General features: G+C 62.8%; 95 protein-coding genes, 1 tRNA gene, 8 pseudogenes and 1 other annotated feature (2 of these 105 running past the window's edge). Of the genes and pseudogenes, 58 read left to right on the top strand and 46 right to left on the bottom strand.

Annotated elements, in window-relative coordinates; translation table 11 throughout:
• The 6 genes from gcvT to OYT13_RS24030 form a co-directional block, all read left to right on the top strand.
• Nucleotides 1-964 carry the 3' portion of a glycine cleavage system aminomethyltransferase GcvT gene (gcvT, locus tag OYT13_RS24055; protein ID WP_017233614.1) on the top strand. Its footprint begins 143 nt before the window's first position, so 964 of the gene's 1107 nt are visible here — the last part of the coding sequence; the start codon falls outside the window, past its left edge; it ends in the stop codon at nucleotides 962-964.
• A gap of 77 nt (nucleotides 965-1041) precedes the next feature.
• Nucleotides 1042-1425 (top strand): glycine cleavage system protein GcvH, encoded by a 384-nt coding sequence (gene gcvH, locus OYT13_RS24050; protein WP_150564425.1) that lies wholly within the window; start codon nucleotides 1042-1044, stop codon nucleotides 1423-1425.
• Nucleotides 1426-1522: 97 nt separating this feature from the next.
• Entirely contained in the window at nucleotides 1523-4450 is a 2928-nt protein-coding gene (gcvP, locus tag OYT13_RS24045; protein WP_268567051.1) for an aminomethyl-transferring glycine dehydrogenase, read from the top strand.
• A 139-nt stretch (nucleotides 4451-4589) separates the two neighbouring features.
• Nucleotides 4590-5999, top strand: a complete 1410-nt coding sequence (locus tag OYT13_RS24040) for an L-serine ammonia-lyase (RefSeq protein ID WP_017233612.1) — start codon at nucleotides 4590-4592, stop codon at nucleotides 5997-5999.
• Nucleotides 6000-6249: 250 nt separating this feature from the next.
• Complete coding sequence (locus OYT13_RS24035; RefSeq protein ID WP_261939586.1) at nucleotides 6250-7872, top strand: shufflon system plasmid conjugative transfer pilus tip adhesin PilV; 1623 nt, start codon at nucleotides 6250-6252, stop codon at nucleotides 7870-7872.
• A gap of 271 nt (nucleotides 7873-8143) precedes the next feature.
• Nucleotides 8144-9559 (top strand): alanine/glycine:cation symporter family protein, encoded by a 1416-nt coding sequence (locus OYT13_RS24030; RefSeq protein ID WP_017233610.1) that lies wholly within the window; start codon nucleotides 8144-8146, stop codon nucleotides 9557-9559.
• A 204-nt stretch (nucleotides 9560-9763) separates the two neighbouring features.
• On the opposite strand, the gene OYT13_RS24025 is transcribed toward OYT13_RS24030, so the two are convergent.
• From OYT13_RS24025 to hemE, 7 genes are all read right to left on the bottom strand, one after another.
• Nucleotides 9764-10906, bottom strand: a complete 1143-nt coding sequence (locus tag OYT13_RS24025; RefSeq protein WP_017233609.1) for a branched-chain amino acid ABC transporter substrate-binding protein — start codon at nucleotides 10904-10906, stop codon at nucleotides 9764-9766.
• A gap of 208 nt (nucleotides 10907-11114) precedes the next feature.
• Nucleotides 11115-12659 (bottom strand): sodium/proline symporter PutP, encoded by a 1545-nt coding sequence (gene putP, locus OYT13_RS24020; RefSeq protein WP_039830227.1) that lies wholly within the window; start codon nucleotides 12657-12659, stop codon nucleotides 11115-11117.
• A gap of 550 nt (nucleotides 12660-13209) precedes the next feature.
• Nucleotides 13210-17133 (bottom strand): trifunctional transcriptional regulator/proline dehydrogenase/L-glutamate gamma-semialdehyde dehydrogenase, encoded by a 3924-nt coding sequence (putA, locus tag OYT13_RS24015; protein ID WP_268567050.1) that lies wholly within the window; start codon nucleotides 17131-17133, stop codon nucleotides 13210-13212.
• Nucleotides 17134-17307: 174 nt separating this feature from the next.
• Nucleotides 17308-17646, bottom strand: a complete 339-nt coding sequence (gene sorB, locus OYT13_RS24010) for a SorB family sulfite dehydrogenase c-type cytochrome subunit (protein WP_017233606.1) — start codon at nucleotides 17644-17646, stop codon at nucleotides 17308-17310.
• 14 nt (nucleotides 17647-17660) lie between these two features.
• Nucleotides 17661-18974: a SorA family sulfite dehydrogenase catalytic subunit gene (gene sorA, locus OYT13_RS24005; RefSeq protein WP_268567049.1), complete on the bottom strand. Its 1314-nt coding sequence runs from the start codon at nucleotides 18972-18974 to the stop codon at nucleotides 17661-17663.
• A 130-nt stretch (nucleotides 18975-19104) separates the two neighbouring features.
• Nucleotides 19105-21612 (bottom strand): primosomal protein N', encoded by a 2508-nt coding sequence (locus tag OYT13_RS24000; protein WP_268567048.1) that lies wholly within the window; start codon nucleotides 21610-21612, stop codon nucleotides 19105-19107.
• A 394-nt stretch (nucleotides 21613-22006) separates the two neighbouring features.
• Nucleotides 22007-23077, bottom strand: coding sequence for a uroporphyrinogen decarboxylase (gene hemE, locus OYT13_RS23995; protein WP_327198108.1), 1071 nt, complete (start codon nucleotides 23075-23077; stop codon nucleotides 22007-22009).
• A 245-nt stretch (nucleotides 23078-23322) separates the two neighbouring features.
• Here hemE and OYT13_RS23990 point away from each other — a divergent pair, with 245 nt between their 5' ends.
• Nucleotides 23323-24144, top strand: a complete 822-nt coding sequence (locus OYT13_RS23990; protein ID WP_442796442.1) for a transporter substrate-binding domain-containing protein — start codon at nucleotides 23323-23325, stop codon at nucleotides 24142-24144.
• 20 nt (nucleotides 24145-24164) lie between these two features.
• Here OYT13_RS23990 and OYT13_RS23985 read toward each other — a convergent pair whose 3' ends face one another.
• From OYT13_RS23985 to OYT13_RS23970, 4 genes are all read right to left on the bottom strand, one after another.
• Nucleotides 24165-25103 (bottom strand): alpha/beta hydrolase, encoded by a 939-nt coding sequence (locus tag OYT13_RS23985; RefSeq protein WP_261939589.1) that lies wholly within the window; start codon nucleotides 25101-25103, stop codon nucleotides 24165-24167.
• Nucleotides 25104-25139: 36 nt separating this feature from the next.
• The gene (locus tag OYT13_RS23980; protein WP_261939590.1) at nucleotides 25140-25631 is read right to left on the bottom strand and encodes a CoA-binding protein; all 492 of its coding nucleotides are present in this window, start codon (nucleotides 25629-25631) and stop codon (nucleotides 25140-25142) included.
• Nucleotides 25632-26362: 731 nt separating this feature from the next.
• Nucleotides 26363-27151, bottom strand: coding sequence for a 2-oxo-tetronate isomerase (gene otnI, locus OYT13_RS23975; RefSeq protein WP_268567046.1), 789 nt, complete (start codon nucleotides 27149-27151; stop codon nucleotides 26363-26365).
• Between the two features lie 57 nt (nucleotides 27152-27208).
• Entirely contained in the window at nucleotides 27209-27715 is a 507-nt protein-coding gene (locus OYT13_RS23970; protein WP_017233598.1) for an energy transducer TonB family protein, read from the bottom strand.
• Between the two features lie 298 nt (nucleotides 27716-28013).
• Between OYT13_RS23970 and arsC the strand changes: the two genes are divergently transcribed.
• A complete protein-coding gene (gene arsC, locus OYT13_RS23965; protein WP_268567045.1) occupies nucleotides 28014-28370 on the top strand; it encodes an arsenate reductase (glutaredoxin) in 357 nt (118 codons plus the stop codon).
• 73 nt (nucleotides 28371-28443) lie between these two features.
• Here the strand turns inward: arsC and OYT13_RS23960 are convergent, their stop codons facing one another.
• A complete protein-coding gene (locus tag OYT13_RS23960) occupies nucleotides 28444-29205 on the bottom strand; it encodes an exonuclease (RefSeq protein ID WP_268567044.1) in 762 nt (253 codons plus the stop codon).
• Complete coding sequence (locus OYT13_RS23955; RefSeq protein ID WP_268567043.1) at nucleotides 29202-29858, bottom strand: MBL fold metallo-hydrolase; 657 nt, start codon at nucleotides 29856-29858, stop codon at nucleotides 29202-29204. The genes OYT13_RS23960 and OYT13_RS23955 overlap by 4 nt, the downstream gene beginning before the upstream one ends.
• A 234-nt stretch (nucleotides 29859-30092) precedes the next feature.
• Here OYT13_RS23955 and OYT13_RS23950 point away from each other — a divergent pair, with 234 nt between their 5' ends.
• The 4 genes from OYT13_RS23950 (at nucleotide 30093) to OYT13_RS23935 (ending at nucleotide 34079) form a co-directional block, all read left to right on the top strand.
• On the top strand, nucleotides 30093-30710 hold the full coding sequence (locus OYT13_RS23950; RefSeq protein ID WP_017233594.1) for a septal ring lytic transglycosylase RlpA family protein: 618 nt from the start codon (nucleotides 30093-30095) through the stop codon (nucleotides 30708-30710).
• Between the two features lie 445 nt (nucleotides 30711-31155).
• Nucleotides 31156-32142: an ABC transporter substrate-binding protein gene (locus OYT13_RS23945; protein ID WP_017233593.1), complete on the top strand. Its 987-nt coding sequence runs from the start codon at nucleotides 31156-31158 to the stop codon at nucleotides 32140-32142.
• A gap of 234 nt (nucleotides 32143-32376) precedes the next feature.
• Nucleotides 32377-33282 carry an ABC transporter permease gene (locus OYT13_RS23940; RefSeq protein WP_150564763.1) on the top strand — a complete coding sequence of 302 codons (906 nt, stop codon included), beginning with the start codon at nucleotides 32377-32379 and terminating at the stop codon, nucleotides 33280-33282.
• Nucleotides 33283-33284: 2 nt separating this feature from the next.
• Nucleotides 33285-34079 carry an ABC transporter ATP-binding protein gene (locus tag OYT13_RS23935; protein WP_017233591.1) on the top strand — a complete coding sequence of 265 codons (795 nt, stop codon included), beginning with the start codon at nucleotides 33285-33287 and terminating at the stop codon, nucleotides 34077-34079.
• Nucleotides 34080-34138: 59 nt separating this feature from the next.
• Here OYT13_RS23935 and OYT13_RS23930 read toward each other — a convergent pair whose 3' ends face one another.
• The 3 genes from OYT13_RS23930 to rsmI form a co-directional block, all read right to left on the bottom strand.
• Entirely contained in the window at nucleotides 34139-34429 is a 291-nt protein-coding gene (locus tag OYT13_RS23930) for a type II toxin-antitoxin system RelE family toxin (RefSeq protein WP_017233590.1), read from the bottom strand.
• A complete protein-coding gene (locus tag OYT13_RS23925; RefSeq protein WP_017233589.1) occupies nucleotides 34416-34658 on the bottom strand; it encodes a type II toxin-antitoxin system Phd/YefM family antitoxin in 243 nt (80 codons plus the stop codon). The genes OYT13_RS23930 and OYT13_RS23925 overlap by 14 nt, the downstream gene beginning before the upstream one ends.
• A gap of 178 nt (nucleotides 34659-34836) precedes the next feature.
• A complete protein-coding gene (gene rsmI, locus OYT13_RS23920) occupies nucleotides 34837-35721 on the bottom strand; it encodes a 16S rRNA (cytidine(1402)-2'-O)-methyltransferase (RefSeq protein ID WP_017233588.1) in 885 nt (294 codons plus the stop codon).
• A 95-nt stretch (nucleotides 35722-35816) separates the two neighbouring features.
• Here rsmI and OYT13_RS23915 point away from each other — a divergent pair, with 95 nt between their 5' ends.
• The 17 genes from OYT13_RS23915 to OYT13_RS23835 all read left to right on the top strand — a co-directional run bounded on the left by OYT13_RS23915 (nucleotide 35817) and on the right by OYT13_RS23835 (nucleotide 51125).
• On the top strand, nucleotides 35817-36170 hold the full coding sequence (locus OYT13_RS23915; protein ID WP_017233587.1) for a YraN family protein: 354 nt from the start codon (nucleotides 35817-35819) through the stop codon (nucleotides 36168-36170).
• A 154-nt stretch (nucleotides 36171-36324) separates the two neighbouring features.
• Nucleotides 36325-36912: a phosphoheptose isomerase gene (locus OYT13_RS23910; protein WP_017233586.1), complete on the top strand. Its 588-nt coding sequence runs from the start codon at nucleotides 36325-36327 to the stop codon at nucleotides 36910-36912.
• A 118-nt stretch (nucleotides 36913-37030) separates the two neighbouring features.
• Nucleotides 37031-37798, top strand: a complete 768-nt coding sequence (locus OYT13_RS23905) for a BON domain-containing protein (protein ID WP_017233585.1) — start codon at nucleotides 37031-37033, stop codon at nucleotides 37796-37798.
• 32 nt (nucleotides 37799-37830) lie between these two features.
• Complete coding sequence (locus OYT13_RS23900) at nucleotides 37831-38346, top strand: c-type cytochrome (RefSeq protein ID WP_261939593.1); 516 nt, start codon at nucleotides 37831-37833, stop codon at nucleotides 38344-38346.
• A 10-nt stretch (nucleotides 38347-38356) separates the two neighbouring features.
• Nucleotides 38357-39652 carry an NAD(P)/FAD-dependent oxidoreductase gene (locus OYT13_RS23895; protein WP_268567042.1) on the top strand — a complete coding sequence of 432 codons (1296 nt, stop codon included), beginning with the start codon at nucleotides 38357-38359 and terminating at the stop codon, nucleotides 39650-39652.
• Between the two features lie 199 nt (nucleotides 39653-39851).
• Nucleotides 39852-41615 carry a ShlB/FhaC/HecB family hemolysin secretion/activation protein gene (locus OYT13_RS23890; RefSeq protein ID WP_268567041.1) on the top strand — a complete coding sequence of 588 codons (1764 nt, stop codon included), beginning with the start codon at nucleotides 39852-39854 and terminating at the stop codon, nucleotides 41613-41615.
• A gap of 392 nt (nucleotides 41616-42007) precedes the next feature.
• Complete coding sequence (locus OYT13_RS23885; protein ID WP_017233580.1) at nucleotides 42008-42355, top strand: ArsR/SmtB family transcription factor; 348 nt, start codon at nucleotides 42008-42010, stop codon at nucleotides 42353-42355.
• A gap of 157 nt (nucleotides 42356-42512) precedes the next feature.
• The gene (soxC, locus tag OYT13_RS23880; RefSeq protein ID WP_268567040.1) at nucleotides 42513-43880 is read left to right on the top strand and encodes a sulfite dehydrogenase; all 1368 of its coding nucleotides are present in this window, start codon (nucleotides 42513-42515) and stop codon (nucleotides 43878-43880) included.
• Entirely contained in the window at nucleotides 43864-45057 is a 1194-nt protein-coding gene (locus tag OYT13_RS23875) for a c-type cytochrome (RefSeq protein ID WP_017233578.1), read from the top strand. Before soxC ends, OYT13_RS23875 begins: the two co-directional genes overlap by 17 nt.
• Nucleotides 45058-45140: 83 nt before the next feature.
• Nucleotides 45141-45470 (top strand): c-type cytochrome, encoded by a 330-nt coding sequence (locus OYT13_RS23870; protein ID WP_017233577.1) that lies wholly within the window; start codon nucleotides 45141-45143, stop codon nucleotides 45468-45470.
• A 136-nt stretch (nucleotides 45471-45606) separates the two neighbouring features.
• Nucleotides 45607-46074, top strand: coding sequence for a thiosulfate oxidation carrier protein SoxY (gene soxY / locus OYT13_RS23865; protein WP_017233576.1), 468 nt, complete (start codon nucleotides 45607-45609; stop codon nucleotides 46072-46074).
• A 31-nt stretch (nucleotides 46075-46105) separates the two neighbouring features.
• Nucleotides 46106-46417 (top strand): thiosulfate oxidation carrier complex protein SoxZ, encoded by a 312-nt coding sequence (gene soxZ / locus OYT13_RS23860; RefSeq protein ID WP_017233575.1) that lies wholly within the window; start codon nucleotides 46106-46108, stop codon nucleotides 46415-46417.
• A gap of 165 nt (nucleotides 46418-46582) precedes the next feature.
• Nucleotides 46583-47458 carry a sulfur oxidation c-type cytochrome SoxA gene (gene soxA, locus OYT13_RS23855; protein ID WP_083902279.1) on the top strand — a complete coding sequence of 292 codons (876 nt, stop codon included), beginning with the start codon at nucleotides 46583-46585 and terminating at the stop codon, nucleotides 47456-47458.
• Nucleotides 47459-47477: 19 nt separating this feature from the next.
• On the top strand, nucleotides 47478-48128 hold the full coding sequence (gene soxX, locus OYT13_RS23850) for a sulfur oxidation c-type cytochrome SoxX (protein ID WP_268567039.1): 651 nt from the start codon (nucleotides 47478-47480) through the stop codon (nucleotides 48126-48128).
• Nucleotides 48129-48198: 70 nt separating this feature from the next.
• The gene (locus OYT13_RS23845; RefSeq protein ID WP_327198107.1) at nucleotides 48199-48936 is read left to right on the top strand and encodes a TlpA family protein disulfide reductase; all 738 of its coding nucleotides are present in this window, start codon (nucleotides 48199-48201) and stop codon (nucleotides 48934-48936) included.
• Between the two features lie 312 nt (nucleotides 48937-49248).
• Complete coding sequence (gene soxB / locus OYT13_RS23840; protein WP_268567038.1) at nucleotides 49249-50958, top strand: thiosulfohydrolase SoxB; 1710 nt, start codon at nucleotides 49249-49251, stop codon at nucleotides 50956-50958.
• 91 nt (nucleotides 50959-51049) lie between these two features.
• A tRNA-Ala gene (locus OYT13_RS23835) sits at nucleotides 51050-51125 on the top strand.
• A gap of 240 nt (nucleotides 51126-51365) precedes the next feature.
• Here the strand turns inward: OYT13_RS23835 and OYT13_RS23830 are convergent.
• Nucleotides 51366-51638: pseudogene (locus tag OYT13_RS23830) on the bottom strand (integrase core domain-containing protein); the annotation flags it as partial.
• An 81-nt stretch (nucleotides 51639-51719) separates the two neighbouring features.
• Between OYT13_RS23830 and OYT13_RS23825 the strand changes: the two are divergent.
• A complete protein-coding gene (locus OYT13_RS23825; RefSeq protein WP_442796440.1) occupies nucleotides 51720-53006 on the top strand; it encodes an IS110 family transposase in 1287 nt (428 codons plus the stop codon).
• Nucleotides 53007-53235: 229 nt separating this feature from the next.
• Here the strand turns inward: OYT13_RS23825 and OYT13_RS23820 are convergent.
• The 3 genes and pseudogenes from OYT13_RS23820 to OYT13_RS23810 all read right to left on the bottom strand — a co-directional run.
• A pseudogene (locus OYT13_RS23820) lies at nucleotides 53236-53721 on the bottom strand (DDE-type integrase/transposase/recombinase); the annotation flags it as partial.
• A gap of 32 nt (nucleotides 53722-53753) precedes the next feature.
• Nucleotides 53754-54862, bottom strand: a protein-coding gene (locus OYT13_RS23815) for an IS3 family transposase (protein WP_150728839.1) whose coding sequence is annotated in 2 segments (ribosomal slippage) — nucleotides 53754-54613 and nucleotides 54613-54862 — 1110 coding nt in all. Because the reading frame shifts where the segments join, the coding sequence is not laid out codon by codon here.
• A gap of 73 nt (nucleotides 54863-54935) precedes the next feature.
• A pseudogene (locus tag OYT13_RS23810) lies at nucleotides 54936-55147 on the bottom strand (IS3 family transposase); the annotation flags it as partial.
• 67 nt (nucleotides 55148-55214) lie between these two features.
• Here OYT13_RS23810 and OYT13_RS23805 point away from each other — a divergent pair.
• Nucleotides 55215-56228, top strand: coding sequence for an IS110 family transposase (locus OYT13_RS23805; protein WP_268567036.1), 1014 nt, complete (start codon nucleotides 55215-55217; stop codon nucleotides 56226-56228).
• A gap of 229 nt (nucleotides 56229-56457) precedes the next feature.
• Here OYT13_RS23805 and OYT13_RS23800 read toward each other — a convergent pair.
• Together OYT13_RS23800 and OYT13_RS23795 are read right to left on the bottom strand one after the other, a co-directional pair.
• A pseudogene (locus tag OYT13_RS23800) lies at nucleotides 56458-56574 on the bottom strand (transposase); the annotation flags it as partial.
• A gap of 83 nt (nucleotides 56575-56657) precedes the next feature.
• Nucleotides 56658-58166: a hypothetical protein gene (locus tag OYT13_RS23795; protein WP_268567035.1), complete on the bottom strand. Its 1509-nt coding sequence runs from the start codon at nucleotides 58164-58166 to the stop codon at nucleotides 56658-56660.
• A gap of 45 nt (nucleotides 58167-58211) precedes the next feature.
• Between OYT13_RS23795 and OYT13_RS23790 the strand changes: the two genes are divergently transcribed.
• Nucleotides 58212-58487, top strand: coding sequence for a hypothetical protein (locus OYT13_RS23790; protein ID WP_268567034.1), 276 nt, complete (start codon nucleotides 58212-58214; stop codon nucleotides 58485-58487).
• Here OYT13_RS23790 and OYT13_RS23785 read toward each other — a convergent pair.
• The 15 genes from OYT13_RS23785 to OYT13_RS23715 form a co-directional block, all read right to left on the bottom strand.
• Nucleotides 58478-59518, bottom strand: coding sequence for a glycosyltransferase family 10 domain-containing protein (locus OYT13_RS23785; RefSeq protein ID WP_268567033.1), 1041 nt, complete (start codon nucleotides 59516-59518; stop codon nucleotides 58478-58480). The genes OYT13_RS23790 and OYT13_RS23785 overlap by 10 nt on opposite strands.
• A 13-nt stretch (nucleotides 59519-59531) precedes the next feature.
• Nucleotides 59532-60542 (bottom strand): CgeB family protein, encoded by a 1011-nt coding sequence (locus OYT13_RS23780; protein ID WP_268567032.1) that lies wholly within the window; start codon nucleotides 60540-60542, stop codon nucleotides 59532-59534.
• Complete coding sequence (locus tag OYT13_RS23775; protein ID WP_268567031.1) at nucleotides 60539-61975, bottom strand: lipopolysaccharide biosynthesis protein; 1437 nt, start codon at nucleotides 61973-61975, stop codon at nucleotides 60539-60541. Before OYT13_RS23775 ends, OYT13_RS23780 begins: the two co-directional genes overlap by 4 nt.
• Before the next feature lie 50 nt (nucleotides 61976-62025).
• Nucleotides 62026-62940: a glycosyltransferase family A protein gene (locus tag OYT13_RS23770; RefSeq protein WP_268567030.1), complete on the bottom strand. Its 915-nt coding sequence runs from the start codon at nucleotides 62938-62940 to the stop codon at nucleotides 62026-62028.
• Nucleotides 62937-63869, bottom strand: coding sequence for a transketolase family protein (locus tag OYT13_RS23765; RefSeq protein ID WP_268567029.1), 933 nt, complete (start codon nucleotides 63867-63869; stop codon nucleotides 62937-62939). Before OYT13_RS23765 ends, OYT13_RS23770 begins: the two co-directional genes overlap by 4 nt.
• Nucleotides 63866-64672, bottom strand: a complete 807-nt coding sequence (locus OYT13_RS23760; RefSeq protein ID WP_268567028.1) for a transketolase — start codon at nucleotides 64670-64672, stop codon at nucleotides 63866-63868. The genes OYT13_RS23765 and OYT13_RS23760 overlap by 4 nt, the downstream gene beginning before the upstream one ends.
• Nucleotides 64669-65715, bottom strand: coding sequence for an NAD-dependent epimerase/dehydratase family protein (locus tag OYT13_RS23755; protein WP_268567027.1), 1047 nt, complete (start codon nucleotides 65713-65715; stop codon nucleotides 64669-64671). Before OYT13_RS23755 ends, OYT13_RS23760 begins: the two co-directional genes overlap by 4 nt.
• A gap of 9 nt (nucleotides 65716-65724) precedes the next feature.
• Entirely contained in the window at nucleotides 65725-67038 is a 1314-nt protein-coding gene (rfbH, locus tag OYT13_RS23750; RefSeq protein WP_268567026.1) for a lipopolysaccharide biosynthesis protein RfbH, read from the bottom strand.
• A complete protein-coding gene (gene rfbG, locus OYT13_RS23745; protein ID WP_268567927.1) occupies nucleotides 67031-68122 on the bottom strand; it encodes a CDP-glucose 4,6-dehydratase in 1092 nt (363 codons plus the stop codon). Before rfbG ends, rfbH begins: the two co-directional genes overlap by 8 nt.
• Nucleotides 68116-68886 carry a glucose-1-phosphate cytidylyltransferase gene (gene rfbF / locus OYT13_RS23740; RefSeq protein WP_268567025.1) on the bottom strand — a complete coding sequence of 257 codons (771 nt, stop codon included), beginning with the start codon at nucleotides 68884-68886 and terminating at the stop codon, nucleotides 68116-68118. Before rfbF ends, rfbG begins: the two co-directional genes overlap by 7 nt.
• Nucleotides 68887-68889: 3 nt before the next feature.
• Nucleotides 68890-70056: a DegT/DnrJ/EryC1/StrS family aminotransferase gene (locus tag OYT13_RS23735; RefSeq protein ID WP_268567926.1), complete on the bottom strand. Its 1167-nt coding sequence runs from the start codon at nucleotides 70054-70056 to the stop codon at nucleotides 68890-68892.
• Entirely contained in the window at nucleotides 70053-70979 is a 927-nt protein-coding gene (locus OYT13_RS23730; RefSeq protein WP_268567024.1) for a GDP-L-fucose synthase family protein, read from the bottom strand. Before OYT13_RS23730 ends, OYT13_RS23735 begins: the two co-directional genes overlap by 4 nt.
• 2 nt (nucleotides 70980-70981) lie before the next feature.
• Entirely contained in the window at nucleotides 70982-72109 is a 1128-nt protein-coding gene (gene gmd / locus OYT13_RS23725) for a GDP-mannose 4,6-dehydratase (protein WP_268567023.1), read from the bottom strand.
• Nucleotides 72102-73568, bottom strand: coding sequence for a mannose-1-phosphate guanylyltransferase/mannose-6-phosphate isomerase (locus tag OYT13_RS23720; protein ID WP_268567022.1), 1467 nt, complete (start codon nucleotides 73566-73568; stop codon nucleotides 72102-72104). The genes gmd and OYT13_RS23720 overlap by 8 nt, the downstream gene beginning before the upstream one ends.
• Nucleotides 73569-73707: 139 nt before the next feature.
• Nucleotides 73708-74052, bottom strand: a complete 345-nt coding sequence (locus OYT13_RS23715; RefSeq protein WP_268567021.1) for a MarR family EPS-associated transcriptional regulator — start codon at nucleotides 74050-74052, stop codon at nucleotides 73708-73710.
• 459 nt (nucleotides 74053-74511) lie between these two features.
• Here OYT13_RS23715 and OYT13_RS23710 point away from each other — a divergent pair, with 459 nt between their 5' ends.
• Genes OYT13_RS23710 through wecB form a run of 5 tightly spaced genes read left to right on the top strand, consistent with a single transcriptional unit; the run spans nucleotide 74512 to nucleotide 79781 of the window.
• On the top strand, nucleotides 74512-75579 hold the full coding sequence (locus OYT13_RS23710; protein WP_268567020.1) for a glycosyltransferase: 1068 nt from the start codon (nucleotides 74512-74514) through the stop codon (nucleotides 75577-75579).
• On the top strand, nucleotides 75567-76784 hold the full coding sequence (locus tag OYT13_RS23705) for a glycosyltransferase family 4 protein (RefSeq protein WP_268567019.1): 1218 nt from the start codon (nucleotides 75567-75569) through the stop codon (nucleotides 76782-76784). Before OYT13_RS23710 ends, OYT13_RS23705 begins: the two co-directional genes overlap by 13 nt.
• Entirely contained in the window at nucleotides 76785-77642 is an 858-nt protein-coding gene (locus OYT13_RS23700; RefSeq protein ID WP_268567018.1) for a dTDP-4-dehydrorhamnose reductase family protein, read from the top strand. It abuts the gene before it with no gap.
• Nucleotides 77643-77647: 5 nt separating this feature from the next.
• Entirely contained in the window at nucleotides 77648-78658 is a 1011-nt protein-coding gene (locus OYT13_RS23695) for a polysaccharide biosynthesis protein (RefSeq protein ID WP_268567017.1), read from the top strand.
• Entirely contained in the window at nucleotides 78651-79781 is a 1131-nt protein-coding gene (wecB, locus tag OYT13_RS23690; protein ID WP_268567016.1) for a non-hydrolyzing UDP-N-acetylglucosamine 2-epimerase, read from the top strand. The genes OYT13_RS23695 and wecB overlap by 8 nt, the downstream gene beginning before the upstream one ends.
• Nucleotides 79782-79874: 93 nt before the next feature.
• Here wecB and OYT13_RS23685 read toward each other — a convergent pair.
• The 5 genes and pseudogenes from OYT13_RS23685 to OYT13_RS23665 all read right to left on the bottom strand — a co-directional run.
• Nucleotides 79875-80510: pseudogene (locus tag OYT13_RS23685) on the bottom strand (IS3 family transposase); the annotation flags it as partial.
• Between the two features lie 32 nt (nucleotides 80511-80542).
• Nucleotides 80543-81627, bottom strand: a pseudogene (locus tag OYT13_RS23680) (IS3 family transposase); the annotation flags it as partial.
• Nucleotides 81380-81496 (bottom strand) — a sequence feature (AL1L pseudoknot). Its footprint overlaps the pseudogene before it by 117 nt.
• 76 nt (nucleotides 81628-81703) lie before the next feature.
• On the bottom strand, nucleotides 81704-82489 hold the full coding sequence (gene istB / locus OYT13_RS23675; protein WP_261939478.1) for an IS21-like element helper ATPase IstB: 786 nt from the start codon (nucleotides 82487-82489) through the stop codon (nucleotides 81704-81706).
• On the bottom strand, nucleotides 82486-83502 hold the full coding sequence (istA, locus tag OYT13_RS23670) for an IS21 family transposase (RefSeq protein WP_268567015.1): 1017 nt from the start codon (nucleotides 83500-83502) through the stop codon (nucleotides 82486-82488). Before istA ends, istB begins: the two co-directional genes overlap by 4 nt.
• A 78-nt stretch (nucleotides 83503-83580) precedes the next feature.
• Nucleotides 83581-83736 (bottom strand): annotated as a pseudogene (locus OYT13_RS23665) (IS3 family transposase); the annotation flags it as partial.
• A gap of 578 nt (nucleotides 83737-84314) precedes the next feature.
• Between OYT13_RS23665 and OYT13_RS23660 the strand changes: the two are divergent.
• From OYT13_RS23660 to OYT13_RS23640, 5 genes and pseudogenes are all read left to right on the top strand, one after another.
• A pseudogene (locus tag OYT13_RS23660) lies at nucleotides 84315-85436 on the top strand (cytochrome c oxidase subunit II); the annotation flags it as partial.
• A gap of 632 nt (nucleotides 85437-86068) precedes the next feature.
• Complete coding sequence (gene ctaD, locus OYT13_RS23655) at nucleotides 86069-87916, top strand: cytochrome c oxidase subunit I (protein WP_017233549.1); 1848 nt, start codon at nucleotides 86069-86071, stop codon at nucleotides 87914-87916.
• Entirely contained in the window at nucleotides 87913-88548 is a 636-nt protein-coding gene (locus OYT13_RS23650) for a cytochrome c oxidase subunit 3 (protein WP_268567014.1), read from the top strand. Before ctaD ends, OYT13_RS23650 begins: the two co-directional genes overlap by 4 nt.
• Before the next feature lie 19 nt (nucleotides 88549-88567).
• The gene (locus OYT13_RS23645) at nucleotides 88568-89260 is read left to right on the top strand and encodes a heme-copper oxidase subunit III family protein (RefSeq protein ID WP_017233547.1); all 693 of its coding nucleotides are present in this window, start codon (nucleotides 88568-88570) and stop codon (nucleotides 89258-89260) included.
• Between the two features lie 8 nt (nucleotides 89261-89268).
• Nucleotides 89269-89625 (top strand): cytochrome C oxidase subunit IV family protein, encoded by a 357-nt coding sequence (locus tag OYT13_RS23640; protein WP_017233546.1) that lies wholly within the window; start codon nucleotides 89269-89271, stop codon nucleotides 89623-89625.
• A gap of 27 nt (nucleotides 89626-89652) precedes the next feature.
• Here OYT13_RS23640 and OYT13_RS23635 read toward each other — a convergent pair whose 3' ends face one another.
• Complete coding sequence (locus OYT13_RS23635) at nucleotides 89653-90585, bottom strand: LysR family transcriptional regulator (RefSeq protein WP_268567013.1); 933 nt, start codon at nucleotides 90583-90585, stop codon at nucleotides 89653-89655.
• 252 nt (nucleotides 90586-90837) lie between these two features.
• Between OYT13_RS23635 and OYT13_RS23630 the strand changes: the two genes are divergently transcribed.
• The 10 genes from OYT13_RS23630 (at nucleotide 90838) to OYT13_RS23585 (ending at nucleotide 102143) form a co-directional block, all read left to right on the top strand.
• The gene (locus tag OYT13_RS23630) at nucleotides 90838-91611 is read left to right on the top strand and encodes a putative hydro-lyase (RefSeq protein WP_026131871.1); all 774 of its coding nucleotides are present in this window, start codon (nucleotides 90838-90840) and stop codon (nucleotides 91609-91611) included.
• 266 nt (nucleotides 91612-91877) lie between these two features.
• Entirely contained in the window at nucleotides 91878-93209 is a 1332-nt protein-coding gene (locus OYT13_RS23625; protein WP_017233543.1) for an MFS transporter, read from the top strand.
• A gap of 230 nt (nucleotides 93210-93439) precedes the next feature.
• Nucleotides 93440-97111 (top strand): hydantoinase B/oxoprolinase family protein, encoded by a 3672-nt coding sequence (locus OYT13_RS23620; protein WP_017233542.1) that lies wholly within the window; start codon nucleotides 93440-93442, stop codon nucleotides 97109-97111.
• A gap of 156 nt (nucleotides 97112-97267) precedes the next feature.
• On the top strand, nucleotides 97268-97669 hold the full coding sequence (locus tag OYT13_RS23615; protein WP_150564587.1) for a hypothetical protein: 402 nt from the start codon (nucleotides 97268-97270) through the stop codon (nucleotides 97667-97669).
• A gap of 13 nt (nucleotides 97670-97682) precedes the next feature.
• Entirely contained in the window at nucleotides 97683-98213 is a 531-nt protein-coding gene (locus OYT13_RS23610; protein WP_268567012.1) for a hypothetical protein, read from the top strand.
• 103 nt (nucleotides 98214-98316) lie between these two features.
• Nucleotides 98317-98943: a hypothetical protein gene (locus tag OYT13_RS23605; protein WP_017233539.1), complete on the top strand. Its 627-nt coding sequence runs from the start codon at nucleotides 98317-98319 to the stop codon at nucleotides 98941-98943.
• Nucleotides 98940-99455, top strand: a complete 516-nt coding sequence (locus tag OYT13_RS23600; protein ID WP_017233538.1) for a tetratricopeptide repeat protein — start codon at nucleotides 98940-98942, stop codon at nucleotides 99453-99455. The genes OYT13_RS23605 and OYT13_RS23600 overlap by 4 nt, the downstream gene beginning before the upstream one ends.
• Nucleotides 99452-100975 carry a type III secretion system translocon subunit SctE gene (sctE, locus tag OYT13_RS23595; RefSeq protein ID WP_268567011.1) on the top strand — a complete coding sequence of 508 codons (1524 nt, stop codon included), beginning with the start codon at nucleotides 99452-99454 and terminating at the stop codon, nucleotides 100973-100975. Before OYT13_RS23600 ends, sctE begins: the two co-directional genes overlap by 4 nt.
• A 60-nt stretch (nucleotides 100976-101035) precedes the next feature.
• Entirely contained in the window at nucleotides 101036-101710 is a 675-nt protein-coding gene (locus OYT13_RS23590; RefSeq protein WP_017233536.1) for a hypothetical protein, read from the top strand.
• Nucleotides 101711-101714: 4 nt separating this feature from the next.
• The gene (locus OYT13_RS23585; protein ID WP_017233535.1) at nucleotides 101715-102143 is read left to right on the top strand and encodes a hypothetical protein; all 429 of its coding nucleotides are present in this window, start codon (nucleotides 101715-101717) and stop codon (nucleotides 102141-102143) included.
• Nucleotides 102144-102149: 6 nt separating this feature from the next.
• Here the strand turns inward: OYT13_RS23585 and OYT13_RS23580 are convergent, their stop codons facing one another.
• Nucleotides 102150-103625 (bottom strand): SLC13 family permease, encoded by a 1476-nt coding sequence (locus OYT13_RS23580; protein ID WP_261939608.1) that lies wholly within the window; start codon nucleotides 103623-103625, stop codon nucleotides 102150-102152.
• A 238-nt stretch (nucleotides 103626-103863) separates the two neighbouring features.
• Here OYT13_RS23580 and OYT13_RS23575 point away from each other — a divergent pair, with 238 nt between their 5' ends.
• Complete coding sequence (locus OYT13_RS23575; RefSeq protein WP_150564595.1) at nucleotides 103864-104193, top strand: GIY-YIG nuclease family protein; 330 nt, start codon at nucleotides 103864-103866, stop codon at nucleotides 104191-104193.
• On the opposite strand, the gene OYT13_RS23570 is transcribed toward OYT13_RS23575, so the two are convergent.
• The gene (locus OYT13_RS23570; protein ID WP_261939609.1) at nucleotides 104165-105367 is read right to left on the bottom strand and encodes a serine hydrolase domain-containing protein; all 1203 of its coding nucleotides are present in this window, start codon (nucleotides 105365-105367) and stop codon (nucleotides 104165-104167) included. The two genes, OYT13_RS23575 and OYT13_RS23570, sit on opposite strands and share 29 nt — an antisense overlap.
• 482 nt (nucleotides 105368-105849) lie before the next feature.
• On the opposite strand from OYT13_RS23570, the gene mprF reads away from it, so the two are divergent.
• The 3 genes from mprF to OYT13_RS23555 all read left to right on the top strand — a co-directional run bounded on the left by mprF (nucleotide 105850) and on the right by OYT13_RS23555 (nucleotide 111628).
• Nucleotides 105850-108573 carry a bifunctional lysylphosphatidylglycerol flippase/synthetase MprF gene (gene mprF / locus OYT13_RS23565; protein ID WP_254441234.1) on the top strand — a complete coding sequence of 908 codons (2724 nt, stop codon included), beginning with the start codon at nucleotides 105850-105852 and terminating at the stop codon, nucleotides 108571-108573.
• A complete protein-coding gene (locus OYT13_RS23560; RefSeq protein ID WP_268567010.1) occupies nucleotides 108570-110171 on the top strand; it encodes a virulence factor family protein in 1602 nt (533 codons plus the stop codon). The genes mprF and OYT13_RS23560 overlap by 4 nt, the downstream gene beginning before the upstream one ends.
• A gap of 149 nt (nucleotides 110172-110320) precedes the next feature.
• Nucleotides 110321-111628, top strand: a complete 1308-nt coding sequence (locus tag OYT13_RS23555) for a solute carrier family 23 protein (protein ID WP_017231774.1) — start codon at nucleotides 110321-110323, stop codon at nucleotides 111626-111628.
• Nucleotides 111629-111718: 90 nt separating this feature from the next.
• Here the strand turns inward: OYT13_RS23555 and OYT13_RS23550 are convergent, their stop codons facing one another.
• Entirely contained in the window at nucleotides 111719-112633 is a 915-nt protein-coding gene (locus tag OYT13_RS23550; protein WP_017231773.1) for a LysR substrate-binding domain-containing protein, read from the bottom strand.
• 367 nt (nucleotides 112634-113000) lie between these two features.
• Here OYT13_RS23550 and OYT13_RS23545 point away from each other — a divergent pair, with 367 nt between their 5' ends.
• Together OYT13_RS23545 and panS are read left to right on the top strand one after the other, a co-directional pair.
• Nucleotides 113001-114650, top strand: coding sequence for a DEAD/DEAH box helicase (locus OYT13_RS23545; protein ID WP_268567009.1), 1650 nt, complete (start codon nucleotides 113001-113003; stop codon nucleotides 114648-114650).
• Nucleotides 114651-114802: 152 nt separating this feature from the next.
• A protein-coding gene (gene panS / locus OYT13_RS23540) for a ketopantoate/pantoate/pantothenate transporter PanS (protein WP_017231737.1) crosses the window boundary here: on the top strand, nucleotides 114803-115343 show its 5' portion. It continues 413 nt past the right edge of the window; the window shows 541 of its 954 coding nt (coding positions 1-541); the start codon lies at nucleotides 114803-114805; the stop codon falls past the right edge of the window.

The following is a 115343-nucleotide window of genomic DNA, read 5'->3' as shown; positions in this document are numbered from 1 at the left end:
GTTCGACGTCTCGCACATGTGCGTGGTCGATCTGCATGGCCCGAGCTGCCGCGAATTCCTGCGCTACGCTGTCGCCAACAACGTCGACAAGCTGCAAACCCCGGGCAAGGCGCTCTACACCTGCATGCTCAACCCGAGCGGCGGCGTGATCGACGACCTCATCATCTATTTCATCGCCGAAGACTGGTTCCGCGTGGTGGTCAACGCCGGCACCGCCGACAAGGATCTCGCCTGGATCGGTCAGCTCAACGCGCACGGCGATTACAGCCTGACGATCATTCCGCGCCGCGATCTGTCGATCGTGGCGGTCCAGGGCCCGAACGCCCGCGCCAAGGTGTGGCAAGCGGTACCGGGCAGCCAGGCCGCGAGCGAAGCGCTCAAGCCGTTCAATGCCGCTTTCGCCAAGGACACGGCGTTCGGCGAGTTGATGATCGCGCGCACCGGCTATACCGGCGAAGACGGCTTCGAAGTGATCGTGAACGCCGATCACGTGGCCGCGCTGTGGAACGCGCTGGTCGCGGCGGGCGTGCGTCCGGCCGGGCTGGGCGCGCGCGACACGTTGCGTCTCGAAGCCGGCATGAACCTGTACGGCCAGGACATGGACGACGACGTGTCGCCGCTGGACGCCGGCCTGGGCTGGACCGTCGAGAAGGAAAGCGATCGCACGTTCGTCGGCAAGGACTCCCTGCTCTCGCGCGGCCAGACGTGGCGCTTCGCGGGCCTCGTGCTCGACGGCAAGGGCGGTGTGCTGCGCGCGCACCAGGTCGTGGTGACCGAGGCGGGCGACGGCGAAATCACCAGCGGCACGTTCAGTCCGAGCCTGCAGCAATCGATCGCGTTCGCCCGTTTGCCGAAGGGCGTGCCGGACGGCGCGACGGTCCAAGTGCAAATTCGTGACAAGCAATTGCCCGCACGTGTGGTCAAATTACCGTTCGTGCGTCACGGCAAGGCCGTGGTGGCCTGAGCAACACGGCGCCACGGTGCGGCGACACGAATTACCGATAACCGAATACCCCAAACACTGAATCCCGGAGCGTCAACATGGCGAATATCCCCGATAACCTGAAGTACACCGAGTCCGACGAATGGGCCCGCCTCGAAGCCGACGGCACCGTGACCGTGGGCATTACCGATTTCGCGCAGGAATCCCTGGGCGACATCGTGTTCGTCGAACTGCCGGACACCGGACGCACCGTGGCGGCGGACGAAGCCTCGGCCGTGATCGAATCGGTCAAGGCAGCGGCCGACGTGCACTCGCCGGTCAGCGGCGAGATCCTCGAGACCAACACCGAAGTGTCCGGCTCGCCCGATCTGGTCAACACCGACGCTTACGGCAACTGGCTGTTCCGTCTGAAGCCGTCGAACACGGCCGAGCTGGACAAGCTGCTGGGCGCTGAACAATACGCCAAGAAAATCGGCGGCTGATGCCCCGGGCGGTGCCGCGAGACCTTCGGTTCGCGCGGCACCGTCCCGGCTGCCGCCCCCGCCGTCACTTGCCGTGATCGAACGAGAGATCTGACCCATGAATGCTTTGACTGACCTGCAAGCGCCGCGCCGCTCGCTCTCCGAGCTGGAGCAGCGCGACAACTTCTCCGCGCGCCACATCGGCCCGGACACCCCCGAACAACAGGCGATGCTCGCCGAGCTGGGCTACGCGTCGCGTGCCGCATTGATCGACGCCGTGGTCCCCGCGTCGATCCGTCGCGACGGCGCGCGCTTCGCCCAGTCGCTCGGCCCGTTCGCCGCCGCGCAAACCGAATCGCAGGCGCTGGCGCAACTGCGCGCGCTGGCCAGCCAGAACCAGGTGTTCAGGTCGTTCATCGGTCAGGGCTACGCCAACACGTTCACGCCGGGCGTGATCCTGCGCAACGTGCTGGAAAATCCGGCCTGGTACACGGCCTATACGCCGTATCAGCCGGAAATCTCGCAAGGCCGTCTCGAAGCGCTGCTCAACTATCAGCAGATGATCATCGACATGACGGGGCTGGCGATCGCCAACGCGTCGATGCTCGACGAAGCGACTGCCGCCGCCGAGGCGATGACGCTGGTCAAGCGTACCGGCAAGTCGAAGTCGAACACGTTCTTCGTCGCCGATGACGTGTTGCCGCAAACCATCGAAGTCGTGCAAACGCGCGCCAAGCCGCTGGGCTTCGAAGTGCAGGTCGGCCCGGTGGCCGCCGCGGCCGATGTCGATGCGTTCGGCGTGCTCGTGCAATACCCCGGCGTGGGCGGCGACGTGCGCGACTATCGCGCGCTGGCCGACGCGATCCACGCCAAGGGCGGCATGCTGATCGCCGCCGCCGATCTGCTCTCGCTCACGCTGCTCACGCCGCCGGGCGAGTGGGGCGCTGACGTCGCCGTTGGCAACAGCCAGCGCTTTGGCGTGCCGATGGGCTTTGGTGGCCCGCACGCCGCCTACCTGGCCACGCGCGACGAACTCAAGCGCTCGATGCCGGGCCGTCTGGTCGGCGTGTCGGTCGATTCGCAAGGCAAGCCGGCGCTGCGTCTGGCGCTGCAAACGCGCGAACAACACATCCGCCGCGAGAAGGCGACATCGAATATCTGTACTGCGCAGGCGCTGCTCGCCATCATGGCCAGCATGTACGCCGCGTACCACGGCCCGCAGGGGCTGCGCATCATCGCCGAGCGCACGCATCGTCTGACGGCCGTGCTGGCCGCCGGCCTCGCCGCACTGGGCGCCGCGCCGCGCAACGCCACGTTCTTCGACACGCTGACCGTGCCCGTGGCCGGCCGTGCCGATGCCGTGCACACGGTGGCCGCTGCACGCCGCTTCAATCTGCGTCGCGAAGACGCCGACACTGTCGGTATCTCGCTCGACGAGACGAGCACGCGCGACGACGTGATCGCCCTGTGGGAAGTGGTGGCCGAGGGCCTCGGCAAGAGCGCCGTCTCGCTGGACTTCGACGCCATCGAGACCACCGTCTCGAACGGCTACCCGGTGGCACTGGCGCGCCAAAGCGCGTATCTCACGCACCCGGTGTTCAACCGCTACCACTCCGAACATGAAATGCTGCGCTATCTGCGCAGCCTGTCCGACAAGGATCTGGCGCTCGACCGCACGATGATCCCGCTGGGCTCGTGCACGATGAAGCTCAACGCCACCTCGGAAATGCTGCCGGTGACGTGGCCCGAATTCGGTCAGATTCACCCGTTCGCGCCGACGGAACAAACGGTCGGCTACCGCGCGATGATCGACCAGCTCGAACAGATGTTGGTGGCCGCGACTGGCTACGCCGCCGTCTCGCTGCAGCCGAACGCTGGCTCGCAGGGCGAGTACGCCGGTTTGCTCATCATTCAGGCGTATCACGCATCGCGCGGCGAAGCGCATCGCGACATCTGCCTGATTCCCGCGTCGGCGCACGGCACGAACCCGGCGTCGGCCCAGATGGCCGGCATGCAGGTCGTGGTGGTCGCTTGCGACGCCAACGGCAACGTCGATCTGGCCGATCTGCAGGCGAAGGCCGAGCAGCATCGCGACCGTCTTGCCGCGATCATGATGACGTACCCGTCCACGCACGGCGTGTTCGAAGCCGGCGCGCGCCAGATCTGCGAGATCGTGCATGCGAACGGCGGTCAGGTGTATGTCGACGGCGCGAACATGAACGCCATGGTCGGCCTGTGCGCACCGGGCGAATTCGGCGGCGACGTTTCGCACTTGAACCTGCACAAGACGTTCTGCATTCCGCACGGCGGCGGCGGCCCGGGCGTGGGTCCGGTCGCGGTGGGCGCGCATCTGGCGCAGTTCCTGCCGAACCAGCACTCGACGGGCTACTCGCGCGACGCCAACGGCATCGGTGCCGTGTCGGCCGCGCCGTATGGTTCCGCCTCGATTCTGCCGATCTCGTGGATGTACGTTGCCATGATGGGCGCGCAGGGCCTGACGGCCGCCACCGAGACGGCTATCCTGAACGCGAACTACGTCGCGAAGAAGCTCGCGCCGCACTACCCGGTGCTGTACAGCGGCCCGGCCGGGCTGATCGCGCACGAGTGCATTCTGGATCTGCGTCCGCTCAAGGACACCAGCGGCATCACGGTTGACGACGTGGCGAAGCGCCTGATGGACTTCGGCTTCCACGCCCCGACGATGAGCTTCCCGGTGCCGGGTACGCTGATGGTCGAGCCGACGGAATCGGAATCGAAGCACGAACTCGACCGCTTCATCGAGGCGATGATCGCGATTCGCGAGGAAATCCGTGCCGTGGAAGAGGGCCGTGCCGATCGCGAGGACAACCCGCTCAAGCACGCGCCGCACACGGCGGACGTGGTGACGGCGGACGAATGGCCGCACGCCTACGCCCGCAGTCAGGCGGCGTACCCGGTGAAGTCGCTGCGCGAGCGCAAGTACTGGCCGCCGGTCGGACGTGCTGATAACGTCTACGGCGACCGGAATCTGTTCTGCGCCTGCGTGCCGATGAGCGACTACGAATAAGCGTCGCGAAAGCTTGGCAATCAGGGGCTGGCAGACACGTTGCCGGCCCCTTTTTTGTCTTTATGGATGTCACGCGAATGCGCCGGATGGGTGGCATTCGTCGCGTCTCCGCTACGTTTCAGAACTTCAGGAAAGCCCCATGGCCGTTTCAGTTTTCGATTTGTTCAAGATCGGTATCGGACCGTCGAGTTCGCATACCGTGGGGCCGATGCGCGCGGCGCTGATGTTCGTGCAAGGTCTGGAGCGCGACGGCCTGCTGCCGCAGGTGGCGACGCTGCGTGCCGAGCTGTATGGTTCGCTCGGCGCCACGGGCAAGGGCCACGGCACCGACAAGGGGGTGCTGCTCGGCTTCATGGGCGAGGCGCCCGACACGGTCGATCCGGCGACGATTGCGGGGCGTTTGACCACGCTGCGTCAGGCGAAGGTGCTGTCGATTCTTGGCAAGCACGAGGTGCCGTTCGTCGAGAAGGAACACATGGTGTTCTACCGTCGCGAGGCGATGGCCGAGCATCCGAACGGCATGAAATTCCACGCGTTCGATGCCGAGGGCAACAAACTGCGCGAAGGGCGTTATCTGTCGGTCGGCGGCGGGTTCGTCGTGACGGCCGGCGCGTCGAACGCGCAGGTGCTCGCCGCGCACGACCAACTGCCGTATCCGTTCCGCACGGGCAAGGAACTGCTCGAGATGTGCCGCGCAAGCGGCAAGACCATCGCGGAACTGATGTGGGAGAACGAGAAGGTCTGGCACCACGGCGACGCGGCAACGGCGGAAGCGGATATTCGTCGCGGGTTGCTCAACATCTGGGATGTGATGCAGTCGTGCGTGACGCGCGGTTGCGGCATTGGGAACGACGATGCCGACGGCGAACTGCCGGGGCCGTTGCATGTGCGACGTCGCGCGCCGGAGTTGTATCGTCAGCTCACACAACGCGCCGAGCGTACGCTGTCCGATCCGCTGTCGGTGATGGACTGGGTGAACCTCTACGCAATTGCCGTCAATGAAGAGAACGCTGCGGGCGGCCGCGTGGTGACAGCGCCGACGAACGGCGCGGCGGGCATCATTCCGTCGGTGCTGCATTACTACGACCGCTTTGTGCACGGCGCGAACGAGCAGGGCGTGATCGACTTCCTGCTCACTGCCGGGGCCATCGGCATTCTGTACAAGCTCAACGCGTCGATTTCCGGGGCGGAAGTGGGATGCCAAGGTGAAGTCGGGGTGGCGTGTTCGATGGCTGCGGGGGCACTGGCTGCGGTACAGGGCGGCACGGTCGAGCAAGTGGAGAACGCGGCCGAGATCGGCATGGAGCACAACCTCGGCCTGACGTGCGACCCGGTCGGCGGGCTGGTGCAGATTCCGTGCATCGAGCGCAATGCGATGGCGTCCGTGAAGGCGGTGAATGCGGCGCGCATGGCGTTGCGCGGCGACGGTGCGCACTACGTGTCGCTCGACTCCGTCATCAAGACGATGCGCGAGACCGGTGCCGACATGAAGACCAAGTACAAGGAAACGGCACGCGGTGGTTTGGCGGTGAATATCGTGGAGTGCTGACACTTCTCTAAACGGTGCAGCGGATGGTCAACGAGCCGGGTTCAATGGGTAGGCATGAAGAAGGCAATGAGCTACGCGGCTTTTCTATTCCTGGTCGGCCCTTCCGGATTCGCACCTTCTGCCGGAATTTAACGGATGAATCCCAAACACACTGCGAGTGACGTCGCAGACAATGCTCCATCTCAACGATCCCGCAATCGCTGACACGCGATGTCGCGCCTTTGCCGGACGATTCGAAAGGGGCATATCAATGCGAAGAAATCAGTCGGGGATCTTTCTCGTCTCCGCAGCGATCGCGATCACCATCGTGGGGATGCTGATTACGTTTTGGGGCGTGAATCAGATGCGGCAGATGCGGATCGAGCGGGCAGAGCGCGCCGGGCACGGGCTGAGGATCATTGGCAACGCGGCAGATACCATCGTCGCAAAGTACTACAAGGACATTGAATCGCTGCTGTCGACGCCTGGTAAAACTTTTGCGATCAAGGGCCATACGTTCACCCATGAGCCTGCTTCGTCGTCGTTCGATTATTCGTACATAGGTCGGCTGGACGCGGCAGCGCTGTTGGCGGTGTTGGATATTTCCGGGGTGGGAAGCAAGCCGCCGCATGGCCTGGGCGATTACGGTATCCGGATTTATCGGAAGTGCGATCGCGAGAAGCCTCCGAACTGCCAGATCAATTCGCTGACGTATCTCACTGAACCGGCAAAGCGTGCTTATTCGTCGGAGCCGGATTACGCTTTCGCGGCGATTGTCGCGAAGACGGTCGGTGTCTTCGGTGGGACATCCACGATGGATAAGCCGCAGGAATTCCGATTTGTCGACGAGAGTATGAAGCCCATTCCCGATACTGTTCCGAATCCATTGGGAAAGCCGGGATTGGTCGCCATGCGGGGCGGTTACCTGACGCACAGTCTGGACGTCAATGTTCGACGCGACGGATCGCGCAACATTACGGGTGATCTGGACTTCGAGAACGGCAATTCGCATCAAAGCATCAAAGGGATCAAGAACATCGTCGGCGTGGGAAAGCTCAGCATGATGGAGCTTGAGATCGCGGGCCAGGCCACGATGAAAGGTCCACTGCATCTGAGTGACAAAGGCAAGAACCGGCAGGACATCGTCGGGGCGCGAAATATCGAAGGCGACGGCATGCTGACGATGAAAGGCCTTGAGGTGCAGGGCGCAACGGTGAAGGGTGACGCGACCATTCTCGGCAGCCTGGACGCGAAACGCGGGGCCACCGTCGGCGGTACGCTGAAAATGGAACGCCACAATATCGAGCGCGCGGGGCGGGTGACCGCACAGAGTCTTCAATCCGACTCGGGCGTCATCCGCCTGGATCGATCCAACCGGCAAAATGCGTCGTGCCAGGCTGGCGAAATTGGGAGAGACGCCGACGGCAAAATGCTCTCGTGCCAGAGCTCTGGTGGCAGTTGGACGTGGCAACTCGCTCGTACCACCGAGTACGTCACCAGGATCGTGCATAAAGAGGTCGAGCGAATCGTCGAGAAGGACAGGCCTATCGTCATGGCGACTTGGGATTACTACTACAACAGGTGCAACGATTATCGAATGTCGGGCGGATGGAAGACGGGATACTACGGAAAAATAGAGGGCGCGCTTTTTTGCAGCATTGTCGCGAAAGGTTGGTGTGACAGGAGTGCGTTCGGTTCAAACGAAAGGGCGACCGTCTATAACGCGGACAACAACGGGCGGCAAGTGACAACTGGCGGCACGCCATACGTCTTTTTTGGCAACACCTACGGCGTTATTGCCTGCGGGTTTTCCTCGGAACGTGATGCCAAGGCAGCTGGGTTCACCGTTTGCGATAGCCGGACCAATAACTGCCGTATGGCAAAGGACTTGTGAGCGCGAAAGTCACCGCGGCTTCGTACCCGCTTTCGTGACTGTCACGCAACCGACACAAGCGCTTGTTAACCTACTTTTCGATGTCTCCTTGCCTTGTCTTTGAGCCGCGCGGCGTTTGCCGGGCGGCTTTTTTCTTGTCGCGCTGTTGCGTATAGGAATTGGCGGAAAGATTTGCCGGTTTCTATCGCGCAGGGTCAAACCTTGAGATTCTTCGTCGCTTGCCCCCTGGCATTGCGGGGCCAACAAGTGGTTGCGACAGGAGACACGTGACATGGAGAGCTGGCTCAAGCCGTTGGTCGATACCCTCGGCGGGGTGCTGTCGGGATACCCGCTTGTGATCACCTTGTTGGGGGCGGGGCTTTACTTCACCGTCCGATTCGGTGGAATCCAGGTCCGGGCGCTCTGGCACAGCATCTGTTTGCTGCGTACCTCCGGGAGTACCTCCGGCATCTCACCCTTTCAAGCGTTTGCCACCGGGCTGGCGAGCCGTGTCGGCACCGGCAATATCGCGGGTGTCGCCGTCGCGCTCACGATCGGCGGGCCGGGTGCCATCTTCTGGATGTGGATGACCGCTCTGCTCGGCATGGCGTCCGCCTTCGTCGAATCCACGCTGGCGCAAATCTTCAAGGTGCCGCGCCACGACAACACCTTTCGCGGCGGCCCGGCGTATTACATACAGATCGGCCTTGGGTCGCGCAAATTCGGTGTCCTGTTTGCGCTGGCGCTACTGTTCACCTTCGGGTTCGCGCTCAACTCCGTGCAGTCGCACTCGATTGCCGAGGCGCTGGAAGCGTCGTTCGGCTGGGAGCGGATCTGGATCGGCGTTGCGCTGGTGCTGATGACGGCACCGATCATCTACGGCGGCGTGCGACGCGTCGCACGCTTTGCGCAATGGATCGTGCCGGTCATGGCGCTCGCCTATGTCGGGCTGGCCATCTATGTTTGTGTCGTCAACCTCGATCAGATCCCCGGCATGATCGCGATGATCCTGCGGCACGCGTTCGGGCTTGAGCCGGCCGCCGGCGGTATCGCCGGATATGCCGTCAGCCAGGCCGTCATGATGGGCGTGAAGCGTGGCCTCTTCTCCAACGAAGCGGGCATGGGCAGCGCGCCCAATGCCGCCGCCGTGGCCACGACCAAACACCCGGTACAGCAAGGCCTGATGCAGATGCTCGGCGTGTTCTTCGACACCATCGTCGTGTGTTCGGCCACGGCGTTCATGATCCTGCTCTCGGGCGAGTTCATGCCGGGTGCCGCACCCGAAGGGGCCGTGCTCACCCAGCGCGCCCTGGCCGCTCACGTGGGAAATTGGGCGGTGATCTTCACCGGCATCACGGTGTTCTTCCTCGCTTACTCAAGCGTGCTCGGCAATTACGCCTATGCCGAGGTCAACATGGACTACCTGACGCAGCGTCTGTGGTTGCTCAACATTTTCCGCGCGCTGGTGCTGCTGGCCGTCATGCTGGGGTCGGTCGCCAGCCTGCCGTTGGTGTGGAGCTTCGCGGATGTCGGTACCGCGTTGATGGCGTTCATCAATCTGGTCGCCATCGGCTTGTTGATGAAGTACGCGTTGCTCGCGTGGCGCGACTATCAGGCCCAGCGCCGTGCGGGTGTCGCCGAGCCGGTTTTCACGCGCGACGCATTGCCGCCGGAGATGCGTGAGCGTTTGCCCAAGGATGTCTGGTGACGGGGGCGTGCCGTCGGTCATGGCGAAACGCCGTTGCGCGCTAACGCGGTGAAGCGGTATGGCGGGAAAGCCCTAACGCCCCAACGCCCCAACGCTGTATCGCTGTAACGGCGTCATGCCACGGCGGCACACATCAAGCACGAGGGCCGGTGAGTCATCCTCACCGGCCCTCGTCGTTACCGCTATCGGCCCATCGCCAGGCGCTTACTTGCCGCCGATGGTCTCCAGCACGGTCCACTTGCCACCGACCACCTTGTAGAGCGTGATCGAACCGTACTTCAGATCGCCCGATTTGTCGTACGCCAGCTCACGCGTGGTCACGCCGGGCATGCTGGTCTTCGCGAGCGTCGGCAGGTACTTCGCCGGATCGGTCGAGTTGGCCTTCTTCATGGCCGACATCATGGCCATGGCACCATCGTAGGCGTACGGCGAGTACGTCTCCGGCGCGCTGCCGAACTTGGCCTTGTAGCGCGACTCGTACGCGGCGCCGCCGGGCATCTTGTCGAGCGGCAGGCCGGCGAGCGACACCACCGAGCCGTTGGCGGCGTCGCCAGCGATCTTCAGGAACGCGTCGGACTTGACCATTTCACCGGCCATCAGCGTGCTCTTCATGCCCAGTTCGCGCAATTGCTTGGCGAGCGGGCCAGCTTGTGCGTCGGCACCGCCATAGAAGATCATGTCCGGATTGGCGCGCTTGAGGTTAGTCAGGATGGCGCGGAAGTCCACGGCCTTGTCGTTGGCGAACTCGCGACGCACGATCTTGCCGCCGGCGGCCTTCACCGCCTTCTCGAACTCGTCGGCCAAGCCCTGACCGTAAGCCGTGCGATCGTCAACGATGGCGATGTTCTTGAAGCCCAGCTTCTTGACGGCGAACGTACCGACGACCGACCCTTGCTGAATGTCTGAGGTCATCATGCGGAACGTCGTCTTGAAGCCCTGCTTCGTGTATTCCGGGGCCGTCGCCATGGCGATTTCCGGAATGCCTGCCTGCGCATAGATGCGCGAAGCGGGAATCGTCGTGCCGGAGTTGAAGTGGCCGAGCATGCCCTTGATGCCCGAATCGACCAGCTTCTGCGCGACCAGCGAACCCTGACGCGGGTCGGCCTGATCGTCTTCCGACTGCAACACGAACTTCACCGGCTTGCCTTCGATAGTCGGCTTCGTGGCGTTGTACTCGTCAATGGCGAGCTGGATGCCGTTCTGCATGTCTTTGCCGTAGTGCGCCTGGGCGCCCGTGAGCGGTGCGGCAAAACCCAGCTTCACTTCCTGCGCCTGTTGCGCGTTGGCCGTACCGAACGCGAGCAGTCCCGCGACGGCGACCGCGCTGAGCGTAAGCTTCGATTGCATCAACCCTCTCCTTGCATGTGTATGTCGTTGAGTGGCATGCCTGCGGGATCGCCGCGGCACGCCTTTCTTGGATCGCCGTCTGCACAAGGCCGGTCGGCCCGGGACGGCTTCAATCGCAATCAAACGCAATATGCGTCCGACGCGGCAGTATTGGATGGCTGCGCGCGCCGGTCAAGAGGGAGAAGTTCCGATGGAAGGTGCTACCCGCTTATGGCGAGGGTTGCGCCGTCGGAGCGCCGGTGCTACCCGAATCGCCCTTTGCGCCTTGCTGGATCGCGCGCAGCGTCGCTTCGGCGCTGGCGTAGCGGGCGAGCACGTCGGCGCTTGGGGCCTTGTCAAAGCGACTCACCACGATGAGCGCCAGGCCGCCCAGCACAAAGCCCGGCAGGATTTCGTACAGGTCGAACCAGCCGAACTGCTTCCAGATCAGGACCGTGGCCGCCCCCACGACAATGCCCGCGAGCGCCCCGTTACGGGTGACGCGCGGCCATAGCAGCGTGGCCAGCACCAGCGGACCGAAGGCCGCCCCGAAACCCGCCCAGGCGTAACTCACCATGCCGAGCACGCGGCTCTGCGGATCGAGGGCCAACACCACGGCGATCACTGCCACGCTCAACACCATCGCCCGGCCGATCCACACGAGGCGGCCCTGGCTGACCGGCCCGCGCGCAAACGTTTTGTAGAGGTCTTCCGTCAGTGCACTGGCGCACACGAGCAGCTGGCACGACAAGGTGCTCATCACGGCTGCGAGAATCGCCGCCAGCAGCACGCCCGTGAGCCACGGGGTGAAGAGTTGGGTCGTGAGCGCCATGAAGATGGTCTCCGGGTTTGCCGCCACACCGGCACCGAGATCGGGCCGCGCGCTATAGAACGCCAGTCCGAAGAAGCCCACGGCGACCGCACCGGTCAGGCACAGCACCATCCAGGTCATGCAGATGCGACGCGCCTGCGGAATCGCCGCCGCTGAGCGCGCGGCCATGAACCGCACGAGAATATGCGGCTGGCCGAAATAGCCCAGACCCCAGGCGAGCATCGAGATGACGCCGATAGGCGCGAGATCGCCGAACCAATCGGTATGGGCGGGGTGCACGGCGGTGACCGCGTCCACGGCCGCCGCAGGGCTGCCGTCGAGCGCAATCACGGCGATCGGGGTGACGACCAGTGCGGCGAACATCAGCGAGGCCTGGACCGTATCGGTCCAGCTCACCGCAAGGAATCCGCCGATGAAGACGTAGGCAATGGTCGCCACAGCGCCGATCCACAGCGCCGTGCGGTATTCCAGGCCGAACATCGTTTCGAACAGCCGGGCGCCGGCAACGACCCCCGACGCGCAATAAATCGTGAAGAAGATGAGGATCACGAGCGCCGTGACGATGCGCAGCACGTGGCTGCGGTCACCGAAGCGCTGTGTGAGGTACTCGGGCAGGGTCAGCGCGTTGCCGCACACCTCCGTATGCACACGCAAGCGCGCGGCCACGAGATGCCAGTTGGCCCACGCGCCGATCGCCAGGCCAATGGCGATCCAGACACCCGACAGGCCACCCATGTAGATCGCCCCAGGCAGGCCAAGCAAGAGCCAGCCGCTCATGTCGGAGGCCCCAGCGGAGAGCGCGGTGACGAAGCTGCCGAGGCGACGTCCGCCGAGAATGTAGTCGGAAAGATCGTGGGTGGCGCGATAGCCGAGCCATCCGATCACCAGCATCAATAGCAAATACACGGTGAATGACACCGCAGTGGGATTCCAAAGGGACATGTAGCCTCCTCGAGCGTCGGTGTCACGTGCGTTGCGCGCCTCTGCCGGCATGACGAAAGAGGCGGCGACGCGGGACGACGAACGCTATGGCCAGCGATACGTGTCGCTGGCACGGGTTGACCGCGCAATGGCGGTGAGACGCGTGATATGTCGGGGGCGGGCGCGAAGATACCGCGAATGCGCGCGGTGTGCGTGAGTACGGGAAGTGCGGCGGGGCGTGATAAGCGTTGGGCTGATCGGGGAGGTAAGACGGTGGGGCGGGGAGAGCGGGGGGATGACGGGCGGGAAGGAAGCGCGGGAAAAGCGCAGGAAGGCGCTGGAATGCGGCGGGCGGTTGAACCGTTAGCGCATCGCGGCCGCCATTGTCCCGGAAGGCAGGACGCTGGCAGCCGCTGAGGACAACGCGATCGGGGCGACGGCGCGTCCGGGGGGCCGGAATCGGCAGTCGGAACCTGCGGATCCCGCGGATCCCGCGGATCCCGCGGATTCAGCCGTCAGATTTCGGACGAATCCGATCGGATTCGTCGCGAGACCTGACCGTTTCCCTCGATCAACCGATGGTCATGAGGTTGGCATTGCCACCTGCGGCAGCCGTGTTGACCGACACCGAGCGTTCGCACAGCAGTCGCTCCAGTGCGTAGTCGTCACCGGCGGCCAGCGCCTCGGGCGCGAGGCCCTGCATCGACAGGATCGGACCGTTGCGGGTTGCGATGCGACGGTTCAGGGCGCGCAGCTCGTCGCTGTCGCCTTCGAACAGCACCGCGGCGAGCGATGGCTCGGCGGCGGCGTCCGCCCCTGCCGCCAACACTGACGCGCGTCCCTTGAGGGCCGCCGGCAGGGCGCTCACCAGTTCGCGGGCGGCAATGCTCTCCGTGAAGACGGCGTCGTTGCCCGTCGCCAGCGCGGCAGCCAGTTGCGTGCGCGCGCCGAGCGGCGTGGCAGCCACGCACAGGACCGGGCCGCGTGGCTCCAGACCATAGGTGTTGCGCTCACCGGTCGGTCCCGGCAGCACGGCGGTGGCGTCGAGTGCCGACGTGGCCAGATAACGGTCGACGCGATGAATCGCGGCGGCGCTATCGGCCGAGTTGTCCTGCGCGCGCAGCCAGTCGCGGTAGCTCACCAACGGCGAGAGCGCGGCTTCGTTGCGGTTCAGCTCGGCGGGCAGCGAAGCCGGACGCGTCGCCAGCAGACGCGGCAGATACATCGGACCGCCGGCTTTCGGACCCGTCCCAGACAAGCCTTCGCCGCCGAACGGCTGCACGCCGACCACGGCGCCAATCACGTTCCGGTTCACGTAGACGTTGCCGACATGGGCGCGCTCGGTCACATAGGCAATGGTTTCGTCGATACGCGTATGCACGCCGAACGTCAGACCGTAGCCAGTGCCGTTGATCTGATCGAGCAGCTTGTCTAGTTGCGCGCGCTTGAAGCGGATCACGTGCAGCACCGGGCCGAAGACTTCGCGTTGCAGCGCCGTGAGATCGGTCAGCTCGATGAGCGTCGGCGGCACGAATGTGCCGTGGCGGGCGGCGTCGGGCAGCGGCAGTTGTTCGACCGGGAAGCCCTTGTCGCGCATCTGCTCGATGTGGCGGTTGATGCCGTTTTGCGCTTCGGCGTCGATCACCGGACCGACGTCGATGGACAGACGATCCGGATTGCCGATGGCCAGTTCCTGCATCGCGCCCTTGAGCATATGCAACGTCTTGTCGGCGATGTCGTCCTGCAGGCACAGCACACGCAGCGCCGAGCAGCGCTGACCGGCCGAATCGAAGGCCGATGCGAGTACGTCGTACACGACCTGTTCGGGCAGTGCCGACGAATCGACGATCATCGCGTTCTGACCGCCGGTCTCGGCGATCAGTGGGATCGGACGGCCATTGGCGTCGAGGCGCTCGGCCAGCGTGCGCGCGATGATGCGCGCCACTTCGGTCGAGCCGGTGAACATGACGGCCTTCGTGCGGGCGTCGGCCACGAGCGCGGCGCCGACTGTTTCCCCTGTGCCCGGCAGCAATTGCAGCGCGCCGGCCGGAACGCCGGCGGCGTGCATCAGGCGAACCGCTTCGGCGGCGATGAGTGGCGTCTGCTCGGCCGGCTTGGCGATGACCGGGTTACCGGCGGCCAGCGCGGCGGCGACCTGACCAACGAAGATCGCGAGCGGGAAGTTCCACGGGCTGATGCACAGCACCGGGCCCAACGGGCGGTGCGTGTCGTTGGAGAAGCCCTGACGGATCTGCGCGGCGTAGTAGCGCAGGAAGTCGACGGCCTCACGCACTTCGGCCACGGCGTTGGGCAGCGACTTCCCCGCTTCGCGCACGCACAGGCCCATGAGCGTGGGCATGTGGGCCTCAAGCAGATCGGCCGAGCGCATCAGGCTGTCGGCGCGTTCCTCGACCGGCGTGGCTTGCCAGATCGGGGCAGCGGCTACGGCGTTGACGAGCGCGGCATCCACATCGGCCGAGGTGGCCTCGATGACCTGACCCACGGTGTCGCGCAGATCGGCCGGATTGCGCACGGCACGTGGCGTGCCCGTGGTGCGCTCACCGTCGGCCAGCATTGGCGCGGCGCGCCACGGCGTGCCCGCGCTGGCGAGCAGGGCCGACGACAGCGACGCGAGACGGTGCTCGTTCGACAGGTCGAAGCCCGAGGAGTTGGCGCGCGCCACACCATACAGTTCACGCGGCAGCGGAATCTTGGCATGCGGTGCGCCGAGCGGTTGTACCTTCTCCGATTCCGAGATCGGATCGGCGATCAGTTCGTCGACGCTGACGGTCTCATCCGCAATCCGGTTCACGAACGAGGTGTTCGCGCCATTTTCGAGCAGACGGCGCACGAGGTAGGCGAGCAGCGTTTCGTGCGTACCGACCGGCGCATACACGCGGCAGGGCCGCGCGAGCTTGCCCGAGGCGATCGGGCCGACGACCTCTTCGTAGAGCGGCTCGCCCATGCCGTGCAGGCACTGGAATTCGTACTGGCCGGGGTAGTAGTTATTGCCCGCCAGGTGATAGATGGCAGAAAGCGTGTAGGCGTTGTGCGTGGCGAACTGCGGGTAGATGGCGTCCGGCACGGCGAGCAGCTTCTTCGCGCAGGCAAGGTACGACACGTCCGTGTAGATCTTGCGGGTATAGACCGGATAGCCTTCGAGCCCGTCGACCTGCGCGCGCTTGATTTCCGTATCCCAGTACGCACCCTTGACCAGACGCACCATGATGCGGTGACGGCTGCGACGCGCCAGATCGATGATGAAGTCGATCACGAACGGGCAACGCTTCTGATAGGCCTGCACCACGAAACCGATGCCGTTCCAGCCGGCCAGCTCGGGATCGAAGCACAGCGCTTCGAGCAGGTCGAGCGAGATTTCGAGGCGATCGGCTTCTTCGGCATCGATATTCAGGCCGATGTCATAAGAGCGTGCCAACTTGGCGAGCGCCTGCACGCGCGGCAGCAGTTCCGCGACCGTACGCTCATGTTGGCTGCGCGAGTAGCGCGGATGCAGGGCCGATAGTTTGATCGAGATGCCAGGGCCTTCATAGATGCCGCGGCCGGCCGAAGCCTTGCCGATGGCCTGAATGGCTTGCTCGTAACTCGCGTAGTAGCGCTGGGCATCCTCGTCGGTCGTCGCGGCTTCGCCGAGCATGTCGTACGAATAGCGGAAGCCCTGGGCTTCGTATTTGCGGCTGTTGGCGAGTGCTTCGGAGATGGTTTCCCCGGTCACGAACTGCTCGCCCATCAGGCGCATGGCCATGTCCACGCCCTTGCGGATGAGCGGCTCGCCGCCGCGGCCGATCAGGCGCGTGAGGGCCTTGGTGAGACCGGCTTCGCTGGTGGTGGTCACAAGCTTGCCGGTGATCATCAGGCCCCAGGTGGCGGCGTTGACGAACATCGACGGCGAATTGCCCATGTGGGCGTGCCAGTCGCCCTTGCTGATCTTGTCGCGGATGAGCGCGTCGCGCGTGGCCTTGTCGGGAATGCGCAGCAGGGCTTCGGCCAGGCACATCAGCGCCACGCCTTCCTGGCTGGACAACGAGAATTCGTGGATCAGACCTTCCACGCCGCCGCCGGTGCTCTTGCCGCGCAGCGCGACGACGAGCTTGCGGGCGAGGTCGGAGGCCGACGTTGCGGTCGCCGGGGCCAGCTTGGCCTGACCGACGAGCACGGGCACGCATTCCGGCTCGGGGCGGCGGTAGGCCGCCGTAATCGCGGCACGCAGCACCGATTGCGGTTGCACGTTTTGGGCGAATTCGAGGAACGGATGCGGAACGGTATCGTCGCCTGCGTGGCCGTCGATCACCTCGGTGCCCGATTGGGTCGCGCCCCTTAATTCGGGCGGCAGCGCGCCGCTCTCAATGCGCTCCAGGTAAGCGAAGATGGCCTGTTTGATGAGCCAGTGCGGGGTGCGCTCGATTTGCTGGGCGGCGCTTTTGAGCCGGGTACGCAGTACGTCGTCGACCTTGACGCCGAGGGTGGTGTTAGCCATGGAAGGGTTACCTGATGACGCGAAAACGTGACACCCATAGCGGGTGAATTTCGGCATCGTAACCGGGTTTCAAAAGAGGTGCAACCTGAGTCGATATTAGGGTTGCACCTAGGTGTGAGGCCGACACGCGAAACGTCGTGTGGCGCCCCGGCCCGCGGGCCGGGGCGAGAGGCGTTACTTCTGGTCGGTGCCGTACGTTTTTCCCAAATACTCCGAAATCAGCTTGACCTGATCTTCCGGGATGGGCGCGCCATACACTTTCACCATCTTGGTGACTTCCGCGCTCCAGAAGGCCGCCGACATAGGCGGTTGGGTGTTGACGTAGTCGAGCGAGTGGCACATGACGCACCACGAGTTGGCCGATTGATAACCGGCCAGCGTCGAGGCCTTCAACTGCGATGTCTCCTGCGGCAGCTTGATCTCGAGTGCATGGACGGGGGCGGCGAAGACGCCGAACAGACCCAACAGGCCGGACAGCAGGGCCGCGCGGCGCGCAATCTTCGAAAGGTTCATGATCGTCCCCCGTCTCAAGCCGCGATCACACGCACGGTTTCCACCCCGTTGCGCAGATAGCCGGCCGGATTCCACAGCGATTGCAGCGGTTGCGACACCCCTGCACGATTCGTCGCCCGCACTTGGAGCGCGTACTCGCCGGGCTTGGGGGGCGTGAACGACGCCGTCCATTCGCGGAACGAGTACTTCGACAGTTCGTGGCCGAGCTGGGCCGCCTGCCAGGTCTGGCCGCCGTCGGCCGAGAACTGTACGTCGCGAATGCCTTCGCCGCCGTCGAACGCGATGCCGCGCACGCGCACCGCTTTGCCCGCCGCCACGTGCTCGCCGTCGGCAAGACTCGTGACGAACGAGCGCACGGTGAAGCGTTCGATCGGTTTTGTCTTCTCGGGCGCCTTGCCGGGCGTGACGCAATTGCAGTCGTTATCGGGAATGCGATACGCCGTGGCCATCCAGAAGCCGTCGAACACCTTGTCGATAACGTTGATGTCCGCCAGATGCTTCACCCAATACGTGCCGTAGTAGCCCGGCACGACCAGCCGCACCGGAAAGCCGTTGAGCATCGGCAGATCCTTGCCGTTCATGGCGAACGCGATCATCACTTCGCCATCCATCGCGTGATCGAGGTCGAGCGCCTTCACGAACTCGGGCGTCGTGGGGACGATCGGCCGGTCAAGCCCTTCGAACGTCACTTGCTTTGCGCTGGCCGACACGCCCGCCCGTTCGAGAATCCGCTTGAGCGGAATGCCGCGCCAGCGCGCGTTGCCCATCGCACCATTGGCAATCTGTCCGCCGGCGACGCGCGGCTCGAAAAAGCCACGGCTATTGCCCGAGCATTGGTGGACGGCCACGATCTCGACTGGGGCGCCGTAGTCCTTCTTGAGCGACGCGAGCGAGATATCGAGCGGTTTGGCGACGCTGCCGCGCACGTGAATCCGATGCTTCGCCGGATCGATGTCGGTCGGAATGCCCGCGAGGTGGTAGCGCACGAAGAACGCATCGTTCGGCGTGATGAGCCCGTCGTTGAAAATCGCGAACGGCGTTTCCAGTTGCGGGGGGCGCGCCGTCAAGCGGATCAGCGGGCGCTTCTGCGGATACGCGACGAGTTCGCGTTCCCCATTGGCAAACGGCAGCGTCACCATGTGGGGTGCGGTGGTGGCGGCGAGGACGTCAAGCGCGCGCCCCGCGAGGCTGGCGCCAACGCCCAGTGCACCCGCGCGTCGCAAGAAGCGGCGCCGGGAAGCCTCGGCCAAAGGCGATTCGGTGGGCGGGAGGGGCGGTGTGGCGATGTGCGGCGCCGTAGGGGCGGCGCGCCGGTCGTGCGATTTCATCGGGATGTCTCCTGTAGGACTTCTTATCGTGCAGACGACGTGAACCGTTCGGCGTGCGGTGATCGACTACTGTCTGCATCGTCGGGGATTCGGGCGATGTTGTCAAATTTCCGGAACGCTATATACCGATTTATATTTCGAGAGGATCGACTTCGAGGTGCCAACGCACGGGCGCCTTGAGTGCGCGCAGCTCGCTCATCCAGTGCGTGAGGAAGCGTTGGAGCGCGCCGCGATGCGGGCTCTCGACCACGAGCTGGGCGCGTTCGGTGCCCGCGATCCGGACCATCGTCATCGGCACCGGATCCCACAGGGAGATGCGCGCGTCGTGCAGCACGGGCGTGGCGGCGATCTCGCGGGCCTGTTTGAGAAACGTCATGGCGTCGTCCAGGCGCCGGGCTTCGGCGCGCAGGAGCGCTTGATGCGTGAACGGCGGCAGCAGGGCGACGCGCCGCTCCTCCAGTTGCTGCGCCGCGAAGCCCGCGTAGTCGTGACGCATGAGCGACGCGAACAACGGGTGCGACGCGTAGCGCGTCTGAATCAGCACGTCGCCGGGGCCGTCGGCGCGGGCGGCGCGCCCGGCGCGCCCGGCCACCTGCATCAGTTGTGCAAACAGACGCTCGGCCGCTCGGAAGTCGTGGGAGAAGAGGGCGCTGTCGGCGTTGACCACGCCCACGAGCGTGACGTTACGGAAGTCGTGGCCCTTGGCGACCATCTGCGTGCCGATCAGGATGTCGACTTCGCCCGCATGGACCTGCGCGAACAGCGCCTGCGCGCTGCCTTTGCGGCGTGTGCTGTCAGCATCGATGCGTGCGAGCCGGGCGTCCGGGAACTGTTCAGCCAGCGCCTCCTCGATGCGCTGCGTGCCGCGCCCCAGCGGCGCGAGATCGAGATTGCCGCAATCGGGGCAGGCATGCGGAATGCGCGACTCGGCGCCGCAGTGATGGCAGCGCAGCCGCCGCTCGGGCTTGTGCAACACCATGTGGGCGCTGCACCGGCGGCAGTCGCTGATCCAGCCGCAGGCATCGCAGTTGAGCACCGGGGCGTAACCGCGGCGGTTCAGGAACAGCAGGCTTTGCTCGCCCGCTTCGAGCCGGGCGCGAATGGCGGCGAGCAGCGATTGCGACAAGCCCTCGTGCACCGTGCGCTGAAGTTTGCGCTCGATGTCCATGTCGATGAGCGAGACGCGCGGCAACACGGCATCGGGCGTGGCGCGCTCGGGCATCGCGAGGCGGACGTAGCGGCCCTGCTCGGCGCGCCGCCAGCTATCGAGCGACGGCGTGGCCGAGCCGAGGACGACGGGGATGCGCAACCGGTTCGCCCGCCAGATGGCGAGGTCGCGCGCCGAGTAACGCAACCCTTCCTGTTGCTTGTAGGACGGATCGTGCTCTTCGTCGACGACGATGAGGCGCAGGTGCGGCAGCGACGCCATCACCGCGAGTCGGGTGCCGAGCACGATGCGCGCCTCGCCGCGATGGGCGGCCAGCCAGTGCCGGGCTCGCTCGCCTTCGGCCAGTCCGCTGTGCAGTGTGACGAGCGTCTCGCCGGGGAATCGCGCACGGAAGACGCCTTCGAGTTGGGGCGTCAGATTGATTTCCGGCACGAGCACGAGGACCTGGGCGTCGCGCTCGCGAAGCGCCTCGGCCACGGCGCGCAAATAGACTTCTGTCTTGCCGCTGCCGGTCACGCCGTAGAGCAGGAAGGGGGGGCAGGCGGGGAGGTCCCCCGTGTCGCCCGCATTGCCGGCGTCGAGCTTGCCCAATGGCGCTGTGGCGTCGAGGCGTTGGGCGCCGGCGACTTCGAGCGCGTCGTGAATGGCCGCGACGGCGTCGGCTTGCCCGACAGTCAACGTTCTGGTGGCGCGCGGCGTGTCCTGCGTGCCGAGGTCGATATTGGCCAAAGCGTCGGCGAGTGCGCAATCGGTGGGAGCGTTGGCGTCAGCGGCGCTCGATTCGCCATCCTCATCGTCAGCTTCATCGGCATGGCGTACCGCTTCGTGGAACGGCACGGTGTCGACGACGACCCAGCCGGCGGCGGCCCACTGTTTGAGCACGTCGGCGGCCTTTGCGCACAGGGCGCGCGCCTCGTCCGCATCGAGCGTGCCGGCTTGCGCCAGACCCTCGGCCAAACGGCGCTGGGCGCGCAGCCGGGCGGGCACGTTCTCCAGGAGCGCGGCCAGGGCGCCGTCGGCCAGCCGGTAACGTTGCACGCCACGCTGGGCGAGTAGCCGCGGCCAGCGCATCGGCGTGCGCAGATGCGCCGGGACGCCCGGCAGGGCCACCTCACCGATACCGCGTTGGTAATAGCGCGAGGCGAACTGCATCAGCTCACGCCAATCCTCGCCGAGCGGCGGTAATTCATGCCAGACGGCGGTGACGTCACGCAGCTTGCCCGGTGCGATTTCGCTGCGGTGCGTCAATTCCCAGACGACGCCTACGACCTGTCGGCGTCCGAACGGTACCTGCACCAGTTGCCCAGGGCTCGCGGCCTGGTCGAGCCGATAGTCGAACAGCGTGAGCAGGGGCGTATCGAGCGCCACGCGGGCGATAGCGGGCGCACCGAGGCGCGGCTGGGCGACCGGGGGCAGGGCATCCGCAGTCGATGCAAGAGACGGGGCGGGCAGGTCGTCGGCGCAGGTCAAACTTAAAGTGAATCCTGAGAAGTGTCGGTAAACCCCGGATTTAAGTCGGGTTTCCGGTGGACTTGAAGTGCTTGTGGATAACTATGTTGAGAACTGTGGGGATTATCGCTCGTCAGCCTCACCGGGCGGCCCTCGCGTGGTGTCGTGCTTCGACTTTGCCCGAATCAAAAATGCTTTTTGATCAATAGCTTATGAGCGGCGTCGAAGCGTACGCCCCGTTGCCCCTCACTTGCGGCGGCGCAGCGAGAATTTGTGCATAAGTCTTCGGGACAACTCCGTAAATTGGAGGGGTTACTCGACAGGTTTACGCTTGACATTCGGTGCTTGAAACGGCGGTTGGGTCTGCAAGGCAAATGGCCTCGCGAGCCGCACCGCCGCTGGTGCGTGTCGCCAATTACGCCGTTTGGCGCAGCTTTCGGCTGTAGCGGTGGACCTCGTCAACGAGTGCCGCAACGTGATCGGGTTGCGTGAACTGCGAAATACCATGCCCCAGGTTGAATACGTGGCCTGGTGCGTTGCCATAAGCGTCGAGCAGGCGGCGAACCTCGGCGCGAATGGCCTCGGGTGCTGCAAAGAGGGCGGTGGGATCGAAGTTGCCTTGCAGCGCACAACGATCGCCGACGCGACGGCGCGCGGCCGCGAGATCCACGGTCCAATCGAGTCCGATGGCGTCGGGTCCGGTGTCGGCGATGGCTTCGAGCCACTGCCCGCCGCCCTTGGTGAAGACGATGTGGGGAATACGTGCGCCATTCCACTCGCGATGCACGCCCGCGAGCGCCTTTTGCATGTAGGCGAGCGAGAACCGTTGGTAGAGACCGTCGGCCAACACCCCGCCCCACGTGTCGAACACCATGACCGCCTGCGCGCCCGCTTCGATCTGGGCGTTCAGGTAGGCCGAAACGGCGCGCGCATTGGTTTCCAGAATATGCGTCATCAAGTCGGGACGCTCGTACATCATCGTCTTGACGGTGCGGAAGTCGGCCGACCCGGCCCCTTCGACCATGTAGCAAGCGAGCGTCCACGGGCTGCCGGAGAAGCCGATGAGCGGTACGCGTCCGTTCAGGGCGCGACGGATCTCGGCGACGGCGTCGAAGACGTAGCGCAGACTGTCGAGGTCCGGCGCCCGCAGGCGGCGCACATCGTCCTCGGTGCGCAGCGGGTGGGCGAAACGCGGCCCTTCACCCGCCTCAAACGACAGGCCGAGGCCCATGGCGTCGGGAATGGTGAGGATGTCCGAGAACAGGATGGCGGCATCGAGCGGGAAGCGCTCGAGCGGCTGCAGCGTGACCTCGGTGGCGTAGGCGGGGTTCTTGGCGAGCGCCAGAAAGCTACCGGCTTTGGCGCGTGTGGCGTTGTATTCGGGCAGGTACCGGCCCGCCTGGCGCATCAGCCAGATCGGCGTGTACTCGGTCGGCTGGCGCAGCAGTGCGCGCAGGAAAGTATCGTTTTGCAGAGCTTGGGACACGTCGCGGCGGTGGGTAGGAGGGTTGGGGCAAGCGATCATTTTACTCGCGTATCCTCGGCCCGGACGCATGGCGGGCTGTTATGCCGCACATCAGCCATCGGCGACGCGTCGGCGTGGCGCGCGCGGAACAGTGGCGTCATTCCGATTGGCGTGGGTCGGGAGTGTCTTTAGTATTGAGCCCCACGCGCTGCGTCAGACAGTTCGGGAGCGCAGTGCGCCAACACGTCAAACCTCAGGAGACAAGCATGAAAGTCATGTTGACGGCCGCCAGCGCGGCCTTCGTGGCCGGGGCGGTGCTCGCCGGCGCTGCGGCCCACGCGCAATCGGCCGCTGTCGTGAGCCCTTCCGCGACCCCCGCCATCCACTCCCGGCTCGACGACATCGTCAAATCGGGCACGCTGCGCGCCTGCGCGACGGGTGACTACAAGCCTTACTCGTATCGACGCCCGGATGGCCAGGTCGAGGGCATCGACGTGGATCTGGTCGCCTCGCTGGCGAAGTCGCTCGGCGTGAAGCCGGTGATCGTTCCGACGACCTGGAAGGGGCTGATGGACGACTTCACCGCCGGCAAATGCGATATCGCCGTCGGCGGTGTGTCGGTTACGCTGGATCGGGCGGCGCGCGCCTATTACAGCAACGTGGTCATGGTCGACGGCAAATCGCCGATCGTGCGCTGCGCCGACGTGGCGAAGTACCAGACGCTTGCCGATCTGAACAAACCGAGTACGCGCGTCATCGCCAACCCGGGCGGCACGAACGAACGTTTCGCCCGCCAGTACCTGCCGAACGCCACTCTCACGATCTATCCGGACAATGTCACGATCTTCAAGCAGATCGTCGACGGCAAAGCCGACGTGATGGTCACCGACGCCTCGGAAACGCTGTTGCAGCACAAGCTCAATCCGTCACTGTGCCCGGTCAACCCCGACAAGCCGTTGCAGTTCGGTGAGAAGGCCTACCTGCTGCCGCGCGGCGACGACATCTTCAAGCGATACGTCGACCAGTGGCTGAATCTTGCGCAGAAGACCGGGGAATATCAGAAGGTCGTCGACAAGTGGCTGAAGTGACGGCGTGAGTCCCGCGCGGGTCATCCCAGCCAGTCACGCAGACGCTGCGCCGCGTCGTGCATGACCAGCCTCGCCTGCGGCACGAACGGTTGTAACCTCGCGAAACTATGCGTCAGGCCGGGCGCCTCGATGACCTCCGCCCGGCCACCTGAACTCGCCACGAATTGGGCGTACGACACCGCTTCGTCGTGCAACGGATCGTATTCCGCCGCAATCACCAAGGCGTGCGGCAAGGCGTGACGCGGCGCTTGCGCGGTGAGATTGACCCGCACGTCGTCTGCCGACGGTGCCACGTTGCCCAGAAATTCCTTCCAGTACCAGCGCATTTCGTCGCGTGTCAGGCCCACGCCGTTCGCCAGACGCTCGTAACTCGGCGTATCGAACCGGTACTGCACCACCGGATAGATCAGCAACTGCGCCCCCACAATCCCCGGATGTCGATCGTTGAACCACGCCGCCGCCTGCGCCGCCAAGTGGCCGCCGGCGCTGTCGCCCGCCACGGCCAGACGGTCGACGCGCACGCCGAGCCGCGCGCGCTGCTCGGCCGCCCAGGCCAAGGCGTCGCGCGCGTCGTCGATCGGCGCCGGGAACGGATGCTCGGGCGCCAACCGGTAATCGACGCTCAACACCGCCACGTCGCCGTCCTGCGCCAGGAAGGCAGCCAACGTCCCATGGGTGTCGACATCTCCCACGACCCAGCCGCCGCCGTGGAAGAACACCACCAGCGGCACTTCGCGTTCGACCGGGCGATAGAGCCTTGCGCGCAGGGTGCGGCCCGGCAGCGCAATGTCGAAGGTCTCGCTGCGCAATCCCGCCGGCAACGGGCGCAAGGCCTCGTTGGCGACGGCGGCGAACCGGGCACGCACGTCTTGCGCGCTTGGCGCGCCGTTGTCGGCAGTGGCGGGGTACTTGCGCGCCATTTGGTCGTAATAGGCGAGTAGATCGGCGTCAATGGTCATGTCAGCGGGTCTTTGGCGGCGTTGGAGGTCGGCGGTTCAGCGTTTCGGAAGCGGCTGTCCCGGCGGGCGGGCGTCCGCGCCGGCGGGGTGGCCCGCTTGCATCTGCCAGCGCTGGTGTTCGATCTTGACGCATCGGTCCATCACGACGTCCAGCCCTGCCGCCAGCGCGACGGCTGCGGCGTCGTCGTTTTCGATGCCCAACTGCATCCATAGGCTGGTCGCGCCAATGGCGACGGCTTCATCCGCGATGGGCGGAATGTCGCCGCTGCGACGGAAACAGTCGACCATCTGGATCCGCAGGCCCTCGGCGCGCAAGGCGTCGGCCGCCTCGGCCAGGCTCGCATAAACGGGCTCGCCCAGAATCGTCGCGCCGGCCGCTTGCGGGTTGATGGGGACGATCCGGTATCCGTGCTGTTGCATGTAGCGCGATGTGGTGTAGCTCGGCCGGTCCGGCCGCGGCGACAGGCCCACCACCCCGATGACGCGGTCGCGCGCCAGTATCTGCCCCAAACGTTCCATGGTTTGCATGCGAATGCGGCCCGACGGGGCCGGTGCGGTCGTTGACGGAATTGCTGCTCTCGGTGCGCTGCCGATCCGCGGCGTTGACGTGTCTTCGGATGTCAGATGCCCACTTTGTTGCCACGCACAAGGAATGAACTTAGCACATTGACGGCGCGCACGTGAAACGCGGCGGCGGCGCCGATGCTGCGACCGATGTGATGGGCCGGCTCGGGCGGGCATCGTCCGTGTCGATGCTTCGCCGGGCGAGTTACTCAGGATCACGAACCAAATGGAGCATCCGTCAATACGCCGGAAACCCATGCCGGAGAAGGCGAAGCGGCAGCATGAAGGGTCGCGCGAAGGTCTCAGGTGTTACAACCTGAAACACTTTGTTACCCCTCCCCCCATACGTTTCCACCAAAATGCTTTTCAACGCTGATGTGCTTATCCCCCGGTAACACCGCAGCGCGACTGTATCGGCGGAACGCGTCCCCCGGCGCGATCTGCAGGGTGGTTCGATGCAGTGCTCTGAATCTGGTCTCCTCGCGCTAACCCCGTAGCGTGTGGTTTTGGCGGGCCTACGTGTCCCGCCATTTTTTTTGCCTGCGCACACCTACATCTTTCCTACGCCTTTCGTCGTCATCCCAACGATTATTTCGCTCTCCGATTTACTTTTCGGAAATCGATTTATCCCTGCGTAAATGGGTAAGCGACATGCCGACCGGTGGTCGGCATGGTCGTCGCGGCGACTCAACAGCTTATCGGGTGGCCCTGAGCCACGGTTTGAGCCAGCCGAGTCCGGCGCGCGTCGCACCCTGCGGGCGATATTCGCACCCGACCCATCCCGCGTAGCCGAGTTCGTCAAGCAGACGGAAGAGAAACGGATAGTTGACTTCCCCGGTGTCGGGTTCGTGACGCGCAGGCACGCCTGCCACCTGCACGTGGCCGATATTGTCGATGTGCTGGCGTAGCTTGACCGCCAGGTCACCCTCGACGATCTGACAGTGATATACGTCGAACTGCACCTTGAGATGGCTCGCGCCGACCGCCTGGCGAATGGCCTGAGTCTGATCCTGTCGTGTCAGGAAATAGCGCGGAAAGTCACGCGGATTGATCGGTTCGATGAGAATCGTGACGCCATGCGCGGCAGCCTGTCCGGCCGCGTAGGCGAGATTGTCGAGATAAACGTCGCGGCAGCGCTCAAGCGACGCGGCGGGGTCGGGGCATCCGGCCATCACGTGCAGTTGGCGGCAGCCCAGCGTATCGGCGTAGTCGAGCGCGCGTTCGAGGCCGTCCCGAAACTGCGCTTCGCGCCCTGGCAGCGCTGCCAGCCCGCGCTCGCCGTTGGCCCAGTCACCGGCGGGGGTGTTGAACAGCACCTGCGTGAGCCCCGCGTCGTCCAGACGCGCCCGCACCTCTTGTGCGGGATGATCGTAAGGGAACAGGCATTCCACGCCCCGGAAGCCGTCGCTTGCGGCCTCGCGGAAACGCTCCAGAAACGGCACTTCCTGATAGAGCAGGGTCAGGTTCGCGGCAAATCGCGGCATGAGCATCTCCGTCGCCCGGCGCGGGCCGGGCAGGGTGGATCGATGCCTGTCACGATATCACTGCCCGTCGATCTGAGGCGCGGCCACGCTGCGCAACTGAAAGCGCCCGTCATCGTTGAAGAGCCAGGTTTCGACGGCGCGTACGCGGCCGCTGCTGTCGACCAGCGCACGGCTCGGCATCGGCAGCGGGCTGGCCCGTCGCAAGCTCGCCACCGCGATGCGCTCCGCTTCCTGGTCGCCATTGCTGCGATACAGCGCCACGCTCGTGATGTTCCCGCTGCGGTCTACCCAGTACTCGAGCGACACCACCGAGCGCAGCATCGGCTGGGGATTGCCCGGCGTGATCTGGCGGGCGTTGACCGCCGTCACGCGTTGCGCCGCGGCGATCTTGTACTGATCGAGCGCCGTGTATGGGACCCGGGCGGGCGTCATGTTGAGGATGAGCGGCTGTTTGGGCTCGAAATCCGGATTGGCGCAGCCCGACACCGCCAGAACACAGGCGATGACGGTGAAGCCTCCGGCGGCATGCGGCGTCCGCCGGCATTGAGAAGGTTGCGCATACATACATCGTCTCCCGCAACATTCGCGACACGGGTCTTCTTGTTCATCTACCGGGCGGGAGCGGTCTCGCAGATCGCGAATTCGTCCGCGCGAAGCGCCTCTCGACACAACGCGAAGCCCTCATTGCCTATGTTAGATGGCCCACGCGCGCCGCGCAGCGCGGTTAACACGTAGGTGTCGATGTGGACCCGGATGTCGGCGAGTGGCGGTATCCGTCGATACCATGCATACTCGCCAGCGCCTGTTTCAGGCGCGCACGACGCCGTCGCGCCTGACGCCTTTTGAACGTATTGGAGGGATCATGATTACCGTGTATCACAACCCGCGCTGCTCGAAGTCGCGCGAAGCGCTGGCTCTGGTGGAGGGGTCGCCGGCGGTGGGCGGGGGCGATCTGCAGATCATCGAGTATCTGAAGACCCCGCCGACGCTCGCCGATCTCAAGCGTTTGCACAACCTACTCGGCGTGCCGGTGCGCGAGATGATCCGAAGCAACGAAACCGAGTACACCGAGCTGGGCTTGGCCGACACGGCGATGACCGAGGACGCGTTGCTCGCCGCCGTGGCGGCGCATCCGAAGTTGTTGCAGCGACCCATCGTGGTCAACGGCGACAAGGCCGTGATTGCGCGTCCGCCCGACTTGGCGAGCCAGGTGCTGTAATCGACCGACGGCGGAAGCGGTCCCCGCGCCATGCGCGTCGAGCCCCTCGCGCATGGCACCGCGAGGTCCTGGCTCAGCCGTGCGCCGCGCTGTCCTTGCCGGGGCCGGTGTCTGGCGATTCGGCGTGCGCTACCGCCTCGGCCGCCGCTTGTGCTGCGGGCGACCTGAACACCGGCGCGTCGGCATTCGCCGTGAGTCCGGCGCCGCGCCAACCGGGGAGTTCGGTCAACGTCTTCTGCTGCTCGCGCAGCTCGGCGAGCATGTTGCAAAAGAGCGCACCTTGTTCGAGCGCGTCGTCGAGTGCCACGTGCGTGTGCGGCAGCGGGTCGAGCCAGACGGACGGCAGCCGCGGCTTGATGCACTTGCGGTAGGGCATGCCGGTCATGGCGAACGCGAGCGTCTTGATGTCGAGCGCCGACCATGAAAACGGACAACGACCGACGAAGCGCATCATGTACCAGAACATGAACGTGAAATCGAAGCCTGCCGGATAGGCGACGAACACCGGCTTGCCCGGCAGCTTCTCCACCCACTTCACATACGCCTTGAGCGCCTTGGTCGGGTCTTCCGGATCGACGCGGCAGGCCGCCCACGCGTCTGGCTCGGTCTTCCACCATTTCATCGTCAGCGGATGCCCCTTCGCGTCGGGCAGGCACTCGAGATTGGCACTGAACGTACCGATCAGCTCCTTGTCGGCCGTGTAGGCCGCCGACGCGAAACTGAGCATCGAATGCGGGCCGGGGATCGGGCCGTCGGCCTCGACGTCGGTGCTGACGAAAATCTCCTCGTCGGCGGGGATGATGCGCGAGGGGGTACGCGACACGGCCTCGCTCATGCGGCGCTCCCGGCGAGCACGGTATCGGCCACGTACGGATTGGTCTGACGTTCCTGACCGAAGGTGGAGACAGGGCCGTGTCCGGGAATGAAGGTCACGTCGTTGCCGAGCGGCCAGAGTTTGTTGCGGATCGACGCGATCAGGTCGGCGTGGTTGCCGCGCGGAAAATCGGTGCGGCCAATGGAGCCGGCGAAGAGCACGTCGCCCACGCTGGCCAGACGCTCGTCCGCCGAGAAGAACACGACATGACCCGGCGTATGCCCCGGGCAATGCAGCACGTCGAGGGTGACCTCGCCGAACGTGACCGTGTCGCCGTCACCCAGCCAGCGGTCGGGCGTGAACGGCTGTGGTTCGGGAAAGCCGAAGCGCGCGCTTTGTGTCTGAAGCTGGTCGATCCAGAACGCGTCGTCGGGATGCGGACCTTCGATGGGGACGTCGTATTTTTCGGCAAGTGCGCCCGCGCCGCCGCAATGGTCAAGGTGGCCGTGCGTCAGGAAGATTTTCTCGAGCGTCACGCCCTGGCGTTCGATCTCGCCGAGGATCCGGTCGATGTCGCCACCGGGGTCGACCACGGCGGCGCGCTTCGTCGCATCGCAGACGAGCAGGGTGCAGTTTTGCTGGAAAGGCGTGACAGGAATCAGAGTGACGTTCATGGGATATCGGGGACGCAGTTTTCGCCTATTGTAATTCGGGCGCGAGGGGACCCGCCGGGCGCGTCGCAATCGACGACACGCCCGAGCGCTGCTCGCCAAGCGGGTCGGAGCGCTTGAGCGAGCCGTGTCCGATGAGACTGACCAAGCCTGTGCGATGCTGATTCAGCGAGTCTCGGCGAGTAAGTGAACGCTCGCTGATAGGTTGCATTTTGCGTCGTGTTAAACTTGCGCGCTATGCGAACACGCGAGATCCTCACACGGTTCGCGGTCGGCTGCGCCCTCGCCCTGACGTTGACAGCCTGCACAACGCCGCTCGAACCCCTCAGCCCCACGGCTGCCGCCGCTTCGGCGACAGGCGCGCGCGCCCGTGCGCGCGAAGCCAACGCGCCCGTCGGGTCGAACTTCGATCTGCAGTGGCCCGGCAAGTCGTATCGTACCGAAGGTCTCAGTCCGGGCGATCCCGAAGCGCCGGATCGCGACGGCGAAGCGCATCTGCGCGCCGACGCCGGCACGTTTTACCAGACTGGCATGGCATCCTGGTATGGCAAGAAGTTTCATGGACGTCGCACGGCCACCGGCGAAACGTTCGACATGAACGAGCCGACCGCCGCGCATCCGACCTTGCCGCTGGGCAGCTTTGCGCTCGTGCGCAACATCGCCAACAACAAGACCGTCGTCGTCAAAATCAACGATCGCGGCCCCTACGCGCACAATCGCATCATCGACCTTTCCTACGGGGCGGCCAAGCAGCTCGGCTTTATCCGCGCCGGCCACGCCAAGGTCGAAATACGCCGCCTCTCCCGCACCGAAGTCGCTGCCCTCGGCCTGGACGACAGCAAGAACGCGCCCTGACGCCACGCGGCGTACGCGCGTCGTCGCGGCGCCTCGTTTCCCGACGGCCAATTCTGAAATCGCGTTGATGGCTTCCCAAGCCGGGGGATGCTCGCCGCACATTTGTTGTGCAAAATCCATCTATTCTGTGTAAAAAATCGCGCATTATTCCGATTTTTGCTACATCTGATAGGGCGAATGCCACGCACGAATGTGCGCACATCGGAAATTTGACGACCAAATCGACTAATTTTTTTCCGATTGCCGCATCAATCTGCCAGCGATTCGGCGCAGCCCGATATTCCACGGGCCTTTCAGGCGGTTGCGTTGGCAACCGTTGTTCGCTCAGGGGGATGTGGGTAGACTGTGCCCCACGCGCCAGTGCACGTTTTGTGTGCATCCGAATGAGACCCGGCGAGACACGGGCTCAGCGCACCTATCAAAGAGCATTCCTGGAGGAGTTTTGATGTCGACGATGGGCAAATTCGCCAAGCGCACCCTGCTGTGCGCCGTGGCCGCAACGTTGTTGGGCACGACCGGCGCGGCCTTCGCGCAGGGAACAAAATCGGTGGCCGTGTTGGCGATCGTGGAGCACCCGGCGCTGGACGCCATCCGCGATGGCGCACGCGACGAACTCAAGGCGGAAGGGTACGAGGTCGGCAAGAACCTCAAGTGGGAATACCAGAGCGCACAGGGTAACGTCGGTACGGCCGCGCAGATCGCCCGCAAGTTCGTGGGCGACCAGCCGGACGTGATCATCGGCATTGCCACGCCCACGGCGCAGGCCGTGGCGGCCGCGACCAAGTCCGTGCCGCTGGTCTACTCGGCCGTGACCGATCCGGTCGCGGCGCAACTGGTCAAGAATTGGGCGCCGTCGGGCACCAATGTGACCGGCGTGTCCGACAAGCTGCCGCTGGACAAGCAGGTCGCGCTGATCAAGCGTGTCGTGCCGAACGCCAAGCGTGTCGGCATGGTGTACAACCCGGGTGAAGCGAACTCGGTCGTGGTCGTCAACGAGCTGAAGAAGTTGCTGCCCGCTGCCGGACTGACGCTGGTCGAAGCGGCCGCGCCCCGCACCGTCGACATCAGTTCGGCGGCCAACAGCCTGGTCGGCAAGGTCGACGTGATCTACACGAACACGGACAACAACGTCGTGTCGGCGTATGAATCGCTGGTGAAGGTGGCCAACGACCGCAAGATCCCGTTGGTCGCGTCGGATACCGATAGCGTAAAGCGCGGCGCCATTGCGGCACTGGGCGTGAACTATTACGACCTGGGCCGTCAGACCGGGAAGGTGGTCGGGCGCATCTTGAAGGGAGAGAAGCCGGGGGCGATTGCCTCGCAGACCAGCTCGAATCTGGAACTGTTCGTTAACACGGCGGCGGCCGCCAAGCAAGGCGTGACGCTGTCGGACGATCTGGTGAAGGAAGCCAAGACGGTCATCAGGCAGTAAAGCGTGCGTGAGCGCGGTAAGGCGGGGTGTACCTCCCCGGCTCACCGCAGCGCGACAGGGCGGCGCCCGGACACCCTCTGTCCCCGCCGCTCTTTTCCTATCGAATGGGTGGGACGGCTCCCCCCGACAGCGGTCGCACAACGACCGGCGATGCCCCGAACTGGCCGACGTCGGCCGTGTGAGCGCTGATGCCGAGACCCGGCATGGGCCGTCTTGCGCAGTGGAATTACGACAATGTCTCTTTTTTCTATGATGGGCGCCCTGGAGATCGGTCTGATCTTCAGTCTCGTGGCGCTCGGGGTGCTGATTTCCTTCCGCATCCTCAATTTCCCTGATTTGACCGTCGACGGCAGCTTCGCCCTGGGCGGCGCGGTCGCGGCTACGCTGATCGCCGGCGGCACCAATCCTTTCGCCGCGACCGTGGCGGCGATGGCGGCGGGCGCGCTGGCCGGCTTCATCACCGGCTGGCTCAATGTGCGCCTGAAGATCATGGATCTGCTCGCCAGTATCCTGATGATGATCGCGCTCTATTCCGTGAACCTGCGGGTGATGGGGGCACCGAACGTGCCGCTGATTACCTCGCCGACCGTCTTTACGATGCTCCTGCCGGACAACGTGTCCTGGTTGCCGGACTATGTGACGCGTCCGTTGTTGCTGCTGGGCGTGGTCATCGTGGTGAAGCTTGGGCTGGATTATTTCTTCCTTTCGCAACAGGGCTTGGCGATGCGCTCGACAGGCGCGAATTCGCGCATGGCGCGGGCGCAAGGCGTGAATACCGGTCACGAGATTCTGGCGGGCATGGCACTCTCGAATGCGCTGGTGGCGCTTGCGGGTGCGTTGTTCGCGCAATCGCAGGGCGGCGCGGACATTTCGATGGGGATCGGTACCATCGTGATTGGCTTGGCGGCGGTCATCATTGGCGAGACGATTCTGCCGGCCCGACGCCTCATTCTCACAACGTTGGCGGTGGTCGTCGGTGCGGTGCTTTACCGCTTCTTCATCGCGCTCGCGCTCAACAGCGATTTCATCGGCCTGAAGGCGCAGGATCTGAATTTGGTGACGGCATTGCTCGTGGCGGTGGCATTGGTGCTGCCGGCAACGCGTCGCAAGCTGTTCCCCCGCAAGAACGGAGGTGCCTGATCATGTTGAGCGCAAAAGACCTCAAGATCACTTTCAATCCGGGCACGCCCATCGAGAACCGTGCGCTGCGCGGCATGTCGCTGGACATCCCGACGGGCCAGTTCGTCACCGTGATCGGTTCGAACGGTGCGGGCAAGTCCACGTTCCTGAATGCCATCAGCGGCGACTTGCGGGTCGATTCGGGCACGATTTCGATCGACGGTAACGACGTCACGAAGAAGACGGCGTGGCAGCGGGCGAGTCAGGTGGCGCGCGTGTTCCAGGATCCGATGGCCGGCACCTGCGAGGCGCTGACCATCGAGGAAAACATGGCATTGGCGGTCAAGCGGGGCGAACGCCGGAGTTTCGGGTTCGCGCTGAATCGGGAGCTGCGTGAGCGGTTCCGCGAGAAGCTGAGCCTGCTCAACCTTGGGCTGGAAAACCGGCTCTCGGACCGTATCGGGCTGCTCTCCGGCGGTCAGCGTCAGGCGGTGAGCCTGTTGATGGCGTCGTTGCAGCCGTCGCGGATCTTGCTGCTCGACGAGCATACGGCCGCGCTGGACCCCAAGACGGCGGCGTTTGTGCTGGAACTGACGGCACGCATCGTGCAAGAGAGCAAGCTGACGGCGATGATGGTCACGCACAGCATGCGTCAGGCACTGGACTACGGCGACCGCACCGTGATGCTGCATCAGGGCAAGGTCGTGCTGGACGTGTCGGGCGAGGAACGCAAGGGCCTGGACGTTCCCGATCTGCTGCAGATGTTCGAACGCACCCGCGGCGAACAGCTCGATGATGACGCGCTGCTGCTGAGCTAACGCGTTGGAATGTCAGGACACAAGCCCGCTTCGGCGGGTTTGTTTCATTATCGGCGGCGTCACTGAACGCGTTTTCGGGCCGTGCGATAAGTCGCAAGGTGCTCTCGTTTGCCGACGGCGACCACCAACACGGTGACGGCTTTGTCGTCGACTCGGTAGACGAGCCGGTATCCCACCGATGCGAGTTTGATCTTGTAGCAGTCCGGCATCGACCTTAGCCGACTGCCGGGAACTTGGGGTCTTTGCAGCCGTTGCTGCAACTTCGCTTTGAACTGGCGCTGGATCGTGGAATCGAGCGCCTGCCACTCCTTGAGGGCAGAGGGTAGGAACTGCAGGTCATAGGTCGTCAAGCTGGGTACTCACCGGCGTTTCGCCGGCGCGTGAACGGATAAGGTCGGCGAGTTCAGCGTCATCGAGCCGCTCGCAGATCGCTTCCCAATCCGCTGCGGGGACGAGATAGGCGACCGGCGTGTTCCGGTTCAGGATGGCGACGGGGCCATCGGCTCGATGGATGGCGGCACTGGGGTTCGATTTCAATTCGCTGATTCCGATCGATGCGCGGGCAAGGATGTTTTTCATGTGACATCTCATCAGGCCCGGGGGGAGGCGGCCGATTCGCTGACGCGTACCAGCCGAGACCCTGAGATCGAGCCAATCATAGAGGGAATATCGAGGGGAGAGTTTGGGGAGTCGCTGAGAATTTCTCCAGAAACGTCCGAATCTTTAGGCCTCAAAAAACGTATCCCACGCGGGGCGATCAACCATTTTTGAGCGCCAGCGCTCGCTCGTAAAGCGCGTTCTTCGGTGCGCCGGTGATCGCGGCGGCGAGCTTCGCGGCACTTTTCGTCGGCAGTTCAGCCACCAGCAACGCGAGCACGCGCTGCGCTTCGGCGTCGACACCATCTTCGCTAGCGCTCGCTGCCGCGCCCGATACCGCCAGCACGAATTCGCCACGCTGACGGTTCGCGTCCGCCTTCAGCCAGGCCACGCCTTCGCTCAGCGCACATTCGTGAATCTCCTCGAAGCGCTTGGTCAACTCACGTCCGATCAACAGTCGGCGCGCACCGCCCAATCCATCGGCGAGTGCCGCGACCGTCTCTACGATCCGATGCGGCGCTTCGTAGAAGACCTGCGCCGAGGTCGCCCCTGCAAGCGCAGCAATCGCCTGGGCCCGTTGCTGCGCCTTCGATGGCAGGAAACCCACGAACGTGAACGTCTCCACCCAGGCGCCGGCCGCCGAGAGCAGCGTAATCACCGCGCTCGCGCCTGGTACCGGCACCACGCCGAGCCCGGTCGCACGCACCGCATCGACCAGTCGCGCGCCTGGATCCGAGATGCCCGGGGTGCCTGCGTCTGAAATGTAGGCGATGCGCTCGCCACCCCGCAGACGCTCGACCAACCGCGTCGCCACTTCGTTTTCGTTGTGCTGGTGGGCCGCAATCAACGGCTTGTCGATGCCATACCGCTGGAGCAACTGCGCGCTATTGCGCGTATCTTCACAGGCGATAGCGTCAACCATCCCGAGGATGTACAGCGCTCGCACCGTGATGTCGGCGGTATTGCCCAACGGCGTGGCGACGACGTACAGCGTGCCCACCGGGTAATGCTGGCCCTCGGCCAGGGACATCAGGCGCTCATCCATGGCGTCGCACTCCCGCAAACGGCGTCGTTGCCGTGCGGGGCACACAGGCGTTGGTAACACCGGCAGCGCCGGCAACGGTAAACATCGGAACAACCATGTCGAATCAGTTAGGAGAATCGTTCGAGGACCACGCTCAGACGTTGCTGGAGCGACGCGGCTGGCGGCTCGTCGCGCGCAATTATCGGTGTCGCGGCGGCGAAATCGACCTCATTATGCGGGATTGCGCGGGTGTACTGGTATTCGTCGAGGTGCGCGCCCGCGCGCGCAGCGACTTCGGCGGGGCCGCCGAGAGCATTACGCGCGCCAAACGCCGCCGCCTGGCCTTGGCCGCGCGTCACTATCTGCTGCGGCGTCCCGCGGGGCGTTGTCGTTTCGACGTGGTGACGTTCGACGGACGTCCGCCGGTGGTGCGCTGGCTGCCCGACGCTTTCCGAGCCGACGATCTCTGACGAAACCCGTGTCCGCCGGCCTGTTACACTTGCGAACGCGCCGTTTTCAAGATTTTCAAGACTGATACGGCCTTTGAACGCCGGCCGATGCAGGCGAGTGCCCTCGGGCACCCATGCAAGGCCGGCCGCTTTTGCGACACCCTGGCAAACGACCATGTCGATCGAACGAATTCAGCAACACTTCACGGATAGCGTCGAGACCAAGCTGGCGGCGCGCGACGCACTGCCCGAATATATCGCCGCCGCCGCGGACGTCATGTTCGAAGCGCTGTCCAACGGCAACAAGATTCTCGCTTGCGGTAACGGCGGCTCGGCCGCCGACTGCCAGCACTTCGCGGCCGAACTCGTCGGCCGCTTCGAGCGCGAGCGCCCCGAATTGCCGGCCATCGCGCTGACCACGGACTCGTCGATCCTGACGGCCATCGGCAACGACTACAACTTCGACGCCATCTTCTCGAAGCAGGTGCGTGCGCTCGGGCACGAGGGCGATGTCCTGCTCGCCATCACCACGTCGGGTAATTCCGGCAACGTGCTCGCCGCCATTGAAGCGGCGCACGAACGCGGCATGCACGTGATCGCGCTGACCGGCAAGGGCGGGGGCAAGGTCAATGCGGCGCTGGGTGAGCTGGACGTGCACATCTGCGTCCCGGCTGATCGTACCGCGCGCATTCAGGAAGTTCACCTGCTCACGATTCACTGCCTGTGCGACCTGGTCGACGCGATGCTGTTCGGCGAAGCGTGAACCTATTGCCGTCATTCGGCGTCAAGAGCATGACAGGTACTGCGCCGCGGGGGCGGGCGGTGCCGGCTGGGCGCGGCGGGGGCCGTCCCGTTCGATCATCCAACAAGGAGAATGCCCGATGAATTTCCAACGCGTGGTCAAGCCGCTCGCCGCGGCGGCGTTGATTGCTGCAACCCTGGCCGGTTGTGCCCCCATCATTCTCGGCGGTGCCGCGACCGGCGCACTCGTCGCCACCGACCGCCGTTCCGTCGGCGCGCAGACGGAAGACCGTGAAATTCAGATCAAGGCCGAAGCCAATACCGCGAATAACTTGCCAGACGCCGCCCACGTCAACGTAACGGTCTTCAACCGTCGCGTGTTGCTCACCGGCGAAGTTCCGAACGACGCCAGCAAGCAGCGCGCCGTCGAAATCGTCAAGCAGATCAGCAACGTGCGCGGCATCGTCGACGAACTTGCCATCGGACCGGCCAGCTCCTTTGGTTCGCGCTCGAACGACGCGTGGATCACCAGCAAGGTCAAGGCCAACCTGATCAACACGAAGGAAATCTCGGCCAACGTCTTCAAAGTGGTCACCGAGCGTGGCGACGTGTATCTGCTGGGCCTCGTGTCGGAAGAGGAAGGCCGCATCGCCGCCAACGTGACCAGCCGTATCGACGGGGTGCAGAAGGTCATCAAGCTGTACGAATACATCAAGCCGGAAGAGGCGCAGCGCCTCTCGACCGAGGCCTCGAAGAACCCGGCCCCGGTGACTGACGATTCGAGCGCCGCGGCGGTCACGACCACGCCGATCGACACCGAAACGGTCACGGCCAAGCCGCTGTCCTCGCCTGCGCCGATCAGCGACGCACCGATCAAGCCCGGTCCGTCGAACAAGACCGGTAACTGACGCGCGCTACCCGAGCGCCTCGGACACTGCGCGTGCGCACCCGTGCCGTTACCGGCTCAGCCGCCGACTGCCGCGATCGTCTGCCTCGTCCATCTGCGCGATGGGTGACGCCGGCCATCGCGGCGGCGCTCGTTCTGACGATCGGAACCGGGGTTGTCGCCACCGCGACGGCATGGGCGGCACCGGTATCCGGCGTGCGCGCCGCCTCCCCGGTCTACGTCGAGCCGGCGGCGCCGCAGGCGCCCCAGCCCGACTGGCAAGCCCGCGACTGGGCGATGGCGTGCATGACATGTCATAACGCGTCGGCGCCAGTGAGCACGGGCAAGGCAACGCTGCCCGCGCTGGACGGGCGCCCGGCGACGGAACTCATGTCGGCGTTGCAAGCCATGCGCGATGGGCAGCGTACCGCCACGCTGATGCCCCAACTGCTCAAAGGCTATCGCGACGACGAGTTGCGTCGCATCGCCGCGTACTTCGCCTCGCAGCCGGCGGGCAAGGGCGCGTCAGCGTCGCCGCGCACGCCTCAAACGTCTCAAACGCCTCGATAGGGCCGACACGATGCGCCGCCGCAACTTTCTTCTTGGCATGGGCTCGACGGTCGCACTGGCCGGTGTCACCCGCGCATGGGCGGCGCCGCTCTGGCCGACACCGCTCAAGACGCGTGCCCGTGTCGTTGTGATCGGCGGCGGATTCGGTGGCGCGACGGCGGCCAAGGCGTTGCGCATGCTCTCGGGCAACACGATAGACGTCACCTTGGTCGAACCGAATCCCGCCTTTGTCTCGGCCCCGTTGTCGAACCTCGTAGTGGGCGGCCACTTGCGGGTAAGCGACCTGACAGTGCCCTACGACAGGCTCGTCGAACGGCACGGCGTGGTCTGGCGACGCACACGCGCCCAGGCCATCGACGCCGCCAACCAACAGGTGCGGCTCGCCGATGGCGGTCGCCTTTCCTACGACAAGCTCATCGTCGCCCCAGGGGTGTCGCTGCGTAGGGAGGCCATTGCCGGACTCTCCGATCCCGCGGTGCGCGACGCCTTGCCGGTGGGATGGACCGACGCCCGCGAAAGCGCCGCGTTGCACGCGCGTTTGCGGGCGATGCCCGACGGTGGGGTCGTCGCCATCACGATCCCCGAGGCGCCGTTTCGCTGTCCGCCCGCGCCGTATGAGCGCGCGTGTCAGGTCGCCGCCTGGCTCAAACGTCACAAGCCGCGTGCCAAAGTGCTCGTCTTTGACACCAACGATCAGGTGCTCGCGGAAGCCGAGCAGTTTCAGGCGATTTGGGGCACCCAATATGCCGGAATCGTTGAGTACCACCCGCAGTTCAATTGCACGGAAGTCGCGGCCGATGGTGCGAAGTGGCTGGCGCGCTTTGAGCTGGGTGAGGAAATCAAGTCCGACGTGCTCAATGTCATCCCGCCGATGCGGGCGGGCGATATCGCGGTGGACAGTGGGCTGGCGACGGCCAACGGCCGTTGGTGCGACGTCGACTTTCTGACGTTTGCGTCGACCGCGCAACCCGACATCCATGTGCTGGGGGACGCCATTCAGATCGCCCCGCAGATGCCCAAGTCCGGCCATATGGCCAACCAGCACGGCAAGGTTTGCGCCGCAGCCATCGTGGCGGCCCTGTCAGGGCGCGCGGTCAACCCGGAGCCGCTTTACAGCAACACCTGTTACACGTTCGTCTCGGCGACCGAAGCGATGCACGTGGCCAGCGTTCACCGATACGACGCCGCGCAGCGCACCATGCTCCCGGTGCCGGGCACAGGTGGCGCGTCGTCGCGCGCCACACCGGACGAATTCGCCCTGGGACTCGCATGGGCACAGGGCATCTGGGCCGACATGCTGGCGTGACGCGGGTTCCGGTGGCATTCGCCGTCGTTGAAGCGCGTTTGGAGGCGACTCTCTAAGCGGCGCAAAGACCGTGCCGCCGTAGTGCGTGATCGCGTTGTTGTGTGGGCGCCGCATCGCTGCAAATTCCTTCGTTGACTGGGCCTCACGCCTCTCGGTTACACTGGCCGCACGAAAAAATAAGCATTCAAGGGGCATAGGGATGGCGCATCGCCAGGGAGCAGCCCGTCTTGCGCCACGCGTCGCGCGTGGGAATTCGGTCAAGTCGGCGCAAAGCCGTAAGGTCGTTCGAGTCGTCGCCGTATCGTTGTGTTCCATTGGCCTGCTAAGCGTGCACGACGCCTTGGCCGACGGGAGCCCCGTGCGTGGCGACCCGCTGCAAAGCATTCCAAAGATCGAGGTGCCCAAGGCGCCCGCCGCCACCTTTCGCATTCAGCCGCCGACGCAGGAAGACGCGCTCAAGTCGCTGCTCGCGCGCAAGATGACCCCACAGCGTTTCGGTATCGAAGGCGTCAAGTCGTTGCCGTTCGCCGACGTGGCCGGGGTCTTCGCGCCGCTGGCGGGCAAGGAAGTGACCATTGGCGATCTGGTCGAAAAGGCCAATCAGGTCACGAAGATGTATCAGGACGCGGGCTATCTGCTGTCCTTCGCCTTCGTCCCCGCGCAAGACTTCAAAGACGGCTTCGTGCGCGTGACGATCGTTGAAGGCTATATCTCGAGCACGAAAATCACGGGCAAGCCGGGGCCGTCGGAACAGCGGTTGCGCGACATCGCCGCGCACATCGAGGCGGAACGTCCGCTCAAGCGCGCCACGTTCGAGCGCTATCTGAACCTGCTCACGCTCGTGCCCGGCATGAAGATCAAGGCCGACGTGCAACCGCCCACGCAGACCGACGGCGCGACCGAACTCTCGCTCGACGTTACGCGTCAACCCGTAGCGCTGGGCACGTCGCTCACCTATAACAACCCCGGTATTCGCGGTGTGTTCACGGTGACAAGCAACGCGCTCACCCCGCTCGGCGAACAGATTCAGCTCACGGCCATCGCCCCGAAGGGGCATAACGACGAAGAGTTCTATGCGGGGTCGTACATCCAGCCGCTCGGGTCGAACGGATTGCAGGCGCGCGTGGACGCGTCGCACTATCGCGGACAGCCAGACGATCAGGCGCTGGCCGGTCTGACGCGACACCTCGACACCAAGCGTGTCGCCGTGACCGTGTCGTACCCGATCCTGCTCAACAATCAGCGCAACCTGACGGTCAGCGGCGGCATGTACGGCGTGAATTCGCGCGATCGCTACGAAGTACCGAATTCGCCGAACAACATCAATTCGCAGACGAACGTGCGGGCCGCGCAGGTTCAGCTCGCGTACAACGAGGTCACCGAGAAGCAGACCCGCAGCGCCACGCTCGGCGTGTTCAAGGGCTTTACCGGGATGGGGGCGAGCCAGTCGTACACGACGCAGCCGGCGGGCGTCGCGCAAATACTCGGCCCCTACGATCTCGGCTTCTGGCGCTTCACGCTCGACGGCAAACAGGGGCTCGTGCTGCCGTGGGAATTCGGTGTCGTCGTCGCGGCGGGCGCGCAGTACAGTGCCAACACGTTGCCGACGTCCGAGCAGGCGACGTTCGGCGGTCAGCGCTTCGGCCTCGGCTATCCGGCCGGCGAAATCGCCGGGGACAGGGGGTGGGGGGCGTCGATCGAACTCAATCGGATGTTCCGCACCGACTTCCGCTTCCTCAAGACGATTCAGCCGTACCTGATGCTCGATACGGCGCGCGTCTATCTGAGTTCGGGGCCGTTGTTCCACAACCAGCTCGCCTCCGTGGGCCTGGGCGTGCGGGTCTCCGACAGCAAGTACTACTCGCTCGACCTGTCGGTCGCCAAGCCGATGGCCGACGCGCCGACCAACTCGCCGAGCCGTCCGCTGCGGTTCAATGCGAACTGGTCATATCAATTCGAGTAAGACGGGATGGCGATTCGTCGCCATTCCGCCATCGCTCACGGACGACGTCCGCAAAATGTCGTGCTCTGGCACGCTGTCTCCCGCCACTTTCTTATCGGGTTTTTCCCTGATGCGCCAATCCGTCGGGTCGTCGCGCATGCGGCTGCACCTGACGGTAGGCTCGGCGTTGCATGTCGCGCAAACGCATATGAGGTGGAGCGCTATATCCCTGGATATACACGGCAGCGCGTCTGACCGACGCCCAATGCGCGCCCTCCGCAACGAGACATCGGTCGCCAACGTGTTGCAGTGCAGCTTGCGTCCGACGCGCATTGTTTTGATTATCCGTATATGCGTCATTAGGCATATACGAAATTCCTTGTGCCAGCATACGAACTCAAAGACTGACCGTCATGGAAGAACTCGATCGCGTATTCGAAAAGGTGTCGCACTACTTCAGCCTGCTCTCCGAGCCAACGCGGTTGCGGATTCTGCATGCGCTGTGCGGTGGCGAACGCTCGGTGAGCGAGGTGGTGACGCAGGTGGGATCGTCGCAGACGAATGTATCGCGGCATCTCGGGGCAATGTATCAGGCGGGCGTGTTGGCACGGCGTCGCGACGGGAATCAGGTGTATTACACGATCGCGGATACCGGGGTGGTCGAGATCTGCCGCGCGGTGTGCGTGCAGGTCGCCGGCCGACTCGAGGAGGAGGCGCTGCCGGAGCGTGCCGTCGATGGCTTCATGCCACGCGCCAACTGAAGCACGCAGCAGACCGTGGCAATACCGTAGTACTGCGGCACGGCAATACCCGTAGGTCAGTGCGGCAACCAGACCGCACATATCGATTCGAACGCAAGCGGTAAGCCGTCCGTGTCCTCGCGACGCTGGCGGACGCCACAAAACGCGAGGAGACAGGGTGAGCAAGACCAGCGATAGCGCATCGCGAGCCGGCCGTTTGCGCCGGGCTCCGGAGAACTTCGTCGACAGCACGCTTGCCGACGACATTGCCCGCGACGGGTTGAATCCCACCCGGCGCAATTTCCTGCAGCGCAGCTTCCTGGCCGCCGGTGCCGCGCTCGCGGGCGGTGCGGCCTTTGCCGCCGACGCGCCCAAGACCGCCGGGGATCCGATGATTCTCGAGCCGCGTCCGTGGGCCACGTCGCTCGGCCAGCCGGTCGCGGCACGTCCGTACGGCATGCCGTCGAAATTCGAAGCGAACTTGCAACGCCGTCAGTCGCCGGGACTGACGCAAACGGCGCAGGCGTCGGTGGCCTTCACGCCGCTGCAAGGTCTGTTCGGCATCATCACGCCCAGCGGGCTGCACTTCGAGCGCCATCATCAGGGCTGGCAGGAGATCGATCCAACGCAGCATCGCCTGATGGTGCATGGCCTCGTGCGCGAAGCGAAGGTGTACACGATGGACGACATCATGCGCCTGCCGTCCGTGTCGCGTATGCACTTCATCGAATGCGGCGCGAACACCGGCATGGAGTGGGGCAATGCCGCCGTGCCGACCGTCCAGTACACGCACGGCATGCTGTCGTGCTGCGAATTCACGGGCGTGCCGCTGTCGGTTCTGCTCGACGAGGTGGGCGCCGATACCAAGCGCGGCCAATACGTGCTCGCCGAAGGCGGCGACGGCTCCGGTATGACCCGAACGATCTCGATGGAGGCGGCGCTCTCCGACGTGCTCGTCGCCTGGGGTATGAACGGCGAAATGCTGCGCCCCGAAAACGGTTATCCGCTGCGGCTGGTCGTGCCCGGCGTGCAGGGTGTGTCGTGGGTGAAATGGCTGCGTCGCATCAAGGTCGGCGACGCGCCGTGGAACACCAAGGATGAAACGAGCCATTACGTCGACTTGATGCCGGACGGCCAGCATCGCCAGTACACGTCGATCCAGGAGTGCAAGTCGGTCATCACGTCGCCCTCCGGGGGACAGGCGTTGCTCGATCGCGGCTATTTCAACGTGACGGGTCTTGCGTGGTCGGGGCGGGGCCGCATCAAACGGGTCGACGTGTCGACCGATGGCGGCAAGACCTGGCGCGCGGCGCGGCTCGAATCGCCTGTGCTGCCGAAGTGCCTCACGCGCTTCAATTTCGATTGGCGATGGGATGGCTCGCCGGCGCTCCTGCAAAGCCGGGCCATGGACGAGACGGGCTTCGTGCAACCGCGTTATCGGCAACTGCGGGAAGTGCGCGGCACGAAGTCGATCTATCACAACAACGCAATCCAGACGTGGCAAGTGGCGACGAACGGGGAGGTGACCAATGTCCACGTCGATTGAACTTAAGTTGCAGCGCCCCATGCGTCGGCGCGCGCAGTCGGTGGTGCTGGCCGTGCTCTGGGTGGCCGCATTGACGCTCGCGGGCCTGACCGTCGCGGCCTGGTTCTCGGCCCCGGCGCAGGCGGCGCCGGTCCAGCCCGCGATCAAGGCGCCACCTGGGATCGGACGCGATGCCACGCCGGCGGAATTGAGCGCGTGGGACATCGATGTGCGCCCTGACTTCAAAGGGTTGCCCAAAGGGCAGGGATCCGTTGCCGACGGCCAGAAGGTGTACGACGCGCGCTGCGCATCGTGTCACGGCACGTTTGGCGAGAGCAACGAGGTGTTCAATCCGCTGGTGGGGGGCACCACCGCCGACGACATCAAGACGGGGCACGTGGCCTCGCTGCGCGCGAACAATCAGCCGGTGCGCACCACCTTCATGAAGGTCGATACGATCTCGACGATCTGGGATTACATCCGTCGCGCCATGCCGTGGAACGCGCCGCGTTCGTTGAAGCCCGACGAGGTATACGCGGTCACCGCCTATCTCCTGAATCTTGCGGAGATCGTGCCGTCGGACTTCGTGCTGTCGGACAAGACCATTGGCGACGTGCAGAAACTGATGCCCAATCGCAACGGGATGACGCGTGCGCATGGCATGTGGCGCGTGGGCGACAAACCGGATACTCATAACAAGGCGTGTATGCAGGATTGTCCTGAGGCTGGTATCGTGACGTCCGCACTCCCTGCGTACGCCCGCGACGCGCATGGGGATCTGGCCGCGCAAAACCGGATCATCGGTCCGGTGCGCGGTGTCGATACGAAGCTGCCGCCGCTGTCGGGCACTGCCGCGCAAAACGCGTCGGTGCGCAAGACGGCGGCCCTCGCCACGCTCGGCATGGCGAGTTCGGACGCGCCGGCCCATTCCGCCGCTGCGACGTCATCGGCAGCAACGCTTGCGGACAAGAACGGTTGTCTGGCGTGTCACGGCGTGACCGACAAAAAGATCGGACCCGCCTTCTCGGAGGTCGCCACCAAGTACCATGGGCAGCCGGATGCGGCTGAAAAACTGGTGGCGAAGATACGTGCCGGAGGCGCCGGCAATTGGGGCAGCATGCCAATGCCGCCGCAATCGCAGGTCGCCGAAACCGATATCCGTACGATGGTCGACTGGATTCTCCGTGGTGCACATTGAGCGGGCAGGAGGTTCGACGGACGCGCCGAGGGTTTCGGGCCGCCGCAGGACCCCCGTCCCCTACACAAATCGAAGGAGATACGATGAAAAAGATGCTGATCGCCGCGGCCATGCTGGCCGGCACCTCGCTGGCCCATGCCGGTGTCGATGTCGCAGCGGCGACCAAGCTCGCGGGTGCCAACGCCTGTATGGGTTGCCACGCCGTCGACAAGAAGCTGGTGGGCCCGGCCTATCAGGAAGTGGCTGCCAAGTACAAGGGTGACAAGGACGCGGTGGCCAAGCTGGTCAAGAAAGTGAAGGGCGGTGGTTCGGGTGTCTGGGGTCCGATCCCGATGCCGGCGCACCCGAACCTGTCGGATGCCGACGCCAAGATCCTCGTTGAGTGGGTTCTGGCCGGCGCCCCGGCGAAGTAACACCGGGGCAGGGGGCTCGCCGGCAGGCTGCCCGGCAGGATCGGGCGGCGGGTCAGGCGAGCGAACGGCGGCCGGTACGTGGCGGATCGATGGTCCACTTCGTATCGGCGGCCCTCAGAGAAGGAAACACACAGAGATGAACCAACAGCGACGCGACATGCTGCGGTTTTCCGCGGTAATGGGACTGGCGGTAGCCGCCGGGCTGATCAAGCCCGAAGAGGCGCGCGCGGCAGAGGCGCATTGGAACAAGGCGGCGTTCTCGACCCGGAGCGTGGCCGACACGGTCAAGGCCCTGGGTGGCACGGGCACCAGCCCGAGCGATTTGGTGGTGCTGACCGCGCCCGACATCGCCGAGAACGGAGCGGTTGTGCCGGTGGCGGTGGCGAGCAAGGCGCCGAATACGCAGATGATCGCGATTCTGATCGAGAAGAATCCGAATACGCTTGCGGCGTCGTTCGAGATTCCCGACGGTACCGAGCCGGCGGTGACCACGCGTGTGAAGATGGGCCAGACCTCGAAGGTCTATGCGCTCGTCAAGGCGGACAACAAGTACCTCGTGGCCGAGAAGGAAATCAAGGTCACGCTGGGCGGCTGCGGCGGTTAAGCGACGCATCGTAGAACAGAGGAGCCACAACATGGGTAATCCGATGCGCATTCGCGCAACCGAGGCCGGCGGTGTCGTCGAGGTCAAGGTGCTGATGAGTCACATCATGGAAACCGGCCAGCGCAAGGACGCTTCCGGTAATATCGTCCCGGCACACTTCATCCAGAACGTCACGGTGACTTGCAACGGGAAGACGGTGCTGTCGGCCGAATGGGGCCCGGCGGTGTCGAAAGATCCGTTCATGGCGTTCAAGTTCAAGGGCGCCAAGAAGGGCGACAAGGTCACGGTCATGTGGGTCGACAACAAGGGCGACTCGCGGACCGACGAGACGGCCATCGCCTGACGGGCGAACGTCGGCAGACGTGCGGCGGCGCGTCATAGGCGCTGCCACGCGAATCCGGCCGGGTGGGACGGCGTGAAGCGAAATCCGCGCCGTGCAGTGTGCAAGCACGAGCGCTCTCGGGAGATTCCCCGTTGCGCGGACCAACCCCACGAAGAGGAGATCGAGATGAACGAGGCGCAACATAGCGCACGGGCGAGCCAACGAAAGAGCACGGCAGGAGACGCAGCGTGGCTGCGACGGACTGTGCTCGGCGGCGTGCTCGTCATCGCGGGCGTCAGTGCCCCCGCATTCGCTGCAGAAAGTTCGACGGCCGACGCCATCGCGCAATATCGCGAGATGCTCGCCGACGGCAATCCAGCAGAACTCGTCGAGATGCGCGGCGAGGAACTCTGGAAGACACCACGCGGCCCGAACAACGTATCGATGGCGCAGTGCGACCTGGGGCTTGGCGCGGGTGTCGTCAAGAACGCCTACGCGCAACTGCCGCGCTACTTCCCCGACACGAAACGCGTGCTCGATGCCGAGTCGCGCATCGTCGAGTGCATGGTGCATCTGCAGGGCTTCAAGCGCGCGGACGTCATCAAGCAACCGTTCTCCAAGGAAGGGCAGGATCCGACCGATCTCGAAGCGCTCACCGCCTATGTGGCGGGTCAGTCGCGCGGCGCCGTCATTCACGTGTCGCAGGCGCACAAGGAAGAGAAGGACGCCTACGCGCGCGGTCAGAAGATCTTCTACTACCGTTCCGGTCCGTACGATTTCTCATGCGCGTCGTGCCACGGGGCGGATGACAAGCGTATCCGTCTTCAGGATCTGCCGAACCTGACCAAGCCCGCGGCGGCGCGACAGGCGTTTGCGACGTGGCCGGGCTATCGTGTCTCGCAGGGTGCGCTGCGCACGATGCAGTGGCGGATGAACGATTGCTTCCGCCAGCAGCGCATGCCGGTGCTGAATTACGGCTCGCAGGCGTCCATTGACCTGATTACCTTCCTCGGCGTGATGGCCAATGGCGGCAAGATGGACGCCCCTGGCCTGAAGCGCTGACCGATTGCGAGGCACACCCATGAAATCATTCGCATTGCGCGCGACGGGCGTCGCGCTGGCAGCGGCCGGGGCACTCGTCGTCGGCACGGCCTTCGCGCAGGACGAGAGTCCGAAGCTGGTGAGCGGCACGACCGATGCGGCCGTTGTGCAGGAATTGCGCGATTCGTTCCGCGCCTCGGGCATCGCGCAGCTTGACCGCATCGATCAGAGCGAGTTGCAGAAGCTGTGCACGCAGTACGCGACCAAGCCGATGCCGGCGAAGGTGGCTGAAGGGCTGCAAAAAGCCGAGCTGGCGAAGGTCAAGGCACCGGCCGACGGTCAATATCTTGGTGACTGGAAGGAAGGCGAGAAGGTTGCCCAGAACGGTCGAGGCCTGCAGTTCACCGACAAGGCCGATACCGTCAATGGCGGCAACTGTTACGCGTGCCACCAGTTGACCAAGAGTGAGATCTCGTTCGGCAACATCGGTCCGTCGTTGTATCACTACGGCAAGCTGCGCGGCGATTCGCCCGAAGTGGTCAAGTACACGTGGGCGAAGGTCTACGACTCGCATAGCTACGCGGCTTGCTCGAACATGCCGAGGTTTGGCGCGGCGGGCATTCTGACCGAGAAACAGTTGAAGGACGTCATGGCGTTGCTGCTCGACCCCGCGTCTCCCGTCAATCAATAAGCCACCGCCGTTCCGGCGGGCGACCCGAGATCGTTGATCGACGGTCGCCCGCCGGTTTCCGGAGCGCTGCATGACATCCCTGGAATATACGAATCAAGTCGCTGATCGTCGCCGACCGTCGCGATGGTCGCGCTCGCGTGCGGACTGGCGAGGTGGCTGTGGGTTTGCGTCTGTCTCGGATTCGCGTCTTGCGCGAATGACCGTCTGGCAGATGGGGGCGCGCTCGATGCTGGGTTGGGTGGGCGCTGTTTTTGGGGCCTGCGGGGTGCGTCGAACGCGCCACGTTGCACAACGAAGTGGCATGGGCGTGTTCGGGCGTTTGAAAGCGACGATGGGCGCGGCGTTCGTCGTGGGAGCGATGTCCCTTGTTGGCGCACCGGCGCACGCGCTGGAGGTCGGCGACACGGTCACGCTGCCGTCGCTCACGCTGCTCGATGGCAAGACGCTGCCCGCAAGCGCGTTCAAGGACCGGACGGTCATCGTCGAGTATTGGGCGTCGTGGTGTCCGTTCTGTGCGCAGCAGAATCCGCATGTGCAGAAGCTTTACGAGGCCACCCGCGGCAAGTCGATCCAGATCGTCACGCTATCGATCGACAAGAAACCGCAGGAAGCCATCGACTACCTCAAGACGCATGGCTACACGTTTCCTGCGGGTATGGAAACGGACGCCTGGCGGGCGGTGCTGGGCAAGCGTCGCGGGTTGCCGGAGTTGTATGTGATCGGCCGCAACGGCAAAGTGCTGCGCAAGGAAGTCGGCGAGATGTTCGGCGAGGACGTGGCGGCGCTGGCGGACTACGCGGGGAAGTGACCAGATGACCAATTGACAAGGCGCCGAGGTGGCAAGGTGACCAAGTGCCCCCGGTGTTTCGGTGATTTGGCAACCCGATGAATCAGGATTTGAATCAGAGATTCGGTAATTCGGTGAATCGACGACTCGGTGATTTGAAGACTCAGTGAATTGGCGGGACGAGACGGAAGATGATCGTTGCCGTATCACTGTGGGACGTTCGCTGCGGCATCGCGTCGATGGTGTACTTGCGCGGTACGAGCTGACGGGTACGGATGCATTAGCTAACGACAAAGCAGGCGCGCCGCACGACGTGTGCGTTACGGAGACGAAATGAATCGACGCGAGTTCATGCAGGTGTTGGCGGTGGCGGCGGCGGGCGGGATGGCGCTGTCGCATCAGGAGATGGCAGCGGCCAAGGCGGCAGACGTGTTCTACGACCTGCCGAAATTCGGCAATGTGCATCTGCTGCATTTCACCGACTGCCATGCGCAGTTGCTGCCGATGTATTTCCGCGAGCCGAGCGTCAATCTGGGGATCGGCGAGCAGGCGAACAAGCCGCCGCATCTGGTGGGCGAGGCATTCTTGAAGGCATATGGTTTGCGTCCCGGCACGCCAGACGCGTATGCGTTCACGTACCTCGACTTTGCCGCGGCGGCGCGCACGTACGGCAAGGTCGGCGGGTTTGCGCACCTTGCGACGCTGGTCGAGCGCATGAAGGCGTCGCGCCCCGGCGCGCTGCTGCTGGACGGCGGCGACACGTGGCAAGGGTCCGGCACGTCGATGTGGACGAAGGGCCAGGACATGGTCGACGCCACGCTGGCGCTTGGCGTCGACGTGATGACGGCGCACTGGGAATTTACGTACGGGGCGGATCGCGTGAAGTCCGTCGTCGAGGAGCAGCTCAAGGGGAAGATCGACTTCGTCGCCCAGAATGTACAGACGAACGATTTCGGCGACCCGGTCTTCGCGCCGTACACGATCAAGACGATGAACGGGGTGCCGGTGGCGATCATCGGGCAGGCGTTCCCCTACACGCCGATTGCGAACCCACGCTATTTCGTGCCGGACTGGACATTCGGCATTCAGGAGGAGCGTCTGCAGTCGATGGTCGACGAGGTGCGCGGCAAGGGGGCGCAGGTCGTGGTCTTGTTGTCGCACAACGGGATGGACGTCGATCTGAAGCTGGCGTCGCGCGTGCGGGGTATCGATGCGATTCTGGGCGGTCATACGCACGACGGGGTGCCGAAGCCTGTCACCGTGGAAAACGCTGGCGGCAAGACGCTTGTGACGAATGCCGGGTCGAACGGCAAGTTCCTGGCGGTGCTGGACTTCGACGTGAAGGGCGGCAAGCCGGTGGACTTCCGTTACAAGCTGCTGCCGGTGTTCTCCAATTTGCTCCCGGCCGACGCGCCGATGCAGGCGCTCATCGAGCGCGTGCGTGCGCCATTTGCGGCGAAGCTGGCGGAACCGCTGGCGGTGACGGAAGGCGTGCTGTATCGGCGAGGCAACTTCAACGGGACGTTCGATCAGTTGTTGCTCGACGCGGTGATGGCGGAGAAAGATGCCGAGATTGGCTTCTCGCCGGGATTCCGTTGGGGGACGTCGCTGCTGCCGGGGCAAACGATCACGATGGAGCAGTTGCTTGATCAGACGGCGATCACGTATCCCTACACGACGCTGACACCGATGACCGGCGAGACGATCAAGACGGTGCTCGAGGATGTGGCCGACAACCTGTTCAACCCCGATCCGTACTACCAGCAGGGCGGAGACATGGTGCGCGTGGGCGGGATGGACTACACGATCGACCCGATGGCGCCGATGGGGCAGCGCATCACGGAGATGCGTCTGAACGGCAAACTGATCGAGGCGGGCAAGACATACAAGGTGGCGGGCTGGGCGCCGGTGGCCGAGGGAGTGCAGGGCGAGGCGGTATGGGATGTGGTGGCGCGGTATCTGCGCGCACAGAAGACGGTGGTCGCGAAAGCGCCGAAAGTGCCGTCCATCAAGGGGATGAAGGGGAATTTGGGGGCGGTTTGAGGGCGAAAATTCCGAAAATCCAACAAATCCCGAGCGTTTTTGTCGGCTGCTCGCCGGGAATCCAAAAACCGCTATAATTGGCAGCTCGTGTGGGGCGGTAGCTCAGCTGGGAGAGCGTCGCGTTCGCAATGCGAAGGTCGGGAGTTCGATCCTCCTCCGCTCCACCAACTTCTATGTAGCTACTCGCGATGTGGGGCGCCACGCCTCGGATTTGCCGCCCTCGGGGCCATTGTTTTCGGCTCAATAAATCCCATAGATTACTGACATCGGCTGTTGCACGATGTTGCACTCGCTGTGTGCTGGCCAAGATTGACTTGGCTCTCCCACACGTCTGCAATTGTGCATGTCGTCACGAGCCCGAGTTGACTGGTAATCCCCCCACTTTTAACGCGGTTCAGAAGTAGAGGCTATGCGGCGACCATCAGCCGCTGTTTCGGTGTTATACCGCCAAGGCCCATGTTGGGGCGCTCGTGATTGTATTGCCACATCCATTCCGTTGCGAACTGCTGGACGTGCGCCAGATCATCCCAGTAGTACTGCGACAGCCATTCATAACGTACCGTGCGGTTGAAGCGCTCCACGTAGGCGTTCTGCTGCGGCTTGCCCGGCTGGATATAGTTCAATGCGATGTCGCGTTGCGAGGCCCATTGCGTGATCGCGTCACTCAGGTACTCCGGGCCGTAGTAAGTGCAGAATGGTTGTCAGCCAAACAGGGCGAGAGGCATCCTGAGGTTTCTCAAGGATCTGAGGAGGACGCCGAGATGGCTGACACTATGGATACTACGACCAAAGCGAATTTACTGGCGATCGACGTGGCTCGTCGATCGAATGCCGTTTTCGTTGAATTGCTGAGCGGCGAGCAGCGCCGGTTCAGAATGACGAATAGCGCGCAAGATTTTGATCGGCTGCTGAAATTCATCAGCGCAACGCCAGGCTCATGGCGAGCTGCCCTCGAGCCGACTGGCGACTATCACAGGCCCATTGCTTACCGGTTGTTGGGTGCTGGTGTCGAGGTAGTCATTGTGTCCTCTGTTGCACAAGCACGGTATCGCGAAGCGAAATTCAATTCGTGGGACAAGAATGATCCGAAAGATGCTTCGGTAATCCTGGACATGCTCAAGCACGGAATGGTGATGCGATACGTCGACCCTATGGTCGAAGGGCATCATGATTTACAGGAGCTATCAAAAACGTACTATCAGGTGTCCCGAGCCCGGACCCGAGTGCTGCATTCCATTGCCAATCACCACCTTCCGCTCTATTTCCCAGAGATGCAGCGGTATTGGCAAACGACGCGTATCGAGTGGTGGCTTCGTTTCATGCTTGAATTCCCAACCCCGGCTCACGTGCGGGCCCTCAGCCTGGATGCGTTCATTCTCCAAGCTTGGGATCTTGTCGGCAGGAAAGTTGAGAAGACCGCGAAGTTGACCGAGATTTGGCGAATGGCGGAGCATTCGGCAGCGTTACCGCACGCCCCGAATTGCCTCGCAGTCGAGACATTTCGAGTGTCGTTGCGCCAAGCCCAGCATTTGAACGAGCTGCGTAGCGAACTCGAGCACCGCGCGGAGCAAGTGCTGGTCTCCAATAAGGATTACGAGCAATTGCTGAGTTTGCCAGGCATTGGTCCCATCATCGCTCTGACCGTGCTGGCAGAAGTCGGCGATGTCAGGCGGTTCGCTCACCATCGGCAATTCTTGAAATACTGCGGCTTTGATCTGGCCAAACTGCAATCCGGCGCCCGACGCGGACGAGAGCAACTATCCAAGCGCGGCAACGCTCGCCTGCGTCTGGCATTTTGGATGGCCGGACAAGTTGCCATTCGCGTGCGTGAGAATGCATTCAAGGACAAGTACGATCGGTATATCCATTCGGATCCTGGAAATCCTGATCTACGTCGCAAAGCGCTCACCGCCGTTGCAGCGAAAATGGCCCGCGTCGCGTTCAGCATCGTCAAAACTGGCCAACCGTATCAACGATTTTATGAGCAAAGCTTACCCAGCGGATCGATCCCTCTCAGTAGGGCCGTAGAGGCAGGGCCATGCCGCTGACCTCGTAGATAATGCTCGGACCTTCCGCTGGGCCTCCAAGCTGTTTTAAGTACGATGAAGACCTGCGCATATCGTCAGGATCTTGTTTCTACTATGGTGAGCTGCCTCGCCCATTGAAAGCGGAACTGGCTGGGAAGCGTTGCACGCTCTTTTCAACGTACGCGCTGTCATTCTGACTGCGCCTGGATGCTTGTTGTCTATTTGTTGGCTAAGCACTTGCAGTTAGTACGTTGTCGCAACGTATCGCCATCGGCTTTCCGCGCCACCCGATGATCTGCTCCAGCGCTCGTATGACACGGGCAGAGGGCAGCGAGAAGTCGATCTCGATGCCCAATGCTTCCCGGTTGAAGTCGTCGATCACGTTGAGAAGCCGGATGCTGCGACCGTCCTTCAACTGGTCGTGCATGAAGTCCATCGACCATACCGCGTTCGCTGACGCCGGTACCGCCAAGGGCTCCGGCGCCTGACGCACAAGCCGCTTACGCGGCTTGATGCGCAGATTCAGTTCGAGCTCGCAATAGATGCGGTAAATCCTCATGTGGTTCCATCCGAAGCCCTTCACGTTGCGCAGATACAGGAAGCACAGCCCGAATCCCCAGTTACGGTGGTTGTCGGTCAGCCTTAGCAACCAGTCAGCGATCTGTTCATTCTCCGCATTGCGCTTTCGCTCATAGCGATAGCAGGTCTGGCTTACGCCAAATGCCTCGCATGCAAGTGACCTGACGGATTTTTTCGTACCACTGGTATCTAGAGATTCACGGCCCCAGTGGTTGAACTACGTTCGCTAGCCCGACGAAAATCGGCCGGGGTTTGGTACTGCAAACTTGAATGCGGCCGAACTTCGTTGTAATGAGTCCGCCAGTCTTCGATCACGATTCTCGCCTCGATCCGGTTGCGAAACCACTCCATCGCCAAACACTCATCACGGAATTTTCCGTTGAAGCTCTCGTTGGTGCCGTTCTGCCAAGGCTTGCCTGGATCAATCAGTGCTGTCTCGATCCGCTCCTGGGCGGCCCATTTCAACAACGCTGTACTGACAAACTCAGGCCCGTTGTCTGACCGAAGATAGCGCGGTGCGCCGTGCAGGCTGATCAATCGACTGAGTACCTCAATAACTCGACGTGAGCGAATCGATCCCGCCACATCGATCGCCAGGCATTCCCGCGTATATTCGTCGACCACCGTCAGGCATTTGACTTGCTGACCGTTTGCACAGGCATCGAATACGAAGTCATAACACCATACCGAGTTTCGAGTTGCCGGCGCATGGGGTCTTGGTCGACTGCCAGCCACGCGACGTCTACGCCGCTTCTTCGGCACTTGCAGGCCCGCCTGCGCCCAAAGCGAGGCACATCGATCACGGCCGACGACAATACCTTCTCGGCCCAGCAGCACTCGGATGCGACGCGAACCGAAGCGCGGGAATTGCGCCGACAAAGTTCGCATTGCCTCGATCACCGGTGCATTTTTGCCGGGCATCTTTGGTGTGTAGCCTAAGCTTGATCGACTGATCTGCATAAGCGCACACGCTCGCCGGTGGCTCAAGCCCCGTTCGATTGCGAACCGGACTTGCTCGCAGCGAGCCTGCACGCTCACCACTTTTTTGCGCCGATCTCCTTCAAGACCTGAATATCCAGTGCTTGGTCCGCGACCAGCTTCTTCAGCCTGACATTCTCTGCTTCGAGCGCTTTGAGGCGTCTGACGTCATCACTGACCATCTCGCCGAAGCGCTTTCGCCAAGCGTAAATCGACGCCTCGCTCACGCCGTGGCGCTTGGCCACCTCGGGGATCGTATCTCGATCCGCTTCACGCAGAATTCGCACGATCTGCTCGTCACTGTACCGGCTCTTCTTCATACCAACTCCTCATCTGAGCTGAGGCGCCATTATCCCTAGATCTGATTGGTACGAAATTTTCAGGACAGGTCACAAGCCGTATCGATACCCCTCGGCGTGCCACTGCGTCGCTGGCCATCTCGCGGCGAGAAGATGGCCTCAGTCTTTTTTTGCCAGCGCCTCTGCGACGATCTCCGCCTTGATCTTCTCTTCGACGTACATCTTGCGCAGTCGCGCGTTCTCAGCCTCCAGCTCCTTCATCCGTGCCATCAGCGACACGTCCATGCCACCGTATTTGCCACGCCAGTTAATGGGATGGACTGCCCCCGAAGGGGTATCGTGCTAATGACTCATCTCGTGTTCGGAGGCCATCATGGCAATCTCTTTTCTCGGAATCGATGTGGCAAAAAATGTGTTCCAACTGCACGGCGTCGACGCGTCTGGGAAAATCATGCTACGACGCCGTGTCGCGCGGTCGCAACTCATGGAAGCTGTTCTGAGGCTCACGCCGTGCACCATCGGCATGGAGGCATGTGGTAGCGCCCACCACTGGGCCAGGGAGTTCGCGAAGCTGGGCCACGCGGTTCGGTTGATCAGTCCGCAGTTCGTCAAACCCTTCGTCAAGGGAAACAAAACCGACAGCAATGATGCAGAGGCCATATGCGAGGCATTACAACGCCCCTCAATGCGATTTGTTCCCGTAAAGTCTGTTGAGCAGCAGGATGTTCAAAGTCTGCATCGTGCTCGCAGTCGCTTGGTCAACAATCGAACTGGCTTGGTAAGCCAAATGAGAGGCATCTTGGCCGAGCGTGGCATCGTGTTTGCTCAGTCAATCACGCGGGCGCGTCGGGAGATTCCAACTATTGTTGCTGACACCGGCAATGCGCTCACACCGCTCGCGCGAGAAATGCTGTCCGATCTTATGGACCAGTTGCGTGAGCTTGACGGTCGAATCTCCGGTTTTGACAAGCGCATTGATGCGGTCTTCAAGGCCAGTGAAACGTGCCAGCGCATCGCGAAGATCGAAGGCGTCGGCCCCAAAACGGCCACCGCCATTGTGGCCGCTGTCTCGGACCCCAAAGACTTCAAAAACGGGCGTCATTTCTCCGCATGGCTGGGCTTGGTGCCTCGCCAGTGCTCAAGCGGCGACAAAACGAGACTCCAGGGAATCAGCAAGCGTGGCGATCGACATCTGCGAACGCTACTGATTCATGGCGCACGAGCGGTACTGCGAACTGCCCCCACAAAACAAGATAGAAAGCATGTTTGGGCTTTGGCGCTTCAGGAGCGGCGTGGCGCAAATCGTGCGATCGTCGCAATGGCCAACAAGATGGCTCGTACCATCTGGGCCGTGCTCGCCTCAGGCCAGCCTTATCACCCTGCGTAACCTTACTTCCACCGACGATGCGTTGATGATTGACAAGTGGCACACCGGTCGATCCGGCGAACAGGGAACCTGATTTTTATAACGGCCCTTGAGGTCTTCCAGTTGTTGAGGCCTGTTCGTGCGGATTTCCAGTTAGGCGCAGGGCTTTCCCATGACGCCGGATATATGTACGCAATCGACCCTCGTGCTCATCAAAACATCAGCTTGCTATCCAGGGCAGTCCATATATGTAGAACGTCGCCGTGCTGATACCCAACTCCCGGCAAATCTCCGGCACCGCCAGCCCAGATTCCGCCCGCTTGAGCGCATCCATGATCTGGCTATCCGTGAACTTCGATTTCTTCATTACGTAGAACTCCCTTTGCTGGAAATTCTACTTCTGATCCCGCTTACTGGACGGGGGCATTACCGTGTCACGTTCGAAGGGCGTTAGCTGGGTAGCACAGCGCGCCGCTTGGTAAGTCGATCGCGCCACCGCGCCACGCACCCCGCATTGCTCACAAGCGATTGCAGGGTCGCGAGGAGCGCCAGTGCTGCAAAGTTCATGACAAGTGGAATCACGTTCTGTCGTGGCGTCAACCCGAACTGGGAGGCCAGACTGGCTGTGTAGACCCCCATGAATGCCATGATGAATGAATTCTCGGTCATCCATCCTGCAAGGCGTTCAGTGGTGAGTACGGCCAGGCCCATCAGGAAACACCCGGCGAACACAATCCATATGGCACCACTCAGATAAAAGAATCCAATTGGCCCCGGCAACGTAGCGAACTGGAATTGCTTGGGATCCATATCCTTGTAGTGAGCTGCCGAAATCGACTGATATTCACTTATCGTGTTGAGCTGCCGCTGCTCCATCATCAGCCGGCCAAATGTTTTTAGGCTTTTGTCGTCATAAGCCACTGCAGCCATGACGCCTTCTGCGCCAACCCAGCGATCAACGGCCAATTGTGAAAATGTTACTGCCGCCCTTAGCAGGAAGCCGTGCGACTTCATCTCGGCAATGATGGCAGCGGCAGCCGGATTGCCTCCTGAGCCTCGCCCGTCACCCATGCTAGCCCGCGCAATCTCGGGGTGGCTCGTGTATGCGAATTCGCGTTGGAGGTTGACTGCGGTCGCCGTCACAAACGCTCCTACTGCCGCAACGGCAACGAACGCGAGGGCGGCACGGTGACCAAACAGACGGCGCCCCGAGAAATGCATGTATGCCAGCACAAGGCATACAGGCAAAAGATGAAAAACGTAACTGGCACGACTGAGAATTGAGACGCCGACGATGAAGCCTTCCAGTATCACGATGACGATGCCAAGCTTCACATTGCTGCGACTCAGTACGCTGAGGTACATCAGCGTGGCGACGCCGAGGGCGAAACCGGTCGACATGAGCCAACTCACCAGCGCATTACCCGGATAAGGCAGGATGACATCGGGTGGCAGGCCCACGCGTAAGATATTCAAGTCGGCATTTATCACTCCCAAGCCGAGTATGGCGAGAAACGACAACAGCCATGCCCACTTGAGCGCCGAGGGCAACCAGGGCTTCGCGCGCGGCCGCACGGTGTTCTCTCGCATAGGCACGTAGAAGCGCGACGCTACAAGGAAGGCGATGGCAAAGCCCATCATCCCTATGGTGGAAACGTGCAGAAGCTCTGAAAATTGAGCTGGAAGGAATTTGAATTTGCCGAGCGGCTCGATATAAGGATAGCCGACGATAAAGTGACAGGAAATTTTCAGCCAAATGCCTAGCCACACGAACAAGGCCAAAACGCCCGTGCCATAGGAGCGAGACTTGAATATCCCGATGTCGAGCATCAAGGCCGCACTGAGCGTGAAGAAAAAGAAATCGACAGCGTTGCCACCATAAATGCCAACAGCAACTAATCCCACCACCACGTGCAGTCCCCAAAGCACTGCACGGCCCCCACCTACCATACGCTGCATGATCACAATTTTCCCGTTTGGATCGAAGATGACGTCGGACTTCTCGTGAACCGTTTTCCGGTCAGCGCCGGACCAGAAAATAATATTCGCTTACCGCATGCCGTGTTGTGTATTGCGTGCCCTACTATCAAATCTCTTTGTCGGTTCGCCGCAGAGCACAGCTCGCAGCGAACGTATTGCATCCCGGAATCAATGGATGCAAAAGCCGAGCTGGCCATCGCACCTGACCAAGCTAATTCGGCTGTCGCCGGACATCAAGTGTTGCGCTATCGTCGCGAGGAGGCAATTCTCAACGCGGTCGAACCATGCCGTTACAGCTGACCACAAGTGTGGAGTAGCGAATTGAAATAGCGTGTGCGTCCGCTCGTGCGCAGAAATTGGCGGCCTGCTTCACGCATTTCCTGCCATCGCCTGTCGGACATACTCAACACGGCATCGCAAACTTCGTCATATCCGGCGTAATCACGCATATCCACAAATGCCTCGGATGGTACCAGCGAATGGATATCCGGTGCCCCCCAATATATCGGAACCGTACCCGCGTAAAGGCAGTCGAAGATCTTCTCCGTGAGGTATCCCGTCATCGGCATGTTTTCGAAGCATAGCGAAAATCGATAATTCGCCAATACGTCAAATTTCGATTCACAACTGCCGCGGTACGCCTGCATGAGCGCACGATAATGACGCCAATATGGCAACCATGCCGATTGTCGCGACCAACGCCGGCTCCAGCCGCGTCCATACAAATCAATCGCGTCCCGCTTGCCAAGCTGCGCAACAGCCTCAATGCGCTTGCTATAAAATTCTGGGCGGCGAAAACGTGGATTATGATTACCCGCGATGACAACCAGTTTATTCTGGCGGTTCGTTCTACTCCAGGCGCCCGGGACTTCAGACTCATAAGGTTGTGGCCAGTCAAGCTTCTCCAGCTTGTTAACGTTTACACCCCTTAGCGAGTATCCGTCCCCGATCGTATTATGAACAAGGACCGATTCAAATTGTTGCGATATTTCCGGCAACGCCGAGTACATCTTGGGGGCAACCAGTGGCGGCTCAAATAGAAAGAACCCCCTGAACCGAATATCATCCCGCCCTTGCAGTGGTTGGTAGCCATTCAGCAGCCCCATGGACCAGTAGTGGTTCTGCTTGGCGACGACGCGCCCTTCGCGCAGCGCGTCGGCAGTATGTACGGGAATCCCTCGCGCCATCAATTGCTCCCTCAGCCGGATGAAGGGTTGAAGGGTGCCGTCGCGATTCAGGAATGCATTGCTGGCGTCAAATAACCGATCACCCAAGAAATGTTCGCTTGAAGGGTCGATAAATACCGCATGGTCGGGAAAAAACTGCACCATTTAAAACCACTCCCTATACGCTTTTGAAATTCTGGTGCTGTCCCATTTCATAAAATACTCGTGCAAAACGCTTTGCATAAGTATGCTCGGACATGGTGCGCTCGTAAGCTGCGTCCGCTATGCGGTTACGCAACGCTTCGTCATCCAGGTAATAGCGGACTTTCTCAACCAGATCGTCAGGATCGAGATAGATCGCCATTTCTTCGCCCAGACGATAACACCGCTCCAGGCCGTCGACGTAATATGACAGTTGAAACGCCCTGCAGGCGTTGATCTCGAAATGACGTGCCTTCAGTTGCTCCACGCTCTTCTTCGATCGCAAACGATTCAACAGCGCTCGTGGCGACGAAGCGAGAAAGCGAACATCCCACGAAGTGGAATTCGAAAGATTCAAATTAATCCTGCTTTCGTTGAATATTTTCACCATCTCTTCGTGAGCGACGATGCCGTTAGGCCACCGATACCCCGCCACGTACACAGAGATACCAGCCTTTTCGAGCCGTTTGATCAACCACTCGCGATGGGGGTGCCAGGCACCAACAAACGATACATCGTACTTCTTCTCAAGGCCGAGTGGTTTGTAGCGAGCCTCGTTGGCTCCGAACGGCATGTGAAGTGAGTGGTGCATGCCGAGGCGCTCGTATTTGCGCTTGCTTTCAAAATCGGGCGATGTGAAATAATGAAAATGCGGAGCCCAAAAACGCGAAAAATCGACCCGCCACGTGTCGTCGTGAAAAAAACACAAGGTTTGCGTATGACCGCCGACCTTATCCACCGCTTCGGGTGTCAACTGGTCGGTATACAAAGAGAAAATGGCGACGTCGGGCTTCATCGCGGTGACACGATCAAGCAAGGCGTCGTTCATCGCGGCCTTCCCCAGTCGCCTAAGTTCTTCCATGTAATCGAACAGTTCGACGTCGTAGCCCGTTGCCTTGAGACTTTCAAAGAAGTTGTAGTACTCGTACGAGCGACCGCGTGAACGGTCCCCGTAGTCATATTCCATGCACACGAGCAGGATTTTCATAATTCTTTAAGGATTTTGGAGCGTCTGAGCATCAGCATGGCAACGGGAGACCAGAGACACGCGATCAACGCCGTACCGACTAGCGGTGTCACGCGCCCGCCAAGACCGTCGACCCAAGGTCGAAGCAGTATTGATATGGCAACGCCCATTGCGGCAACGACCGTCACCTTCAGCAACGGCCGTAGACTGGGGCGCATTACAAAACCCGTACCGCGCGAATGCCAGTAGAGCTGAAGTACTACCAAGGCTCCTCCAATTGCGATCGAGGGTGCCACACAGTCGAGCCCAGCGTGCGGCAGCGCGAGAAACACCAAGCCAAATGTCGCAGTCGCGCCAACCAGGTTGGGCACGACAAGCGATCGCGTCTGCATGCGCAAATGAGCGCCCAGGCCGAATAGTCCGATCAGTATGCGAATCCACTCCGCAATCGCACCAAACGCCACGAAACGTGTGGCGCCCTGATACTGCGGACCCAACATTAACGCGGTTAGATAGGGGGTGCCCGCCAGCAGCGCGGAGACGCCCAGAATCGAGAACGGCAGCAGTTTGTCGGCATAGCGAACCCACGCCGTCGCTCGGACGTGCCGATCCGGATCGTTTGCCTGGCGGTAGAAAGCGGGCTGAAACCAGGTTGTCAGGATCGTTTCGGCGGCGGCCAGTAACGCGGCGGCAATGCCATATCCTGCGACAAACAGACCGAGGTCCGCGAGTCCCAACTCCTTGGCCAGAACGAATCGGTATCCCTGCATTTGCAGCCAATTCAAGCCGGCAGCCAAGGCCACGGGCCAGCAAAATTGAAACAGGGCGACGCATCGCTCCCTAGTCAGTACGCCACGTAGCCCCCTGGATTGGTGCGTTACCGCCGAGGAAAAGAAGACGACGTAGCCAAGTACGGAGAACACGATCTGCCCGATCATGACACCGGTCAGCCAGCTTTCCGCGCTTGCCGACCATAGGTGTACGAGCACAACGGAGAACGCCAATCCAGAGATCAAGGTTGCCAGGGTCAGCACGACGAACGCGCGCGCCCGCCCGATCATGTTCAGCGACGGCACGAGTGTTTGATTGACGGTGGCAAACAGAATGGAACCGGCAACCAACGATGCTGGCCACCATGTGCCGGTTCCGGGTGGCACGAGCCGGGTGTGAAACAGTGCCCAGACAATGGTCGCAGCAACAATCGCGACACCGGCCAGATAGAGACAGTAGGCGTGGAAATAGCCACGCATCGTCTTGTTGTCCTGCCACGCGTGCAGTCGCCGGTTGATGAACATCCCGACGGGGTTGATTAGCAGCATGGCGAAGAATGCAACGCTGCTGGTGATCAGCGTCGCCTTGCCCAACTCGTGCGGCGGCAATATAGTCGTCATGACCTTGACCGTAAGGAACATCACCGCAAACTGCAGTAGGCGGCCGACGAGTACAAAAATCACAGTGGTTTTGTCCAAAATGGGAGCAAACGGATGCTCCTGTAGGAGTGCGCTCAGCGGGAGCGCATCAGCAATTTTCGACTGAGCGAAGGGTGCTTGAGGCCAAGTCGACACCCCATGAACAGCAGGTATTGGCTAACGGTGCGATAGCACCATGCGCGTTCGCAGGCAGGGCGTTGTCGCTGCGCCCGCCACCAGTTGAGCCAGTAGACGAAACGGTACTCGGCAACCGCCGACGAGCGGGGCGTAATGTTCGACAGCCGGTACACATGGCGCAACAGCCGTAGTCGCTGCCCGATCGACTCCACCCGGCTGTCGTTGCTTGCGTGAACGCGATACAGCATGTTCGGCTCGGGCAACCAGAGCATCGGTGCACGTCTTAACACGCTCATCAAGAATGCGAGGTCGGCGTGCTTGCCGCCTTCCTCCGGTTTTAGGGACAGGCCATCGAGCCACTTGCGGCGGTACATATACCCCGGAAACGGTGCGGGCCTCGGGCCCGTCAAGGTTAGGTAGGGCGTCACCAACGCTTCGACCGACGCAATCTCGTGCGGCTCGGTGCAATCGCCCATAACGCGCCGCGGCGTTACCTTGTCTCCCATCATGATATTGGCGTTGCAAGCTACCGCACCCAACTCCGGACGGGCGACGAGAGCATCGCGCAAGGCCGCGACGAAGCCGGGAAGAATCAAGTCGTCGTCGTGGAAATAGACGACGAACTCAGCTGAGCTTTCCGCGATAACGACGTGGAAATGATCCAGTGCAGGTAGCGCCGGCCGACGTCTGAGATAGGTCACAAGAGGAAATTCCCTCGCTACCATGCGCTCGACCTCATCGCCCTCCGAGTTATCCGAGACGATGACCTGAACGTCGTCATTCATCTCGCTCATTGCCGAACGCAAGGTCTCCTGCAGATATGCCGGTCGATCGCGAGAAAGGATGTACAACTGCACCTTCGCAGTCGTCATGTCGCGGCTCCGCCTGAACTCGACAGGATGCCCTCGATGCGCCTGCGAATCGTGGGAGTATCCAGTCGATGCTCGCTGAGCAGATATTCGTACGTACCGCAGTAGGCGGAGAACCGGTCTTCCACACCGATTCGGTGGACGCGCGGAGTTTTCGTCCCTAGATCGATGAGGCTTTCGGCCACGCAACTACCCAGTCCGCCGCCGACGACGTGTTCTTCCAGCACGAAGATGTCCTTTGCGCACGCACCGATGCCACGTAATGCCGACATGTCGAGTGGTTTGATTGACGGGATGCTCCAAACGTCGGCCTGCATGCCCGCATCGACCAGATTGACTGCCGCATGCACCATTGAGCCGGTCGCGATCAAAACAATCTCGCGATTGCGTTCGCGCACCTTAAGGGCCGTACCGGGTGTCAGGGTGAGTGCGGCGTCATGCACATCGCCACGATCCGACTTGCCCATGCGAAGGTACACTGGGCCGCGCGTGTCGAAAGCAAGCCGCATGGTCGCCGCCATCTCGTAACGATCCGCCGGCGACAAGATTGTCAGTCCCGGCAACGGACGGGTCACGGCGACATCTTCCATCGACTGATGGCTCGCGCCTAAGTGGCTGTAGACAAATCCGGCGCCGTCGCCAATCAGCATGACCGGCAGGTTCTCGTAGCAGATGTCGATCTTGATTTGCTCAAGCACGCGTACGGGAACGAATGCCGCAAGGCCGTACACTACAGGCCGAAAGCCTGCGCGCGCCAACCCGGCGGCCACACCAACCATATTTTGTTCGGCGACGCCACAGTTGATATATTGATTCGGGCAAGCGCGACGAAACGCGTCAAACAGCGCATAGCCATGATCGCCGGTCAACAGCAGAATTTTTGGATTGGCCAGCGCGGCGCTTACCAGAGCATCTGAGAATGCGGCTCTCATTTGGCAGATCCCAATTCATTCATTGCATGACGATAGGTGTCGTTATTCAGACGAGTGTAATGCCAGATATTGGCATTCTCCATGAACGACACGCCCTTGCCCTTGATCGTGTTGGCCACGATCGCCTTAGGACGGCCATCGCGCCGTCGCCGTGCGGCCGCATAGGCAGCGCCGATCGCACTCTCGTCGTGTCCGTCGATGGTGACGGCATCGAAGCCGAAGGCCGCGAACTTGGCTTCGATATTGCCGAGCCCCATGACCTCGTCGGTCGATCCCATTGCCTGAAAGCCATTCTTGTCAATGATGACCACGAGATTATCGAGCTTGAATTGGCTCGCGAACAACGCAGACTCCCAGATTGTGCCCTCGTTAATTTCGCCATCACCCACCACGGCATAGCACATCTGGTCGGTGTGATTAAGCTTGGCCGCAAGCGCAAGACCCGTGGCCACCGATAACCCATGGCCAAGCGAGCCTGTGGTCGCTTCCACTCCAGGGACATGCACATCCGCGAGTCCCTTCAAGCGTGTGCCGTCCTTAAAATAGTTCGCCAGATCCTCCTGCGTCAACCAACCGAGTTCGGCAAGACAGACGTATTGGGCCATGACGCCATGGCCCTTGCTCAGGACGAGGTAATCGCGTTCCGGCGCATCGGGCTGGTCGACCCTGATCCTCAGATGATCGCGATACAGAACGGCAATCAGTTCAACGATGGAGAACGCACAGCCGATATGCACGGTGCTACCGGCATACGCCATGTCGATGATCGCTCTACGAATCGCTTGTGGGTTAAATTTGCTCATAGTCTGGTCGTCATCCGAGCCCAGGAAATGGTCTTGTGAATGGCATCGTTCAGACCGACGTATTCCTCCAGACCCAGTTCGCCCCGCGCCTTGGATGTGTCGGGGACGTAGCGTTGCGGCAGGCCGCCAGTCGGCGTGCCGGCAATGGTCAGTGCTGCGTTCGAACCGCTTACGTCGCGAATACACTCGGCCAACGTGCGGATAGAGACAACATGCTCCGACCCCACGTTGTAGGCAGCGCCGGCGGTGCCGCGCATCAGCATTTGCAGCAGCCAGGCGCAGGCGTCAGCTACGTACAGATATGTCCTGCACGGGCTGCCGTCACCCTGTATCTGTATCGGATTGCCGGCGACGGCATCGCGAATGAAATTACCTGCGGCAAAGGTTCCTTCTAGAGGTAGGCCCGGGCCAATCAATGCGTAAATGCGTGCAATGCAGGCCGCCATGGCGGTGTGCTCCGATATCGCGCACGTTAGCCATTCCGCCGCCCGCTTGCCCTGTCCATAGGCACTGGCGACATCCAGTGGCGATGGAGCCTGCGTAAACGTTTCGGAAATCGCCGCCACTTCCGGTGGTTGTGGTCCGTACACGGCACCACTCGAGGTCAGCAAGAATCGCTGAGCACCGTTCTCCAATGCGGCCTCGAGCACTCGACGGGTTCCCATCAACGCCGTATCGAAGGTCTGCAAACGGTTTGCTGCCTTGCGAGGATCCGAAACGTCGGTCGCCGCGTGAATGCACAAGTCAATCGCGCCGATATTGCGATCGAACGATACGGCGTCCCCGCGCACGAACCGAACGTGAGACGCGCCAAATACCTGTATCGCTCGCGCGCACGCGGCGTCGGGATCGCGGCTCAGTGCCACGACCTGGATGTCGCTACCGAGCATAGCGTTCGCGTGCCGCACGATTTCCACCAGCCAGGTGCCGATGAAGCCAGTTGCGCCAGTGAGGAACAGACGCGCGCCGCGATAGCGTTGCCAAAACTCGGCAGTCCGTTCGACAACCTGCTCGATATCCTGCGAAGGCAAGGCGATAAACATGGCCGTCGCTTAGAAGTTGACGCCCAGGTATGTTTCGATCTTCTCTGCAACGAAGTCGAGCATCTCGGTCGACAGGCCCGGATAAATGCCCACCCAGAACGTCTGATTCATGATGATATCGGTGTTGGTCAGTTCGCCGACAACGCGATACTTCTGATTGATCATGTACGGCTGACGCGTCAGGTTGCCAGCAAACAGCAGGCGCGTGCCAATCTTGTTCTGGTCGAGATACGCGAGAAGATCAACGCGGTTGAAACCGACATCGGACTTCAGCGTAATCGGGAAACCGAACCAGGACGGATCAGAATTCGGCGTGGCTTCCGGAAGAATCAGGAATTCAGTGCATGTCTGCAGGCGATCCTTCAGGTAGGCGAAGTTGCGCTTGCGAGCCTCGATAAACTCCGTAGCACGGTCGAGCTGTGCAAGACCGCAGGCGGCCTGCATGTCGGTGATCTTGAGGTTGTAGCCAAGATGCGAATACGTGTACTTGTGATCGTAGCCAGCGGGCAAGTTGCCGAGCTTCCAGCAGAAGCGCTTGCCGCATGTATTGTCCTTGCCCGGCGGGCAATAACAATCGCGGCCCCAGTCACGGAACGATTCGGCAATACGTTTAAGGTCGGGGTTGTTGGTAAATACCGCGCCACCCTCGCCCATCGTGATGTGGTGCGCTGGGTAGAAACTGAGCGTGCCGATATCCCCAAACGTCCCGACAAGCTTGCCATCGTATGTCGAACCGAGAGCATCGCAGCAGTCCTCGATTAGCCAGAGGTTATGCTGTTTGCATAGCTTGGTAATGGCCTCGAGATTGTATGGATTGCCTAGCGTATGCGCGAGCATGATCGCTTTGGTCTTGGGGGTGATGGCCGCTTCGATCTTGCTTGCGTCGATGTTGTAGGTGCCGAGTTCGACATCGACGAATACGGGTACCGCACCGAATTGAATGATCGGGTTGACCGTGGTCGGGAACCCCGCGGCCACGCCGATGACTTCGTCACCTTGCTTGATCGCTCGATCGCCCAGTTGAGGTGACGTCAACGTCGAGAACGCCACCAGATTCGCCGACGATCCAGAGTTGACCGTGATCAGATACCGAACGCCGAGGAAGGCGGCCAGGCGCTGCTCGAAGGCATCGTTGAAGCGCCCTGTGGTTAGCCAGCCGTCGAGTGAGGCATCGACCATGTACTCCAGCTCTTTCGAACCGATGACTTTGCCAGACGGCGGAACGACGGTGATGCCCGGCTCGAAGTCGGGACGCTGTGTCGACAGTTCGCCATATTGGCGAACCAATTGACGAATCTCTTCGCGAAGTTGGTCTTTATTCATAAATTCCATTGCTGCTGTTTTGATACTCGGCGATTTGAGACAACGTCATCGCACGCATATCAATTTTGTTAAGGTGTGCTTTGTGCCAGGCGACAATTTTTTCCAGCGCCTGAACAAGTGTCCAGCTCGGCCGCCACGACAATTGCGAGTGCGCCTTGGTGCAATCGAGTTTCAGAATATTGGCTTCGTGCGGCTGCGGATTCGCGTCAAGTTGCCAGGTGCGCCCGTCGCCCCATAGCTCCACGAATCGTTCGGCGATCCATTGCACGGGCCGCGCGTCTTCTGCTGCGGGTCCGAAGTTCCATCCTTCCGCGAACGCCGCGCCGCCCTCATAAAGCTTCTCGGCCAGCAACAGGTAACCGCTGAGCGGCTCTAGCACATGCTGCCAAGGTCGGATGGCATGCGGACTACGCACAAGAATGTCACTGCCTTGCACCATGGCCCGAACAATATCGGGTACCAATCGATCCAATGCCCAATCGCCACCGCCAATGACGTTGCCTGCACGCGCGCTTGCCAAGCCCACGCCATGTTCCCCGTGGCGTTGCGGATTGAAATATGAGCTTCGATACGCGGCCGTGACGAGTTCGGCACAACCTTTACTGCTACTGTATGGATCGTAGCCGCCCATCGCCTCGTTCTCGCGATAAGGCCACGGCCACTCGCGATTCTCGTAGCATTTGTCGCTGGTTACGTTGACCACCGATTTAATCCCCGGTGTTGCACGCACGGCTTCCAGCAGATGGACAAGCCCCATTACGTTTGTCGAGTATGTCTCGACCGGCTCCGCATACGAATAGCGGACTAACGGCTGCGCTGCCATATGAATGACGATCTGGGGCTGTGCTTCGCTGACTGCTCGACGCAGCGAGGCACCGTCACGCACATCACCGATCACCGAGCGCATGTTCTCCGCTACCCGGGCGACCTCGAACAGACTGGGCTCCGTCGCTGCAGGCAACGCGTAACCGGTGACTTCGGCGCCGAGCTGCTGTAGCCAAAGCGCCAGCCAGCCCCCCTTGAAGCCGGTATGGCCTGTCAGAAAAACGCGCTTACCGCGCCAGAATTCTGGATTCATCACCATGTCTTCCACGGCGCCTTGCCGCTGGCCCACAGATCCTCCAGCAACACTTTGTCACGCAACGTATCCATCGGCTGCCAGAAACCATCGTGGGAGTAAGCTGCCAACTGACCGCTGCTCGCCAGGCATTCGAGCGGCGCGCGCTCCCAGATCGTGCTGTCGTCGCGGATCAGGTCAATAACCTTTGGCGAGAGTACAAAAAAGCCACCGTTGACCTTCGCGCCGTCGCCCTTGGGCTTTTCTTCGAACGTCAACACGCGATTACCTTGCATATCGAGCGCACCAAATCGGCCCGGCGGCGTGACCGCAGTCAGGGTCGCCTGAACGCCTGCGCTGCGGTGGGATGCGATGAGTTTGGTGATATCCACATCACTGACGCCATCGCCGTAAGTGAAGCAGAATGCCTCCTCGTTCTCCACGTAGCGCGCCACCCGCCTCAGTCGGCCGCCAGTCATGGTTTCCTCGCCGGTATCCACCAACGTCACACGCCACGGTTCGGCGTGCCGCTGATGTACTTCCATCTCGTTTCGCTGCATGTCAAAGGTCACGTCTGACGTATGCAGGAAGTAATTGGCGAAGTATTCCTTGATAACGTAGCCCTTGTACCCGCAGCAAATTACGAAATCGTTGACGCCATGCGTCGAATACATCTTTAAGATGTGCCAGAGAATCGGCTTGCCGCCGATCTCGATCATCGGCTTGGGCTTGAGATGGGTTTCTTCGGAAATCCGGGTTCCAAGTCCACCAGCGAGAATGACTGCTTTCATGACTTAGATTTGCCTCAACGCGGTAATGGCGCTTTCAATCGGATAGTGATGGTTGCCAACGAACAGGCCGGAATGATCGATGTGCTCCGCGTTTCGCAATTCCCCGGCAATCGAATGGTCGAAATACTTCACGACATCGTTCTTGGCAAAGTTTCCTGCCACGATGGGGCGGCACTCGAAGCCGGCTTCGTTGAGTCGCTTGACGAGCGTATCACGCGTCAGCGACGAACCCCGACGAATCACCAGGCTGAACCCGAACCAGCTGCTTTCGCCGATTTCGCGTTGGATCATCAACTCCGGATGGTTTGCCATCGCTTCTTGAAGCAATGCGCCATTGGCGCGCCGCGCGCGAATCAACTCCGGTAACCGCTTGACCTGCTCAATACCGATCGCGCCCGACATCTCCAGCGGACGGACGTTATAGCCTGGCAGCATAAAGCGGAACGATTCCTTGAACGGATCATCGCTCTTCTCGCCGCACACATGATTGAACTTCGGCAGGTTGCGAGTCCAGCCATGCGCGCGCAACGACAGAAGGATGTGGTAGAGCTCCTCGTCGTCAGTGACGATCATGCCGCCTTCCATCGTCGAGATATGGTGCGAGAAAAAAGCGCTGTAGCTGCCCATGATCCCGAACGTACCGGCCTGGCGGTTCTCGAACGTCGCTCCCATCGACTCGCAGTTGTCTTCGATCATGACGATTTCGCGCTCGCCGATAATCTGCTTGAGGCGGGCGAAGTTATTGGGGTTGCCCAGCAGGTTCACGACCATGATCGCGCGAGTTTTTTCGGTGATCGCCGCTTCGAGTGCGTCCAGATCGTAGTTGAGCGTCTCGAGATCGATATCGACAAAACGCAGCTTCAGTCCGTATTGATACAGAGGATAGTATGTGGTGCTCCACGACACAGCGGGCACGATCACTTCATCGCCTCGCTCCAGCTTGAACGCCGGATTCTTCGTGTAGAACTGTGCCGCCACCATCAATAGATTGGCCGAGGATCCGGAATTCACCATCACGCAATACTTGCTGCCGACATAGTCAGCAAAGCAACGCTCGAATTCCGCTACTTTCGGCCCCATGGAAAACATGCCAGACGCGACAACGCGCTGAATGGCGTCATACTCCTCGGCCCCCCAGGAAGACGTAGCGAGTGGATATTGAAAGCTCATCCGAGATAGTCCTTCAAGTAATAGTCGTAGGTTTTGGCAATGCCGTCCTCGAGACTTGATTTCGCTTGCCAGCCCCAGGTGGTTTGTCTTTCGATCGACACGAGTTTCTGCTTCATGCCGACCGGTTTGCTCAGATCGTGCTCGAACTTGCCCTTCCAACCGATGACTCTCGCGGCGATTTCATAATATTCATTGATGCTGAAATCATGACCCAGCCCGATGTTTGTCATCTCGGGCAGTCCCTCGAAGTCGTCGAGCGCATGGAGAACTGCATCGGCAAAATCGCCGGAGTACATGAACTCGCGCCGTGCCGTGCCATCGCCCCAGATCTCGACCGAGTCCTGCTCGGAAACCTTGGCGGTGTGGACCTTGTGGATAATGGCCGGAATCAGATGCGAATTCTGTGGCGCGAACTTGTCGAAGCGGCCGTAGAGGTTGCAGGGAATGAGCGTCTTGTAGTCGAGTCGGCTGTTTTCACGACGCACATACTGGCAAAGCCGTGCGGTCACGATCTTGGCGATTGCATAGCCCTCGTTCGTCGGCTCAAGCTCGCCTTGCAGTACCATTTCCTCCAATAGCGGGTTCGCGGCATTGCGCGGATACATGCAAGAGCTTCCGAGGTTCAGTAACCGCGGCACGCCGATGGCCTTGGCGGCCATGACCACGTTGCGTCCCATGTCGAGATTCTTGACAAGAAAATCGACCGGTGCCGCAATATTTGCCTGTATGCCGCCAACCAGCCCGGCAGCGTGGATCACGACATCGGGAAGGTGTTCGGCCATGTAGGCTTCAACCTTCGCATAGTCGCACAGATCAAGCTCGCGCGAGGTTGGGGTCAGGAATGTCCGTTGGCCCGCACCGGCACGCTCGACGATATTCCGTCCGACCATGCCGCCGCCGCCTGTCAACAAGATGCGCTGCATGTTCAGCCTTGATAGCGCAGGGCCTTGTGCCCCGAGGCCTTGACCTGCAACTCGAACGCCGCTTCGCGGAGATCGGACTCGGCCATTTCGCGTACCAGCTCGGCAAAGCTCGTCTGTGGCTTCCAGCCCAACTTGTCGTGTGCCTTGCTCGCGTCGCCCAGGAGCGTCTCGACTTCGGTCGGGCGGAAATAGCGCGGATCCACGGCAACGACGGCCTTGCCGATCAGCTTCTGCGCACCATCGCCTTCGGCAGCGGTCAGAATGCCCACCTCATCGACCCCCTCGCCGCGCCACTCAAACTGGAGACCAAGCGCATCGCCGGCGCGATTGACGAAATCGCGCACACTATGCTGCTCGCCGGTCGCGATCACGAAGTCGTCCGGAGTGTCCTGCTGCAACATCAACCACTGCATCTCGACGTAATCGCGAGCGTGGCCCCAGTCACGCAAGGCATTCAGGTTGCCAAGGAACAGATTTTCCTGCAGGCCGAGCTTGATGCGCGCGAGGGCACGGGTGATTTTGCGCGTGACAAACGTTTCGCCACGAATCGGACTTTCGTGATTGAACAGAATGCCGTTGCAGGCGTACATGCCGTAAGCTTCGCGATAGTTCACCGTGATCCAGTACGCGTAAAGTTTGGCTACGGCATAGGGGCTACGCGGGTAGAACGGCGTGGTTTCCTTCTGCGGAATCTCTTGCACCAAACCGTACAGTTCGGATGTCGATGCCTGGTAAAAACGGGTCTTCTTTTCCAGGCCGAGAATCCGCATAGCTTCGAGAATTCGCAATGCGCCCAATCCGTCGGAATTGGCCGTGTATTCGGGTTCTTCGAACGACACTGCCACGTGACTCTGTGCGGCGAGGTTATAGATCTCGTCCGGCTTCGTTTGCTGAATGATGCGCACGAGACTCGATGAGTCGGTCAGGTCGCCATGATGCAGTATGAAGCGCGGATTCGGGACGTGCGGGTCTTGGAACAGATGGTCAATCCGATCCGTGTTGAACAGCGAAGTACGGCGCTTGATGCCGTGGACTTCATAGCCCTTGCCAAGCAAGAACTCGGCTAGGTACGCGCCATCCTGCCCCGTAACGCCCGTAATCAGGGCAACTTTGCGTTCGCTTTCAGCCATTTGTTCGTCCATAAGTATCTTCAAATCGTACAATGTCGTCCTCGTCCAGATAGCTGCCAGACTGGACCTCGATGATTTCGAGATCAAATTTGCCCGGGTTCTCCAGCCGGTGGATGGTCCCCAGCGGGATGTAGGTCGACTGGTTTTCCGACAGCAGGATAGTTTCGTCGCCTCGCGTCACCTTGGCCGTGCCGTGCACTACGACCCAGTGCTCTGCGCGGTGATGGTGCATCTGCAGGCTGAGCGATGCACCCGGTTTCACAACAATGCGCTTGACCTGGAACCGCTGACCGGCGTCAATGCTGTCGTACCAGCCCCAGGGGCGGTGCACTTTGCGGTGGGCGTTAGCTTGGCCATATTGCTCCACCTTGAGGCGCGCCACGATATGCTTGACATCTTGGGTGGCGTCCTTGTGGGCCACCAAAATGGCATCGGGTGTCTCGACCACGACCAGGTCGTCCACGCCAACACACGCCACCACGCGATCTTCGGCAAATACGAGATTCTCGTGTGCATTGTGCATAAGCACATCACCGCGTGTGACGTTGCCTGCATCGTCCTTTTCGGAAACCTGCCACAGGGAGTCCCACGAGCCGACGTCTGACCAGCCTGCCGTCAAGGGGATCACGTGGCAGGGCATCTCGGCAGATTGGGCGGCCGACAGCGGTTCCATCACCGCGTAATCGACTGAGTCCGACGGGCACGCATCGAAGGCGGCAGCATCGAGTCGGCGAAAATCAACTTCCGTGCGGCCGCCGTCGACAGCTGCGCGACAGGCTTCAAGCATCGCTGGTTGGAAGCGCGCCAAGGCTCGAATCCAGGCGCTCGCGCGTAATACGAACAGCCCACTGTTCCAGAGATATTCGCCGCTTTTAAGATATTGCTGTGCAGTAGCGTTGTCCGGCTTTTCGACAAATTGCGTCAGCGCCAGCGCAACACCGTCAGTCCGTCGCTGACCTGTGCGAATGTAGCCGTAACCCGTCTCGGCTCGGTCAGGCACAATACCGAAGGTCACGATCCCGCCATCAGCGGCGAGCGGGAGTGCCGATACCACGGCTGCCTCAAACGCCGCCACGTCGCTGATCACATGATCAGCAGGCATTGCGAGCAGTACTGGGTCTGCGTCCGATTGCATGGCGACCAGGGCTGCCAGGGTGAGCGCCGGGGCAGTATTTCGGCCAAACGGTTCAAGCACGATTCGGCTCGAAGGCTTGCCCGCCGCTAACATCTGCTCTGCAGTAATGAAGCGGTACGCCTCATTGCAGACGATGATGGGTGCTCTCAGTGCCGCAGTTTCTGCCAATCCATCCACGCGCCGGGCCGTTTCTTGCAACATCGAGCGTTCGCATGTTAACGGCAGTAACTGCTTCGGATATTGCTCACGCGACAGCGGCCATAAGCGCGTGCCGGATCCACCCGAAAGAATCACCGGCTGAAGCACTACTTCGCCAAGTTCCATACTGTTCCAGTACAAATCGCAGGTTGAATGGTTTGAGGAGATGCATCGTCATCCGTTGGCTGCTCGCGTATGCCGAACGTTGATCGCCTAATTGAACTTGCTCCAGGGGGCCATTTGCCCGGGCGCTGAGCTTCGCCGACTAAAGCGGCGCTTTGGCGCCGAGTTTGCCAGATGCGTCGATTTCCTCTTGCAGCGCATCGATTTCGCGCCGCATCGCCTCGTATTCCTCTTGCTTCCGACTCAAATAGGACAACGTCAGCTTGGCCTTGGCCTCAATGCCAGCGGGCGTTAGCAAGTAAGCGTAAGCGCGCTTGTTTTCACTGTTGCGGAAGTTCTGTACTTTGACCCAACTCCTCCCCAGCAGGCCGCGCAAGCAGTAATTGGCTTTGCCCAAGCTGACGCCGAGAACCCTGGCGAGTTCTCTCTGAGAGATCGTAGGGTTCTCCGCCAACAATCGCAGTATTCGGTAGTGAATCTCGTCCATATCCGAAGCGGAACATAGCGGCAGGCCCAAGCGGCGATCGCTCCCGATGTTGGCTCCTACGTAGGGTTATTCGAATCGCAGCCAACGTTCAATCGTTGAACTGAAGCCCGGATTCGACCATGACTTGCCAGACGTGTCAACTGTCCGGTAAGGCAGGCACAGCAACGTTGCCGTTCGTCGGCCAAAACACGCGGTTATGGGATGCCGAGGGTTGCACATATGCAACGTCCAACGACCCGAGGTGTTTTACAATCCTGCTTCATTCGCCCGAATGATATCGCCCAAGTACTTCGCCGACCTATCCGGGAAGAGGTAGTCGATCGCCACGATGGCGACGCTGCGCTGAGCCGGTCCCATTAATTACACCGCCGCTGAAGCCGTTGTGCGCCACCCCCTCGATTTCGCCTTACGGTCCGACAGGCAATCCGACGCCATTGGCCTGATTCGACACCGATAACTATGTCCAGCAAGTTAATCATCCACGCCGCGAACGTCCATCAGGGCGGCGGCCGAACATTGCTCGACGCGCTGCTCGGGCAAACCCCTGGAGGCCCGATCACAGCGTTGCTGGACAGTCGTATGGAGCTGTCAGACGGCGCGGTGCAAGGCATCGATATCGTGCGCGTCAAACCTACGCCGATGGCACGCCTGAGCGCCGAGCGGTGGTTGGCCGCCAATACGGGCAGCGGCGATGTTGTGCTCTGCTTTGGCAACTTGCCGCCCCTGTTCAAGCTGCGCGGCTGGGTGCGTGTCTTTCTGCAAAACCGCTACCTGATCGACAAGACCCCCTTGGACAACTTCTCGCTTAAAAGCCGCGTGCGTATTTCCATTGAGCGCAGATGGCTTTCGGGATGTATCGGCAACGTCGATGAATTCATCGTGCAGACGCCCACCATGAAGCGGTTGCTTGACGAGAAAACGCATGGAGAGCCGCCGTCGCATGTTCTGCCGTTTGTTACCGATAAACAGCATTACTCGCGTGGCATCGGCGCGGGCGAAACCGCTCGAACAGCTTGCCAGGGCCGTTTCGTCTACGTGTCATCTGGCGAGCCGCACAAAAACCATCGTACCTTGCTGAAGGCCTGGTGCCTGTTGGCCGAAGAGGGGCTGTTTCCGAGCCTGCAAGTCACGCTGGACGCCACGCGATTCGCCGACTTGTGCGGCGAAATCGACGTTATGCGCGCTCGCCATGGGCTTCGTGTCAGGAATCTCGGCCATGTGCCGCACAGCGAAATCCGCGCGTTGTACGCGAATGCTGACGCACTGATCTTTCCGTCTACGCTGGAGTCGTTTGGCTTACCATTGATCGAGGCCAGACAAGCCGGGTTGCACGTGCTCGCCCCTGAGCTCGACTACGTTCGCGATGTGCTCGATCCCGAGGCCGCGTTCGATCCCTATTCGCCGTACTCGATAGCGCGCGCGGTCAAGCGCTTCTGCGGCAATCAAGAACCTTCATTGCCATTGCGCGATGCCTCCGAATTTATGAATTGCATCGTTAAAAAGGACAGACTATCGTGCGAGTCCTGATTGTCAGCCAGCACTTTTGGCCCGAGAGCTTCCGTATCAACGAGGTTGCGAAATCGCTCAGCGAGAAAGGCGTCGAAGTCGAGATTCTGACCGGTAAGCCCAACTATCCGGCTGGCAAGGTCTTCGACGGCTATCAGGCCGACGGCTGCCTGCAAGAGACTTTCCACGGTATTCCGGTTCATCGCGTGCCGTTGCGCCCTCGCGGACGGGGTGCCGTTGGCCTGGCGCGCAACTATCTCTCGTTTGTTCTGAACGGTGTGGTGTTCGCCCCGCGGCTGCTACGCGGCAAGCAGTTCGACGCGATCTTCGTCTACGCCACGTCGCCGGTGCTACAGGCGTTGCCAGCCATCTACCTGGGCTGGCTCAAGAAGACGCCAGTGGCGCTGTGGGTGCAAGACTTGTGGCCGGAGAGCCTTTCTGCGACTGGCTATGTGAAGAATCGCTACATCCTGAAAGCCGTCGAATGGGTAGTGCGCTATATCTACAAGCGCATGTCGCTGTTGCTCGTGCAATCGGAGGCATTTTTTGCCTCGGTTGGCAAACTGGCGCCCGCCACCGAGATCCGCTACTACCCGAACTCCGTCGACGACAGCTTTGCGCGTCCTGTGGAGGGAGGCACACCCGGCTTGCCAGGACTGAACTCGGGGTTCTCGGTCATGTTCGCCGGCAATATCGGTAGCGCCCAGGCAGTTGACGTCATTGTCGAAGCCGCTACGATTCTGGCGGCAGACGCGGACATCCAGTTTGTCGTGGTCGGCGACGGTAGCCGGCGCGACTGGATGCTCCAGGAGATCAAGGCTCGCGGGTTGAACAACGTCCATCTGCCTGGGCGATTTCCGTCCGAGAGTATGCCGGGCTTCATGCAACAGGCATCGGCCCTGCTGGTGACCCTGGCCGACGAGGAGATCTTCGCCGCTACGGTGCCAAACAAGATTCAGGCGTACTTGGCCGCCGGCCGGCCGATCATCGCGAGTGTGAATGGCGAAGGGGCCCGTCTTGTACTCGCGGCCGCTGCCGGCGTCACGGCCCCGGCGCAAGACGGCGCGGCTCTCGCCGAGGCGATACGCACGCTTTACGCGATGCCACCACCAGAACGCGAGCAAATGGGCGCGAATGGGCGGGCTTACTATCGCGCCAAGTTCGATCACGAAAGCTTGGTATCGGATTTGATTCGACACCTGCAAACCATGCGTAGGAAGTCATAAATGAAGATTCTCGTTCTAGGTGCAAACGGCTTGATCGGCAGTACGATGATGCGGGTGCTAGCGACACAAACCGATTGGCAGGTGCTCGGCACCGTGCGTACGCGACACAACCTTTTGCCGCACGTGCCAGCAGACCGCCTCGTCGTCGGCGTCGAATTCACCAATCCGGATGCCTTGCCAAGACTGCTGCTCGAGGAAGCGCCCGATGTCGTCGTGAACTGCGCCGGGCTGACCAAGCACTTGCCCGGCGGTAATGACCCTATTCCGGCATTGACCCTCAACGCACTTCTGCCGCACCGGCTGGCAGAACTATGCCGTCTTGCCGGCGCGCGCCTGATTCACATCAGTTCCGACTGCGTTTTTTCGGGTAAGGCTGGCAATTACCTGGAAAGCGATCACCCTGACGCGACGGACATCTACGGCAAGTCGAAGCATCTTGGCGAAGTGACCGGTGATGGTGCAATCACCCTCCGTACGTCGACCATCGGCCATGAGCTTGACACGCGCTACGGGTTACTCGAATGGTTCCTGGCGCAGACCGAATGCAAGGGCTTTAAGAAGGCAGTTTTCTCCGGCTTGCCGACGGTTGTCCTCGCCGAGGTCGTGCGGGATCTGGTCATTCCCAATGCACACCTGACCGATCTGTATCACGTTGGCGCCAGTCCGATTGACAAATTCAGCCTGCTACAATTGATTGCCAAGACATACAAGCGAGACGTCATCATTCACGCCGACGACACCTTCGTGATTGACCGCAGCTTGAATACGGAAAAATTCTTCGAGGCGACGAGCTATCGAGCTCCCGCATGGCCTGAACTGATTGACATCATGTACTCGAACCAATCCCAGAAAAGCTAACCGATATGTTCGACGATAGCGTTTTAATGATTACAGGTGGTACCGGATCGTTTGGCAACACCATCCTGACTCGCTTCCTCAATACCGGCGTCAAAGAGATCCGTATTTTCAGCCGAGATGAGAAGAAGCAAGAAGACATGCGGATTGCGCTGAACAATCCCAAGCTCAAGTTCTATATTGGGGACGTGCGCAACTATGAGAGCGTGCGGCAAGCGATGAAGGGGGTGGATTACGTCTTCCACGCCGCGGCACTCAAGCAGGTACCTTCGTGCGAGTTCTATCCGATGGAAGCGGTGCGCACGAATGTGCTCGGTACCGAGAACGTTATGAATGCTGCGACGGCCGCTGGCGTGAAACGTTTGATCGTGCTGAGTACTGACAAGGCAGTTTATCCCATCAACGCGATGGGCATTTCAAAAGCGATGGCGGAAAAGCTGATGGTCGCCAAAGCACGGTCGCAGCAGGAAGGCGAGACCATCTTTTGTGCCACGCGCTACGGTAATGTGATGGCATCGCGCGGTTCCGTCATTCCGCTATTCGTATCGCAATTGAAGGGCGGCAAGCCCCTCTCGTTGACAGACCCCAACATGACGCGATTCCTGATGTCGCTGGATGACTCCGTCGATCTGGTGCTGCACGCGTTCGCGCACGGTCGGCAGGGCGACATCTTCGTGCAGCAAGCCCCGGCCTCGACGGTCGCCGACCTGGCGCAAGCGCTTAAGGAGTTGTTCAAGCGCGACAATCCGATTCGTGTTATCGGCACGCGCCACGGCGAGAAGCTTTATGAATCACTAATTTCGCGCGAAGAAATGGCGCATGCTGAGAATATGGGAAATTACTTTCGTATTCCGGCGGATATTCGCGACCTTAACTACGCCAAGTATTTCAGCGAAGGTGAAGAGGACATTTCGCATATCGACGACTATACGTCGCACAATACTCGTCGATTGAACGTGGAGCAGGTCAAGGCGCTGCTTCTTAAACTGGATTTTATTCGGGAAGAATTAAATGCTTAAAGTTATGACGATTGTCGGGACGCGTCCGGAGCTCATTAAGATGAGTCGCGTCATCGCCGAATTCGATCAACATACTCATCACGTTCTCGTTCACACCGGCCAAAACTACGATTACGAACTGAATCAGTTGTTTTTCGAGGACTTGGGCATCCGTAAGCCGAATCATTTCCTGGAAGCGGTTGGCGACAATGCCGCTCAGACCATTGCGCGCGTCATCGAGAAAGCCGACGCGGTTATGGAGTTGGAAAAACCCGATGCCGTGATGCTCTACGGTGACACTAACTCCTGCCTTGCGGTGATTGCCGCCAAGCGTCGCAAAATTCCGGTGTTCCACATGGAAGCCGGCAATCGCTGTTTCGACCAGCGCGTGCCTGAAGAACTCAATCGCAAGGTGCTTGATCACTTGAGCGATATCAATCTCGTATTGACCGAACACGCCCGCCGATACCTGATTGCGGAAGGCGTTCCGGCAGAATCCATCATTAAGACGGGTTCCCATATGCGCGAAGTCTTGGATTTCTACATGGAGAAAATCCAAGCATCCGACATCCTGGCGCGCAAGAAGCTGGAAAGCGGGAAGTTCTTCATTGTGAGCGCCCACCGCGAAGAGAATGTCGACACGCCGCAGAACCTGCTCGACATGGTGCAAACGCTCAACGCACTGGCTGAGGCGTACGACGTTCCGGTCATCGTCTCCACGCATCCGCGCACTCAAAAGCGCCTCGATGCGCTGGAACTTGGCAAGCTCAACCCGCATATTCAGTTCCTTAAGCCATTCGGCTTCTGCGACTACATCAAGCTGCAGCTCGAGGCGTTGTGCGTGGTTTCCGATAGCGGCACCATCACGGAAGAGGGGTCGTTACTCAACCTGCCTGCTATTACTTTGCGCAATGCGCACGAGCGGCCCGAAGGTATGGATGTCGGTACGCTGATCATGAGTGGCTTGAAGAAGGAGAGAGTGCTTGATGCGGTGCGGGTCATAATCGCCCAGCATGACAGGAGCGCTCGAGTCATGAAGCCGGTCGAAGATTACGAAGCGGGACAGGTATCGAAGAAGATCCTTCGCATCGTCCTGAGTTACGTCGATTACGTCAATCGTACGGTCTGGTCAAAACCAGTCTGACTTTCCGGAAGGCGGCGAGGGCGTTCCCGCCTTGAAAGTAAAAAAGCCGACTCGAAGTGAACTGACCCCAAAAAGTTAGACGGTCAAGTTTTCTCAGCGCGCGCCTACGGGCTGGGTTCTGTATTGCACAGGACTCAGCCCGTTTCGTTTGAGGCTGATGCGTTCGTGATTGTAGTAGTGAATGTATGTGCGTAAGCCGTCGCGTAATTGCTTGATGCTTTCGAACCGGTTCAGGTAGAAAAACTCTGTCTTGAGCGTAGCGAAAAAACTTTCCATAGCAGCGTTGTCCAGGCAATTGCCCCGTCGCGACATGCTTTGCTCGACGCCGTTTTGTGCGAGTTTGCGCTGCCAGTCGCCCATCTGATATTGCCAGCCTTGATCGGAGTGCAAGACGGGGCGCTGCTTGCCAGTCAGGCGCCGCATAGCTTGATCCAGCATCTTGCCTACGAAGCCGTAGTGAGGCCGCTCTCCGGTCTGCCAAGCGATGATCTCGCCGTTATATAAGTCCATCACTGGCGACAGATACAGCTTTTGTCCCTTGACGTTGAATTCCGTCACATCGGTGACCCATTTCTGGTTCGGGCACTCGGCGCTAAAGTCACGCGCGAGCAAGTTCGGCGCAATCTGGCCGACTTCCCCTCGGAATGAGCGATAGCGCTTAGGCCGCACGAGCGACTTCAGCCCGAGCAATTGCATCAGTCGCTGGACCGTTTTGTGATTGACATGTTGAACCGCCCCGGAAATCGTGGAGGCTGGTTGGTTTAAGTTGATGCGAGTTCAGCGGCAGCTGTTTCAAGTTGCCGATAGTAGTTTGCCTCAGCTTCGGCGGGCGGGATATAGCCGAGGGGTTCCATCAACCGATGATGATTGAACCAGGCCACCCACTGCAGCGTTGCCAGTTCAACGGATTCCCGCGTTTTCCAGGTGCGGCGATGAATCAGTTCAGCCTTGTACAAGCCGTTGATCGTTTCAGCCGGGGCGTTGTCATAGCTGTCTCCCCGGCTGCCGACCGACGGTTCGATGCTCGCTTCGGCCAGCCGTTCGCTGTAGCGAATACTGACGTATTGGGACCCTCTGTCGGAATGGTGTATCAAGGTTCCGTCGTTGCCCGGGCGCCGCACGTAAAGCGCCTGTTCAAGGGCATCCAGAACGAAGTCCGTGGTCATCGAACTGCTGACTCGCCAGCCGACGATACGGCGAGCAAACACATCGATCACGAAAGCCACATACAGCCAGCCCTGCCACGTCGAAACGTAGGTGAAGTCAGAAACCCAGAGCTGGTTTGGCCGTGCCGCCTTGAACTGGCGATTGACCCGATCCAGCGGGCGCGGGGCTATGGCATCAGGAACAGTCGTGCGAACACGCTTGCCTCGCATCACGCCGCGCAAACCCAGTTGCTTCATCAAACGTTCGACCGTGCAGCGCGCCACCGCGATACGCTCCCGGTTCATCTGCTTCCAGACTTTATCCGCGCCGTAGACCTGCATGTTGGCCTGCCACACACGCTTGATCTCCGGCCGCAGACGTTCATCGCGGATTGCGCGAACAGAGCGCCGCGATGGATCACGAAGCTGCGCGGCATGGCGTCGGTAACCCGACGGGGCAATCCGCAAGACCTTGCAGATCGGCTCGACCCCGAAGGTGTCGCGATGCTGATCGATGAAGGCCTTCAGGACTTGAAACGGCGGTCGAGCTCCGCCTGGGCGAAAAACGCGCTCGCGACCTTGAGAATCTCGTTGGCACGACGCAACTCCTTGACTTCGCGCTCCAAGGCCTTGAGGCGCTCGCGCTCGTCTGTGGTCACGCCATCGCGCTCACCGTGGTCGACCTGGTCGCGCTTGACCCACTTGTCAACGCCGGTTTAAATCTGACCCACCTTCCGGCATAACGCCGAAGTAAATCTGACCCACCCAGGCTCCGTGTCACGCGGCGGCTCTCGCGCTCGCCCGCGTAGTCTGTCCAGCTTTCCGTTTGTCCTTCAGCCGGTAGCTCTCGCCCGCAATCTGCACGATGTGCGCGTGATGGAGCAGCCGGTCGAGCATTGCCGCCGTCAGCGTCTGGTCGTCGGCAAACGCCGTAGCCCACTGCGTAAATGGCAGGTTGCTCGTCAGCACGATGGCGCCACGCTCGTATCGCTTGGCCACCACGTTAAAAAACAGGTTGGCCTCCTCGCGCCCAAATGGCAGGTAGCCGATTTCGTCGATAACCAGCAGCTTCGGGCCGACCACGGCTCGGTTAAAAAACTCTCGCAGCCGGTTCTGCTGCTTGGCCGTCGCCAACTGCATCATCAGGTCGGCGGCGGTCGTGAAGCGCGTCTTGATACCGGCCTGTGTCGCCCGATACGCCAGGGCGCAGGCGATGTGCGTCTTGCCTACGCCGGACGGACCGAGCAGCACCACATTCTCGGCCCGCTCGATAAACGCCAGCCCGGCCAACTCCTGGATTTGGGCTCGCGGAGCGCCACTGGCAAAGCCAAAGTCGTATTGCTCCAGCGTCTTGATGCCCGGTAGCGACGCCATCTTGGTCAGCGTCTGGCGCTTGCGCTCCTCACGGGCATCTCGCTCAGTCAGCAGCAGTTGCTCCAGGAAGTCGGCGTGGCTTGCATCGGCGTTCGCGGCGTTCTGGGCCAGCGCGCCCCAGTCGTTGCTGATACGGTCCAGTTTCAGTTCGTCGCACAGCCCTGCAATGCGTTCATGCTGGAGATTCATGCCGCCACCTCCAGCAAGGCGTCGTAGACCGACAGCGGATGTTGCAGGCTTTCGTTCGGCAGGACTCGTTTGAGCCGCGTCGGCACCGGGGTTTGCGCCGAGGTCGACACCGGCAACGGCAGAAGCGCCGCTTGCTCTATCGGCAGCCGGACCGACGGTTTCTCTTTCGTCGTGGCATGCACTCGCACATTCGCCACCTCGGCCAGCCAGCGGCCGATATGGCCGTTGGCCGCCTCGACATCCAGCTTCAGGCCGGTCTGCTTAAGCGTTGCCGCCAACGGCACCACGAAGCTCTCCTTCAGATATCGGTTGAAGCGCTCAACCTTGCCTTTGGTCTTCGCCCGGTACGGCCTGCATACCTTTGGTGTAAATCCAAACGTTTGGGCCAGCGTCAGCATTTCCCCATTCCAGCGATGGTGGCCATCCCCGTAAGCATCGCGCTCGACGATGACCGACTTGGCGTTGTCGAACAGCACATGCTCAGGCGTGCCGCCGAAATAGATGAAGGCTTCCCGCAAACACTCGCACAGCGTCTTGGCATCCTCGCCGCTCGTGAAGCGCACATACGTCGCCCGGCTGTAGCCAAGCGTAGCAACCAGCGCGAGCAACGGCGACCGCCCGCGCCGAATGGTCGTGAAGTCGGCTTGCATCTGTCGGCCTGGTGCCGTCTCGAAGCGCACGACAGGTTCCGGCTGCGCATTCTTGTATTGTGCGAGGAACACTTTGAGCTGGCTGATGCCGCCGTCGTAGCCTTCATCTCGCAGCTCGCGCAGCAACACCGTCGCTGGAATCCAATGTGGTCGGGCTGCTTCGATTCGCCCGAGCAGGTACGCCTTGAACGGGGCCAGTTTGGTCGGCCGAGGCTCCCGCTCCTTGTACTGGCTCGCCTCTTCGTCGCGTAGATATCGCCGCACCGTGTTCCGCGAGACGCCCATCTGCCTCGCTATCTCCCGCACCGACGCTCCGCGCCTTGCCAATACCTTGATTTCCACTGCTTGCTCCTGAGTCAGCATCGGCGGCAAAAGCCGCCATCCTCTCCCAGGTGGGTCAGGTTTACTTCGGCGGGTGGGTCAGTTTTACATCGGCGCTAACACCCACTCATGCAGTGTCTGCGGTGTGCAGCCGATCATCGGCGCAATCGACTCGATCGCCGCCCACATCGACGGATGTTCGCCACGCTGCTCGCGCACAAGGCGCACCGCCCGCTCTCGGACTTCCGGGGAAAACTTGGTTACCTTCTTGTTCATAGCTCCATTCTCTCAAGAGTTGGAGCCTCCGCAAAATCCGGGGCGGTTCAGTCGCAGAAGAAAAACTTAACGCAGTGTCCGGGATCGGTTGACCACTACATGCCGATACTGCCGGACCACCCGTAGCTTGAACGCCTCATCGTACTTCGTCATGAAAAACACCCCAAAGATTGGATTTACGTCCAACTTTTGGGGTGCAGTTCAATGAGTCGGCTTTTTTGCTTTCAAGGATCCTCTTGGCGGGCGCGGGGGTCAACATATCCGCCAATCCCACTTGAAATGCGGCTGCCAACACGTAAGCACGACGATATGCCTGCCGGTCCTCTTGGTCCGCGCAGGGACGCGAGCGACTCTTGCTTGACAGACACGTTTCTGGCACTAGCCTTATTAAGCAGGTGCGCGAATATCTCATCAGTGGTGGGTCGGATCACTTGTCCGGGCAGATCCTGCCCCAGATCCACAACGCGCAAGAGGCGGCGGCCGATGAAAAGAAAACGACTATCTTCGTGCGTACTGGCGTTGGGGTCGCTGCGAGCGTTACTGCGGCCGATTTTCCATATGCGGCAAAGGCGGGTTGCATGTCCCTCCCCATCCTCCTGACCGTCCTCGTCGCTGCCGCCCTGGCCTTCCACTTCTGGAGCCCGTGGTGGCAGACGCCGCTGGCGTCTAACTGGCGCCAGATGGACGACACCCTCACGATCACGCTGGTGATCACCGGCGTGGCCTTTGCCGCCGTCAATCTCTTCGTTGCCTGGGCGATCTACCGTTACCGCCATCGCGACGGGCACCGCGCGGCCTACGAGCCCCACAACCGGCGTCTCGAAGCTTGGCTCATCGGTATCACAACCGTTGGCATCGCCGCCATGCTCGCACCGGGCCTATTCGTCTATGCCAAACTCATCAATCCCCCCGCCAATGCTCATGTCGTCGAAGTCGTCGGCCAGCAGTGGCAATGGCGTTTCCGCCTGCCGGGCCCCGACGGGCGGCTCGGCAGTTCCGACCCGAGCTATGTCACCGCGGACAACCCGCTCGGCCTGAATCCCAAGGATCCCGCGAATCAGGACAACCGTATCGTCGACGCCCCCGAACTGCATTTGCTCGTCGGCCAGCCAGTGAAATTGCTGCTGCGCGCCAAAGATGTCCTTCATGACTTCTACGTCCCGCCCTTCCGCACGCGCATGAACATGGTGCCGGGCATGGTCACGCAGATGTGGCTCACTCCCACGCGAATCGGGCGCTTCGACATCCTCTGTGCACAGCTTTGTGGCGTCGGCCACGCCAACATGCGCGGCGTTGTTGTGGTCGACGACAAGCCCGCCTACGACGCCTGGGTGGCCACACTCCCCACCTTTGCTGCACTGCAAGCGCAACATGCCGGGGCGGCGACGTCTGACCCGCTCGCGGCGAAAGGCAAATTGCTGGCGCAGGCGAAGGGCTGTGCCGCGTGCCACACGGTCGACGGCTCGCCCGGCGTCGGGCCGACCTGGAAAGGTCTGTACGGCACGACGCAGACGTTTCAGGATGGCAGTTCGGCGCACGTCGACGACGCGTACCTGGCGACCTTCATCCGCAATCCGACCGCACGAGTGCCCAAGGGCTTCGCGCCAATCATGCCCAAGCTCGATCTCACTGACGACGAGCTAAAGGCGCTCATCACGTACATCCGGACGCTGGGTTCCGCGCCGCCCCCGGAGGCCGCCCCTTCACAGCCGGCAACGCCTGCGCCCGCCGCTGCCATGCACGCGCCTCTCCAACCGGTAGCGTTGGGCCTGACGACCCAATCGGCTCGCGCTCAGCCCGCCGTACAACTCGCCCAAAACTCACTGCTGACACCGCGTCCGCCCGCACAGTACGCGCCGCTGACGCCATCCGGTCCGTCAAGCTCAAGCTCGCAGCCGCCGTCTCAGCCGGCACGCCGGCCGGGGCAAGCGCCGGGGCTACCGTTGCAGAACGACCCGAACACGACGTTGCTGCCACTGGCTATCCCGCCGGCACAGCCCGTCAATCCGCCGTCGGGGCCCGCGCAGCCGCGCGTGCCGATGATTCGCCCCGCGCCTTAGCGCGACCTCGGATTTTGTAGACGCATCCTCGCAGACGCATCACCACGGAAACATCGGAAGAATGCACCGCAAGGTCAGCGCCGCGACGCAAGACGGGACAGCAGGGGACAACACGACACGAGACAGCACGAGACGACACGACATACCTAGACATGGTGCGGCACCGTGCGACATAGCACCACGCAGAACGACATAGCGCGAGACGCCACAAGACAACACAACACGAGACAACACAACTCGAATCAGCGACAGAACCCACAGGGAGACAAGTCATGACCGGCGACTCCGACAGTTCCGACAGTGCAGCCCACGCCGGTGGGTACCACGGCGCTCCGCACAGCTTCTGGACGAAATATGTCTGGAGCCAGGACCACAAGGTCATTGCAGTGCAATACGCGTGCACGGCCATCGCCGTGGGACTCGTCGGGCTCGTCCTCTCGAACCTCATGCGCATGCAACTGGGGTTCCCGGGCAAGTTCTCCTTCATCGACGCCAACCACTACTACCAGTACGTCACCATGCACGGCATGATCATGGTGATCTACCTGCTCACGGCACTGTTCCTCGGCGGCTTCGGTAACTACCTCATCCCGCTGATGGTCGGGGCGCGCGACATGGTCTTCCCGTTCCTGAACATGCTCAGTTACTGGGTCTACCTGCTCGCCGTCATCGTGCTGATGGTGAGCTTCTTCGTGCCCGGCGGCCCGACCGGCGCGGGCTGGACACTCTACCCTCCGCAAGCGATTCTCCCCGGCACGCCGGGCACCGAGTGGGGCATCGTGCTGATGCTCGTCTCGCTGGCCATCTTCATCGTGGCCGCCACGATGGGCGGCCTCAATTACGTCACCACCGTGCTGCAAGCACGCGCCGAAGGCATGACATTGCTGCGCATGCCGCTCACGGTCTGGGGCATCGTGATGGCCACGGTGCTCGCGCTGCTGGCCTTCCCGGCGCTGTTCGTCTCCGCCGTCATGATGCTGCTCGACAAGACCCTGCACACGAGCTTCTTCATGCCGGCCATCGTGTCGATGGGCCAACCGCTCGACTATCGCGGCGGCAGCCCGCTCCTGTTTCAGCACCTGTTCTGGTTCTTCGGCCACCCCGAGGTGTACATCGTCGCGCTGCCCGCCTTCGGCATCGTCTCGGATCTCATCAGCGTGCACGCACGCAAGAACATCTTCGGCTACCGCATGATGGTCTGGGCGATCCTCGCCATCGGCGCGCTCTCGGTCGTCGTCTGGGCGCACCACATGTTCATCAGCGGCATGAATCCGTACTTCGGATTCTTCTTCGCCACGACCACCCTCATCATCGCCATCCCTACCGCGATCAAGGTCTACAACTGGGTGCTCACGCTGTGGCGCGGTGACATCCATCTGACCGTGCCGATGCTGTTCGCCATCGGCTTCATCAGCACCTTCGTGATCGGCGGCCTCACCGGACTCTTCCTCGGCAACGTCAGCGTCGACATGCCGCTGTCGAATACCTACTTCGTGGTCGCGCACTTCCACATGGTGATGGGCGTGTCGCCGCTGCTCGTGATCTTCGGCGGCATCTACCACTGGTATCCGCTCATCACCGGCAGACGGATGAACGACCGCCTCGGCCAATGGCATTTCTGGATCACGTTCCTCGGCACCTACGCGATCTTCTTCCCGATGCACTACCTCGGCATTCTCGGCATGCCGCGCCGCTACTACGAGTTCAAGGGCTACAGTTTCATCCCCGAGTCGGCGCACACGATGAACGCCTACATCTCGATAGCGGCGTTCATCGTGGCCGCCGGGCAATTGCTGTTCCTGTTCAACCTCGCCTGGAGCGTTCGGCACGGCAAGCCGGCCGGCGCGAACCCGTGGCGTGCGGCGTCGCTCGAATGGCAAACGCCCGACGTGCCGCCTGAGCATGGTAACTGGGGGCCGATTGCGCCCGTGGTCTATCGCTGGCCTTATGAATACAGCGTACCGGGCGACATCGACGACGTCGTGCCGCAGAACCTCGCCCCAGATCCACGACGCCCCGCCACGCTCGTACAGGGCGACTCGGCGGCGCTGCACCGTCGCGACACGCCGCCGCCCCCACCGACCAAGTCACCCAAGTCACCCAAGGGAGCCGCACCATGAAGCCCGCTCCGTCATGGCCGTCCCCGCCATCGGGGGGCGTGCCCATCGCTCAGCCGCAGCGTCGCGCGGCGTCGCAGGTCGCGCTCTGGTGGCTCATGGGTGTAATCGGCATGCTGTTCGCGCTGATGCTCGTGGCGTATGTGATGCGCATGAGTCTCGGCGACTGGCGTCCGCTACCGTCGATCAACGCGCTGTGGATCAACACGGGGATGCTGGCCGCCGCATGCCTCGTGATGCAGTCGTCGGTCTGGCAGGCGCGACACGGCGAATTGCGACGCTCACGTCGAGAATGGGCGCTGGCGGGCGGGTTAGCGCTCGCGTTCGTCATCGGGCAGCTTTGGGTGTGGCACGACCTGACGCTGCGTCACTTCGGTGTGGCCGGCAATCCCGCCAACAGCTTCTTCTACCTGCTCACCGGGTTGCACGCGCTGCATCTGCTCGGGGGCGGCGTGGCGTGGGCGTGTCTCGCGTCGCGTCGGCTTACCCATGCCGCGCGCGCACGACGCCTGTCGTTGACCGCGCAGTACTGGCACTTCCTTTTCGTGCTCTGGATCGTGTTGTTCGCGGCCATCATCAATCTCACGCCGGAGATCGCGCAGCGACTGTGCGGCACTGCCGCCGTCGGTTCGTAACGCGTCGAGGAGCGACATCGTGAATACGCCTTCGTCTGCATCGTCCCCGTCGACCGAATTACCCGCCGGCTGGCGCGGCGTCGTCACCGATTGGTCGGGAGATCGCGCCGCGTTCCACGTGCCATGGGGCAAGGCGATGATGTGGATCTTCCTGCTCTCGGACACGTTCGTGTTCAGCAGCTTTCTCATCGGCTACATGACGGTGCGCATCTCGACGACCGCCCCCTGGCCCAACCCGGCGGAGATATTCGCGCTCAATGTGAACGGCCATCCGGTGCCGCTGCTGCTCATCGCCATCATGACGTTCACGCTCATCACCAGCAGCGGCACCATGGCGATGGCGGTGAACTACGCCTACCGGCGCGATCGCGACAAGACGGCCGCCTGCATTCTCGCCACGGCCTATTTCGGCATGGCGTTCGTCGGCATGCAAGCATTCGAGTGGACCAACCTGATCGTGCACGAAGGCATCCGGCCCTGGGGCAACGCGATGGGCGCAGCGCAGTTCGGCGCGTGCTTCTTCATGATCACGGGCTTTCACGGGCTGCACGTGAGTGCGGGCGTCATCTATCTGCTCACGGTGATGCGCAAGGTGCTCAACGGCACGCTCGAACGGCGCGGCAACTACCAGCTCGTCGAGATCGCGGGCCTTTACTGGCACTTCGTCGATCTCGTCTGGGTGTTCATCTTTGCGCTGTTTTATCTCTGGTAGGAGGAGCGATGGAATCCTCTGCGACATCCGCAACGCAAGCGTCTGGCGCCAGCGGCGAACACTCGGGCCAACAGCATTCGGTCAGCCTCTATCTCAAGGTGTGGGGGCTGTTGTTCGTGCTCTCGACGCTGTCGTACCTCGTCGACTACGCCGATCTGCAGGGCTACTTGCGATGGGGGCTGATTCTCGCGCTGATGGTGGCCAAGGCCGGCCTGATCGTGGCGGTGTTCATGCACATGCGCTGGGAGCGGCTCGCACTCGTCTACGCGATCCTGATTCCGCCGCTCGCGTTGCTTGTGCTGATGGCCCTCATGGCCGCGGAAGCCGACTACACGTTCCTCACGCGGCTGGCGCATTTTCGGTAGATCGCACCGAGCGCCCGCCGCGACGCCTCACAACAATTCCACCAGCCGCCGGTCGCTCTTGCGGCAGTATTCCGAGCACGCCGTGCGCGCGGCCGTGGCCGCCCCATGCACGAAGAGCGGGGCGTCGGCGCGTCGCGACATCGACACCACGATGGACGGCGGCGCCGGCTGCAACGGCAGCTCCGCGACTTCACCGCTCGCAATCAGATCGTCGACGAACAGCCGCGGAATCGCCGCGACACCAAAGCCGTCTCTCACCAGCTGCACGATCACGGCAATCGACGGCGACCCGGTGATGCGCGTCTCCGAGAGGGGCACGCCGTGCACGCCCGCCAGTTTCGCCACGATGTCCTCGAGCGCCCGGTGCGGCGCCGTGCCGCGCCCGTAGGTCAGGATCGGATGCTGCAGCACCTGCTTCGCGAGCCCGCTGCGCGTGTTCGGAAACATGCCCGTGCGCGCGATCCAGTGCACCGGATAGTTGGCGAGCGCATCGCACACCACGCTGCTGTCGTCGCTGCCCTCCACGCGGATGATGAGATCGAGCTCGTCCGCGATCAGGCGGCGCTGCAACTGCACCGAGACGTCCACCGTCAACTCGACTTCCAGCGAGGGATAGTCGGCCGCCAGGCGTCGCAGATAGTGCGGCAGCCAGCTATGCACGACGGTCTCGATCACGCCGAGACGCAACCGTCCGCGCAAGGTGCTTTCGCCCGATGCCGCCGTCTGCAGACGGCGCGCCGCCTCCACCACCGCCTTGGCATAGCCCAGCAGGTATTCGCCGTTGGGTGTGAGACGAAATTCGCGAGTGCCGCGATCGACCAGCACGGTTTTCAGCTCCTCCTCGAGCGCCTTGAGCCGCTGTGAGATCGCCGCCGGCGTGGCGTGCAGTGCCGCGGCCGTCGCACGGAAGTTGCGCAGCTTGGCCAGCGTGACGAACGTTTCGAGAAATCGCGTGTTCATGGGACTCGGCGGGTCGGGAGCGTGCCCAAAATTTGACCTCGGATCGGAGAAGAAAAAAACAACGAACCTCGGGAAAACCCGTGACGTTGTTAAGAAATTCTATACGGCAGCGCGTAGAAAAACTCGTTAGCGACAACTTTTTTTTCTTTCTATGCTTCAGCCATCCGATGCCACCGATGCATCCCCCTCAATGCCGGAGCTGTCATGAACCATCCCGCCGTGCTCGACGACCTCGCCTCGCAACGCGACGCCATCACGCCCTTCGCCTTCCGTCAGGCCGTGCGCAGCGGTCAGTTCCGCAAGCCGACCGCCGGGTACTGCGGCGACTTCGCACAAGCCAACCTCGCGATTCTGCCGGAGGCTTACGCACACGACTTCCTGCGCTTCTGCCAAAGCAATCCGAAGGCGTGCCCGCTGCTCGGCGTGGGCGAGCCAGGGCAATGGCACGTGCCGGCGCTGGGTCGCGAGGTGGATATCCGCACCGACGTGCCGGGTTACAACGTTTACCGCGACGGCAAGCTCGCCGAACAGGTCGATCACCTGGCCGAAGTCTGGCAGGACGACTTCGTCGTCTTCGCCATCGGCTGCTCGTTCTCCTTTGAGGGCATGCTGGCGCAGGCGGGCATTGGGTTGCGTCACGTGGAAGAGGGACGCAACGTGCCGATGTATCGAACCAATATCGCCAATCAGCGCGCCGGAAAGTTCGGTGGCGAGCTGGTCGTGTCGATGCGCCCGATGAAGGGGGGCGATGCCATTCGCGCTGTGCAGATCACGAGCCGGTTCCCCGGCGTGCACGGCGCGCCGATCCATATCGGTGACCCGGCGGCGCTCGGCATCGCGGATTTGAATAAGCCGGAGTTTGGCGACGCCGTCACCATTCGCGACGGCGAGCTGCCTGTCTACTGGGCCTGTGGCGTGACGCCGCAGACCGCAATCATGGAGGCCAGGCTGCCGATCGCCATCGCACACCGGCCGGGCTACATGCTGATGACGGATATCCCGAACGCGTCGCTCGCCGTTTTCTGATCGCGCGCGACGTGCGTTGCACGGCACCCTGGCATCACGGCAATACCGGCCAGCGACGCATGACCTGAAGCACCCCGCAAATTTCACGCAAGCAGCACGCATCACTGAAGCTTTACCCGAGCACCAAGCACGACAGAAACACCGCGCCATGACGGGAGGCGGCAGGGGAAGGATCGCCTGCCGGTGACCGCACACGCCCATCGGAGAGCGCGGCCCGAGGGCACATCACACGGCAAGTCACGACATCACCGGAGCCTTTTTTTCTCATGGAAAGCAAAACCCCTCTCGCGCCCCCGGCGGCGGCAGTCTCCGCCGGCACGGCCGATACGTCTGACAAAGGCGGCAGCCTGTTCGGCTGGTACGGCGACGCCACCCCGCGCCAAAAGCGTGCCTTCTGGAGCTGCAAGGTCGGTTACATGCTCGACGGCATGGACACCCAGATGCTGAGCTTCGTCATTCCGACGCTGGTCGCGACGTGGGGCATCAGCCTTGCCGACGCGGGCTTCATCGGCACGCTCACGCTGCTCGCCTCGGCGCTTGGCGGCTGGGCGGCCGGCATTCTGTCGGATCGCATCGGTCGTGTGCGCACACTGCAGCTCACCGTGCTGTGGTTCGCCGTCTTCACCGGGCTGTGCGGACTCGCGCAGAACTACCATCAACTGCTCGCCGCGCGTGCGCTCATGGGCTTCGGTTTCGGCGGCGAATGGACGGCCGGCGCCGTGCTCATCGGTGAAGTGATGCGCGCCCGCGACCGTGGCAAGGCCGTGGGGCTCGTGCAGTCCGGCTGGGCCATCGGCTGGGGCCTGACGGCCATTCTCTACTCGGTGCTGTTCTCGCTGTTCCCCGCCGAAATGGCCTGGCGCGGACTGTTCCTGATCGGCCTGCTGCCCGCGCTGCTCGTGCTTTTCATTCGTCGCTACGTGCAGGAGCCGGAGGTCTATCAGAAGGAGAAGGCCAAGCAGACGTCGGACGACGCGCCCGGCCTGGCGGCCATCTTCAGCCCGGCATTGCTCTCGACGACGATTCGCGCCGCCCTGTTGACCACCGGCGCACAAGGCGGCTACTACGCCATCACGACGTGGCTGCCCACGTACCTGAAGACGGAGCGCCATCTCACGGTGATGGGCACCGGCGGCTACCTCGCCATGATCATCTTCGGCTCGTGGGTCGGCTATCTGGTCAGCTCGTATCTGACGGACCGGCTCGGCCGCAAGCCGAACTTCATTCTGTTCGCCGTGGGCTCGATGGTGATCGCGTTCTCGTACACGTCGTTGCCGCTGACCGATAGCGCCATGTTCTGGCTCGGCTTCCCCCTCGGTTTCTTCGCCTCGGGCATCTTCAGCGGCATGGGCGCATTCCTGACCGAGTTGTTCCCGACCCGCGTGCGCGGTTCCGGCCAGGGCTTCTGCTACAACGTCGGCCGTGCCGTGGGTGCCTTGTTCCCGTTCCTGATCGGCATGCTCTCGAAGCAATACGGCCTGGGCACGACCATCGGGATCTTCGCCGGCGTGGCCTACGGCGTGCTGATTCTCGCGGCGCTCACGCTGCCCGAGACGCGTGGCCGTGATCTCGATTCGCTCGAGGCGCACACGCAGTGACACGCGACACCCTGAGCCAATGAAATACCGCGGCAGCCGTCGCTGCCGCGTCCGATGACTTCTCTTTAATTCTCCCGGTAGCGAGATTTGCGAGTGTGTGGCGCGGCGGACGACATCGGCCGCGCCACACGCCGGGACACGCGCGCCCCGCGCCAACACAGCATGACGACGGTGCCCCGGCACCGTCACCCCGTCGATTCACGTTTGACCATTGCTTTGCGAGTGACCCCATGACGAACGCCCTCACGCCCTCCGCTCAAAACCGCGCGCCTGCGCACCAGACCGCTTCACGCTGGCAGTTCTGGATCGACCGCGGCGGCACCTTCACCGACATCGTGGCGCGCCGCCCGGACGGCACGCTCGTCACGCACAAGCTGCTCTCCGAGAACCCCGAGCAATATCGCGACGCCGCCGTGGCCGGCATTCGTCACCTGCTGGACCTCGCGCCGGGCGAGCCGATCACGCCCGAGCGGGTCGAGATGGTGAAAATGGGAACCACCGTGGCCACCAACGCGCTGCTCGAACGCAAGGGCGAGCCGCTCGCGCTCGTGACGACGCAAGGGTTTCGCGACGCGCTGCGCATCGCCTATCAGAACCGCCCGCGCCTGTTCGATCTCGATATCGCATTGCCGGAGGCGCTGTATGCGGAGGTCGTCGAGATCGACGAACGTGTCGGTGCGCATGGTGAAATCGTGCGCGAACTCGATGCCGAGGCGACGCGCCGCGCACTGGAAGCGGTCTACGCCAAGGGGATCCGCGCACTCGCCATCGTGCTGATGCATGGCTATCGTTATCAGGCCCACGAAAAGGCGCTGGCGACGATGGCGCGCGAGCTGGGCTTCTCGCAAGTGTCCGTGTCGCACGAAGTCTCGCCGCTCATGAAGCTCGTCTCGCGCGGCGACACGACCGTCGTCGACGCGTATCTGTCGCCGATCCTGCGACGCTACGTCGAGCAAGTCGCGCAGGAAATGCCGGGCGTCAATCTGCAGTTCATGCAGAGTAGCGGCGGCCTCACCCGTGCCGACAACTTCCAGGGCAAGGACGCCATTCTGTCCGGCCCGGCCGGTGGCATCGTCGGGATGGTGCGCGCGTCGAGCGCGGCAGGCTTCGAGCGGGTGATCGGTTTCGACATGGGCGGCACGTCGACCGACGTCTCGCATTACCACGGCGAGTTCGAGCGTGTGTTCGAAACGCAAGTCGCCGGGGTGCGCATGCGCGCGCCGATGATGAGCATCCACACGGTGGCCGCGGGTGGCGGGTCGGTGTTGTCGTTCGACGGCACGCGTCTGCGCGTGGGGCCGGATTCGGCCGGCGCCAATCCGGGCCCGGCGGCGTATCGACGCGGCGGCCCGCTCACGGTCACCGACTGCAACGTCATGCTCGGCAAGATTCAGCCCGCGCATTTCCCGAAGGTGTTCGGCCCGCACGCCAACGAGCCGCTCGACCGCGATGTCGTGGTGGCGAAGTTCACCGCATTGGCCGCGGAGATCGAACAGGCGACCGGCCGCCATCAGACGCCCGAAGCGCTCGCCGAAGGCTTCCTCGAAATCGCAATCGGCAGCATGGCCAACGCCATCAAGAAGATCTCGGTGCAGCGCGGTCACGACGTGAGCCGCTACGTGCTGACGACGTTCGGCGGGGCGGGCGGTCAGCACGCCTGCGGCGTTGCCGATGCGCTCGGCATGACGAAGGTCTTCGCGCATCCGCTCGCCGGCGTACTGTCGGCCTACGGCATGGGCCTCGCGGATCAGACGGCGATGCGCGAGCGCATGATCGAAGCGCCGCTGTCAGACGACGGTCTGGCGGCGCTGGACGACGCGCTTGGCGCGCTCGCCGACGACGCAGTGAATGTCCTGCTCTCGCAGGGCGTGCCGCCGTCGCGCATCGACACGGTGCGTCGGGTTCATGTGCGTTACGCGGGCACCGATTCGGCGCTGGCGGTGCCGTTCGGTAACGTCGCACAAATGCGCGCTGCCTTCGAGGCGGCCTATCGTCAGCGCTATTCGTTCCTAATGGACGGCGCGGCGCTGATCGTCGAGGTGGCGTCGGTCGAAGCCATCGGCCGCTCGGACGCCCCCGTCGACATCGCTTCGCTCGATGCCCGCACGTCGGGCGCACCGCAGGCGGGCGATCGCGTGAAGCTCTACGCCGGTGGCGCTTGGCACGAGGCAGCGCTGTTTGCCCGCGATACGCTGCTCGCGGGTGACACCATCGATGGGCCCGCCATCGTTGCCGAGAAGAGCGGCACGACGGTAATCGAGCCCGGCTGGCAGGCGCAGATGAGCGCGCAGGGCAACCTCGTGCTGGCGCGCGTGGTGCCGCGCGCCACGCAACGCGATGCCGCTGACCGGGACACGCAAGCCGATCCGGTGCGTCTGGAGATCTTCAACAATCTCTTCATGTCGATTGCCGAACAGATGGGGCTGCGTCTGCAGAACACGGCGTATTCGGTGAACATCAAGGAGCGTCTGGATTTCTCGTGCGCACTGTTCGACCGTGACGGCAACCTCATCGCCAACGCGCCGCATATGCCGGTGCATCTGGGCTCGATGGGCGAGAGCATCAAGACGGTGATCGAGCGCAATCGCGGCGAGATGCGCGACGGCGACGTCTTCATGCTCAACGACCCGTATCACGGGGGTACGCATTTGCCGGACGTCACGGTCATCACGCCGGTGTTCGTGGGCGCGGACGGTGCCGCGAACGCCGAGCCGCTCTTCTACGTCGGCTCGCGCGGCCATCACGCGGATATCGGCGGGATCACGCCGGGATCGATGCCGCCGGATTCGACGCACGTCGAGGAGGAGGGGGTGCTCATCGATAACTGGCAACTGGTCGCGGCGGGCGAACTGCGCGATCGCGAGACGCGCGGGCTGCTGGCCGGTGCGCGCTACCCGGCACGCAACATCGACCAGAACATGGCCGATCTGCGGGCGCAGGTCGCGGCGAACCAGAAGGGGGTCGATGAACTGCGTCGCATGGTGAGCGAGTTCGGGCGCGACGTGGTGCTCGCCTATATGGGGCACGTGCAGGACAACGCCGAAGCCGCCGTGCGCCGCGTGATCGGCGCGTTGGCCGACGGGCACTATCGCTACGCGCTGGATAACGGGGCGGTGATCGAGGTGGCAATTCGCGTCGATCACGCCACGCAAGGCGCGACCATCGACTTCACCGGCACGTCGGCGCAGTTGCCGAACAACTTCAATGCGCCGCGGGCCGTGTGCATGGCCGCCGTGCTGTACGTCTTCCGCACGTTGGTCGACGACGATATTCCGCTCAACGCGGGCTGCCTGAAGCCGCTGACGGTGATCGTGCCGCAGGGCTCGATGCTCAATCCGGTGTACCCGGCGGCGGTGGTGTCCGGCAATGTGGAGACGTCGTCCGCCATCACCAACGCGCTCTATGGTGCGCTCGGACGCGTGGCGTCGAGCCAGGGCACGATGAACAACTTCACATTCGGCAACGAGACGTATCAGTACTACGAGACCATCGCGGGCGGTAGCGGTGCGGGTGAGGGATTCCATGGCGCCGACGCGGTACAGACGCACATGACCAACTCGCGACTGACCGATCCCGAAGTACTGGAGTGGCGCTATCCGGTGCGCCTGGAGAGCCACCGGATTCGCGTCGGGTCGGGCGGCGCGGGGCGCTGGCATGGCGGTAACGGGGCCGTGCGACGTATTCGCTTCCTTACCCCGATGACCGCGTCGATTCTCTCCAACAACCGCGTGCATGCGCCGTTCGGGGCGCAAGGCGGGGCGGTGGGGGCGCTCGGGGCGAACTACGTGGAGCGCGTGGATGGCACGCGCGAGACACTGGCGCACATCGGACGCACGCAAATGCAGCCGGGCGACATCTTTGTCGTCGAGACGCCGGGAGGGGGCGGGTTCGGCGTCGCGTGAGTGAATCGTGAGCGATAAACACGCCGCGCGAATGGGAAATCACTGAAGCGCGGCGTGATACCGGAAGGGAATGCTGCCTTTGCAAAGGCGAGCGTCGAGTGTCTTTGTACGATGCGTTATGTCTTTCGACTGACCGCAACATACGGAGGCGCTTCCATGTCTGACCCGTTGCAACATCCCACCCTCACGCCCCCCGCGTCCGTCGCTCCAGTGCAGGACGCGGCGGACGATCTTCTCGTTCAGTACGAACGCGCATGCGCCGACATGCAGCTGGCCGGGCGCAAGTTGCACCGCCAGATGCAGGACTACCACGCGGTGCTCGACGAAGTGGCGCGTCTCGAAGCGGCCGGCACCCCCGACGCCCGCGAGAAGCTCAAGCGTCTTGAGGCACTCGTGCGGAGCGAGGCATTTCAACGTGACGAACGTGAAATTCGTCGCATGACGGCGGCCCTTGCGCACACGCTCGACCGGATGCGCGCCGATGCGCCCGTGCCGCTCGCCGCGGCGTCAACCGTTCCCGCGAAGCGTGCGCCCGCCGTGCGCCGCGTCTGCGCCTGAGACGAGATTCGGCATGATCGATCGAATCTCCGGCACCCCATCCCCATCGCGCGCGTACACCGATGTCGCTGGCCAGCTTCGCGCCAAGCCCACCGATTCCCAAAATCCGCTGCTCTCGACGATCGCCGTCGCCAGCGATCAGTTGACTACCCTGCAATCGATGGCCGACGCGTGGCTGGCGCAGGCGCAAACGCGCATCAACGTCGCTCGCGACGCCCGCGATTTTGCAACGGTAGTGGGGGACATGGCGCAGCGGGCTTCCCTGGGCACGACTCCCGAAGGGTTGCCGCCAGCGCTGCGAGACTTCGCGATTCGGCACGAGTTGCTGTCGACTCAGGTCGCCGACACGCCGTTAGATGCGGCCGCTCTGAAGGCGCTGGAATCCCGGCTTCAGTCGCTGGCCCTGACCGACGGGGCGTCAAGCACTAGCGAGCAGATCCAGCTCAAACGTTTCGTTACCCGCTACGACAACACCCTCACGCTCTACAACGCGGTGATCGCCAAACTTGGCGAAATCATGAAGAAGATCGTGACCAGCATCTAACCCGCATCCAAAGATCCAAAGGGCCGCGCAGGTCTGCCGTCGCGCGTCGATATTGACGCGCGTTTGCCCGCCCCGATTTCACCGACTTCAGGAATCAAGTGTCATGACGCCTATCCAGTACGCCTCTTCCCGCCTCGTACCCTCGCAAACCGGACTCACGCGCGACATCAATGTCGGTGGCGTCACGAAGTCGCTAGATTTTCACGGAACGCTCGCGCAATACGCCATGTTGATGATGGAGATGAACAACGGCGAGGCGCAGCACATGATCCAGGAAATGCAGCGACGTCAGAAAGAGGGACAAGAGGCGCGCGAGGTCGGGAACCTGATCGAATCGCTGATCAACGACATCGGCTCGGACACGTCGAAGAAGAAAACCGTCGGTGACGGCATCCGGGCGTTCTTCGACAAGCACAACATCCAGATCACCGTGTACGGCGACGGGACGAAGAAGACCATGATGGAGTGGGAGTCGCGCACCAAGCGGGTCGGCGAGCCAGGCTACACCACACCGACGGGAGGCAACGCGCAATACAACGCGTCCGATCTGCGCACACTGAAGGCTGCCGCCGAGGGCTTCACCGAGCAGGCCTCTGACAGCCGCACGGTTGACCAGATCAAGATCAACAAGAAGCTGCAGGAGTACAACGGCGCCTCCACGCTGGTGAACACGATCTACAGTTCGCAGGGCTCGCAGCTCAACCAGATCAACGGGTCGATGCGCACATGATGGCGGCAACGTCCCTGGACACCGCGCCGCCGGCCCCGGGCGCGGACGACGCGCCAGCGATCCTTTCGCGATTCTTCGAACGCGGGGGCGCGCTGCGCATGCTGGCCGATCTGGACGAGGCGGACCTCGCGCGTGTGCGCGCCCATGCCTGCCAGCGGTTCGCCCAAGGCCAGATCGCGGCGGCGCAACGGGTGTACTTCGTACTCGCCACGCTCGACCAATGGTCGTTTGACGATTGGTTCGGGCTCGGCCTGTGCTACCAGCGACTCGGGCAGCACGAACAGGCGCTGCCGTGCTTCGCGAAAGCCGGCCTGATTCACGCGTCGGACCCGCGCCCGCCGTATCTCGCCGGGATGAGCTACGAGCACGCAGGCAACCGGGAATTCGCTCGCAAATCGTTTGACGCAACGCTGCGCATCTGCGGACAACTGCCTCAGCACGACAAGCTCGCCCGCTCGGCACGGGCGCGGCGCGACGCGCTGAATGCCACTTCGGATCCTAAATCAACATGACCGCCATTTATTCCCCACGAGCCGCGTACGCGCCTGCCTGGACCGGCAACGTCGGCAACGCGCCCGCAGCTGCCGTCGCCGTTGCGAACGACGTCATCGAGTCGCCGGATGCCGCTCGTCAACGACGCGAACGCTTGGACTGGCTGCGCACCGAGGACTTTGCGCCAGACCCGTCGACCGGCGTCGACTGGCAAGACGCCGACGACGCGTTCGCCCGCCTGCTGAATCGCCTCTTTGCCGTCGGCAGCGGACTGGCGGCGAACGCGCTGGGGGCGTCCAGCGCCGACGGCACTTCGAACGCCTCAACGCTCTCTGCGCTCGAGAACGTCGATCCGTCCACGCTGGCGATGATGGCGTCGATGATCGCGATGGACGCGCTGGGCGACACCGCGAAGTCCACGCAGCGGGCGCTGACGTTGATGGGCGAGCGTCAGGAAAAGCTGCGTCAGGAGGACATCAAGAAGTATCGCGAGCAGATGGACGCGAAGACAGAGGATGCCAACAAGGCCCGCAAAGGCGGCATCTTTGGCGTGGTGTTCGACTGGCTCATCGCGGCGGTCGACGTGGTGGTCGGCGCGGTCAAGGTCGTGACGGGCGTCCTCAGCATGAATCCGCTGATGATCGCGGGCGGTGTGGCCGATGTTGGCGCAGGCATTGCCGGGCTCGGCGTGGCGTTCCACAAGACGATGGCGCTCGTCGACCCGAAGAACGCGGCCTATCACGAGAAAGAAGCGACCAAGTGGGGACACGCCCAACTGGCGTTCCAGATGCTCGGCATGGTCATCGGCTTCGGCACGTCGATCAGGGGCTTCATTGCCAAGCGCGCGACGACCAAAGCCGCGAGCCGTGTGTTCAAGGCGGGCGCGGGCGAGGCGCTGGAGCAGGCGGTCAAGTCGGGCGACAAGGCTGCCGTCGCGGCGATCAAGTCTCGCGTGGTCTCCGAGATCGGTTTCGTCGTCGGCAACGAGGTCGGAAAGCGCGTGGGCAAGTCGCTGTTGCAAAGCGGCACGCAGAGCGGTCGCCGACTGGCGAAAGCGGGCTTCAATCGCATGGCCGAGCAGTTCACGCAGCAGATGGTCGAACAGATGGCCTCGCGCGCTTTCGACAAAGTCGCAAAGAACGCCGCGAAGCAAGTCGCCAAGAGCAAGGCGGTGACATCGAAGGAACTGACCAAGTCCTTCACGTCGAGCATGAATATTCAGGGCTATTTTGCCGTGGCGCGTGGCTCATGGTCGCTCTCGGGCGCACTGCGCGGCACGTTCACCGGCGCCAACGCCCTTGGGCAGGGGATCGTCGGCGCACAGCGCGCGAAGCTGCAACTCGAAGCGCGCGATCTCGGCGTCGACATGATGTGGCTGCAGATGCTCATGCAAATGAATGGCGACGACAAGAAACGTGCCGCCAAGCGGATGGAAACGCTCGTGGGTCAGCAGAGCGACATCGCAGTGTCCACGGGCGAGCAAGTGCAGAAAACGGGCGAGATGCGCATTCGTATCGCGGCCTCGTTGTCCCGGGCGTGAGCCCGCGCGGATCTTTCGGACGCGGTTTTCCGCCGCGTCGTCTACCTACGGAGTGATGACATGACTTATGCATTGAGTTCGACGTCGGCGAATCCGCGTCAGGCCGGTATTGCCGCCTCCGACGCCCAGCAACGCGCCGCGACCGACGACGAGGGCGCGCGCGTATTGCCGCGCATTCGCGAGCAGGTCGACGGCCTTCAATCCGCGCAGGCGCTCATCGCCCTGTTTCTCGCCATGCGGGTGGCAGAGCGCAACACCGACCAGGCGTATCGCACGCGTCACGATGCAATGGTCTTCGAGCGCGGCCAGACCGCGCGCAGCGAGAAGTACAACGCCAACAACTTGCATTACCGCGCCGGGCTGTATTCGGCCATTGGCGGTATCGTCTCCGGCACCTTCTCATTGGCCGGCGGTGTGGGATCGGGCGCGGCAGGGTTTGGGGGCGAGTTGGGCAAGTTGCGAGTGGTCGGCACGGCGGTCGGCGAAACGACCAAGGGCGTCAGCCAGTTCGTGAAGTCGCCGTTCGATGTCGTGTCCAACGACGATTCGCTTGCCGGACGCGATAACGATGTGCTTGGCGAGTTCGAGATGTCGCTCACCGAGGAGACGCGTCGCACGAACGATCGGCTGCGTCAGCGCATTGACGCGACCAGTGCGGACATCCGTGAAGTGTCGCGCGCGATGTACGGCATGATCGGCCAGCAAGTCACGAAGATGTACGACACCATCCGATAAGCCCATGACCGTTTGCGAGCGCGCCGTTGCGGCATTCTTCAGAGCCCACCGTTTCACGGCGCGCGTTGAAATCTGCGAGCGCACGCACGTCGAACTGGGACAGCGCGTCGAGAACGGCGAACTGTCCCTTTGTCATCGTCTCGACCGTGTGCCTGCCGGTGTCGTGCTGACGATCACCGACTTCCGCCTCGACGCCGAAGCGAAGGCAAGCGAGCATGCCGTGAGGCGCTTCTGCCAACTGATCCGGACACTGTTGCGCACGGTGCCCCATGTCGGCTACGTGCGCGGCATGATCCTGCCCGGCGTGAGCGACACGCGCGTTCGTGCGACACGTCTTCGCCTCGGTGCGATTCTCGAACGCGAGGGGGCGTTCTGGCGTGAGGAAGACGGCGATCGATGGCTGGTCTTCTGTCGGGAACCCAGCCGCCGATAGGGGCATTCAGGGCAACATGCCGAGCAGGTGCCACCAGAGATAGTCGAGCGGGAAGAGAAGGACGAGGGTGATGAGCGTCATGACGACGGTCAGCCGCGTGCCATCGCGCATGCCGACGCCGCCCAGATGCATCGCAATCATCATCGGCGGGCTCTGATAGGGCAGGAGGACGGTGGAGAACACCGGTACTTGCAACATCAGCACGGTGTAGAGCGGCAGGCCGCTCGCGCTCGCGAGCTGTCCCGCGAGCGGAGTGAGCACCGCCGGCAGACCGGGAAGCGTGGCGACCAGTCCGATGGCCGCGCCGATGGCGATGAGCCATGCGGCATTGATCGCGGGGGTGCCCGGCGTCATGCTCACCGCATCCAGGCATAGCCGTGCGAGCTTCTCGCCCAGCCCCGAATCCGCGACGACCGCGCCCACACCGAGAAAGCCCGCGACGTAAATAAGCGGCGTGATGTGCATCTGCTCGGTGAAGGTCTTGGGCGTGATGATGTGAATCGCGGGGAGCAGGCAGAGGATTGCCGCGGCAACGGAAATCCACGCGGGCGAGATGCCGTGCCAGGCATCGGTCGCGAATCCGGCGAGCGCCAACGCCAGCAATACCGACAGGCGTCGGGCATCGTTTGACAGCGGTGGTGGGGCACCGTTGGTCACCTGGGTGAGGGGGCCGTCGTCGGGGAACAGGCGGCAGATCACCCACACCAGAATGGCGGCCTTGAGCGCACCGAGCACAGGGAAGTGCAGCAGCAGGTAGGGCGCGTAGTGCAGCTTTACGCCGTAGAACGAGTCCGCCGCGCCCATGAGCACACTGTTCGGAATGTTGGCGGGCAGGATCGTCGTAGGCGGCATGTAGCTCGCGGCGGCGACCATCATCACGAGACCGGTGCGTCCGCGCCGACCCTCGGTGAGGCCGATGCGATCGGCGAGCGCGAGCACGATGGGGATCAGCAGCAGAATGCGTCCCGTCGTCGAGGGCATGACGAAAGCCAGACCCACGCAGGCGACCATCACTGACGCCACATAACGCGCATACGTTGGGCGCTTGAGTGCGAACAACGTCGCGGCCAGCCGCGCGCCGAGTCCTGTCGTGCGCACCGCGATACCCGTCACCGCACCCCCAAAGACGAGCCACCACGCAGCCGAATGAAACCCGGCAAAGATCACTTCCGGCTTCGCGACATGCAGCAGGACGGCGAGCAGGAAGAACGTCAGCGTGGTGATCGGCTCCGGGAACAGGCCGAAGGCCCACGCCCCGATGGTGAACAGCACGAGCACGGCGGCCTGTGCCGCGGTGGGCGACAGGCCAAGGGCGGAACTGCCATGGCTGGCGGCCCACAAGGCGGCAGCGAACATCCCGTAAATGACGTAACCGCCAAGGGTGCGCACGCGTGAGCGCAGGCGTTCGCGGCGTAATGCGTCGGCCGCCGAGGGGCGGTGATGGCGGGGATCAGGGGTGTCCGGCGAGGCGGATTCGGTCATGGCGCTTGTCGTTGTGGTGTTAGGCCAGGCAGGCGTGTTACGCGGTCCGGCGGCGATGGGGGGCGCGCTTGCATCGCCGTGGGCATATCGTATGCTAGCGACTTCGACAGCGTCACCCGATCAGGACAAATTCCGTCGCGAACATGCCACGCTCTGTACTCGTGCCTGCCCAGTGCCCCAACGTCTTTGCCATACCGCGCAGATCGCACGACTTCCGCCACGAATCGTGGGCGACGCGATGACGGCTGTCCCACCGAAGCCCTGGTTCCTCTACCTGCTGGAGTGCGCGGGCGGTCGCATCTACACGGGCATCGCCGTCGACGTCGAGGCGCGATATGCGGCGCACGTCGCGGGCAAGGGCGCACGCTTCACGCGCGCCTATCCGCCATTGCGCATCCTGCTCTCGCTCACCTTTGCCGATCGCTCAGCCGCCTCGCGGGCCGAGTACCGCGTCAAGCAACTGAGCGCGTCGCAGAAGCGCGCGCTCATTGCCGGCACGTTCCCTTGCGATCTCGGCGATGTCCGCGCCGCCGCCGACTTCAAGGCACCAGGCGTGCCTGACGAATGATCCGGCGCACGTCGCGCTGGATCGCGCCGAACTGGCCGCGCGACGGAATTGGCGACACCACGAGCGCCCAACTGTCGCCGGGTACGGTCTTCTCCACCACGGTGTAATAGGTCGACTGGGTGCGGAAGAAGTCGGCGATGCCGTCGTGGCTGATGCGATAGTTTCGCTCGCCCGCGCCGGGCACCATGAATACGCCAAGCGTGTAGTAAACGTCGCGATCCGCGCTGACCGGGCCGGACCGCTTGTCGAGCAACAATGTGCGCAGCGTCTTCTCCGTGAGCAGGCTCGGCCGGCGAATGTCGAACACGCGCCACACCTTGAGCAGCGCGCTCGTCGACATCTGCCACCCGGCGAACGGAGCCAGCAGACGCCAGTTGTCGGGCAGGGTGGCGCCGGTGATGCCAAGCGGCGCGAAAATGTGCGTTTCGCAGAAGTGCTTGTAATCGTCGCCGGAAACCGCTTCGATCACCATGCCGAGCAACAGGTACGACACGTTCGAGTAGACGAAATCGGACTTGCCGGTCGAGTGCCCGGCGTCGCCGGCGTCGAGATAGTTGAAGAAGTCCGCGCTGCCGCCCACACGCCGGATCGCCAGTCCGCTGAACAGGCCGTTCACGGGATCGTTGTAGCCGTTCGTGGCAAGCCCCGCGCGATGCGCGAGCAGGCGTCGCACGGTCAGCTCGCGCAACGACGGGTCGAGCGGCTTGCCGTGCTGTTTCGAATAAGTGTCGAGCAGATCGCCGAGTGTTGCGTCGAGCGAGAGTTTGCCCGCCTGCACGAGCAGCGCGATGCCGATGGCCGTCACCGACTTCGACAGGCTGGCGACGGGCAGCAACTGTCGGACGTTGTCGCCCGACGTGGCCGCTTCGAGCCCCACGCCAGCATCGGATTCCGTGCGCAGCCACACATGCGACAGGTTGTAGCGCTCCTTGAGCTGCGCCACGCCCTGCGTGAGCGTCGCCTGGCCGATGGGCACCGCCGGTTGGATCGGTTTGGGCGCGCCGGATGACGGCAGCGCCACGACCACCGGATTCGTAATCGCGGCAACGGGCGACGACGCCGCTGCCGACGTGGACGTGGCCGTCGACGCGGTTTGGGCGAGCGCATGGCCCGCGGTCATTAACATGGCAGTGCCCAGCAAGGCACTCAGGACACCGACGACAGCGCGGCGCACGGAGGCACTCCGTCGCCCCGTCGCGAGAGCGACGACATGCTCGTTGCGCCGCGATACCCGCGGCATTGTCAGACGTGCCCCTGCCGGACGGCTGTGCCGTTCGACGTACATTTTCTATTCCCCCCGCGCACGATGCTTCGAACCACAAATCGACTCTCTTCGGAGACGGAAAGGTTCGGGGTGCGCACGTGTCGCTTTGCGGCGCTCTTCGATATCGAAGTTTAGGAAAAACTTCGTTCAAATAACCAGTAAAAACGCTGAATTCTACATTAAATTGCATTTATGGAGATCAAACACCCATAGTGGCGCACAATCGCGCGGTGGCAACGTCGGGCGGCCGGGGCGGCTCCCGATCCGTCGCCGACGAGACCTGTAACGCATCGCGGTGTAAGCTATCGCCCTGACAGGCTCTGACTCGCCCACAGGCCATGGGAGCGGCGTCCCGTAGGTGACGTCGTGCCGGCTGAAGGATCGACCGATACATGACTGAACCCTCCCGCGCGCGCCCGAGCCGGCCCGCCGATGCACCTTCCTCCGTGGCGCTGCCGATGGACGCCGTTGCGGCGTCCGCCGGTGGCGGGGCCGCGGGCGGCCCGCCCGAGCCGCCGCCCGCCGACGAAGCCGCCTGGTTTGCGTTGCCCGCGCCCCTGCGCTGGCTCCGGCGCGTGCCGTGGACCGCGGCCCGGCCGTGGCTGATCGCGGCCGGCGTCGTTCTGCTCGGCCTCTTTGTCTTCGACGCGTTGCATCACATGCTGCGTCACGTGCATTACGACGACATCGTTGCCGAGATACACAACACCCCCGTGACGCGTCTGGCGCTTGCCATGCTGGCAACCCTGGCGAGTTACGCGGCCCTCACCGGTTACGACATCTCAGGCCTTGGCTTCGCCGGGGCGAAGGTCAAGCGCTCGACGGTCGTGCTCACCTCGTTCATCGCCTACGCGCTCGGAAACTCCGTCGGTCTGGGGGTGCTCACCGGCGGCACGGTGCGAATGCGGATGTACGCCGCCGCGGGCGTCGATGCATCGAAGGTGGCGCAGGCGGTAGCGTTCAACGCCGGCGCGTTCGGTCTCGGCATGACCGTGTTCGGTTCGCTCGGCATGTTGTGGGGTGCGTCGCGCGTCTCGGCGCTGGTGCCGATTCCGGCGTGGGTGTTGCAGATGCTCGCCTTGCTGCTGCTGGCCGGCGCCGCCGCGTTCCTGGTACTGTGCGCGCGCAAGCGCACGGTGCGCTTGCTCAACCGCTGGCCGATCCCGCTGCCGCCGCTGCGGGTCGCGGTGCGCCAGTTGCTGATCTCGGCCGCCGATCTGGGCATGGCGGCCGCCGCCTTGTGGTGTTTGCTGCCCGCCAACGTGGTGGATCTGCCGACCTTCGTCGTCTTCTATGCCATTGCCATGGCGCTTGGCGTACTCAGCCACGTGCCGGGCGGCGTGGGGGTGTTCGAAGCGGTGATTCTGCTCGCGACCAACGGGCACGCACCGATCAGTCAGGTGGCGGGGGCGCTGGTGCTCTATCGCGGTATTTACTATCTGCTGCCGCTGATGCTTGCCGCCTGTCTGCTCGCCGGGTTCGAGTTGCGCCAGGGCCCGGCGGCGCCGATCGGCCGGGCGGCGGTGCGGCTCTTCCCCGGCCTGTTGGCGGCGCTCACGCTCGTTGCCGGGGTCATGTTGCTGATCTCCGGTGTGACGCCCGCCACGCGCGACGCGGAAGACTTCCTTCGCCACCACGTGCCGCTGTTCCTCGTTGAAGTGTCGCACTTGCTCGGCAGTGTGGCGGGGCTGGCCATGCTGTTCCTCGCGCGAGGTCTGCTGCACCGGCTTGATGCCGCCTGGTGGGGCTCGCTCGGCCTGACGATCATCGCTGCCGTCCTCGCGATTCCCAAGGGCATTGCCGTGTCGGAGTGCTTCGTATTGGCCATGCTGGCGACGCTGCTGCTCGTCTCGCGCGAACAGTTCGACCGGCGCTCGTCGCTTTTCACGCAAACGTTCGAGCCGGGCTGGATCATTGCCGTGCTCTCGGTGCTCGGGGCCTGTACCTGGCTGATGTTCATGGCGTACCGGCGCGTCGAATACGCAAATCAGCTTTGGTGGCAGTTCACGTTCGACGGCGATGCTCCGCGTTCCATGCGCGCGTTGATGGTCGTGGCCGTGATCGGACTCGGGCTGTCCTTGTGGCAATTGCTGCGTCAGTCCGCCGGCGCGATCGTGCCCGCGAGCGAGGAGGAACTGGCGCGCGCGCGCGCCGTCATCCGCAAGCAACCGGCCGCCGACGCCTGTCTGGCGCTGATGGGCGACAAGAGCTTCCTGTTCTCGCCGTCTGGCAACGCTTTCATCATGTACGCAAAGCATCGCCGTTCGTGGGTGTCGCTCTCGGATCCGGTGGGCGACCAGAAGGAGTGGCCCGAACTGATTTGGCGCTTCATCGAGCTGGCCGATGCGCACGGCGGACGCGCGGCGTTCTACAAGACCCGCCCGCAGGCGCTGCCGCTCTATATCGACGCGGGACTGCGGGCCTTCAAGCTCGGCGAGGAAGCGTTCGTCTCGCTGCCGGAGTTCGGGCTGCAAGGCGCGCGTCGCGCCAATCTGCGGCATGGGGTGGCGCGCGGTGAACGCGAAGGGTTGACGCTGGAGATTGTGGCGGCGGAAGACGTCGCGCCGCATCTCGCGGAAATGCGGCGCGTATCGGACGCGTGGCTTGCGCGCCAACATACGCGCGAGAAGGGTTTCTCGTTGGGCGCGTTTACCGACGCGTACGTGGCGCGCCAACCCGTGGCGCTTGTGCGCCGCGAGACGCGCCTCGTCGCGTTTGCCACGTTGATGTGCCCCGACGTCCAGCGCATCGAAGCGAGCATCGATCTGATGCGGCAGGTGCCGGACGCTCCCCCCGGCACGATGGACTTCCTGTTCGCGAAGCTGATGCTGCACTTCAAATCGCAGGGCTATCAGCGTTTCGGTCTGGGAATGGCCCCGATGTCGGGCATGGAGACGCATCAGCTTGCGCCCCGCTGGCATCGCTTCGGCCGCATGATGTTCGCGCACGGTGCTCGCTTTTACAACTTCCGCGGGCTGCGCAGCTTCAAGGACAAATTCGATCCGCAATGGGAGGCGCGTTATCTGATGACGCCGGGCGGTATCGCACCGATGCTCACGCTGGCCGACGTGGCGTCGCTGGTGGGCGGCGGATGGAAAGGAATCATGACGAAATGACAGGTCACACGATGGCGAAGCACGACAAGGCGGACGGTGGGCAGGCGAGATCGCGCAAGCGCGGGCGCGGCGAGGGCGCGCCGCGCTGGGTCCGCCGCGTCGCGGCGAGTGCCGCGACAGGGGCGGTGATGATGACGTCCGTCGCCGCACTGGCCCAGACGCCGGCACCCGCGCAAGCCCCGGAGATCCTGACGCATGGCCGCTTCGAGAACGTGCCCATCTTCCGTCCGGAAGGGGCGCCGAATGCGACGGTGCTCTTTTTCTCCGACGACGACGGCTGGACGCCGCGCGCCGAACGGATGGCTCGCGCCCTCGCGGACACCGGCGCGTTGGTGGCCGGCATCGACACGGCACGGTTGATGGCGAATTACACCAAGGACGAGATCGCTTGCGTATATGCGGCGGGCGATCTCGACAACTTCGGTCGATGGGTCGAGGCGGCCGTCAAGCTGCCCGGCTACACGCCGCCCATTCTCGTCGGCGACGGTGTGGGCGGCACGTTCGCCTATGCGATGCTTGCGCAGGCGGGTAACGATACGTTCTCCGGCGCGCTGTCCGTCGACTTCTGTCCGGTATTGCCGATGTCCCGGCCGTTGTGTCAGGGCGAGGGGGTGCACTTCGGACGCGGTATCACGCACACGGCCGGCGGCGCGCCGATGCGATTGCTGCCCGCGCCCGTCATGAGCGCACCATGGGTGGCAATGGGCGGGCCGGTCGGCGGACCCAACGCGCGCGCGCCGCGCTGCCCGGATCACGTGGCACAGGCGTTCGCCGCCCGCACGCCGAATTCGAGCTGGCTCGTCGGTGGGCTGGCGGGCAGCCTGGGCGCGATGGAGGTCTCCGGCACGCCCGCCGAGACGGGCACGCCGCCGACGTCCGTGCTGGCCGATTGGGTGACGCAGTACAAGAACGCGTTCCGGCGTCTGAACGCGCACCACGTGGCGGGAACGGCCCGGCCGCCCGCCGCGGTGGCCGATCTGCCCGTCGTCGAGGTGCCGGCCACCGGCAAGCCTGCCCCCAATATGACCGACACGTTCGCCATACTGATGTCGGGCGACGGCGGTTGGGCCGGACTCGACCGCGATGTCGCGGGCGCGCTCTCGGCGCACGGCATTCCGGTGGTGGGCGTGGATTCGCTGCGCTATTTCTGGTCGGCGCGCACCCCGGCTTCCGGCGCGCTCGATATCGACCGCCTCATGCGCTTCTATCAGACGCGCTGGAACAAGAAGCGCGTGATCCTGATCGGCTACTCGCAAGGGGCCGATGTGCTGCCGTTCATGGTCAATCGTCTGTCGCCGGTGGCCCGCGAGCGGGTGGCGCTGCTGGTGCTGATGGGACTCGGGCAGAAGGCGGACTTCGAGTTCCGCATGACCAATTGGGTGATGTCGAGCCAGAACGGCCTGCCGATTCGTCCGGAGGTGGAGCGTCTGCCCGACGGGATGGCGATGTGCATCTATGGGGCCGACGAAGACGACAGCAACTGTCCGGGGCTCGATCCCAAGCGCGTTCAGGTCGTCAAGATGCCCGGCGGGCACCATTTCGACGGGAACTACACTGGGCTGGCCGACGTGATTCTCCAGGGCGTCGCCAAGCGGTGACGGCCGATGGCGGAGCGGCGCCGCTTGGCGCGCCGCCTTGCCTTCCGTGCAGTGGCTCCGTACACTGCCGCCAGTTTTCCCATCGACCCACGTCCCGCACCTTCCGCACCGTTCGGATTCGGCGGCACGACACCCAGGAGAAGATCGACATGGCAGAGGGTTATTTCCCGAAGTGGCGGCAGCAGGACACGGCCTCCGGCCGCGTGATCGCCCCCGATGAGCGCCTGGCGTGGCCGCAAACCATCGCGATGGGCGTGCAGCACGTGGTCGCCATGTTCGGCTCGACCGTACTTGCACCGCTGCTCATGGGGTTCGATCCGAACCTTGCCATCTTCATGTCGGGGATTGGCACGCTGCTCTTCTTCGTGCTCGTCGGCGGACGCGTACCCAGCTATCTCGGCTCGAGCTTCGCCTTCATCGGCCTGGTCATCTCGGTGACGGGCTATGCGGGCAGCGGGCCGAACCTGAATATTCCGGTGGCGCTCGGCGGGATCATCGCCTGCGGCGTGCTCTACGCCATCATCGGCCTGATCGTGATGGCCGTCGGCACTCGCTGGATCGAAGCCCTCATGCCGCCGGTGGTGACGGGCGCGGTCGTCGCCGTCATCGGCCTGAACCTCGCGCCGGTCGCGGTGAAGGGCGTCTCGGCGACGCCCTTCGACACGTGGATGGCGCTGGCGACCGTGCTGTGCGTCGGTCTCGTGGCGGTGCTCGCGCGCGGCATGGTGCAACGCCTGTTGATTCTCGTGGGCCTGCTGCTGGCCTATGCGCTGTACGCCGTGCTGACCAACGGCATGGGCCTCGGCAAGCCGATCGACTTCGCCGTGGTGGCCCATGCCGCCTGGTTCGGCCTGCCGCACTTCGCGGCGCCAGTGTTCAAGCCGGAAGCGATGGTATTGCTCGCCCCGATTGCCATCATCCTTGTGGCGGAGAACCTCGGACACATCAAGGCGGTAAGCGCCATGACCGGGCAGAGCCTCGACCGCTACATGGGCCGCGCCTTCCTCGGCGATGGTCTGGCGACCATTGTGTCGGGCAGCGTCGGGGGCACGGGCGTGACGACTTACGCCGAGAATATCGGCGTGATGGCCGTCACGAAGATCTATTCGACGCTGGTGTTTGCCATGGCGGCGGTGATCGCGCTGGTGCTGGGCTTCTCGCCGAAATTCGGCGCGGTGATTCAGACGATTCCGGGTCCGGTGCTGGGTGGCGTGTCGATCGTGGTGTTCGGTCTGATTACCGTGGCCGGCGCGCGCATCTGGGTGCAGAACAAGGTCGACTTCTCGGATAACCGCAACCTGATCGTCGCCGCCGTCACGTTGGTGCTCGGCGCGGGCGACTTCACGCTGAAGTTCGGTAGCTTCTCGCTGGGGGGCATCGGTTGCGCCACGTTCGGCGCCATCATCCTCTACGCGTTGCTGCGCGGGCGTGGGGCGTCGGCACCGGCGGCGATGTAGGTCGACTCGCTCGCCTCACCGGTCACACCGGACGCGCTGGACCGGCTGGATTCGCCGGAATTGACGGCACGAGAGATCACGGCACGATGATTACGTCGTGCCGTTTTCATTGGTGACAGCGGGTGTGGCCTGCAGCCGTTCAAGCAATTGCCGCGCGTAGACAGGCAGGGCGTCGCGCTCACGCACGCACAGCACCAGCGTGCGCAGGGCCCACGCGTCGGAGAGCGGCACGATGCCGAGGCCCAGCGCGGCGGCCGAGCGTGCGGCGGCGCTCAGCGGCACGATGCCCAGCGCGGCCCCCGCCGCCACGGCGCGGCACAGACTGTCGAAGTCTCGCAGGCGCACACGGTAGTGCAACGGCCGACCGGCTCGCCTGGCGTGCCCGTCGAGGTGCTCGGCCAGTGCACTGTGCTCGGGCAGGCCAATGAACTCCGAGTCCAGAACGTCGATGAAAGCCACCTCGGCGCGCGAGGCCAATGCGTGCCCAGGCGGCGTGACGACCACCAGCCGGTCCTGCCGGAATGGCACCGTCTCGAGCCCCGTCAATTCGATCCAGTCCGAGACCACGCCAATGTCGGCGGCGCCTTCCAGGACCGCTTGCACGACGGCCGGGCTCGTCTGCTCGCGCAGGGAGATCTCCACATTCGGATGCTCGGCGAGGAATGCCCCCAGCAGATCCGGCAGAAACTCGGACATCGCCACGGTGTTCGAGGCAATACGCACGTTCCCCCTGAGCCCAGCCGCGTATTCGCCGAGTTCGCCGCGCATCTGCTCGATCTGGGCGAGCACGCGCCGGGCGTGAGCGAGCAGGGCGCGGCCAGCGGGGGTGGGCATTACGCCCTGGCGGTGGCGCATGAAGAGCGCGACGCCCAGCGCCTCTTCGAGCCCGCGGATACGGGCGCTGGCAGACGCCAGTGTCAGATGGGCGCGCTCGGCGCCGCCGGTGATGCTGCCGGCTTCGGCAACCAGCAGGCACAGTCGCAGGTCGGTCAGGTCGAATCGCACGGGGCAGGCAGGCCGGGAGGCTTCGGGGGCAATGACGCCAGTGTAGCGGCTTGGGCGATAGGCGCGCAGACACCCGGTGGAACGTCCGAATTTCGGACCCCGGGGAGGGCAAATGGCGATGCCGACTGACTTGGGAAAGGGCGCATGGTAAACTACGCGCTTCCAAGACACGGCCGTACCCGCGACGGCCTCGCCCGCCAAGCCGCTTGATTTCATTCGCCGGCGGGTCGTCTTGCAGGCGTCTTTCGGCGCATCGCCCTAATGAGCGCGATGCCTGTCGCACGCCCTACGCGGGCATTCCCTCAAGAACACACAACATCGATACGCGCGGGGACACACTTCGTGGAGTCCGCGCATTGGTCCATATATGTCTTTTGAAAAGCTCGGCCTGTCGGCCGACATCCTGCGTGCCGTGGCCGACCTTGGCTACACGCACCCGACGCCCATTCAACTGCAAGCGATTCCGGCCGTCCTGCAAGGCGGCGATCTCCTCGCCGGTGCCCAGACCGGGACCGGCAAGACGGCGGGCTTCACGCTGCCTATCCTGCAAATGCTCTCCACGCGTGCGCGCGCGGCGGCGGCCAACGGCAAGCGCTCCGTGCGCGCGCTCGTGCTGACGCCCACGCGCGAGTTGGCCGCCCAGGTCGAGGAAAGCGTTACGCAATACGGCAAGTACCTGCCGCTCACGTCCATGACCGTGTTCGGCGGCGTGTCGATGGTGCCGCAGGTCAAACAATTGGCGCGCGGCGTGGACATTCTCGTCGCGACCCCTGGCCGTCTGCTCGATCACATGCAGCAGAAAACGGTCGATCTTTCTGGCGTCGAGATTCTCGTGCTGGACGAAGCCGACCGCATGCTCGACATGGGCTTCATTCGCGATATTCGTCGTGTGCTGGCGGTGCTGCCGTCGAAGCGCCAGAACCTGCTGTTCTCGGCCACGTTCTCCGACGAGATCAAGCAACTGGCCGACGGCCTGCTCAAGTCGCCCGCGCTCATCGAAGTGGCGCGTCGCAACACGACGGCGGAAACCGTCGCGCAGAAGATCCACCCGGTCGATCGCGACCGTAAGCGCGAGCTGCTCGAACACCTCGTGCGCGAGCACAACTGGTTCCAGGTGCTCGTGTTCACGCGCACCAAGCACGGCGCGAACCGGCTCGCCGAGCAGCTCACGAAGGGCGGCATTCCGGCGCTCGCCATTCACGGTAACAAGAGTCAGGGCGCCCGCACGCGAGCGCTCGCCGAATTCAAGAGCGGCACATTGCAGGTGCTGGTTGCGACCGATATTGCCGCGCGCGGCATCGACATCGACCAGTTGCCCCACGTGGTCAACTTCGACCTGCCGGAAGTGGCGGAGGACTATGTCCACCGCATCGGCCGCACCGGACGCGCCGGCGCAAACGGCGAGGCCGTGTCGCTTGTGTGCGTGGACGAGCATCAACTGCTCACGCAGATCGAACGTCTCATCAAGCGCACGATCGATCGCGAAGTGATCCCGGGCTTCGATCCGGATCCGCATGCCGTGGCGCAACCGATTCGCAAGGCGCAACAAGGCCGTGGGGCCGGTGGTGGACGGGGCGGGCGCGGCGGCGACGACGACGACGCGCGCCAACCGGCCCGCGCCCCGCGTGAAGCGCGTGAGCCGCGCGATGGCGGTCGTGGCGCACGCCAGGGCAACGAGCCGAAGGCGCGTCGCGAAGGCGAGCGCGGTGGCCGAAAGAACAGCAGTGCCGTGAACGGCGGAAATGCGGGGCACGGCGCGCAGGTCGCGAACGCGGGACAAGGCGGGCAGCAACGCCATCAGGCGCAGGCGCCCAAGCGTCAGGGCGATGCCCAACGCGCGGCCACACCGGCGGCCGGTGCAGCACGCCAAGGTCGCGACGGCCGCACGGGGCAGACCGCCTCGCGCGGGCAAGGAGGCGGCGCGGAGCGCGGCGATTTCGCACAGCGCGCGCCGCGTCCGGCGCGTCGCGACGCGGTTGGCGGCGCCTTGCTGATGGGCAAGGCAAAACGCGACTGAACGGCTCAGGAAGGGCATCGGGCGCAAATTAAGTAAAATATTAAGCTTTTGCGCCCGGTGGCCCGGGCGTGGCAGGGACAATGAGGCGTCAGGCAAGGCGGCCTCATCGGCTCACCCGCGCACGTGCCGCATTCCCCTTCCCTGAGGATTTCATGATCGCCCGTATTACCCGGCTGTTCCCGTTGTGGGCTCTGCTGCTGTCCGTTTCCGCTTATTTCTCGCCGGGCAGTTTTTCCAGCGTTACGCCGCACGTCACGGCGCTCCTGACCGTGGTGATGTTTGCGATGGGCGTCACGCTCACCGTCGACGACTTCAAGCGCGTGCTCACGCGACCCGCGCCGATCGTCGCCGGGGTGGTGTTGCACTATCTCGTGATGCCGCTGGCCGCCTGGGTGATCGCGCGCGTGCTGCACATGCCGCCCGATCTGACGGCCGGCATGGTGCTTGTGGGCAGCGTTGCGAGCGGCACAGCCTCGAATGTCATGATTTATCTCGCCCGCGGCGACGTGGCCCTGTCGGTGACGATCAGCGCAATGTCGACGCTCGTCGGCGTGTTCGCGACCCCGCTGCTCACGCGCTTGTACGTCGACGCCTCCATCGTGGTCGACGTCGAGGGCATGCTGCTGTCGATTCTGCAAATCGTGGCGCTGCCGATTGGCGCGGGCCTGCTCATCAATCGCTATTTCGGTCGTG

Source organism: Pandoraea sp. XJJ-1 (genome assembly GCF_026802345.1).
GTDB lineage: Bacteria > Pseudomonadota > Gammaproteobacteria > Burkholderiales > Burkholderiaceae > Pandoraea > Pandoraea cepalis.
Note: the sequence above shows the minus strand (reverse complement) of the source record. Positions and strands in the feature narration are given on the sequence as shown.

Coding starts and splice junctions, on each gene's coding strand:
- OYT13_RS24040 (WP_017233612.1), top strand. CDS start 4,590: ATGGCCGTTTCAGTTTTCGATTTGTTCAAGATCGGTATCGGACCGTCG.
- OYT13_RS23925 (WP_017233589.1), bottom strand. CDS start 34,658: ATGAAAAACATCCTTGCCCGCGCATCGATCGGAATCAGCGAATTGAAA.
- OYT13_RS23600 (WP_017233538.1), top strand. CDS start 98,940: ATGATGGCGGCAACGTCCCTGGACACCGCGCCGCCGGCCCCGGGCGCG.
- OYT13_RS23960 (WP_268567044.1), bottom strand. CDS start 29,205: ATGAGCGAGGCCGTGTCGCGTACCCCCTCGCGCATCATCCCCGCCGAC.
- OYT13_RS23765 (WP_268567029.1), bottom strand. CDS start 63,869: ATGAGAGCCGCATTCTCAGATGCTCTGGTAAGCGCCGCGCTGGCCAAT.
- OYT13_RS23580 (WP_261939608.1), bottom strand. CDS start 103,625: ATGACCGAATCCGCCTCGCCGGACACCCCTGATCCCCGCCATCACCGC.
- OYT13_RS23795 (WP_268567035.1), bottom strand. CDS start 58,166: ATGCAGCGTATGGTAGGTGGGGGCCGTGCAGTGCTTTGGGGACTGCAC.
- OYT13_RS23605 (WP_017233539.1), top strand. CDS start 98,317: ATGACGCCTATCCAGTACGCCTCTTCCCGCCTCGTACCCTCGCAAACC.
- OYT13_RS23805 (WP_268567036.1), top strand. CDS start 55,215: ATGGCAATCTCTTTTCTCGGAATCGATGTGGCAAAAAATGTGTTCCAA.
- OYT13_RS23950 (WP_017233594.1), top strand. CDS start 30,093: ATGCGAACACGCGAGATCCTCACACGGTTCGCGGTCGGCTGCGCCCTC.
- OYT13_RS23845 (WP_327198107.1), top strand. CDS start 48,199: ATGACATCCCTGGAATATACGAATCAAGTCGCTGATCGTCGCCGACCG.
- OYT13_RS23720 (WP_268567022.1), bottom strand. CDS start 73,568: ATGGAACTTGGCGAAGTAGTGCTTCAGCCGGTGATTCTTTCGGGTGGA.
- soxA (WP_083902279.1), top strand. CDS start 46,583: ATGAACGAGGCGCAACATAGCGCACGGGCGAGCCAACGAAAGAGCACG.
- gcvH (WP_150564425.1), top strand. CDS start 1,042: ATGGCGAATATCCCCGATAACCTGAAGTACACCGAGTCCGACGAATGG.
- OYT13_RS23940 (WP_150564763.1), top strand. CDS start 32,377: ATGTCTCTTTTTTCTATGATGGGCGCCCTGGAGATCGGTCTGATCTTC.
- OYT13_RS23560 (WP_268567010.1), top strand. CDS start 108,570: ATGACAGGTCACACGATGGCGAAGCACGACAAGGCGGACGGTGGGCAG.
- soxY (WP_017233576.1), top strand. CDS start 45,607: ATGAACCAACAGCGACGCGACATGCTGCGGTTTTCCGCGGTAATGGGA.
- OYT13_RS23980 (WP_261939590.1), bottom strand. CDS start 25,631: ATGCAAACCATGGAACGTTTGGGGCAGATACTGGCGCGCGACCGCGTC.
- gmd (WP_268567023.1), bottom strand. CDS start 72,109: ATGGCTGAAAGCGAACGCAAAGTTGCCCTGATTACGGGCGTTACGGGG.
- OYT13_RS23650 (WP_268567014.1), top strand. CDS start 87,913: ATGAAGCCCGCTCCGTCATGGCCGTCCCCGCCATCGGGGGGCGTGCCC.
- OYT13_RS23755 (WP_268567027.1), bottom strand. CDS start 65,715: ATGTTTATCGCCTTGCCTTCGCAGGATATCGAGCAGGTTGTCGAACGG.
- gcvP (WP_268567051.1), top strand. CDS start 1,523: ATGAATGCTTTGACTGACCTGCAAGCGCCGCGCCGCTCGCTCTCCGAG.
- OYT13_RS23955 (WP_268567043.1), bottom strand. CDS start 29,858: ATGAACGTCACTCTGATTCCTGTCACGCCTTTCCAGCAAAACTGCACC.
- OYT13_RS23575 (WP_150564595.1), top strand. CDS start 103,864: ATGACGGCTGTCCCACCGAAGCCCTGGTTCCTCTACCTGCTGGAGTGC.
- istA (WP_268567015.1), bottom strand. CDS start 83,502: ATGCTGACTCAGGAGCAAGCAGTGGAAATCAAGGTATTGGCAAGGCGC.
- istB (WP_261939478.1), bottom strand. CDS start 82,489: ATGAATCTCCAGCATGAACGCATTGCAGGGCTGTGCGACGAACTGAAA.
- OYT13_RS23895 (WP_268567042.1), top strand. CDS start 38,357: ATGCGCCGCCGCAACTTTCTTCTTGGCATGGGCTCGACGGTCGCACTG.
- OYT13_RS24035 (WP_261939586.1), top strand. CDS start 6,250: ATGCGAAGAAATCAGTCGGGGATCTTTCTCGTCTCCGCAGCGATCGCG.
- OYT13_RS23615 (WP_150564587.1), top strand. CDS start 97,268: ATGTCTGACCCGTTGCAACATCCCACCCTCACGCCCCCCGCGTCCGTC.
- rfbG (WP_268567927.1), bottom strand. CDS start 68,122: ATGGTGATGAATCCAGAATTCTGGCGCGGTAAGCGCGTTTTTCTGACA.
- OYT13_RS23620 (WP_017233542.1), top strand. CDS start 93,440: ATGACGAACGCCCTCACGCCCTCCGCTCAAAACCGCGCGCCTGCGCAC.
- OYT13_RS23770 (WP_268567030.1), bottom strand. CDS start 62,940: ATGACGACTGCGAAGGTGCAGTTGTACATCCTTTCTCGCGATCGACCG.
- OYT13_RS23885 (WP_017233580.1), top strand. CDS start 42,008: ATGGAAGAACTCGATCGCGTATTCGAAAAGGTGTCGCACTACTTCAGC.
- sorA (WP_268567049.1), bottom strand. CDS start 18,974: ATGAAATCGCACGACCGGCGCGCCGCCCCTACGGCGCCGCACATCGCC.
- OYT13_RS23635 (WP_268567013.1), bottom strand. CDS start 90,585: ATGAACACGCGATTTCTCGAAACGTTCGTCACGCTGGCCAAGCTGCGC.
- OYT13_RS23610 (WP_268567012.1), top strand. CDS start 97,683: ATGATCGATCGAATCTCCGGCACCCCATCCCCATCGCGCGCGTACACC.
- wecB (WP_268567016.1), top strand. CDS start 78,651: ATGCTTAAAGTTATGACGATTGTCGGGACGCGTCCGGAGCTCATTAAG.
- OYT13_RS23870 (WP_017233577.1), top strand. CDS start 45,141: ATGAAAAAGATGCTGATCGCCGCGGCCATGCTGGCCGGCACCTCGCTG.
- OYT13_RS23990 (WP_442796442.1), top strand. CDS start 23,323: ATGAAAGTCATGTTGACGGCCGCCAGCGCGGCCTTCGTGGCCGGGGCG.
- OYT13_RS23785 (WP_268567033.1), bottom strand. CDS start 59,518: ATGGTGCAGTTTTTTCCCGACCATGCGGTATTTATCGACCCTTCAAGC.
- rsmI (WP_017233588.1), bottom strand. CDS start 35,721: ATGGATGAGCGCCTGATGTCCCTGGCCGAGGGCCAGCATTACCCGGTG.
- OYT13_RS23590 (WP_017233536.1), top strand. CDS start 101,036: ATGACTTATGCATTGAGTTCGACGTCGGCGAATCCGCGTCAGGCCGGT.
- OYT13_RS24025 (WP_017233609.1), bottom strand. CDS start 10,906: ATGCAATCGAAGCTTACGCTCAGCGCGGTCGCCGTCGCGGGACTGCTC.
- OYT13_RS23945 (WP_017233593.1), top strand. CDS start 31,156: ATGTCGACGATGGGCAAATTCGCCAAGCGCACCCTGCTGTGCGCCGTG.
- OYT13_RS23695 (WP_268567017.1), top strand. CDS start 77,648: ATGTTCGACGATAGCGTTTTAATGATTACAGGTGGTACCGGATCGTTT.
- OYT13_RS23545 (WP_268567009.1), top strand. CDS start 113,001: ATGTCTTTTGAAAAGCTCGGCCTGTCGGCCGACATCCTGCGTGCCGTG.
- OYT13_RS23585 (WP_017233535.1), top strand. CDS start 101,715: ATGACCGTTTGCGAGCGCGCCGTTGCGGCATTCTTCAGAGCCCACCGT.
- sctE (WP_268567011.1), top strand. CDS start 99,452: ATGACCGCCATTTATTCCCCACGAGCCGCGTACGCGCCTGCCTGGACC.
- OYT13_RS23735 (WP_268567926.1), bottom strand. CDS start 70,056: ATGAGCTTTCAATATCCACTCGCTACGTCTTCCTGGGGGGCCGAGGAG.
- soxB (WP_268567038.1), top strand. CDS start 49,249: ATGAATCGACGCGAGTTCATGCAGGTGTTGGCGGTGGCGGCGGCGGGC.
- soxZ (WP_017233575.1), top strand. CDS start 46,106: ATGGGTAATCCGATGCGCATTCGCGCAACCGAGGCCGGCGGTGTCGTC.
- OYT13_RS23700 (WP_268567018.1), top strand. CDS start 76,785: ATGAAGATTCTCGTTCTAGGTGCAAACGGCTTGATCGGCAGTACGATG.
- otnI (WP_268567046.1), bottom strand. CDS start 27,151: ATGCCGCGATTTGCCGCGAACCTGACCCTGCTCTATCAGGAAGTGCCG.
- OYT13_RS23555 (WP_017231774.1), top strand. CDS start 110,321: ATGGCAGAGGGTTATTTCCCGAAGTGGCGGCAGCAGGACACGGCCTCC.
- OYT13_RS23715 (WP_268567021.1), bottom strand. CDS start 74,052: ATGGACGAGATTCACTACCGAATACTGCGATTGTTGGCGGAGAACCCT.
- sorB (WP_017233606.1), bottom strand. CDS start 17,646: ATGAACCTTTCGAAGATTGCGCGCCGCGCGGCCCTGCTGTCCGGCCTG.
- putP (WP_039830227.1), bottom strand. CDS start 12,659: ATGTCCCTTTGGAATCCCACTGCGGTGTCATTCACCGTGTATTTGCTA.
- OYT13_RS23935 (WP_017233591.1), top strand. CDS start 33,285: ATGTTGAGCGCAAAAGACCTCAAGATCACTTTCAATCCGGGCACGCCC.
- OYT13_RS24030 (WP_017233610.1), top strand. CDS start 8,144: ATGGAGAGCTGGCTCAAGCCGTTGGTCGATACCCTCGGCGGGGTGCTG.
- mprF (WP_254441234.1), top strand. CDS start 105,850: ATGACTGAACCCTCCCGCGCGCGCCCGAGCCGGCCCGCCGATGCACCT.
- OYT13_RS23910 (WP_017233586.1), top strand. CDS start 36,325: ATGTCGATCGAACGAATTCAGCAACACTTCACGGATAGCGTCGAGACC.
- ctaD (WP_017233549.1), top strand. CDS start 86,069: ATGACCGGCGACTCCGACAGTTCCGACAGTGCAGCCCACGCCGGTGGG.
- OYT13_RS23985 (WP_261939589.1), bottom strand. CDS start 25,103: ATGACCATTGACGCCGATCTACTCGCCTATTACGACCAAATGGCGCGC.
- OYT13_RS23710 (WP_268567020.1), top strand. CDS start 74,512: ATGTCCAGCAAGTTAATCATCCACGCCGCGAACGTCCATCAGGGCGGC.
- OYT13_RS23780 (WP_268567032.1), bottom strand. CDS start 60,542: ATGAAAATCCTGCTCGTGTGCATGGAATATGACTACGGGGACCGTTCA.
- OYT13_RS23825 (WP_442796440.1), top strand. CDS start 51,720: ATGGCTGACACTATGGATACTACGACCAAAGCGAATTTACTGGCGATC.
- OYT13_RS23890 (WP_268567041.1), top strand. CDS start 39,852: ATGGCGCATCGCCAGGGAGCAGCCCGTCTTGCGCCACGCGTCGCGCGT.
- rfbH (WP_268567026.1), bottom strand. CDS start 67,038: ATGAATAAAGACCAACTTCGCGAAGAGATTCGTCAATTGGTTCGCCAA.
- OYT13_RS23625 (WP_017233543.1), top strand. CDS start 91,878: ATGGAAAGCAAAACCCCTCTCGCGCCCCCGGCGGCGGCAGTCTCCGCC.
- OYT13_RS23970 (WP_017233598.1), bottom strand. CDS start 27,715: ATGTATGCGCAACCTTCTCAATGCCGGCGGACGCCGCATGCCGCCGGA.
- arsC (WP_268567045.1), top strand. CDS start 28,014: ATGATTACCGTGTATCACAACCCGCGCTGCTCGAAGTCGCGCGAAGCG.
- OYT13_RS23730 (WP_268567024.1), bottom strand. CDS start 70,979: ATGCAGCGCATCTTGTTGACAGGCGGCGGCGGCATGGTCGGACGGAAT.
- putA (WP_268567050.1), bottom strand. CDS start 17,133: ATGGCTAACACCACCCTCGGCGTCAAGGTCGACGACGTACTGCGTACC.
- OYT13_RS23760 (WP_268567028.1), bottom strand. CDS start 64,672: ATGAGCAAATTTAACCCACAAGCGATTCGTAGAGCGATCATCGACATG.
- OYT13_RS23905 (WP_017233585.1), top strand. CDS start 37,031: ATGAATTTCCAACGCGTGGTCAAGCCGCTCGCCGCGGCGGCGTTGATT.
- OYT13_RS23875 (WP_017233578.1), top strand. CDS start 43,864: ATGTCCACGTCGATTGAACTTAAGTTGCAGCGCCCCATGCGTCGGCGC.
- OYT13_RS23915 (WP_017233587.1), top strand. CDS start 35,817: ATGTCGAATCAGTTAGGAGAATCGTTCGAGGACCACGCTCAGACGTTG.
- OYT13_RS23640 (WP_017233546.1), top strand. CDS start 89,269: ATGGAATCCTCTGCGACATCCGCAACGCAAGCGTCTGGCGCCAGCGGC.
- rfbF (WP_268567025.1), bottom strand. CDS start 68,886: ATGAAAGCAGTCATTCTCGCTGGTGGACTTGGAACCCGGATTTCCGAA.
- soxX (WP_268567039.1), top strand. CDS start 47,478: ATGAAATCATTCGCATTGCGCGCGACGGGCGTCGCGCTGGCAGCGGCC.